The 115,343-nt window shown below is 41.1% G+C and carries 99 protein-coding genes and 2 tRNA genes (1 of these 101 running past the window's edge); 43 read left to right on the top strand and 58 right to left on the bottom strand.

From position 1 onward, the window contains the following. Window positions 1–242 precede the first annotated feature (242 nt). Window positions 243–3,953, top strand: a complete 3,711-nt coding sequence (locus J0656_RS12525) for an nSTAND3 domain-containing NTPase (protein WP_207034398.1) — start codon at window positions 243–245, stop codon at window positions 3,951–3,953. Between the two features lie 25 nt (window positions 3,954–3,978). Then, a complete protein-coding gene (locus tag J0656_RS12530) occupies window positions 3,979–4,509 on the top strand; it encodes a hypothetical protein (RefSeq protein ID WP_207034401.1) in 531 nt (176 codons plus the stop codon). 221 nt (window positions 4,510–4,730) lie between these two features. Here J0656_RS12530 and J0656_RS12535 read toward each other — a convergent pair. The 5 genes from J0656_RS12535 to J0656_RS12555 form a co-directional block, all read right to left on the bottom strand. After that, a tRNA-Asp gene (locus J0656_RS12535) sits at window positions 4,731–4,804 on the bottom strand. A 122-nt stretch (window positions 4,805–4,926) separates the two neighbouring features. Further along, window positions 4,927–5,856 (bottom strand): DUF58 domain-containing protein, encoded by a 930-nt coding sequence (locus tag J0656_RS12540; protein ID WP_207034404.1) that lies wholly within the window; start codon window positions 5,854–5,856, stop codon window positions 4,927–4,929. An 82-nt stretch (window positions 5,857–5,938) separates the two neighbouring features. After that, window positions 5,939–6,256 carry a thioredoxin gene (gene trxA, locus J0656_RS12545; protein WP_108246432.1) on the bottom strand — a complete coding sequence of 106 codons (318 nt, stop codon included), beginning with the start codon at window positions 6,254–6,256 and terminating at the stop codon, window positions 5,939–5,941. A gap of 102 nt (window positions 6,257–6,358) precedes the next feature. Next, the gene (dnaE, locus tag J0656_RS12550) at window positions 6,359–10,744 is read right to left on the bottom strand and encodes a DNA polymerase III subunit alpha (RefSeq protein ID WP_207034408.1); all 4,386 of its coding nucleotides are present in this window, start codon (window positions 10,742–10,744) and stop codon (window positions 6,359–6,361) included. A 145-nt stretch (window positions 10,745–10,889) separates the two neighbouring features. Further along, entirely contained in the window at window positions 10,890–11,345 is a 456-nt protein-coding gene (locus tag J0656_RS12555) for a ferritin-like domain-containing protein (RefSeq protein ID WP_207034411.1), read from the bottom strand. A 265-nt stretch (window positions 11,346–11,610) separates the two neighbouring features. On the opposite strand from J0656_RS12555, the gene J0656_RS12560 reads away from it, so the two are divergent. The 4 genes from J0656_RS12560 to J0656_RS12575 are packed head-to-tail and all read left to right on the top strand — an operon-like array spanning window position 11,611 to window position 14,704. After that, window positions 11,611–12,180, top strand: coding sequence for a 30S ribosomal protein S16 (locus J0656_RS12560; protein ID WP_207034414.1), 570 nt, complete (start codon window positions 11,611–11,613; stop codon window positions 12,178–12,180). 12 nt (window positions 12,181–12,192) lie between these two features. Next, window positions 12,193–12,720: a ribosome maturation factor RimM gene (gene rimM, locus J0656_RS12565; protein ID WP_207034417.1), complete on the top strand. Its 528-nt coding sequence runs from the start codon at window positions 12,193–12,195 to the stop codon at window positions 12,718–12,720. 50 nt (window positions 12,721–12,770) lie between these two features. After that, on the top strand, window positions 12,771–13,481 hold the full coding sequence (locus J0656_RS12570; RefSeq protein WP_207034419.1) for a tRNA1(Val) (adenine(37)-N6)-methyltransferase: 711 nt from the start codon (window positions 12,771–12,773) through the stop codon (window positions 13,479–13,481). 44 nt (window positions 13,482–13,525) lie between these two features. Next, window positions 13,526–14,704 (top strand): acyl-CoA dehydrogenase family protein, encoded by a 1,179-nt coding sequence (locus J0656_RS12575; RefSeq protein ID WP_207034422.1) that lies wholly within the window; start codon window positions 13,526–13,528, stop codon window positions 14,702–14,704. Here J0656_RS12575 and J0656_RS12580 read toward each other — a convergent pair whose 3' ends face one another. The 9 genes from J0656_RS12580 to hutH form a co-directional block, all read right to left on the bottom strand. Next, window positions 14,705–17,014 (bottom strand): FdhF/YdeP family oxidoreductase, encoded by a 2,310-nt coding sequence (locus tag J0656_RS12580; RefSeq protein WP_207034425.1) that lies wholly within the window; start codon window positions 17,012–17,014, stop codon window positions 14,705–14,707. It lies immediately after the preceding gene. A 5-nt stretch (window positions 17,015–17,019) separates the two neighbouring features. After that, a complete protein-coding gene (locus J0656_RS20180) occupies window positions 17,020–17,202 on the bottom strand; it encodes a DUF7009 family protein (RefSeq protein ID WP_225603190.1) in 183 nt (60 codons plus the stop codon). Next, entirely contained in the window at window positions 17,202–17,387 is a 186-nt protein-coding gene (locus J0656_RS20450) for a DUF7009 family protein (RefSeq protein WP_417947252.1), read from the bottom strand. Before J0656_RS20450 ends, J0656_RS20180 begins: the two co-directional genes overlap by 1 nt. 40 nt (window positions 17,388–17,427) lie before the next feature. Continuing rightward, window positions 17,428–20,427 carry a DNA polymerase III subunit alpha gene (locus J0656_RS12590; protein WP_207034428.1) on the bottom strand — a complete coding sequence of 1,000 codons (3,000 nt, stop codon included), beginning with the start codon at window positions 20,425–20,427 and terminating at the stop codon, window positions 17,428–17,430. 112 nt (window positions 20,428–20,539) lie between these two features. Next, a complete protein-coding gene (gene dinB / locus J0656_RS12595) occupies window positions 20,540–21,754 on the bottom strand; it encodes a DNA polymerase IV (RefSeq protein ID WP_207034431.1) in 1,215 nt (404 codons plus the stop codon). A 766-nt stretch (window positions 21,755–22,520) separates the two neighbouring features. Further along, window positions 22,521–23,492, bottom strand: coding sequence for a formimidoylglutamase (gene hutG, locus J0656_RS12600; RefSeq protein WP_207034435.1), 972 nt, complete (start codon window positions 23,490–23,492; stop codon window positions 22,521–22,523). A gap of 4 nt (window positions 23,493–23,496) precedes the next feature. Further along, window positions 23,497–25,500 carry a urocanate hydratase gene (locus J0656_RS12605; protein WP_207034438.1) on the bottom strand — a complete coding sequence of 668 codons (2,004 nt, stop codon included), beginning with the start codon at window positions 25,498–25,500 and terminating at the stop codon, window positions 23,497–23,499. Between the two features lie 10 nt (window positions 25,501–25,510). After that, window positions 25,511–26,737: an imidazolonepropionase gene (gene hutI, locus J0656_RS12610; protein WP_207034441.1), complete on the bottom strand. Its 1,227-nt coding sequence runs from the start codon at window positions 26,735–26,737 to the stop codon at window positions 25,511–25,513. A gap of 1 nt (window position 26,738) precedes the next feature. After that, window positions 26,739–28,316, bottom strand: coding sequence for a histidine ammonia-lyase (gene hutH / locus J0656_RS12615; protein ID WP_207034443.1), 1,578 nt, complete (start codon window positions 28,314–28,316; stop codon window positions 26,739–26,741). 74 nt (window positions 28,317–28,390) lie between these two features. Here hutH and J0656_RS12620 point away from each other — a divergent pair, with 74 nt between their 5' ends. Further along, window positions 28,391–29,278, top strand: coding sequence for a LysR family transcriptional regulator (locus tag J0656_RS12620; protein ID WP_207034446.1), 888 nt, complete (start codon window positions 28,391–28,393; stop codon window positions 29,276–29,278). A 48-nt stretch (window positions 29,279–29,326) separates the two neighbouring features. Then, complete coding sequence (locus tag J0656_RS12625; RefSeq protein WP_207034449.1) at window positions 29,327–29,881, top strand: nitroreductase family protein; 555 nt, start codon at window positions 29,327–29,329, stop codon at window positions 29,879–29,881. Here the strand turns inward: J0656_RS12625 and J0656_RS12630 are convergent. Continuing rightward, window positions 29,878–30,390, bottom strand: a complete 513-nt coding sequence (locus J0656_RS12630) for a DUF456 domain-containing protein (protein ID WP_207034451.1) — start codon at window positions 30,388–30,390, stop codon at window positions 29,878–29,880. The genes J0656_RS12625 and J0656_RS12630 overlap by 4 nt on opposite strands. A 134-nt stretch (window positions 30,391–30,524) precedes the next feature. Here J0656_RS12630 and J0656_RS12635 point away from each other — a divergent pair, with 134 nt between their 5' ends. From J0656_RS12635 to hemW, 6 genes are read left to right on the top strand one after another with little or no spacing between them, the layout of a single operon-like run. Continuing rightward, window positions 30,525–30,887, top strand: coding sequence for a BlaI/MecI/CopY family transcriptional regulator (locus J0656_RS12635; protein WP_207034454.1), 363 nt, complete (start codon window positions 30,525–30,527; stop codon window positions 30,885–30,887). Next, window positions 30,884–32,542: a M56 family metallopeptidase gene (locus tag J0656_RS12640; protein WP_207034457.1), complete on the top strand. Its 1,659-nt coding sequence runs from the start codon at window positions 30,884–30,886 to the stop codon at window positions 32,540–32,542. Before J0656_RS12635 ends, J0656_RS12640 begins: the two co-directional genes overlap by 4 nt. Before the next feature lie 9 nt (window positions 32,543–32,551). Next, window positions 32,552–33,688: a tetratricopeptide repeat protein gene (locus J0656_RS12645; protein ID WP_207034460.1), complete on the top strand. Its 1,137-nt coding sequence runs from the start codon at window positions 32,552–32,554 to the stop codon at window positions 33,686–33,688. A gap of 44 nt (window positions 33,689–33,732) precedes the next feature. Next, window positions 33,733–34,212, top strand: coding sequence for a hypothetical protein (locus tag J0656_RS12650; protein ID WP_207034463.1), 480 nt, complete (start codon window positions 33,733–33,735; stop codon window positions 34,210–34,212). Window position 34,213: 1 nt separating this feature from the next. Further along, on the top strand, window positions 34,214–34,768 hold the full coding sequence (gene ruvC / locus J0656_RS12655) for a crossover junction endodeoxyribonuclease RuvC (protein WP_207034465.1): 555 nt from the start codon (window positions 34,214–34,216) through the stop codon (window positions 34,766–34,768). Between the two features lie 39 nt (window positions 34,769–34,807). Continuing rightward, window positions 34,808–35,938 (top strand): radical SAM family heme chaperone HemW, encoded by a 1,131-nt coding sequence (gene hemW, locus J0656_RS12660; protein WP_207034468.1) that lies wholly within the window; start codon window positions 34,808–34,810, stop codon window positions 35,936–35,938. A gap of 194 nt (window positions 35,939–36,132) precedes the next feature. Here hemW and J0656_RS12665 read toward each other — a convergent pair whose 3' ends face one another. Continuing rightward, window positions 36,133–36,441, bottom strand: a complete 309-nt coding sequence (locus J0656_RS12665) for a hypothetical protein (protein WP_207034471.1) — start codon at window positions 36,439–36,441, stop codon at window positions 36,133–36,135. Window positions 36,442–36,716: 275 nt separating this feature from the next. After that, complete coding sequence (locus J0656_RS12670) at window positions 36,717–37,328, bottom strand: DJ-1/PfpI family protein (RefSeq protein WP_237688941.1); 612 nt, start codon at window positions 37,326–37,328, stop codon at window positions 36,717–36,719. Between the two features lie 507 nt (window positions 37,329–37,835). On the opposite strand from J0656_RS12670, the gene J0656_RS12675 reads away from it, so the two are divergent. Genes J0656_RS12675 through J0656_RS12700 form a run of 6 tightly spaced genes read left to right on the top strand, consistent with a single transcriptional unit; the run spans window position 37,836 to window position 42,106 of the window. Continuing rightward, entirely contained in the window at window positions 37,836–38,588 is a 753-nt protein-coding gene (locus tag J0656_RS12675; RefSeq protein WP_207034472.1) for a cyclase family protein, read from the top strand. Next, window positions 38,589–38,939, top strand: coding sequence for a DUF4260 domain-containing protein (locus J0656_RS12680; RefSeq protein WP_207034474.1), 351 nt, complete (start codon window positions 38,589–38,591; stop codon window positions 38,937–38,939). Window position 38,940: 1 nt separating this feature from the next. Next, complete coding sequence (locus J0656_RS12685) at window positions 38,941–39,564, top strand: DUF4230 domain-containing protein (protein ID WP_207034476.1); 624 nt, start codon at window positions 38,941–38,943, stop codon at window positions 39,562–39,564. Window positions 39,565–39,566: 2 nt separating this feature from the next. Next, a complete protein-coding gene (locus tag J0656_RS12690; RefSeq protein WP_207034478.1) occupies window positions 39,567–39,971 on the top strand; it encodes a Dabb family protein in 405 nt (134 codons plus the stop codon). Then, a complete protein-coding gene (locus J0656_RS12695) occupies window positions 39,968–40,327 on the top strand; it encodes an MmcQ/YjbR family DNA-binding protein (protein ID WP_207034480.1) in 360 nt (119 codons plus the stop codon). The genes J0656_RS12690 and J0656_RS12695 overlap by 4 nt, the downstream gene beginning before the upstream one ends. Before the next feature lie 6 nt (window positions 40,328–40,333). Further along, complete coding sequence (locus tag J0656_RS12700; protein ID WP_207034482.1) at window positions 40,334–42,106, top strand: MutS-related protein; 1,773 nt, start codon at window positions 40,334–40,336, stop codon at window positions 42,104–42,106. Here the strand turns inward: J0656_RS12700 and tamL are convergent. The 5 genes from tamL to J0656_RS12725 all read right to left on the bottom strand — a co-directional run bounded on the left by tamL (window position 42,103) and on the right by J0656_RS12725 (window position 53,507). Beyond that, the gene (tamL, locus tag J0656_RS12705; protein WP_313790193.1) at window positions 42,103–44,382 is read right to left on the bottom strand and encodes a translocation and assembly module lipoprotein TamL; all 2,280 of its coding nucleotides are present in this window, start codon (window positions 44,380–44,382) and stop codon (window positions 42,103–42,105) included. The genes J0656_RS12700 and tamL overlap by 4 nt on opposite strands. A gap of 60 nt (window positions 44,383–44,442) precedes the next feature. Beyond that, window positions 44,443–49,431 carry a translocation/assembly module TamB domain-containing protein gene (locus J0656_RS12710; RefSeq protein ID WP_207034486.1) on the bottom strand — a complete coding sequence of 1,663 codons (4,989 nt, stop codon included), beginning with the start codon at window positions 49,429–49,431 and terminating at the stop codon, window positions 44,443–44,445. A 141-nt stretch (window positions 49,432–49,572) separates the two neighbouring features. Beyond that, the gene (locus J0656_RS12715; RefSeq protein ID WP_207034488.1) at window positions 49,573–50,673 is read right to left on the bottom strand and encodes a DUF4407 domain-containing protein; all 1,101 of its coding nucleotides are present in this window, start codon (window positions 50,671–50,673) and stop codon (window positions 49,573–49,575) included. 105 nt (window positions 50,674–50,778) lie between these two features. Next, window positions 50,779–53,139, bottom strand: coding sequence for a M56 family metallopeptidase (locus J0656_RS12720; protein WP_207034490.1), 2,361 nt, complete (start codon window positions 53,137–53,139; stop codon window positions 50,779–50,781). A 2-nt stretch (window positions 53,140–53,141) separates the two neighbouring features. Then, complete coding sequence (locus J0656_RS12725; RefSeq protein WP_207034492.1) at window positions 53,142–53,507, bottom strand: BlaI/MecI/CopY family transcriptional regulator; 366 nt, start codon at window positions 53,505–53,507, stop codon at window positions 53,142–53,144. Window positions 53,508–53,723: 216 nt separating this feature from the next. On the opposite strand from J0656_RS12725, the gene J0656_RS12730 reads away from it, so the two are divergent. Beyond that, on the top strand, window positions 53,724–54,926 hold the full coding sequence (locus tag J0656_RS12730; protein WP_207034495.1) for an NAD(P)/FAD-dependent oxidoreductase: 1,203 nt from the start codon (window positions 53,724–53,726) through the stop codon (window positions 54,924–54,926). A gap of 123 nt (window positions 54,927–55,049) precedes the next feature. Next, window positions 55,050–55,628, top strand: a complete 579-nt coding sequence (locus J0656_RS12735; protein ID WP_207034496.1) for a PhnA domain-containing protein — start codon at window positions 55,050–55,052, stop codon at window positions 55,626–55,628. Here the strand turns inward: J0656_RS12735 and J0656_RS12740 are convergent. Then, on the bottom strand, window positions 55,625–57,013 hold the full coding sequence (locus J0656_RS12740) for a dipeptidase (protein ID WP_207034498.1): 1,389 nt from the start codon (window positions 57,011–57,013) through the stop codon (window positions 55,625–55,627). The genes J0656_RS12735 and J0656_RS12740 overlap by 4 nt on opposite strands. Before the next feature lie 171 nt (window positions 57,014–57,184). Between J0656_RS12740 and J0656_RS12745 the strand changes: the two genes are divergently transcribed. The 9 genes from J0656_RS12745 (at window position 57,185) to J0656_RS12785 (ending at window position 66,687) form a co-directional block, all read left to right on the top strand. Continuing rightward, window positions 57,185–57,266: transfer RNA gene (locus J0656_RS12745), tRNA-Leu, on the top strand. Window positions 57,267–57,649: 383 nt separating this feature from the next. Beyond that, window positions 57,650–57,802 carry a hypothetical protein gene (locus J0656_RS12750; protein ID WP_207034500.1) on the top strand — a complete coding sequence of 51 codons (153 nt, stop codon included), beginning with the start codon at window positions 57,650–57,652 and terminating at the stop codon, window positions 57,800–57,802. Between the two features lie 17 nt (window positions 57,803–57,819). Then, window positions 57,820–58,656: a DUF932 domain-containing protein gene (locus J0656_RS12755; protein ID WP_207034502.1), complete on the top strand. Its 837-nt coding sequence runs from the start codon at window positions 57,820–57,822 to the stop codon at window positions 58,654–58,656. Window positions 58,657–58,774: 118 nt separating this feature from the next. Then, window positions 58,775–59,212, top strand: coding sequence for a hypothetical protein (locus tag J0656_RS12760; RefSeq protein WP_207034504.1), 438 nt, complete (start codon window positions 58,775–58,777; stop codon window positions 59,210–59,212). Window positions 59,213–59,303: 91 nt separating this feature from the next. After that, a complete protein-coding gene (locus J0656_RS12765; RefSeq protein ID WP_207034506.1) occupies window positions 59,304–60,488 on the top strand; it encodes a TolC family protein in 1,185 nt (394 codons plus the stop codon). A 20-nt stretch (window positions 60,489–60,508) separates the two neighbouring features. After that, window positions 60,509–60,817, top strand: coding sequence for a hypothetical protein (locus J0656_RS12770; protein WP_207034508.1), 309 nt, complete (start codon window positions 60,509–60,511; stop codon window positions 60,815–60,817). A 12-nt stretch (window positions 60,818–60,829) separates the two neighbouring features. After that, window positions 60,830–62,335 (top strand): efflux RND transporter periplasmic adaptor subunit, encoded by a 1,506-nt coding sequence (locus tag J0656_RS12775; protein ID WP_207034510.1) that lies wholly within the window; start codon window positions 60,830–60,832, stop codon window positions 62,333–62,335. An 11-nt stretch (window positions 62,336–62,346) separates the two neighbouring features. Continuing rightward, window positions 62,347–65,445 carry an efflux RND transporter permease subunit gene (locus J0656_RS12780; RefSeq protein WP_207034512.1) on the top strand — a complete coding sequence of 1,033 codons (3,099 nt, stop codon included), beginning with the start codon at window positions 62,347–62,349 and terminating at the stop codon, window positions 65,443–65,445. Between the two features lie 12 nt (window positions 65,446–65,457). Further along, entirely contained in the window at window positions 65,458–66,687 is a 1,230-nt protein-coding gene (locus J0656_RS12785) for an MFS transporter (protein WP_207034514.1), read from the top strand. Between the two features lie 233 nt (window positions 66,688–66,920). Here the strand turns inward: J0656_RS12785 and J0656_RS12790 are convergent, their stop codons facing one another. Beyond that, entirely contained in the window at window positions 66,921–67,079 is a 159-nt protein-coding gene (locus J0656_RS12790; RefSeq protein WP_207034516.1) for a hypothetical protein, read from the bottom strand. Window positions 67,080–67,620: 541 nt separating this feature from the next. Here J0656_RS12790 and J0656_RS12795 point away from each other — a divergent pair. The 8 genes from J0656_RS12795 (at window position 67,621) to J0656_RS12830 (ending at window position 76,147) form a co-directional block, all read left to right on the top strand. Further along, window positions 67,621–67,965: a single-stranded DNA-binding protein gene (locus J0656_RS12795; RefSeq protein WP_041495866.1), complete on the top strand. Its 345-nt coding sequence runs from the start codon at window positions 67,621–67,623 to the stop codon at window positions 67,963–67,965. A gap of 77 nt (window positions 67,966–68,042) precedes the next feature. After that, entirely contained in the window at window positions 68,043–68,423 is a 381-nt protein-coding gene (locus J0656_RS12800; protein WP_207034518.1) for a DUF6876 family protein, read from the top strand. A gap of 12 nt (window positions 68,424–68,435) precedes the next feature. After that, on the top strand, window positions 68,436–68,633 hold the full coding sequence (locus J0656_RS12805; protein WP_207034519.1) for a hypothetical protein: 198 nt from the start codon (window positions 68,436–68,438) through the stop codon (window positions 68,631–68,633). 431 nt (window positions 68,634–69,064) lie between these two features. Continuing rightward, window positions 69,065–69,445 (top strand): BfmA/BtgA family mobilization protein, encoded by a 381-nt coding sequence (locus J0656_RS12810; RefSeq protein WP_207034521.1) that lies wholly within the window; start codon window positions 69,065–69,067, stop codon window positions 69,443–69,445. An 11-nt stretch (window positions 69,446–69,456) separates the two neighbouring features. Continuing rightward, window positions 69,457–70,491 carry a MobB family relaxase gene (gene mobB / locus J0656_RS12815; RefSeq protein WP_207034523.1) on the top strand — a complete coding sequence of 345 codons (1,035 nt, stop codon included), beginning with the start codon at window positions 69,457–69,459 and terminating at the stop codon, window positions 70,489–70,491. Continuing rightward, on the top strand, window positions 70,488–71,930 hold the full coding sequence (locus J0656_RS12820; protein ID WP_207034525.1) for a type IV secretory system conjugative DNA transfer family protein: 1,443 nt from the start codon (window positions 70,488–70,490) through the stop codon (window positions 71,928–71,930). Before mobB ends, J0656_RS12820 begins: the two co-directional genes overlap by 4 nt. Before the next feature lie 91 nt (window positions 71,931–72,021). Further along, on the top strand, window positions 72,022–74,679 hold the full coding sequence (locus tag J0656_RS12825) for a TrlF family AAA-like ATPase (RefSeq protein ID WP_207034527.1): 2,658 nt from the start codon (window positions 72,022–72,024) through the stop codon (window positions 74,677–74,679). A gap of 97 nt (window positions 74,680–74,776) precedes the next feature. Further along, window positions 74,777–76,147 (top strand): RNA-binding domain-containing protein, encoded by a 1,371-nt coding sequence (locus J0656_RS12830; protein WP_207034529.1) that lies wholly within the window; start codon window positions 74,777–74,779, stop codon window positions 76,145–76,147. A gap of 9 nt (window positions 76,148–76,156) precedes the next feature. On the opposite strand, the gene J0656_RS12835 is transcribed toward J0656_RS12830, so the two are convergent. The 8 genes from J0656_RS12835 to J0656_RS12870 form a co-directional block, all read right to left on the bottom strand. Next, window positions 76,157–76,528, bottom strand: a complete 372-nt coding sequence (locus J0656_RS12835; RefSeq protein WP_207034531.1) for a hypothetical protein — start codon at window positions 76,526–76,528, stop codon at window positions 76,157–76,159. 7 nt (window positions 76,529–76,535) lie between these two features. Then, entirely contained in the window at window positions 76,536–77,375 is an 840-nt protein-coding gene (locus J0656_RS12840; protein WP_207034533.1) for a DUF4138 domain-containing protein, read from the bottom strand. A 32-nt stretch (window positions 77,376–77,407) separates the two neighbouring features. Continuing rightward, window positions 77,408–78,337: a conjugative transposon protein TraM gene (gene traM / locus J0656_RS12845; RefSeq protein WP_207034535.1), complete on the bottom strand. Its 930-nt coding sequence runs from the start codon at window positions 78,335–78,337 to the stop codon at window positions 77,408–77,410. Between the two features lie 30 nt (window positions 78,338–78,367). Next, on the bottom strand, window positions 78,368–78,982 hold the full coding sequence (locus J0656_RS12850; protein WP_207034537.1) for a conjugal transfer protein TraK: 615 nt from the start codon (window positions 78,980–78,982) through the stop codon (window positions 78,368–78,370). A 2-nt stretch (window positions 78,983–78,984) separates the two neighbouring features. Next, window positions 78,985–79,827, bottom strand: a complete 843-nt coding sequence (locus J0656_RS12855; RefSeq protein ID WP_207034539.1) for a hypothetical protein — start codon at window positions 79,825–79,827, stop codon at window positions 78,985–78,987. Window positions 79,828–79,829: 2 nt separating this feature from the next. Continuing rightward, complete coding sequence (locus J0656_RS12860) at window positions 79,830–80,405, bottom strand: conjugal transfer protein (protein WP_207034541.1); 576 nt, start codon at window positions 80,403–80,405, stop codon at window positions 79,830–79,832. A gap of 4 nt (window positions 80,406–80,409) precedes the next feature. Beyond that, window positions 80,410–82,812 (bottom strand): TraG family conjugative transposon ATPase, encoded by a 2,403-nt coding sequence (locus J0656_RS12865; protein ID WP_207034543.1) that lies wholly within the window; start codon window positions 82,810–82,812, stop codon window positions 80,410–80,412. A 271-nt stretch (window positions 82,813–83,083) separates the two neighbouring features. After that, entirely contained in the window at window positions 83,084–83,371 is a 288-nt protein-coding gene (locus J0656_RS12870; RefSeq protein WP_207034545.1) for a hypothetical protein, read from the bottom strand. A 190-nt stretch (window positions 83,372–83,561) separates the two neighbouring features. Here J0656_RS12870 and J0656_RS12875 point away from each other — a divergent pair, with 190 nt between their 5' ends. Continuing rightward, window positions 83,562–84,203: an N-acetylmuramoyl-L-alanine amidase family protein gene (locus J0656_RS12875; RefSeq protein ID WP_207034837.1), complete on the top strand. Its 642-nt coding sequence runs from the start codon at window positions 83,562–83,564 to the stop codon at window positions 84,201–84,203. A 95-nt stretch (window positions 84,204–84,298) separates the two neighbouring features. On the opposite strand, the gene J0656_RS12880 is transcribed toward J0656_RS12875, so the two are convergent. The 23 genes from J0656_RS12880 to J0656_RS12990 form a co-directional block, all read right to left on the bottom strand. Beyond that, entirely contained in the window at window positions 84,299–84,961 is a 663-nt protein-coding gene (locus J0656_RS12880) for an ATPase (protein ID WP_207034547.1), read from the bottom strand. Further along, complete coding sequence (locus tag J0656_RS12885) at window positions 84,945–85,697, bottom strand: hypothetical protein (RefSeq protein WP_207034549.1); 753 nt, start codon at window positions 85,695–85,697, stop codon at window positions 84,945–84,947. The genes J0656_RS12880 and J0656_RS12885 overlap by 17 nt, the downstream gene beginning before the upstream one ends. A gap of 4 nt (window positions 85,698–85,701) precedes the next feature. Beyond that, window positions 85,702–85,986 (bottom strand): helix-turn-helix domain-containing protein, encoded by a 285-nt coding sequence (locus J0656_RS12890; protein WP_207034551.1) that lies wholly within the window; start codon window positions 85,984–85,986, stop codon window positions 85,702–85,704. Window positions 85,987–86,307: 321 nt separating this feature from the next. Then, window positions 86,308–87,135, bottom strand: a complete 828-nt coding sequence (locus tag J0656_RS12895; RefSeq protein ID WP_207034553.1) for an RteC domain-containing protein — start codon at window positions 87,133–87,135, stop codon at window positions 86,308–86,310. Window positions 87,136–87,382: 247 nt separating this feature from the next. Beyond that, window positions 87,383–88,330: a helix-turn-helix transcriptional regulator gene (locus J0656_RS12900; RefSeq protein WP_207034555.1), complete on the bottom strand. Its 948-nt coding sequence runs from the start codon at window positions 88,328–88,330 to the stop codon at window positions 87,383–87,385. Further along, window positions 88,330–88,836, bottom strand: coding sequence for a GNAT family N-acetyltransferase (locus J0656_RS12905; protein ID WP_207034556.1), 507 nt, complete (start codon window positions 88,834–88,836; stop codon window positions 88,330–88,332). The genes J0656_RS12900 and J0656_RS12905 overlap by 1 nt, the downstream gene beginning before the upstream one ends. A gap of 486 nt (window positions 88,837–89,322) precedes the next feature. Beyond that, window positions 89,323–89,583, bottom strand: coding sequence for a PepSY-like domain-containing protein (locus tag J0656_RS12910; protein WP_207034558.1), 261 nt, complete (start codon window positions 89,581–89,583; stop codon window positions 89,323–89,325). A gap of 232 nt (window positions 89,584–89,815) precedes the next feature. Next, entirely contained in the window at window positions 89,816–91,969 is a 2,154-nt protein-coding gene (locus tag J0656_RS12915) for a DUF5916 domain-containing protein (RefSeq protein ID WP_207034560.1), read from the bottom strand. A gap of 59 nt (window positions 91,970–92,028) precedes the next feature. Then, the gene (chrA, locus tag J0656_RS12920; protein ID WP_207034562.1) at window positions 92,029–93,396 is read right to left on the bottom strand and encodes a chromate efflux transporter; all 1,368 of its coding nucleotides are present in this window, start codon (window positions 93,394–93,396) and stop codon (window positions 92,029–92,031) included. Window positions 93,397–93,419: 23 nt separating this feature from the next. Beyond that, window positions 93,420–94,142 (bottom strand): superoxide dismutase, encoded by a 723-nt coding sequence (locus J0656_RS12925; protein WP_207034564.1) that lies wholly within the window; start codon window positions 94,140–94,142, stop codon window positions 93,420–93,422. A gap of 87 nt (window positions 94,143–94,229) precedes the next feature. Continuing rightward, window positions 94,230–95,180, bottom strand: a complete 951-nt coding sequence (locus tag J0656_RS12930; protein WP_207034566.1) for a DUF1259 domain-containing protein — start codon at window positions 95,178–95,180, stop codon at window positions 94,230–94,232. Window positions 95,181–95,229: 49 nt separating this feature from the next. Then, entirely contained in the window at window positions 95,230–95,805 is a 576-nt protein-coding gene (locus J0656_RS12935; protein WP_207034568.1) for a hypothetical protein, read from the bottom strand. A 132-nt stretch (window positions 95,806–95,937) separates the two neighbouring features. Beyond that, complete coding sequence (locus J0656_RS12940; protein ID WP_207034571.1) at window positions 95,938–96,282, bottom strand: PepSY-like domain-containing protein; 345 nt, start codon at window positions 96,280–96,282, stop codon at window positions 95,938–95,940. 73 nt (window positions 96,283–96,355) lie between these two features. Beyond that, window positions 96,356–97,630: a sensor histidine kinase gene (locus tag J0656_RS12945; protein WP_207034573.1), complete on the bottom strand. Its 1,275-nt coding sequence runs from the start codon at window positions 97,628–97,630 to the stop codon at window positions 96,356–96,358. Continuing rightward, window positions 97,627–98,310, bottom strand: a complete 684-nt coding sequence (locus J0656_RS12950) for a response regulator transcription factor (protein WP_207034575.1) — start codon at window positions 98,308–98,310, stop codon at window positions 97,627–97,629. The genes J0656_RS12945 and J0656_RS12950 overlap by 4 nt, the downstream gene beginning before the upstream one ends. 221 nt (window positions 98,311–98,531) lie before the next feature. Next, window positions 98,532–99,746 carry a site-specific integrase gene (locus J0656_RS12955; protein ID WP_207034577.1) on the bottom strand — a complete coding sequence of 405 codons (1,215 nt, stop codon included), beginning with the start codon at window positions 99,744–99,746 and terminating at the stop codon, window positions 98,532–98,534. Window positions 99,747–100,055: 309 nt separating this feature from the next. Then, the gene (locus J0656_RS12960) at window positions 100,056–101,186 is read right to left on the bottom strand and encodes a T9SS type B sorting domain-containing protein (RefSeq protein WP_207034579.1); all 1,131 of its coding nucleotides are present in this window, start codon (window positions 101,184–101,186) and stop codon (window positions 100,056–100,058) included. 2 nt (window positions 101,187–101,188) lie between these two features. Continuing rightward, window positions 101,189–102,130, bottom strand: a complete 942-nt coding sequence (locus J0656_RS12965) for a hypothetical protein (RefSeq protein ID WP_207034582.1) — start codon at window positions 102,128–102,130, stop codon at window positions 101,189–101,191. 29 nt (window positions 102,131–102,159) lie between these two features. Continuing rightward, window positions 102,160–102,861 (bottom strand): hypothetical protein, encoded by a 702-nt coding sequence (locus tag J0656_RS12970; RefSeq protein ID WP_207034583.1) that lies wholly within the window; start codon window positions 102,859–102,861, stop codon window positions 102,160–102,162. Between the two features lie 34 nt (window positions 102,862–102,895). After that, the gene (locus J0656_RS12975) at window positions 102,896–103,585 is read right to left on the bottom strand and encodes a phage tail-like protein (protein ID WP_207034586.1); all 690 of its coding nucleotides are present in this window, start codon (window positions 103,583–103,585) and stop codon (window positions 102,896–102,898) included. A 196-nt stretch (window positions 103,586–103,781) separates the two neighbouring features. Then, entirely contained in the window at window positions 103,782–105,245 is a 1,464-nt protein-coding gene (locus J0656_RS12980; protein WP_207034588.1) for a hypothetical protein, read from the bottom strand. Next, the gene (locus J0656_RS12985) at window positions 105,187–107,229 is read right to left on the bottom strand and encodes a TonB-dependent receptor domain-containing protein (protein WP_207034590.1); all 2,043 of its coding nucleotides are present in this window, start codon (window positions 107,227–107,229) and stop codon (window positions 105,187–105,189) included. Before J0656_RS12985 ends, J0656_RS12980 begins: the two co-directional genes overlap by 59 nt. Before the next feature lie 255 nt (window positions 107,230–107,484). Next, a complete protein-coding gene (locus J0656_RS12990) occupies window positions 107,485–107,889 on the bottom strand; it encodes a hypothetical protein (RefSeq protein WP_207034592.1) in 405 nt (134 codons plus the stop codon). A gap of 666 nt (window positions 107,890–108,555) precedes the next feature. On the opposite strand from J0656_RS12990, the gene J0656_RS12995 reads away from it, so the two are divergent. Both J0656_RS12995 and J0656_RS13000 read left to right on the top strand, forming a co-directional pair. Continuing rightward, a complete protein-coding gene (locus J0656_RS12995; RefSeq protein ID WP_207034594.1) occupies window positions 108,556–108,945 on the top strand; it encodes a response regulator in 390 nt (129 codons plus the stop codon). An 81-nt stretch (window positions 108,946–109,026) separates the two neighbouring features. Further along, window positions 109,027–110,490 (top strand): sensor histidine kinase, encoded by a 1,464-nt coding sequence (locus tag J0656_RS13000; RefSeq protein ID WP_207034596.1) that lies wholly within the window; start codon window positions 109,027–109,029, stop codon window positions 110,488–110,490. On the opposite strand, the gene J0656_RS13005 is transcribed toward J0656_RS13000, so the two are convergent. The 3 genes from J0656_RS13005 to J0656_RS13015 form a co-directional block, all read right to left on the bottom strand. Continuing rightward, window positions 110,483–111,421, bottom strand: coding sequence for a threonine ammonia-lyase (locus J0656_RS13005; protein ID WP_207034598.1), 939 nt, complete (start codon window positions 111,419–111,421; stop codon window positions 110,483–110,485). The genes J0656_RS13000 and J0656_RS13005 overlap by 8 nt on opposite strands. A gap of 48 nt (window positions 111,422–111,469) precedes the next feature. After that, window positions 111,470–112,375, bottom strand: a complete 906-nt coding sequence (locus tag J0656_RS13010; RefSeq protein WP_207034600.1) for a universal stress protein — start codon at window positions 112,373–112,375, stop codon at window positions 111,470–111,472. Window positions 112,376–112,456: 81 nt separating this feature from the next. Next, window positions 112,457–113,146 (bottom strand): Crp/Fnr family transcriptional regulator, encoded by a 690-nt coding sequence (locus tag J0656_RS13015; protein WP_207034602.1) that lies wholly within the window; start codon window positions 113,144–113,146, stop codon window positions 112,457–112,459. A 119-nt stretch (window positions 113,147–113,265) separates the two neighbouring features. Between J0656_RS13015 and J0656_RS13020 the strand changes: the two genes are divergently transcribed. Beyond that, a protein-coding gene (locus J0656_RS13020) for a heavy metal translocating P-type ATPase (RefSeq protein ID WP_207034604.1) crosses the window boundary here: on the top strand, window positions 113,266–115,343 show its 5' portion. Its footprint extends 307 nt past the window's final position; 2,078 of the gene's 2,385 nt are visible here — the first part of the coding sequence; the start codon lies at window positions 113,266–113,268; its stop codon lies off the right edge, out of view.

Genomic DNA, 115,343 nt, shown 5'->3' on the forward strand with positions numbered 1-115,343 from the left:
ATGAGAAGAAAATTGAAAAATAAAAACTAAGTTTAACCCAAGGATAGATCAAATCTAGGCAGTTCGTTTACCCTGGTCAGTTTCATCCGGCGAAGGTGGGTCACTTTACCCGGCTTATCCAGACATGGAAGCGTTTTACGACCCGAAATTGGTTATGATCAAGAGGCTGCTTTTGGGTGGGTGAGGGAAGAATTGATTGAAAAGCTATAGTGAATGACTAAAAAAGTTAACGTTTAAAATCTATGATTACCCAAATAGAACATAAACTAACTATAATTAATGGAGATGATTTTGCTGTTCTTTGTCGACAATACTTAAATTTTAAATATCCATTTGTTTACCCCACAGGTTTAGTTGTTGGAAAAGACAAATCCAAGATAGGTACACCTGATACTTTTATTCCAATCGAGGATTACTATCTTTTTGTAGAAATAACTACTAAAACCGAAGATGTTCTTACCAAGCTTAAAAATGATATCAGCCATTGTTTCTCTCAAAATGATGTCCCAAAAGAAAAAATTATCAAGGTAATACTGATGTTCAATGGAGTTCATGACACAGTAAAACACGAAGCACTTAAAACTCATCTATCGTCTTATTCCACAGATTGTCATTTAGAAGTTATAGACATTAGAATCTTAGCAAACGAGATAAGTCAAAATTACCCTTCCCTTGCAAGAAAATTAAATGTCCCAATTGATACAGCTCAAATACTAGAAGTGTCTGAGTTTATTGAAGATTATGAGAAATCAAAATTCGCAACTCCTTTATCCAATAAATTTTTTAATAGAGAAACCGAAATTGAAGAAGGTTTAAAAAGCCTTAAAGAAAAAGACATACTACTCATATCTGGGTATGCGGGAACAGGCAAGACAAAACTATCGTTAGAACTAACTAAAGTATTCCTAAAGGAAAACAAAGAGTATGATTTAAAATATATAAGAGCAAACGGTAATCTGGATCTTTGGGAAGATTTACAAACATTCCTCCTTCCAAAAAAAAATTATTTGCTAGTACTGGACGATGCCAACAAGCTCAAAAATAATCTAATACAGATTTTAAACTTTCAACGAAAAAGAGATAATGAAAGACGGATAAAGATTGTTTTAACAGTACGAAATTATGTAAAGAGGGAAGTCGAAAAATTCATTGAAGATTTCAAGCATATTGAACTCAAACCTTTTACAAGAGATGAGCTAAGGAAGATTTTACAATCCGAAGAATATAATATTAGTGATTACTATGTCGAAAGAATATTCAACATCTCAAAAGGAAATCCTCGACTTGCAATTATGGCTGTTACTGCTGGGCAAAGCGGTGAATTGGAAAAGCTAAATAATCCGTCACAAATTTTGGAAATCTACTTTTCTTCGGTGAAAGAAAGTATTGATTCATTTGAAAATAAAAGCCTGCTAGCTGTAGCAGGTATATTGTCCTTTTTTAAAACCATCAATCTCGAAAACGAAACACAAGTCCAAGAGATTGAAAAGTACTTTTCTATATCGAAACCGGTACTTGAACAAAATCTTAGAATCTTATGTGACATAGAAATTGCTGATGAGTTTAAGAAAATTTATAAGGTTGCTGACCAAATTTTAGGAGAATATACCCTTTATCTAGTATTTCTTAAAGAGCAAGAAATATCATTTTCAAGTTTAATTAATGCATATATAGATAAAAATGGAAGGTTCTCACTTGGATATATCCTTAAGGAGCAAATAAATAATTTTAGTCTGGAGTCCATAGGTAAACTTATTTCAAAAGATATTAAAGAAGGTTGGCAAAAAGTTAGTAACGGAGAACTCTCCATTTCTTTCATTGATGACTTCTACTATTACATTCCCTATGAATCTCTTAGTTATTTTGATAAAATAACTAAAGAGATTGAAGCAGATAATCCAACCGATTACACTTTTAAAGTCTTTAACGAAAGACGTTCTGACACTATAGACGATAAGACTATTGAAATACTCATAAGATTTCAATATCTCGGAGAAGAACTGTTCCTCTTAGCTTTAAAAATTCTCGTTACGTATGGTTTGAAATCTGAGTTGAGATTTCACAAATTACTGAAGGCATTTGTTGAAAGAATCTCAATGGATAGGTATAGTTACGAACAGGGATACTTTCAGCAAATATGTCTTTTTGACTTTTTGTACGAAAGAGTTAAAAATGACCATGATTTCTACTCAAAAATAATTCTCTTTATTGCTCCAACTTTTCTAAGAGATAATTACCAATCCAATCATAGTATTGGTGAAGGTATACTCATTGGGAATTACAATGTTCTCTTAAGTGAAGAACAGAAAACTTTTAGAGAAAAACTGTGGAAGTTCATTTTTAAGACCTATGAAAGAACAGAACTAAAATTCAACTGTCAAAAATGTCTTCAAGAATATTCGACAAATCTAGAATTTCATAATAAATCTGTACCAATCATCGAGTTTGACAAAGCTCTTCTTTTAGAGTTTTTTAAACAGAAACTAAACTTTAATGACTTTATTGATAATGCAATTCTGGCGACATATGTAGATAGATTAAATTGGATTGAGGTTGCTGATGAACGTAAACTATTGAGAAATCTCAAAAACAGGGCTTACAAGCTTTATCAAAAGTTGACCAATACAAAAAGTGAGAGAAAAGAAGGGAAATTAGGACATGATGATTATGAGAAATATAAGTTGCAACAAATAGCTAGGCACACTAAAGCTTTTGCTAGGTCAGATTATATGAAAATTGTAAATGACTTGAATGTAATTTATAAGAACAAGGAATTTCATAATGAAAGAACATATATGCTTTCTCAATCAGTATCAAGATTGTTGAGAGTTATTGGCAATCGAGACTTTAATTTGTTCTTAGAGCTATTCAAAAAAATTGTTCAGTCTGATTATGCCAATGAAATTCACATGAACTATTTCAATAAGCTTAGATTGAATGGTGAAAAGGTTGTTCAATTAAGAACCTTACTTTCAAAAAGTAATTATATCACCGAATTACCAAACTTACAGGCTTCCATCTCCCCAAGAAATCTTATTAGAGAAGATTTCGAGCTTTTTAAGAAATATCTGAAGAATAAGAAAATTACATATTTCTGGTTTCTAGAAAGGTTGCTCAAAAAATTCACTTCATTCATAGAAGACCCTTGTGCAACATATGGAGAAGTTTTAGAGGCCCTTTTTGGTAGAGCTGTGAAAGGAAAAATATATGTTCCAAATAATTTCTTTACTCATATTCATGAAGTACAGCCTAAACTTTTTTACGATAAAATAGATACGGTTAAAGCACTCTATTTGAGGCTTGACAAATACGAACGACATTTTGATTATTCACTTGAAGTGTTACAAATCATATTAGAAAAAGACCCTGATTTTGTAACAAGTTTAATGGATTTGCATTTCAAAGATTCGAGTTATTTATCGAAAAGTTCATTATTAGAAAATGACTTTAGAAAGCTGTGGGAACTTGAAAATTATGAAGAAGTGTTTACTAAAATATTGGATTATTCTAATCCGTATCACAGAATTTCTGACAACCCAGATAACATAACCAACATCTTTACTGACAAAAAAGAAAAACACCTTGATTTCCTCAAAAATTACTTGAAGAAAACTACTGATAAAGAAGGCGTTTTCACTGTTTTTAATATTGTTGTATCTCTTTTTAAAGAATATCGATTTGAGTTCTTAGATCTTATCTTAGACAAAGGCATCGATTTAGAAACCTTTCAAAGACTTGATTTTGTTGTCTTGAGCAATACTTTTTCAGGCAGTAGAATCCCTAGGCTTAACTATAAAATATCAGAGTACGAGAAGTACAAAGAACATCTGCAAAAAAAGAGTGATATTGAAATGTTAGCGTTTTTAAGTGAGCTTGAAAGAAAGATAGGCTGGTGCAAAACAAACATTGAAAGAGAGAGAAAAGATGAGTTCCTAAAAGATTGGGGAATCTAAAATAAAACACCGTATAAACAAAGCTTTGATTACAGTACAGGATGAATTATTAATTACAAAAGAAATCAATGCAGTTACGATTGACTATGTCAAAAAAATAGTATTCCGTAAGTTATTGATGAGTTTTTGTTTTGAATTAAAGAAGAATGCCAAAAGAATTACTGGCTTGATACAAAGCCTTAATTTTTATGGCATTGATGTTAAACCTACGGAACTTGAATTTGAACTTTTGGAAGAGTTGGAAAGCTTTATTGATAATCTCAAAAAAGAAGAACGTACCGCTCTTTACTTTTGGGTATTGAACCAAAGGTATTTACTCTACTTAGATGAATTTGAATATGATGATGACACATACTCCGAAAGTGAATATGACAAAAAGTTTAGTAGGGAATTGGCCTATAAAATCTATGAACCTAAAAATAGTAATTTAAGAAATGAAACCATTCAGGAGTTGAAGAGCTTCTTATATAATTTTGCCTCGGAATTAGATTTATCGCTCATTGATGAATATACATCTAATCAAATTCTGGAAGAAATTGACAATTATTGCTCGTAATCGAATGATTCTTCTTTCTTGTTTTAAATCTAAAATGTATTTAGCACAGCTTTATAATCCACAAAAAAATCCTTGTAAAATGCTGTAAAGGGATAAAAACTAATCAAAAATGCAGCACGAATGCAGCACGATAGATGGAATTCGATTTTCAGCTTCAAGTATAAATAATTGAAAATCAAATATATAAAACCAAAAAAGCCTCGATTTCTCGAGGCTTTTTGCGGTCTGGACGGGACTCGAACCCGCGACCCCCTGCGTGACAGGCAGGTATTCTAACCAACTGAACTACCAGACCAATGATTTTATCTCTTTAGACTCCGACAACAGTCGGATTCAAATCTTGTTCATTGCTTTTTTAAAGCGAGTGCAAATATACACTCTCATTTCGGATATGGCAAAACATTTTTTTAAAAATGTTTAGGCAAATTTTTGTCGCTCTATCATAAAGGAATTCAAAACTTGTGAGAAATTGGAACCTATGTCCACATCCACATACTTTATCTGGTACTGTGCACATTTTAGTTTTAGTTCCTTTTGGTATTGTAATACTCTTTCCGAGTAGGCTTTTTTAATCGAATCGGCATATAAATCTATTTGTTCGCCCGTTTCCACATCTACGAAACGTTTGGGTGTATTCTCAAAATCAAAATGGAGCTCGTGCGCGTTGTCCAACAGATGGAAAAGAACCACGGCATGTTTGTTGTATTTGAGATGACGGAGCGCTTCAAACAATTTTTCCTCTTCTGTTTCCGTCTGGAACATATCGGTAAACAGAAAAATCAGGCTCCTGCGATGTATTTTTTCTGCTATTTGATGTAAAAACGTATAGGTTTTGGTCTCTTCAGATTTTGTTGTATGCGCAGCTACTTCGTTTAATTTGGAATACAGCATCTGAAAATGGCGTTCGCTATTCTTTTCGGAAGCATGGAAATCATAGGTGTCAGAATAAATGCTTAGCCCAACGGCGTCCCGTTGTTTTTTCAAAACTTGCATCAAAACCGCAATGGAGAGTACCCCAAAACCAATTTTGTTCAGATTCTCCAAGGAATATTCCTTCACTTCCGGATAGTACATGGAAGTCGAGTTGTCCAAAATCATATGGCAACGAAGGTTGGTCTCGTCCTCATAGCGTTTGGTGTATAGGCGGTCCGTACGGGCAAAAAGCTTCCAATCTATATGTTTGGTGCTCTGCCCAGGGTTATAAATTTTATGTTCGGCAAACTCCGCCGAAAATCCATGGAACGGACTTTTATGAATACCACTGATAAACCCTTCCACAATTTGATGGGCCAAAAGCTCCAAGTTTTGGAAAAGGGTCGCTTTGCTAAGTTCCGATCGTACGTCCATAATTCATTTCTGCAGACAAGATAAAATAAAAAAGGCTTGGCATTTGCCAAACCTTTTTTAAAATCTAATTCCAAGTTTTGTTTTACAGCGCTGCATCAATAGCATCTGTATAGGTTTTTTTAGGAGATACGCCTACTTGACGGTTTACTACCTCACCATCTTTAAAAACCAAAACGGTAGGGATATTACGCACACCGTATTTAGCGGCAAATTGTTGGTTGGCATCAACATCAACTTTCCCAACAACGGCTTTGCCATCGTATTCTTGTCCTACTTCTTCAATGATCGGACCTACCATTCTACAAGGTCCACACCATGCTGCCCAAAAATCTACTAGGACAGGCTTGTCACTTTTTAAAACAACTTCATCAAAAGTCGCATCTGTTATTTCTAGTGCCATCTTATTTATTTTAATATTATGCAAAGTTAGTCAAATAATGCCCATCTAACTTACATAGGGCGTATTCGTTTTAATTATTGCGCCATTGACAATAATTATGATCTAATTCAATTTGTAATGAATTTCATGTGCTTCCAGTTCGGAAAGTAACTCGCTGTTTATCTTCACCTTTTGTTTTCGGCTCGATAGTTTGAGTTTGATTTCCTCTTGCATCTCATAAATTACAAAACTTATCGGGTGGTCACCTTTATGTAATGTTAAAGTGTCCTTTAATGTTTTGATGCGTTGCTCTTGCAGGCGATCTATATTCAGTTTGATGGTGAGTTTTTTGGCAAAAGCATCCATTACATCCTGAAGCTGTTTAAAATCGTTGAACTGCAGCCTAGGGTCCCCTTTTTTGCCCGTATCACGATTCACCCATCCCTCGCGTACGTAAGCTCGCACATGCACGAAGGAGTTGATCATTAAGAAGTGGCGGAACTTTAAGTATTCTTCCCCAAAAATCCTTAGTTCGTAAGATTCATTATAATCTTCCAATGTAAAGAGCCCCCAGCCCTTCCCATTTTTGGAAACGCGGTGTTGAACATCGGTTATGACCCCGGCCACTGTGAGTTCCCGATTTACGTGCTCTTCCAAACGAGCAAAATCGCTTACCGTATTTTTACAAAAAGCCTTGATTTCTTTTTTAAAATCATCCAGCGGGTGGCCCGAAATATAGATGCCGACCACTTCCTTTTCACGGCGTAGCTTTTCCATGGTTCCCCATTCTTCACATGGCGGTACAATGGGTTCGGGAATCTGAACCTCGCTCGCATCCCCAAAAAGGCTTACTTGTGATGAGTTTTGATTTTCCTGAAACTTGGAACCATACTTCACTGCCTTTTCCAAGAAGGTTATACCATCGCCATCATCGTGAAAATATTGTGCACGATGGGTATCACCAAAGGAATCGAATCCACCCGCCAATGCTAAGTTTTCGAATGCCTTTTTATTGGCAGCACGCAAATCTACACGTTTGGCCAAATCGAAGATAGATCGGTAAGCCCCACCTTCTTTTCGGTTTTCAACAATGGTTTCCACAGCGGAGCGACCTACACCTTTAATGGCTCCCATGCCAAAACGTACGGCATTGTCCTTGTTCACGGCAAATTTGTAGTAGGATTCGTTGACGTCAGGTCCCAATACTTCCAGTCCCATTCGTTTACACTCTTCCATAAAGAAGGTAACCTGTTTGATGTCGTTCATGTTGTTGGACAACACGGCCGCCATATATTCGGCAGGGTAGTGGGCCTTTAAATAGGCTGTTTGATATGCGATATAGGCATAACAGGTAGAGTGACTCTTGTTGAAAGCGTAGGAAGCGAAAGCTTCCCAATCCTTCCAGATTTTTTCGAGAACATCCCGAGGGTGTCCGTTTTTCTCCCCGCCGTCCAAGAACTGGGGTTTAAGTTTTTCCAGAAGGGCAAAAATCTTTTTACCCATCGCTTTTCGGAGCACGTCCGCATCACCTTTGGAGAACCCAGCCAATTTTTGGGAGAGCAGCATCACCTGCTCTTGGTACACGGTAATCCCGTAGGTTTCTTGTAGATACTCTTCCATCTCGGGGAGGTCGTAGGTAATCTCCTCTTCCCCGTGCTTACGTGCAATAAAACTAGGGATGTATTCCATTGGACCCGGGCGGTACAGGGCGTTCATAGCAATAAGGTCATCAAAAACCGTAGGTTTCAGGTTTTTCATGTGCTTCTGCATCCCGGGTGATTCGTATTGGAATACCCCTACGGTTTCACCTCGTTGGAAGAGTTCATATGTTTTTTCATCATCCAACGGAAAATCATCGGGGACCAACTCTATTCCCGTTCTTGCTTTTACAATTTTGACCGTGTCCTTGATCAAGGTCAAGGTTTTCAATCCCAAGAAATCCATTTTCAACAACCCCGCACTTTCCACTACCGAGTTATCGAACTGGGTAACGTAAAGGTCAGAATCCTTGGCCACGGATACGGGTACGAAGTTGGTAATATCGTCCGGGGTGATGATTACTCCACAGGCGTGGATTCCCGTGTTTCGCAATGAACCCTCCAATACGCGGGCCATCTTTAAGGTCTGTCCTTCTAGATCATCGGTTTCGGCTATATTGAGAAGCTCGTATACTTTTTCGAGTTCCTCGGAACGGAACTTCTTTTTCAGGTCGGCTTCGTCCACCCCAAATATCTTGTTGAGTTTGGACATGTTCGGAATCAACTTGGCAATACGGTCAGCATCGCCCAAGGGCAAATCCAGGACACGGGCCGTATCTCGAATGGATGATTTGGCGGCCATGGTACCGTAAGTAATGATCTGCGCCACTTGATTTGCACCATATTTATTGATAACGTAGTCCATTACTCGGCTTCGGCCCTCATCATCAAAATCAATATCGATATCGGGCATCGATACCCTGTCCGGATTCAGGAACCGCTCAAAAAGCAGGTCGTATTTCAAGGGGTCGATGTTGGTAATCGTCAAGCAGTACGCTACCACCGAACCTGCTGCGGAACCTCGGCCCGGTCCTACGGAAACATCCATGTTCCGTGCTTCCCGGATAAAGTCCTCCACGATCAAAAAGTATCCTGGGTACCCCGAGTTTTTGATGATTTCCAGCTCAAAATCTATCCGCTCCCGAATTTCATCGGTAAGTTCTCCATATCGTTTTTCAGCACCTTTATAAGTTATGTGCCTCAAGTAGGCGTTCTCACCACGGTTCCCACCATCTACATCGTCTTGTGGGTCCTTGAATTCCTCGGGAATACTGAATTTGGGCAGCAAAATATCGCTGGCAAGGTCGTAGGGCTCAATTTTGTCCACAATTTCCTTGATGTTCAAAATGGCTTCGGGCAAATCCTTGAAGAGCTCCTTCATTTCATCCGAAGACTTAAAGTAGTACTCTTGGTTGGGCAACCCGTAACGATAGCCGCGTCCTCTACCGATGGGTGTGGATTGTTTTTCCCCGTCCTTTACACACAATAAAATATCGTGTGCTTCGGCATCTTTTTTATCGCAGTAATAGGTGTTGTTGGTGGCGACCAGTTTTACGTTATGGTCCTTGGCCATTCGAACCAAAACTTGATTGACGCGATCTTCGTCCTCTTGACCGTGACGCATGATTTCGATGTAAAAATCGTCACCAAATTGCTCTTTCCACCATAAAAGTGCCTCTTCGGCTTGGTTTTCACCAACGTTCAGGATTTTGTTGGGCACTTCACCATATAGGTTTCCTGTAAGGGCGATGATGTCTTCCTTGTATTGCTCAATGACCTTTTTGTCGATTCTGGGTACGTAGTAAAATCCATTGGTGTATGCAATGGAGGACATTTTTGCCAAGTTATGATACCCTTTTTTGTTTTTGGCCAGCAGCACAATCTGATGCCCGTAGTCCTTTACATTTTTATTGGTATGGTCTTCGCACACAAAGAATTCACAGCCCACAATGGGAGTAATCTCTTTCTCCGTCGGTTGCTCACCGTTGGCTATCAGTTCTTCGTTTTTGGCCTTTACCGCTTTGTTATGCCCCATCACTTCTTTTACGAAGTGAAAAGCGCCCATCATGTTGGCGTGGTCGGTCAATGCAACGGCAGGCATACCGTGATCAGCTGTGGCCTTGACCAAATCCTTTATGTTGATGGTGGACTGAAGTACGGAAAACTGGGAGTGGTTGTGCAAATGAACAAAAGGTTCATCTTCCAAAGTCTCCACGTTCTCTTGGATTTCCTCGTCGGAAACGCCACCCGTATCTTCTGCCCAAAGGGCGTCGGCAATTTCTTTTGATGCGGCCTTTAGGTTGATGTGCTTTAACCCGATAAGCTCTATTTCCTGCGGATTGGCCTCGGAGAATCGCTCAAAATAATCGGGTTGAACATCGAGTTCTTGGTAGGAATATTGTTTTTTGCGGACCAATTCCAAAAAGCAACGGGTCGTAGCTTCCACATCGGCCGTTGCGTTGTGCGCTTCGGCAAAGGGCTCACCGAACAGGAATTCGTGGAGCTCTGTCAAGGTTGGTAGCTTGAATTTGCCACCACGTCCTCCGGGTATTTTACAGAGTTCTGCGGTATGCTCGGTACAGGTGTCGAGTACGGGAAGTTCCGTTAGGGGACTTTGCACTTCCTCACGGTGGAATTCACAACCCATAATGTTGATGTCGAATCCCACATTTTGGCCCACCACAAATTTGGTTTGTAGCAATGCCTTGTTGAACGCTTCCAGGACTTCGCTCATAGGCACTCCTTTTTCTTCGGCCAAAGCTGTGGATATACCATGTATCTGTTCGGCCTCGTAGGGAATGTTGAATCCTTCGGGTTTTACCAAAAAATCCTGATGTTCTATCAGATTGCCAAGTTCGTCGTGCAACTGCCAAGCTATCTGAACGCATCGTGGCCAGTTATCAGTGTCGGTAATGGGGGCATCCCAACGTTTGGGCAAGCCAGTGGTTTCGGTATCAAAAATCAAATACATAAGCTAACAGTCTCGGTCGAAAAAAGAATGAATAAAATTACGGAAGAAGATAGATTTGGTAAAAAAGAGTTGTGAGGAGTTATCAACTAAAAAAAGCCGGGAATAAATCCCGACTTTTTCTGCTTGTATCTAGTGACTTTTGGAATTACGATACTGCTGTTTCGAATATATTTGCTGTTTCAAAAGTGTCTCTGATGGCATTTCTGTGTTTCATCAGTAGACTCTCGGTGGTTGGAGGCAATACAAAATCTTTGTCTTGCAGTATGTCGTTATAGGTTTCTATAGCCTCTTTTTCTCCACGATGCACCTCTTCTAGCATTGCTTCTTCACTATTGGAAGAAAACAAAGATTTAAAATTGATCCAAGATCGGTGTAATGTACCTTTTGCACTACCGCTATCTTCAGGTTTTTCTCCGAACGACATAATTTCAGCCTTAAGTTCTTTTGCAAAATCTTGACGTTGATTGGATCTATCCATAAAGAATTGCTTTATGGTTTTATTGTCTACCTTTTCAGCCGCTTGTTTAAATCCTTTTTCAGCATCGTAGGTTCTTTCCAAAAGTTCGTTCAATTTGTTCGACATTTCTACTGTATACTTCATAATCTCTCTACATTTTATCATTTATCGGCCATCGACTTTCGATGACTTCACTATATAAGTTAAGGTTAAATGTCAGGATAACAAATAGTTGAAATGGTTTATGATAGGTTTAACGGTATGGGGTTCAGTTGTTAAATGCATTTAACTTTTTTTGCCCCTAAACGCTGTGCTATAAACAAATAAGTGTATATTTGCACCCGCTTAACGGATAAGCGAATAAAAAGAATTAATAATCAGGGTCGGGCACCCTACAAATTAATGTGATATGCCAGTAAAGATTAGACTTCAGAGACACGGTAAAAAAGGTAAGCCATTCTATTGGGTAGTTGCTGCCGATGTTAGAGCAAAAAGAGACGGTAAATTTTTGGAGAAATTGGGTACATACAACCCAAACACCAATCCAGCTACAATCAGCCTAGATGTTGATGGTTCTGTAAAATGGTTACAAAATGGTGCACAGCCAACAGATACGGCTAGAGCAATCCTTTCTTACAAAGGTGTTTTGTTGAAGCATCACTTGTTGGGCGGTGTTCGCAAAGGAGCTTTGACAGAAGAACAGGCAGAAGAGAAATTCAACGCTTGGTTGGAGGAGAAAGAGCAAAAAATCCAAGATAAGAAAGATGGATTGAGTAAGGCTGATGCAGAAGCCAGAGCTCAAGCATTGGCTGCTGAAAAAGAGGCCAACGAAAAAAGAGCTGCCGCTGCGCTACCTGAGGAGGAAGTAGCTGAGAAAGCTGCAGAAGAAACAGCTGAAGCTTCAACTGAGGAAACTGCTGCAGAAGCACCGGCTGAAGAGGCTCCTGCTGCTGAAGAAGCTGACAAAAAGGAAGAATAGAAACGTAAGACAATGCACAAGGAAGACTGCTTCTACCTGGGCAAAGTCGTTTCAAAATATAGTTTTAAGGGCGAGGTGTTGGTCAAATTGGACACCGATGAACCCGATATCTACGAAAATATGGAATCAGTACTTGTTTCATTGGGAAACAATCTGGTTCCATTTTTTATTGATAGGTGCCGATTGCACAAATCCAATTTGCTTCGTATCGATTTTGAAGAGGTAAAGGATGAAGCCAGCGCGGATAACATCATAGGCTCAGAGCTTTATCTTCCCCTAACGATGTTGCCACCGCTAAAAGGCAATAAGTTCTACTTTCACGAAGTGATCGGTTTTACCGTTTTGGATGAGGTCCATGGTGATATTGGTATTGTGGAATCCATCAACGATAGTGCTTCACAAGATTTGTTCGAAATCAAAAAGGGCGACAAGGAATTGTTGATACCGGTAAACGACGACATTATCAAAAAAGTGGATAGGGAAAACAAGACCATCTTTGTTAAAACTCCTGAGGGATTGGTAGACCTTTATCTTGGATGAAAGCGTAGATTTTAGATAAAATCTGCTACTCATGTTTTATTTTTTAAGTAATGAAACCGTTCAAATTCAAAGAATTTACTATTCATCAAGACCAATGTGCCATGAAGGTGGGAACCGATGGCGTTTTATTGGGTGCTTGGGCTTCGTTGGACAACCAACCCGAATCCATTTTGGATATTGGTGCAGGGACGGGGCTCATTGCTTTGCAACTCGCACAACGTTCATTGGCCGAAACTATAGATGGCATTGAGCTCGATGACGATGCCTATGAACAATGTGTTTCCAATTTTGAAGCATCCTCATGGGGAGACAGACTGTTCTGTTATCACGCAGGGTTTGATGAATTTGTGGATGAAATAGAGGATAAATATGATTTAATCGTTTCCAATCCTCCGTTTTATATCGAAGACGTTGCCACTCGAGATGAATCTAGGGACAAGGCTAGACAAAGCAGTTCGTTGCCCTTTGATGAGTTGGTTCAAGGTGCATCAGAACTTTTGACGGAAAAAGGACTTTTTGCAGTAATCATTCCTTATAAAGAAGAACTAGGTTTTGTGGAATTGGCCAAAAGTGTTGGATTGTTCCCGAATCGGATTACCAGGGTCAAGGGAAATCCGGATGCCGATTTTAAAAGAAGTTTGATGGAATTTAGTTTTGATGCGAACAAACCTCATATCGATACATTGATAATTGAAGAAGGCAGGCACCAATACACCAAAGAATACATCGAATTGACCCAAGCATTTTATTTGAAAATGTAACAATGCACGAATGAAATGTTATATTTACTTAAAATTTATTCTGAATGAAGCCCGATTTATTTGAAGCCCCAGATTATTATAATCTTGATGATCTTCTTTCCGAAGAACATAAACTGGTTCGTGATGCAGCCCGCCAATGGGTAAAGCGCGATATATCCCCAATCATTGAAGAATATGCCCAAAAAGCTGAGTTCCCTGAACAGATTATTGGAGGGTTGGCCGAAATTGGTGCTTTTGGTCCCTACATTCCTGAAGAATACGGTGGCGCAGGGTTGGACCAAATCAGTTATGGACTGATCATGCAAGAAATTGAGCGCGGAGATAGTGGAGTCCGCTCAACAGCTTCCGTGCAGTCGTCATTGGTCATGTATCCTATATTCACTTATGGAAACGATGAGCAGTGCAAAAAGTACCTGCCCAAATTGGCAACAGGGGAGTGGATGGGCTGTTTTGGACTTACCGAGCCCAACCACGGATCTAACCCTGGCGGCATGGAAACCAAATTCAAGGATGCTGGTGACCATTACCTATTGAACGGTGCCAAACTGTGGATTTCCAACTCACCATTTGCCGATATTGCGGTTGTATGGGCCAAGAATGAAGAAGGCCGAATCCATGGGCTTATCGTGGAGCGTGGCATGGAAGGCTTTTCCACACCAGAGACCCACAACAAATGGTCGTTGAGGGCGTCGGCAACGGGCGAGCTTATTTTTGATAATGTGAAAGTGCCAAAAGAAAATCTTTTACCTGGTAAAAGTGGACTTGGAGCACCATTGGGTTGTTTGGATTCTGCGCGCTACGGTATTGCCTGGGGAGCCATTGGAGCTGCAATGGATTGCTACGATACCGCACTCCGTTATGCCAAGGAGCGCGAACAGTTTGGAAAACCTATTGCCGCATACCAACTTCAGCAAAAGAAATTGGCCGAAATGATCACAGAGATTACCAAGGCCCAGTTGTTGGCTTTTCGTTTGGGACAGTTAAAGAATGAAGGCAAGGCAACTACGGCCCAGATTTCCATGGCCAAACGGAACAATGTGGAGATGGCGATAAAAATCGCTCGCGAAGCAAGACAAGTTTTGGGCGGAATGGGCATCACAGGAGAGTACAGCATTATGCGCCACATGATGAACCTTGAAAGTGTGATTACCTACGAAGGCACGCACGATATTCACCTATTGATTACTGGAGCTGATATTACGGGAATCCCAGCGTTCAAATAATCATGAGGCGGGAATTTTCTCCACCGTTACCTTAATGGATTTGCTAATGGGCGTTTGGCTCTTGTCCGCAAAATGATTGTGGGGCACCAACATGTTTGTCTCAGGAAAATAAGCGGCCATATTGCCCTTCGGAATTTCATAGGGAACCACGATAAACTTTTCTGCCGTTCTTCGGATATTATCATAATTGCTATGCAAATGGACCACATCCAGTTGGGTTAGTCCCTTTTCAGCCATATCCTCTGCATTCATAAAAACAACACGTCGCTCGTTGTGAATACCACGGTACCGATCGTTCAATCCATAAATGGTGGTATTGAACTGGTCATGCGAGCGAATAGTCATCAGCAATAACTCATCAGCTTGCAATTGATGGTCGGGCAATGGGGTAATGGACAATTGTGCCATTCCATTGGGTAGCATCCTAAAATCACGCGTACGGACATTGTTGGGCAGATAATAGCCGAATCCTTTGGACGCTTCGCTGGTATTCTCGAACCCCTTCACGGTTTTGTCTATCAATTTTCGGATAAGGTTGTAATCCTGACCCAACTCATACCAGTTCATGGAGTGATTGCCCCTAAAATAGGTATGCGCCAAGAGTGCGATGATCTCTGGTTCGCTTTTAATGTGTTCCGAAGCAGGTTTCAAAAGACCCTTGCTCTGCCTTACCTTTCCCGTACTGCTTTCCATGGTCAAAAATTGAAGCTCCCCATTCTTTTCATCTTTTTCAGAACGCCCAAAAGTGGGTAATAACAATGCAGTTTTGCCCGTCACTAAATGACTTCGGTTCAGTTTGGTACTGATTTGTACCGTCAAATCACAATTTTGAATGGCTTCGGCCGTGTATTGGGTGTCCGAAGCGGCCATCAGAAAATTACCGCCTAAACAAACAAAAACCTTGGCCTTTCCTTCATGCATGGCTTCGATGGCTTCTACGGTATCGTATCCTTTTTCCGTAGGTGGGTCAAAATTGAGGTGCTTCTGTATATTTTCATTCAAGGTTTTTTTCACATAGTGCATAATGCCCACTGAGCGATCTCCCTGCACATTGCTGTGGCCCCGCACGGGACAAGTTCCTGCAAACGGTTTTCCAACGGCTCCCTTCAGCAGCAAAATATTCACGTATTCCTTAATACAGTCCACCGCATTTTTATGTTGGGTAATGCCCATGGCCCAGCAAATCACGATTTTTGAATTTTCGGCCAACAACTGTACAACCTGATCAATTTTTCGCATGTACACCCCACATCTTTTTTGAAGGCTTTCCGTATCGTAGTGCTCCAAGTCCTTCAACAAATCATCATAACCGTCCACGTATTCCACAATAAACTCATGATCTAGCACATTGGAGTTTTTGGCATCCAGTGCCACTAATTTTTTTAAGATCAATTTGGCCAAGGCTATATCCTCGTTGATTTTTACAGGCAGATGAACATCGGCCATGGCCTGTCCGTTCCCCAACATGTCCGAAACGCTTTGGGGATTTTTAAAGTTGACCATTCCCGTCTCGGCTAGGGGGTTTATACTGATGATTTTACCGCCATTTTGTTTACATTTTTCCAGTGCCGACAACATCCTCGGATGATTGGTGCCTGGGTTTTGTCCCACCACCAAAATGACTTCCGCACCGTACAGATCGTCCAGTTTTACGGACCCTTTCCCAATGCCCAAAGTCTCCGAAAGTGCCACGCCCGATGATTCATGGCACATATTGGAACAGTCGGGCATATTGTTGGTGCCAAAGGCACGGGCGAACATGCCGTAGAGGTAAGCAGCTTCGTTGCTCGATCGCCCCGAAGTATAAAAAATAGCCTCATTCGGATTTTTTAGTTCGTGCAATTCGTCCGAAATCAGCTCAAAGGCATCTTGCCAAGTAATGGGTTCGTAGTGCAGACTGTCGGGTCCTAAGACCATCGGTTCTACGACGCGCCCTAATTTGTTCAGTTCAAAGTCACTTAATCTGGAGAGTTCCTCAACGGAGTGCTCTGCAAAAAAATCGGCTCCAATATGTTCCCGTGTGGCTTCATCGGCCAAGGCTTTTGCCCCATTCTCACAATATTCTGCAATTTTGGAGGGATGCTCGGGAACGGGCCAAGCACAACTGGGACAACGAAAACCGTCCTCTTGGTTCATTTCCAGCAAGCTACGCATGGAATTTACGATTCCCATTTCCTTAAAACTATGCTTCAATGCTTCCTTTACACCCAAAAATCCAGCGGCTGTATGCATGGGTTCCTTTAGGCGAAGGCCAGTAAATTTGATGTCCCCAGTTAGGGAAATGTTTCGTTTTGATGATTCGTTCTCCATCGTGGTCAGTGTTGCAATTTTGGATTGGGGTAATTGTCCGATTGGTCTTCGGCTCTGTTTTCAAGGCAAGTGAAGTCTTTTTCCAATAACAAATGCAGTTTTTTCCCTTCGGGAAGCTCCATTTCATGTTCAAAGCCTACGGTATTGTCGTGGAACCAATTTTTTCCTTGAGTTTCGGGAACCATCATCAAGATAATGTTGTTCGAGTAGGATGCCTCGAGATTTTTATTGAAGGCATCAGTTTAGCTTGATACTGAAATTTGGAAGGCCCAAATTCGGTGGTTTCCATTATCGAACCCGTTTCGGATAGTTGTTTTACTTCGCTTTGGGTCAATCGAAATCGTATGGAATTCCCTTTGATTCTGATTTTCATGTATTGGTACAATTCTTCTTCGTAAGTTACTGCATTTCGCTCACTTCTTCGAATCAAATAGCTTTTTGCTTGTTCTCATGTCGGCATAACGGGGGTCCTGAATGTAGTTTTCTTTCTTCATTTTGATGACCTCAATGCTCAAGAAACCAAATTCTTCGACCACTTTGCCATAAAAGCGGTAAATGCCCTTTCCCCGAAAGTAATATTTGGCCGCTACGGGCGGGAAGAGTACCGTATCGAAGACATCCCCATGCTGGTCCACCAAGGTAGCGAAGTGCATGCGTTTGCCATGATGCGTGGAGGTGTTTTTTACCGTCACCAAATACCCATAAATATCGATGTACTTGTTGAGGTATCGCTCCAAATCTTTTTGTCCGTTGTTGTTTTTGGGCGGTTCTTCCAACAGTTCAAAAGGACTGCAAAGACAGAATCCCAAGAGTTCCAATTGCTCAAAAGCGGTCTCCAATGTGGTCGTGTTGAGCTGTGGCATTTGAAATTTTTGATGCCTTGGCGGAAAAAGCTTCGGGTGTTCCAATCGGTCGTTTTTCGAGAGCATCAAATGGGCTTTCCAGAGCAGTTCGTGCTTATTGATGCCCGTAAAGCGGAAGGCATCTATACGGATAAGGATGGAAAGCTGCTCCATGCGGATAAATACTCTGTCCAAGAAATCTTCCAAAGAGGTAAAACTCCCATAGAGCATGCGCTCTTTCAGGATACGTTCCATGACCCTGCTTTCCAGATCTCGGAGGTACATCATTCCCAAATACATATGCGTTCCATAAATGCGGTTTATCGCCATGCTTTTGTTCACACAGGGCGGATGGATGGTGGCACCCAGCATGCGGGCATCGTGCACATAGAATTCCGAACGGTAAAATCCGCCACCATTATTGAGCACGGCCACCATATATTCCAAAGGAAAATAGGCCCTCAAAAACAAACTTTGATAGCTCTCCACGGCATACGAAGCAGAATGCCCTTTCGCAAAAGCGTAGCCTGCAAAACTGGCCACCTGGTTCCAGATTTCGGAAATCAAATTTTCTGCATAGCCCTTTTTTCTGCAGTTCGAGATGAATTTGTCTTTCACTTTTTGAAACTCTTCGCGTGAACGGAATTTACCGCTCATGCCCCTGCGGAGCACATCGGCCTCGCCAAGGTCCAAACCTGCAAAATGGTGGGCTACTTTGATCACGTCTTCTTGATAGACCATCACCCCATAAGTATCGGGCATAATTTCCAGCATTACAGGATGTGCCTTTTCCTCGGTTCTGCCCTTGTTGCGATGGCGCAAAATATATTCCCGTATCATGCCACTTTTGGCCACCCCTGGTCGGATAATGGAACTGGCGGCGACCAATCCCAAATAATTGTCGACCTGTAGTTTTTTGAGCAACATGCGCATAGCGGGCGACTCCACATAAAAACAGCCCATGCATTGCGCAGTTTTGATCAGGTTGTTGATGACGGGGTCTTTTTTAAACCCTTTAATGTCGTGGATGTCGATATCACCATATTTTTCAGGTTGATTGTAGGCTACAATTTCCAAGGCTTCCTTGATCTTGCCCAAGCCCCGCTGACCCAAAATATCAAACTTGTAAAGCCCCACATCCTCGGCGATGACCATATCGTACTGTGTGGTAGGGAACCCTTTTGGTGGTAAATGAGTGGCCGAAAACCAATGCAAGGGCTTGTCGCTGATCAAAATTCCCCCAGCGTGAATACTTAAATAATTGGGTTTGCCCTTGAGCAAACTCCCGTATTTCAGTACGAGTTTGGATACATGGTCCAATTGGTCGAGTGAGTACCTTCCCTCCAATAAAAAATCAATGTCTTGTGGGGGCAGTCCGAATACTTTTCCCAACTCCCGAATTACGCCCCGTTCCTTAAAAGTGACATAGGTGCCGAGCAATGCTACGTGTTCAAATCTTTTAAAGATGTATTCTGTCATGGCAGGACGATCCTTCCATGAAAAATCAATGTCAAAATCGGGTGGATTGGCACGGTACAGGTTGATGAATCGTTCAAAATAGAGGTCGAGCTCCATGGGGTCCACATCGGTAATACGGAGCAGATAAGCCACAATGCTGTTGGCTCCGCTGCCTCGGCCTACGTAAAAGAACTCCCTTCGCCTTGCTTCGGAAACAATGTCCCAATTGATCAAGAAATAGGAGACAAACCCCATTTTTTTGATGAGTTCCAGTTCCTTGTTCAACCGATTTTTAATGGAATCGCTCACTTCCTCATACCGATAGGGGAGTCCCTCGGCGCAGAGTTGGTCCAAAAGTTGTTCGTCCTCTTCCACGCTGCCCAAAAAAGTTTTCAGGTTTTGGGGTTTTCTGTCCTTTGAAAAATCAAAATGGATATTGCACTTATGCAGCAACTTTTCCGTGTTTTCCAGAATAAAGGGAAACTCTGAAAATGCCGCGGCCAGATTTTGGACAGGGTACATTTTTTCTTCCTCATTGGCCTCCTCTTCCTTTTGAAGTTTGCTCAGCAGTACATTGTTTTCGATGGCCCTGAGCAATCTGTGAGCGTTAAAATCCTGTTTGTTCCGAAAGGTAACGGGCTGCTGTACCACCAACTTGTGGGTAAGGGATGCCAATTTGGAGAAGGGAAGCCTACGCAAATCCTTGATGGAGACCCCGACGAACTCATGTTCCTGAAAATGGTCCAGTTCGTTGAGCAATACCACTTCGAATGGATATACCACAAACGCATTCTTAAAAGCAGGGGCGCGGTCAGGAATCTTGAAACCATCATGAAGATGGCGGGACAAAAAATCGTTCAGTTCCAGATACCCTTTGTTGTTTTGGGCAATCCCGATAAAACAGGGTCGGGTTCCGTTCCTAAAATCGATGCCCAAAATCGGTTTTATGTCAAATTCGGGTGCTTTTCGGACAAAATTCAATCCCGCAGAGGTATTATTGATGTCCGTGAGCACCAATTGGGTCACATGGTTTTGTTGGGCCAATTGCAACAACTCCACCTCCGAGAAGGTCCCGAACCGTAAACTATAATATGTGTGGCAGTTGAGGTACAATTATCAATGCTCAGTTATGAGGTCGAGCTGTCATATCGAGCGGAGTCGAGATGTGAGACCGATTTATAAAAAACACCTCTCGACTGCGCTCGAGGTGACATATGTTTATTGCTCATTGTTTCCTGTGAGCTAAAACCACAGGCGGCTCCCCATTAAAGGGATTGTGCATGCTCTCGATGGTCTTTGCACCCATGGCGGAGGCACGCAACACGCTCCGACTTCCGAACCTGTTACGGACACGGTCCATAGCTTGGTAAAGGCTCAGGGTCTCCTTGGTATCTTCAAAAAGGTTAATCTGGTAATTGCCCGAGACCAGATGACTAAATCGAATCCCGATGAGACGTACCAACATTCGTTTGTTATATAGCGAGTCGAACAGCTCCAATATTTTTGGGATGAGGGTGTGGTCTGCACTCGTGTACGGAATTTGCGATTGTTTGGAATAGGTGTTGAAATCGGAATACCGAATCTTTACGGCGATACAGGCTGTTAATTTATCGCCCCTACGCAGTTGGTAGGCCAGATTTTCGGTCATGGCAATCAAAATCCCTCTTAGTTTGACGACGTCGATGGTGTCACGGTCAAAAGTCCGTTCATTGGAAATGGATTTTCTATCGTGAAAAGGGATTACGGGCGTATTGTCAATCCCATTGGCCCTTTTCCAAATGACTTGACCATTGGCGCCCAACACCCGTTGCATAATGTCCATGGGCATATCCTGAATGGTCTTTACCTGCCGTATGCCCAAGTTTCTTAGGGTTTGATAGGTCTTGTCGCCTACCATCGGAATCTTTTTGATGGAAAGCGGGGCTAAAAAAGGCTTTTCCAGACCAAAATCTATTTTAAGCTGATTGTTGGGCTTGGCCTCGTTGGTCGCCACTTTGGAAACTACTTTGTTCACCGATAGCCCGAACGAAATGGGCAGTCCCGTTTCCCGAATAATCTTTTGGCGCATTTCCGTGGCGTATTTGTAGCAACCAAAAAAGCGGTCCATGCCCGACAGATCGGCGTAAAACTCATCAATGCTCGATTTTTCGAAAACAGGTACATGTTCCTTGATGATTTCCGTGACCACATCCGAATACTTGCTGTAAGTGCCCGCATTGCCGCGGATGACTACGGCTTCTGGACAGAGTTCCTTGGCCATTTTCATGGGCATGCCCGAATGAACGCCAAATCCACGGGTCTCGTAGCTGCAGGCCGCCACCACACCGCGGTCACTGGTGCCGCCCACCAATAAGGGCTTGTTCTTAAGCTCTGTATTGATGATGCGCTCCACGGATACATAAAATGTATCCAAGTCTAGATGCAAGATCGTCTTTTCCATTGTTCAGTTGAAGGAAAGCTAAATTATGGAAATATTCCTATAAAATGGAAATAATCCATAAAATAAATATCAACAACCCTTGCTGTTATTTTTTCCGAAAAATCATCCTATCTTTGTCACGTTGTGTTGGATTCCAGTCACGATGATTGGAATCAGGTTGAAGCATCAAATCGATGCTCGCCAATGAAAGGCTTTCCTTTTGGAAGGCTTTTTTTGTTTGTGGTGGGGAGTAAAAAGATAAGTGTGGATGTCATCTCGAGTCTTTCGACTATGCTCAAGATAAACTGAAGTCGAAAGGCTCAGAAATGTAATTCAGATTTCTCAATCGTCACGGCGTTCCTCATTTCGAAATGACCAGTTGTATTTTTTTGTAGAAAAAGTCATTTCGAACCGAATCCCGATAGCTAATGGGAGAAGTGTGAGAAATCTCTAACTAGAAATTAAGTCTTGCATCTCGACTGCCTGCCCGTCCAGCAGGCGGGCGCTCGACATGACCGTTCAAAAATATTAGCGAGCATTCGTGTAATTCCTGCCTGCCGCAGGCAGGTGTGTCAAGCCATTTATGGGGAATAGGCAATAATAGATTCTTCGCAAAGCCTGTCTTGAGCGAAGTCGAAAGGCTCAGAATGACAATTAGATTTCTCAATCGTCACTGCGTTCCTCATTTCGAAATGACCAGTTGCATTTTTTTGTGGAAAAAGTCATTTCGAACCGAATCCCGATGGCTATCGGGAGAAGTGTGAGAAATCTCAAGCCAATAGTAATATCAACTTCCAGAAACACTATGTGCCACATGGTGCATCAGCGAAGCGGCCAATTTAGCCGTCTGTCCATCAATATCATACTTGGGATTCATCTCGGCAATGTCCAGACTGATCAATTTTCCAGAGCCGATAATCGTTTTCAAACATTCCAAAACCATATACGGGCTAAAACCCATGGGCGAAGCAGCACTGACTCCAGGGGCGTAGGCCGAAGAGAACCCATCCAAGTCGATGGTCACATAAATGTGGTCCACATTTTTGGCGAAGGCATTGATCCAGGTTGTGATTTCTTCCAGTAGAGGAATTTGGAACGTATCATTCATCACATAGATGACATCAAGGTCCCTTGCCGTTTGAAATAGATTTCGGTCATTGGCATCTTTTCGGATGCCGAGACAGAGGTAGTTAAAATCGATGCCCTTTTTTTCGCAGTCTTTCGCTATCTGATAAAACGGAGTGCCCGAATTGCTCTGCTCCGTGTTTTTCCGCAAATCAAAATGCGCATCAAAATTTATGATGCCGATGGTTTGCCCTTCTTTTTTGGCATCCAAATATGTTTTGATGCCGTTGAAGTGCCCGTAGGCCATATCATGCCCACCGCCCAAAACAATTGGGAACTGTTTTTTTTCCAAAAGAGTTTTGACTGATTCCGCAAGTTGTTCTTGGGCAGCTTCCATATCGCTATTGGTGCAGGTAATGGAACCCACATCTTGCAACAGTACATTGCTCCCCAAATGGTTGGGCATCTTTCCAAAATTGCTTTTGATGACATCGGGACCTTCCACGGCACCCACACGGCCTTGGTTTCGGCGTACGCCTTCGTCGCAGGCATAGCCCAAAAGCGCAATGGATTTTTTTTGTGCTTCGGGAAGTTCGTCCAAGGGTGTACAATGCACTTTTTCGTGCAGATACAGCCATTTGTTGGAAATCCTTCCTGTCCAAAGGTCTTTTTTCGGGGGTTCGTAGTGTTTCATCACATTAAAAAAGATGGTCCAAAATATCGGAATCTACAAGATACGGCAAAGTTACCTTTAAATTGGGGGAGCGCTCCATTTCTCGTTCAATGGCAAAGCGAGCTTCTTTGTTCCGTGCCCAGCTTCTACGGGAAATGCCGTTGTTCACATCAAAAAACAACATTTTTTTCAATCGGTTAGAGGCTTCTTCGGAACCATCGAGTACCATGCCAAACCCTCCGTTGATTACTTCGCCCCAGCCAACGCCGCCGCCATTGTGAATAGAAACCCAAGTGGCCCCTCTAAAACTATCGCCAATCACATTTTGAATGGCCATATCGGCGGTGAACTTGCTGCCATCATAAATATTGCTGGTTTCTCGAAAGGGAGAATCGGTTCCGCTTACATCGTGATGGTCACGCCCCAACACCACGGGAGCACTGATTTGCCCCTTGGCAATGGCCGTGTTGAAAGCATCAGCAATCTTACTGCGTCCCTCGGCATCGGCATACAGGATGCGAGCTTGGGAGCCTACCACCAATTTATTCTGTTCCGCTTCAGATATCCATTTAATGTTGTCTTGCATTTGCTGTTGTATTTCTTCGGGAGCTTCGGATTTTATCTTTTTCATCACTTCAAGGGCAATGGCATCTGTTTTTTGAAGGTCTTTTGGGTCGCCCGAGGCACATACCCATCGGAACGGTCCAAAACCATAATCAAAACACATTGGGCCCAAAATATCCTGTACGTAGGACGGATACCTGAAATCGATATTATTTTCAGCCATCACATCGCCGCCCGATCGGGAAACTTCCAATAAAAAGGCATTGCCATAATCAAAAAAATAGGTGCCCTTTGCGGTGTGTTTGTTGATGGCATTGATTTGTCTTCGCAGTGATTCTTGTACTTTTTCCTTGAAGACTTCGGGATTTTCCACCATCAAGGTGTTGGATTTTTCAAAAGAAAGTCCAACGGGATAATAACCGCCCGCCCAAGGATTGTGTAACGAGGTTTGGTCGGATCCCAAATGAATAAAAATATCCTCTTCGTAAAAACGTTCCCAAACATCCACCACATTGCCGATGTACGCCAAGGAAACCACTTCTTTGTTTTTAACGGCTTCTTTCGTGCGTACGACCAGTAGGTCCAAATCCACCAAAAGTTCATCCACCCAACCTTGGTCGTGGCGTTTTTTGGCGGCTTCGGGGTTGACTTCTGCACAAATGGTGATTCCGCCTGCAATGTTTCCTGCTTTGGGTTGGGCGCCGCTCATGCCGCCAAGTCCAGCAGTCAAGAAGATTTTGCCCTCTGGGGACTCATTTTTCTCCAACACTTTTCGGAACGCATTCATGACCGTAATGGCGGTTCCGTGCACAATTCCCTGTGGGCCAATGTACATATAGGAACCTGCCGTCATTTGTCCGTATTGAGTAACGCCAAGTGCATTGAAACGTTCCCAATCATCGGGTTTGGAATAGTTGGGAATCATCATGCCGTTGGTAACGACCACTCTTGGCGCTTCTTTGGAGGACGGGAAAAGTCCCATCGGGTGCCCTGAATACATGTTCAAGGTCTGCTCATCGGTCATTTCTGCCAAATATTTCATGGTGAGCAGGTACTGTGCCCAGTTTTGAAACACCGCTCCGTTGCCTCCGTAGGTAATCAATTCTTCGGGATGTTGTGCTACGGCAGGGTCCAAATTGTTCTGAATCATGAGCATGATGGCCGCCGCTTGATGTGTTTTGGCGGGGTACTCCGAAATAGGTCGTGCATACATTTCATAATCGGGCTTAAACCGATGCATATAGATGCGACCATAGGCTTTTAATTCCTCCGCAAATTCTATTGCAAGCTCTTTGTGCCAAGCCTCGGGAAAATAACGTAGCGCATTCTGAACCGCCAGTTTTTTCTCTTCGTTGGAGAGAATATCTTTCCGTTTTGGCGCTGGATTGCCATTCTTGGGATAGGCTTTTTTGGGAGGAAGTTGCTCTGGTATGCCTTGAAGTATTTGTTGCTGAAATTCAGTCATGAGTTAGATTTTAATGGACAGATGTTCCTTGTTTCCAAACTTCGCTTGGCTTTAGTTGTCCTTGGTGGTAGGTGATTTCTTGGTAGTTGTCCGTCGGGAAAATAACAAAATCGGCCTGCACGCCAGCTTCCAATTTGCCTCGGTCTGTCAAACGCAAAGTCGCTGCTGCCCTGAAAGTGATACCCGCTAAAACTTCGGTATTGGACAGTTTCTCAAAAGTTCCCAATATACTAGCTTGGGTCAATAGATCGCCCATGGGAGCGGACCCTGGATTATGGTCGCTGGCAATGGACAAAGCGCCGCCTGCATCCAAAATTTTACGGGCAGGGGTGTAGGCGCACCCTAAACCGATGGACGCCCCAGGCAATGCCGTGGCAATGGTGTTGCTCTTGGCCAGCAATTGAATTTCTTTTTCGGTGCTGGCTTCCAAATGGTCGGCACTTACCGCATCAAAATCCACCGCTACTTGACTACCTCCTGTGGTGAATTGGTCGGCGTGTACAGTGATATCGAAACCCATTTCCTTTGCTTTTTGAAAATAAGGGTTGATTTCTTTGGGAGAAAAAGCACTTTCTTCCACAAAGGCATCCACGCGCTTGGCCAGATTTTCTGCTTTTATGATAGGGAACAATTCGTTGATGATAACGTCCAAATAATCCCTGTCCTGATGCCAATCTTTGGGTTTCATATGGGCTGCCAGACAGGTAGGGACCAAGGTTGCATTTGAAGTTTCATTCGCCGTTTTGATGGCGCGAAGCATTTTTAGTTCTTCATCCACGGAAAGGCCATAACCACTTTTCACTTCGATGGTGGTAACGCCATTTTTAAGATGTTTTTTACTTCTATAAATAATTCCCTTAACCAATTCTTCTTGTGGTGCCTTTCGTGTTTGGGTTACGGTGTCCCAGATGCCACCACCTGCCTTGGCAATCTCCAAATAGGTTTTTCCTGCATTTCTGTAAGCGTAATCCCGAGCGCGCGTACCCCCAAAACAAATATGGGTGTGGGAGTCTACAAAGCCAGGTAGGCAAACATGGTTTCCTTCGATATGGTGAATGTCGACATCATCGGATATCAACTCATTAAAAGCACCGACTTTGAGAATTTTTCCTTCGGAAACCAAAATCCCCCCATTTTCAATAATGGTCAGCTGCTCATCTTTGAGCACTCCTTTTAAGGGGAGTCCTGTCATGGGAAGCAATTGGGTGAAAGGTCCTATTAATAATGGTCTGCTCATTTTAGTATGTTTCAAATTCATCAAGATGTGGGGCGTTCCACTTCAGTTTTTTTTCATCCATCACACGGTCCACCAAATCTATGATTTCCCTGTTTTGAATGATTTCAATTCCTTTTTCAATGTCATCTGCAAAAACACGGTCGTTCTCGGCAAAGGCGACTTTGGTTCTCAGAAATGTATGGATTTCATCCAACAGAACGCCCGATTTTAATGGTTTTCTGTACTCGAAGGCTTGGGCTGAGGTCAACAATTCAATAGCAAGGATTTTCTCCACATTTTCAATTATGTTGAGCGCTTTTCTACCACTGATGGATCCCATACTCACGTGGTCTTCTTGCCCTAACGAAGTCGGAATGCTGTCTGCACTGGCAGGGAAACACAAACTTTTGTTCTCGCTCGCCAATGCTGCGGAAGTGTATTGTAAAATCATATAGCCCGAATTGATGCCCGTATCCTTCATCAGTAATTTGGGAACACCTGGACTGTTGCCTTCTAGTGCCAAGTAGATACGTCGGTCGGAGATGTTTCCGATTTCCGAAGCGGCCAAAGCGGCATAATCCAAGGCCATGGCCAAGGGCTGGCCGTGGAAATTCCCCCCACTGATGGTCAATTCATCATTTATGATGACAGGATTGTCCGTAACCGAATTGAGCTCGATTTCCAACAATTCTTTCAAATGGAGCCAAGCATTACGGGAAGCACCATGCACTTGTGGCATACAACGAAGGGAGTAGGGGTCTTGCACCCGTTCGCAATCGATATGGTCCTCCAAAATCTCAGAACCTTGGAGCAGGGTGCGGATTCTGCCCGCCACGTGTTGGTTACCTTTGAACGGACGCAGTTCATGCAATTCTTCATAAAATGGTTTCATAGAGCCTTGAAGTCCCTCCAACATCATAGCGCCGATAATGTCGGCATGTCGCAAACAATATTGTAGTTTGTGAACCACCATTACCCCATGTGCAGCGATAAATTGGGTTCCGTTGATCAAAGCGAGTCCTTCTTTTGGGCCCAATTCCAAAGGTTGCAATCCGTTCTGTTCGAAAAGTTCTTTTGTTGGAATGGTCTTTCCTTCGTATTCTACTTTACCCAAGCCAATCAATGGTAAAAAGAGATGAGACAATGGAGCCAAATCCCCAGAAGCACCGACCGAACCTTGTGAGGGAACCACGGGAATGGCATCGTTCTCCAAATGCCAAAGCATACGTCGCAGGGTGGTTTCAGCAATACCTGAAAAACCTTTGGCCAAAGCATGGATTTTAAGAATGAGCATAATTTTCGCCAATTCTGTGGAAATAGGTTCTCCCACACCTACACTATGACTCTTTAATATATTGGATTGAAGGATTTTGGTATCAGCCTTTGATATTCTTGTACTGCACAAGGGGCCAAAACCCGTATTGATGCCGTACACCGTATCGCCTTTTTCCACTATGCGCTGCACGCGTTGGTAACTGGCATTTACATTTTTGAGGCATTCATCGGTAAGAATACCTTTTATGGTGCCATGGGCCATGCCCAAAGCTATGCTTGCGGTTAAATGGTCTTCACCAAATTGAAATGTTCGGTCTATCGCCATGTTTTTTCTTTTGAATAAAGTTAAAGGTTATGATTAATAATTACCAATACTTATTTTTGTAATAATCAATAACTATGAATTATCAACTAGAACTTAGACATTTCATCTACTTTTTGGCTGTGGCCGAAGAGCTTCACTATAGAAAAGCAGCTGAAAAGTTGTTTATTTCCCAACCTGGGTTGAGCACTCAAATCAAACAGATGGAAGAAATATTGGGCACCCAATTGTTTGTAAGGGACAAGAAAAAAGTAAGCCTCACACCTGCAGGAGAATATTTAAAAAAGGAGGTGGAATTTATCCTGAATCACCTCGAACAGACCAAAAAACAGGTAAAACTGATTGGAGAAGGACAACTAGGGGAGGTGCGTATCGGCTTTTTGGGTTCGGCCATGCAAAATGTAGTACCGAATTTATTGTTGGGACTGAAAGAAAAGTTTCCAACGGTCCATACCACTTTGGAAGAGCTTTCCAATCGAGCTCAGATAAACGCCATATTGGCGGACCGATTGGATTTGGGCTTTGTACGATTGTCCCGAGTACCCAAAGGATTGGATGTGAGACCTGTTTTTGAGGACACCTTTTCCTTGGTGCTGCCTGGGGACCATCCTTTGGATGAAGCCAATTTTAAGAACATCAATCAAGTGGCGGATGAGGATTTTATCCTTTTTTCCCAGGATTATAGCCCCATGTATTATGATACGGTTTTAAGTATTTGTGAGGATAGTGGGTTTGTGCCCAATGTTTCACATAAATCGGTGCATGCGCAGACCATATTCAAGTTGGTGGAGAACAAATTAGGGATAGCCATTGTGCCGACGACGCTTCAGCATGGATTTCAGATGAAAGTAAAATTCATCGAAATGAAAAAAATAAAACAGCGTGCGGTGTTGAGCATGGTCTGGAAAACGGATAATAGAAACCCTGCGCTTCAAAAATGTATGGACCTCCTTATGAAATTATGATGGCAAGGTTTTGCAGCGTAACTTTGGAATTCAACTTAATTCAGCAATATGATTTTTGATTTGATCAAGGAACGAAGAAGTATTTTCCCTCCACAATATATTGATAAGCCAATCGCCAAAGAAACTTTGGAAAAGATTTTGGAAGCAGCCAATTGGGCACCTACGCATAAGAAAACGGAACCATGGCGCTTTAAAGTGTTGACAGGCGAGAAAAAGCAGGAATTGGGCATTTTCCTTTCCAATAAATATGAGGAAGTAGACCCAAGCCCAAAACAAATGAAAATCAAAAAATTGCAATTTAACCCATCCAATTCGGGAGCGGTAATCGCCATCTGTATGCAGCGGGACCCCAAAGAAAGTTTGCCCGAGTGGGAAGAGATTGCCTCTGTGGCCATGGCGGTCCAAAATATGTGGTTGTGCTGTACCGAACTGGGCATTGGCAGTTATTGGTCTTCCCCTGGACTCATTAAATATATGGATGAGTTCTTTGACCTAAATGAAGGCGAAAAGTGTTTGGGCTTTTTCTATATGGGTTATTTTGATGGAGAAGTGATTCCATCCGCAAGAACGCCTATTGCTGATAAAGTGGAATGGTTTGACTAACTAAACGTAAACAGGTCGCCCGCGTACTTGATGGTAATGTAAACGTAAAATATAGCGTAAAGAAGGGTTACGACAAACTTCATAAAAGTACCTGTCAAAAAACCTAGAAACGAACCAAAAGCCGCCTTAAGGGCGGTTTCTTTATTGGCCTTGTTCAGCAATTCTCCGACCAATGCACCAATAAACGGCCAGATTATAATTCCAAGTGGTCCAAATATGGGAACAAATATGGCAACCAGTAGACCCACAATGGTTCCCCACATACCTGCTTTGCTGCCGCCGAACCGTTTGGTACCCATAGCGGGAATCACATAATCCAAAATGGTTATGGCTATGGCTATCACAAAAGTGATACCGAGCACCCACCAATTGTCGGGCACTGCCTTGGTCAAATAGAGTAATAACAATCCGACCCAACTTATGGGCGGACCAGGCAGTACGGGCAAAAAACTACCCAATATCCCGACCAGCATCAAAAGAAACCCTAAAATGAGCAATGCAATGTCCATGGCTGTGTTTTACTGTTAGACAAATGTAGCCGACAATTGTTACAAACAAAATCTAATTTTTCAACTAAAAAATTAGTTTAAACTAAATATTTAGTTATATTTGTCCTGTATTGAACTAAAAAATTAGTTGAAAAATGAAACAACTCACCAAGGCAGAAGAAGAGGTTATGCAGCTCCTTTGGAAAATTGAAAAGGGGAATGTAGCCGCAATTCTGGACGAATTGCCAGAACCCAAACCAGCCTATAATACCGTGTCCACCATTGTCAGAATTTTGGAGGACAAAGGTTTTGTATCCCATGAAAAAGTGGGCAAGGGGCATGTGTACTTTCCTTTGATGAAAAAGGAAGAGTACAGCAACCAACGTTTGAATACCTTGATGGATGGGTATTTCCATGGATCATTTAGCAGTATGGTATCCTTTTTTATGAAGAAAAATGATATCAGCCTGAAGGAACTCGAAGACATTATGAAGAACATTAAAGACAAAGAGCAATGATTACCTATATCTTAGAATCCTTGGCATTTCAATTGGTCTTTTTGTTGGCGTATGACCTATTTCTAAAGAGAGAGACCTTTTTTCAATGGAACCGTGTATATCTGTTGGGTACGTTTGCCCTTTCCCTCATATTGCCCTGGGTAAAGATTCAAGCACTCCAGACCACTATGCCACAGGGTTTGGAAACTACAACGGTATTCCTTTCACAATTGAACGGTGTGGTACTTGGTCCAGGCGCAGAGGAAACCAGTTTTCTGGACCGTATCCCATGGCCGTATTTGATTTTAGGCATAGGAAGTATGTTGGCTACCATTTGGTTTGTGTACAAATTGATTCAAATTAGCAGACTCCGTCATAAAAGTATTGTTGAGAATTATAAAGACTTCACAAAAATCACAGTGCCCAAAAGTACCTCGGCCTTCTCCTTTTTCCGAAACGTTTTTATGGGCGAGGACATCAAAAAGGACAAAGAGGCCAACATTTTGGCGCACGAATTGGTGCACGTAAAGCAATGGCACACCCTGGACCTGCTCTTTTTTGAGCTGGCCCGAATCGTCTTCTGGTTCAACCCTTTGGTGTATATCTATCAGAACAGGGTGGCCGAACTTCATGAGTTCATTGCCGATGAAAGAGCCGTCAAACACAACAAGGAGGCTCATTTTGAGATGTTGTTGTCCGAAGCGTTCCATACCCAAAATATCAGTTTCGTAAATCAATTTTTTAATAGATCACTAATCAAAAAACGAATAGTCATGTTACAAAAAAAGAAGTCCAAAGCCGTATGGCAGTTAAAGTATGTATTGTTGTTGCCCCTTGTGTTGGGTATGTTGGTATACACTTCTTGTGAAACCAACAAGGAAGATGCCGAGCTTGATTCGGGTGATGGAGTATCACTGGCCGTTGCCAATGAGATACCATTTGGAGTTATTGATGAGGTGCCTGTTTTTCCAGGCTGTGAAGGTGCCGCGGACAAAAAGGCCTGTTTCCAAGAAAAAATACAGGAACATATCCGTAAAAACTTTCATTATCCCGAAGCAGCCCAAGAACAAGGTATCGAAGGAAGGGTGGCCGCGATGTTTCGAATAAATTCTGAGGGAAGCATAGTGGATATTAAAATGAAGGGACCTCATGAGCTTTTGGAAAAGGAAACCGAACGAATTTTGTCCAAATTACCTCGAATGCAACCCGGAAAGCATGAAGGTAAAATTGTGCAAGTACCATTCTCAATTCCAATTATTTTTAGGTTAGATGGCAATGATGAAGAGGAATTGAACAAGGAAATTCAAAAGTTTGGTGACCGAGGAGATGGTTGGGTCCCCTTTGCCGAAATTGATGAAGCACCGATATTTCCCGGCTGTGAAAATGCAGCCGACAAGAGAGCTTGTTTCTTGGAGAGCGTTCAAAACCATGTTCGCAAACATTTTAACTATCCGCAAGAAGCACAGGAACAGGGAATTCAAGGTCGGGTGGCCATTATGTTCGGTATTGATGCGGATGGAGATATCGTGGATATCAAATCAAAAGGCCCAAGTCCTATTTTGGAGGCTGAAGGGCAAAGAATAATTGCGAAATTGCCAAAAATGAAACCTGCAATACAAGATGGAAAACCAGCCGATGTGATTTTTTCCATTCCAATAACATTCAAATTAAAATAAGCAATCCGTTTGAATAAGATAATTGTTCTCATACTCTTTATAAGTTGTAAAGCCGGTGCACAAACATCGGCTTTGTCCGTTGCCGATAGTTTGTATGCCTTGGGCAATTACACCGCGGCAATCAACGAATATGCAACGATCGGGGATGAAAAAGCCAGCTTTCAAATAGCACGCTCTTATAATTCCATAGGGAACTATGATAAGTCCATTGCCCAGTACACAGCTATTTTGGACAACAATCCTGCATTTGAACTGGCACGCTTTGAACTGGGCAAGCTATTGTTGAAAACCAAAAACTATGCATCAGCCGTGGAAATGTTTCAGGTTTTGACATCATCGGAACAACAGAACCCTGAGTATTTCTATTATTTGGGAAGGACCTACGAATCCCTTGATCAAACGGATAAATCAAACAAGGCGTTCAAGACCGCTGTGAAAATGGACAGTACCCATTTACGCAGTTTGTACGCTTTGGGAAAATACTATGTGGGTCAAGAAATCAGGGATTCCGCACTGGTCTATATCGATAAGGGCCTTCAGTTTTATGAAAACGATGTGGCCATGATCAACCTAAAGGCCTTGGCCTATTTTAATAACGGTCAGTTTAAACAAGCCATTCCCCATTTTGAACGATTATTGGAATTGGGTGAGGAAAAGCCTTTTGTGTACGAAAAACTGGCCTTTAGCTATTTCCGAAACTGGGAACCAAAAAAGGCATTGGATACATATCACAAATTGAGCGAATTTCCAGATAAGAAAGCGGCCGCCTATTCTGGATTGGGAGAGGTACATTTTAAGGAAAAGGCGTTGGACAGTGCGCAATACTACATTGAAAAATCCATTGAAGAGCGAATGGCTACCTTTCCGCAAGAATATGCAGATCTTGGTCGAATCGCTAGATTGAAAGGACAGACCGAAAAGTCCATGGATTACTATGTAAAGGCTTGGGAAGAGAACAAGGATGACTATTACAATTATTATCAGATCTGTATTCTCGCCGATGAGTACTATAAAGACCCCAAAACCCGTTTAAACTATTACGAAAAGTTGCTCGAAATGTACCCTGACATAGTTCCTTGGCTCAAGGAACGGGTCACAAAACGCATAACAGAGATAAAGGAGGAAATCCATTTTGTCGGCAACTGATTTCTTCAAAATGTCGTAATTTCAGCCAAATTCTAGGGGCTGTCATGCAGAAGTTTGTTTTATCAATCATTTTTATGGGGTTGCTCGTGTCCTGCGAGCTGTTCGAGTCCAAGGAGGACAAGACCCAAAAACTGGTCAATGAAGAACTTTTGGCCATCGATTGGAACGATGTGGACCAATACCCGCTTTTTGAGGACTGCGATGAAACCGCTCCCAAAGAGGCACAACAGGAGTGCTTTCAGAATGTGATCACCGAATATTTTTCCGAAGCTTTGGTTGGGCTCGAGTTTCAGGTTCGAAACGATATGAACGATACCGTATATATCGATTTTTTGATTGATGAGCACGGTTTTATTTCGGTTTTGAACGTGGAGGAAAAAACCTCCGTACTCAACGAAATATCGGATTTCAACAGCAAGATCTCCGAAAGTTTGAACGACTTGACGACCGTGGCGCCCGCTTTGAAAAGAGGAAATCCTGTAAGTCTGCGTTTTAGGCTTCCGCTCGTACTAAACACCAACTGATTTGGCTACAGAAAAAATTATATTGGGAATAGATCCTGGAACCACCATCATGGGTTTTGGAATCATCAAGGTTATCAACAAACAGATGCATTTTGTGCAAATGAACGAGTTGATGCTCAAAAAGTACGATGACCCTTATACCAAGCTCAAACTTATTTTTGAACGCACCTTGGAACTTATCGACACGTATCACCCCGATGAGATTGCCATTGAGGCCCCATTTTATGGGAAAAATGTGCAGTCCATGCTCAAGTTGGGCCGTGCGCAAGGAGTAGCGATGGCGGCTGGGCTGTCCAGACAAATCCCGATTACCGAGTATATGCCCAAGAAGATAAAAATGGCCATAACGGGCAATGGGAATGCGAGTAAGGAGCAAGTGGCCCGAATGCTTCAGAGCGTCTTAAAATTGAAATCCTTACCCAAAAACCTCGACAGTACGGACGGCTTGGCGGCCGCAGTTTGTCATTTCTACAATGAGGGCAGGGTAGAGGTAGGCAAAAGCTATACGGGTTGGGAAGCTTTTGTGAAGCAAAATGAATCAAGAATTAAGAAATAAGGATTGTTCATTGCTAATTGTTAATTGATCATTGATTGAATGAGCGGAATTTATATCCATATTCCATTTTGCAAGCAAGCTTGCCATTATTGTGATTTTCACTTTTCCACACAACTGGGAAAAAAGGAAGTCATGGTCAAGGCCATTGCCAAAGAACTGGTTCTTCGCAAATCGGAGATTGATGAGGTGGTCGAGACGATTTATTTTGGAGGCGGAACGCCATCAGTTTTATCCAATGATGAAATCGAATATTTGATTCAGGCAGTTTACGACAATTACAAAGTAATTCATGATCCAGAGATCACCCTCGAAGCCAATCCTGATGATTTGTCCAATAATCGAATTATCCAACTATCCAAAAGTCCAATAAATCGTCTCAGCATAGGCATCCAATCCTTTTTTGAAGAAGATCTACGTTTGATGAACCGCGCACACAATGCCCAAGAAGCTGAAAACTGTATTCGGGAAGCCAGAACTCATTTTGACAATATCTCCATCGATTTGGTCTACGGAATCCCTGGTATGGACAATGAACGATGGAAAACCAATATTCAAAAAGCTTTGGATTTTGACCTGCCCCATATTTCCAGCTACGCGCTAACGGTGGAACCCCGAACGGCTCTCAAAAAATTTATAGAAAAAGGTGTGGTTCCCGATGTGGATGATGAGCAGGCACAAGAACAATTTCATATTTTGGTGGATGCTTTGGAATCCAACGGTTTTGTAAACTACGAAATTTCCAATTTTGGCAAGCCCGATTATTTCTCCAAAAACAACACCGCCTATTGGTTGGGCAAAACCTATTTGGGCGTTGGCCCATCTGCACATTCCTTTGATGGAGCCCATCGAAGTTGGAACATACGGAACAACCCGACTTACATCAAAAAAATAGAAGAAAATGTGCTGCCCATCGAAATTGAGACACTTTCCACTACGGATAGGTACAACGAATATGTAATGACGGGCCTACGTACCATTTGGGGCGTGGATTTGGATAGAATAGAAAGTGCATTTGGAGAAAATTACCTGAAATATCTCTACCAACAATCATCAAAATTTTTAGATCAAGGTTTGTTGGTTGTGGATGATGGAAAATTGCTTACCACTAAAAACGCCAAGTTTTTGGCGGATGGGATTGCCTCGGACCTTTTCATGCTTAACCTAAAATAGGAAACTGTCATTCCTGCCTACGCAGGAATCTGTGAAGTAGAATTTATTCCCAATGGCATTGGGGGTTTTAAAAAAGAGGCAAATTTTTGGTGGAAGGAATTGTGAGTGATTTGTTTTTCATGGATTAGTTTCGAAAGCCAATAAAAAATCAATTATATGTGTCACTTCGATTAGCGTTGTAATGATTTTTGGCTTTATATGTAAGCGGAGAGACGAAGTTTTTTAGGATGCGAATCAATGTTAAACTTTCCAATACCTTTTATCATTTCTGCCAATTCTTTGTTTACTTGAGAACCTTTAATTTCAATCCACTCAATTTCTTTGTACATAGTCCAACCTGGATTAACTGGGTCTGTAACCATAGATTCCATGGCGTTAGGATAATAATCAAAATTAAATTGCTCATTTCCTGAAATTTTTAATTTTCTTATTTTTTTATCAAAAATTAATTTGACATCTATTTCTTCAATTAGATGGTAATTGACCACTAGTACAGATATCAATTTTACCCATTTTGAATTATTCATAAACGAAGAAGAAAATTTCTTCTTTATAAGTTCATCAATTCTTTCTTTGGATATTGATTTTTCATAAGTTAAGTATATCTCGATGAACGACGATTAAAACTAAGCGATCTGAACCAAAAGATTTATTCGAAATTGACCGATGAACGGTTTGAGTTGATAAATCCCTATTCCTAATTAATTGATAGGGATTTTTCAAAAATGTAAGTTTTTGACGTATGGGATTGCAAGATTTTTGTGGATTAAAGCAGTGCTCATTCGGCCACGAAATTATCGTTATCCTTGTCCTCTATCCAGTTGTATTCAATTTCTTTGGCCACCTTTCTGGCGAAATCAATACCGTGTCTATCGGCTAAAAAGCCCAGAGCCATATCCATGCCTGCGCTTACGCCCGAAGAGGTGTAGTATTTGCCATCAACTTTCCATCTCGCTTTTTTGTCCCAATCAACCTCCGAATTTTGGGAAACAACCCATGAAAATGCCCGCTTGTTGGACGTAGCTTTTTTGCCATCCAATAGTCCAGACTTGGCGAGAAGTGCACTCCCTGTACAAACGGAAAGGACATAATCACTCGTTTGGGATAGTTCTTCTATTTTATCCAAAAGTTGGGGATTGTTCACTTCCTTTCGGGTACCCATGCCTCCTGGAACCAAAATGATTTTAGGACCGTTGCCCATGGTCTCAAATTTTTCGGTCATGATGGGAACTTTGTGTCTATTGGTGACCACACCTCCCTCAAGCGAATAAAATTTAAGCGAGTATTGATCCACTAACCGGCCAAAAATTTCTGCTGGCCCGAAAACATCCAAAGTTTCATAATCATCGAACATGATAAAGGCAACTTCAATAGGCTTTTCTTTTTTCATGGTGTTGTCAAGTTTTTGGGCATTTACATCAATTAGGGCAAGAAATGCTAGAATTAATGTCGAAAGTAAAGATTTCAATTGTTGCTTAGTGATCATTGGTTCAAGGTTGGTTGGTACTCAAATTACAGTCAAAGCTCTACGAGATGATAGTTTTTCAAAGATTCATGTAGACCAAAATTTGAAGTTATGATTTTTTTGGAACAAATATCACACCTGTGCAGGACAGGAACAATTTCTAGATTCGTAAAATACAATTCAAAGTTGACCGAAATTCTTCAGTTCGAGTGTTTTTTCACAAAAAAAAAGTATCTAGGACCAGAATTTCAAGCAGAAACTCAATTCTGGATACAAAATTCCTTTGGATTTTCACTCGAATTGATGGTTTTGAATTGGACGGCGAATCAATTTTTGAAGAATTCGTTGGACTAATAACTTTTATCAAAAAAGGCTGATTTATTGCATTTATCAAATGAATTGACTTAATTACTGCAAACTAGTTTAGCTTAAATGATTGCCACAGTAAAACACAACTCCCGTAACTATAAAATAGACCTGACCAAGCCTCTTGATATTTCCATACCGCTCAAAGGGGGCGACAAAAACGTGAACGCCTGGTACTTGGACCCGCCCAAAATTTCACCGCATGAAGAGGACGGGTTTGTGGGCAAGGTAAGCGAGGGCGCATCCACCAATTTCAACGATATTTGGTTCAACCCCCATTCACACGTCACGCATACCGAATGTTTGGGACATATTTCGGAGGAGTTCAACTCCATCAACAAAAAACTGAAGCAATTTTTCTTTTTGGCCGAGGTGATTACCGTGGCCCCCGAACAAATGGGAGAAGATTTTATCATCTCGGAAAAGCAAATAAAATATGCCTTGGGCAACAAAAAAAGACAGGCCGTAATTATCAGGACCATGCCCAATTTAGGCGACAAGCGCTCCAAAAAATATTCGGATACCAACCCAACGTACCTGACCGAGGCAGCGGCCAAATATTTGGTAAAAAAAGGAGTAGATCATTTGTTGATAGACCTCCCCTCCGTGGACAAGGAAAGGGATGGGGGAGAGCTTTTGGCGCACAAGGCCTTTTGGAACATGAGCGGAAAGCCCAGGGCCAAAGCCACCATAACGGAATTTATTTATGTGCCCAACCCTGTGGAGGACGGCACCTACTTTTTAAACCTACAAGTAGCACCCTTTGAAAATGATGCCAGCCCCAGTAGACCCGTGTTGTACAAAATTGAAAACCCATAAATGAAGACAACCCTGAAATTGGAAGAGGTAATGATGTTCGTTCTGGGCATCTACCTTTTTAGTTTGCTGGAATACCCCTGGTGGTGGTTTTTGGTATTGATGTTAACCCCTGATATTGGAATGGTGGGCTACATTTTCGGAAACAAGGTCGGAGCTTTTTGTTATAATCTGTTTCATCATAAGGGAGTGGCCATACTCATCTATCTGGTGGGCGCTTACTTTTCCATACCTTTATGCCAGTTGATCGGGGTAATTTTGTTCTCACACTCCGCGTTGGACAGAATGCTGGGGTACGGATTAAAATATGATAAAGGATTTAAGTTTACCCATTTGGGTGAAATAGGAAAATAACATGGGCGAAGTTGTGGATATTGTTTTGGGGTTGATCTTGGGCGCAATAATCATGTATTGGGTCTATTCCCTGTTCCGAAAAAAGAAAAACAAAGAAATTACCGAAGAACAGTCTACCGTAATTCTCAATAAAATCCGTAGTGTATGCAAATTGGTTTCGGTGGAAGGGGATTTTGCCGAGATTTATCATTACGAGAATACCAAGGACAGCTTTATGAGCTTGTTGCGGAGCAAGAAAAAGGCATTGATCGTCATCAAGGCGAAGGCACAGATCGGGTACGACCTGAACAAATTGGATTTGAAAGCGGATAACGACAACAAGCGGATCATGCTCAACCATTTTCCAGAGCCAGAAATATTGTCCATTGAACCCGACCTGCAATTTTATGACATTAAAAATGGTATTTTTAACAGCTTTTCGCCCACAGACCTGACCAATCTGAATCAAGAGGCCAAAGAGCATATCAGAAAAAAGATACCCGAAAGCGGGTTGATGGAAACCGCAAGGAGAGAAGCATTACAGGCCGTTTTGGTCGTGGAAAAAATAGTGGAGACCATTGGATGGACATTGGATTATTCCGCTTTGGAAATATCAAAAAAGGAAAAAGAATCAATAGAAGAGTAAATATGAAAACCAAAATTGTAACCCTGCTATTGGTAGGTGTGTTAGCCTCCAGTTGTGTACAAATCAAAAATGAAATGAACAATAATTTTGACCACACGTTTGCCCACGTGGTCTATTTCTGGTTTAAAAATCCAGATAGTCAAGCCGATAGGGCCACTTTTGAAGCATCCTTGACCAAATTTTTGAACAGTTCGCAGTACGCGAAGACAAAATTTATCGGTAAGCCGCCAAAAGCCATCCGCGATGTGGTGGACGATTCGTTCACCTACTCTTTGATTCTTTCTTTTGAATCTGCCGAAGATCAGGCCGCCTATCAAGACGAAGCCGCTCACAAGGTTTTTATAGAAGAGTGCGAAGATTTTTGGGAGAAAGTCATCGTTTACGACTCACAGGGAATCCAGCAATGAATGTAGAGGAACTTCGGGAGCTTTGCCTGAACAAAAAGGGGGTGACCGAAGCATTTCCTTTTGATGAAAACACATTGGTGTTCAAGGTGATGGGCAAGATGTTCGCCCTCGTGCCTTTGGAACGCCTCCCTACACAGTGCAATTTAAAGTGCGACCCCGAAAGGGCCGTGGAGCTTCGGGAGGAATATGATGGCGTAATCATGCCAGGCTATCATATGAGCAAGACCCATTGGAACACCTTGTTTCTGGAAGAGCTCCCTCCCAAATTGATTAAAGACCTGGTCGACCATTCCTATGAACTGGTCGTATCGGGATTGACCAAAAAGCTTCAACAAGAGCTCAACAATTTAGGTTGATGTTTCATGAAAGATTTAAAAACATTTTACACTTCCCAGCGAGATAAACATCAACAGGAACTTCAGCAGGTAAAAAAACAATTGGGCCTGTTGGCCACCTTGCGTTTGTCCGTTTTTGTGGCCTTAGCCCTTGGTATTTATTTCCTTTGGGGAAGTTCACTGCTATTTGTAGTGCTGCCCTTGGGCATTGCGCTGTTTTTGTATTTGGTCACCCGCTTCAGCAATGTAAAACGCCATAAGGAATATTTGGAAAGGCTTATCGAAATCAACAATACCGAATTGAACATCCTTGATCGAAAGTTTCATCATTTGCCCGACGGCAAGGCGTTTTTGGAACCCGATCATCCATATGCCCAGGACCTTGATATTTTTGGAAGGGGTTCCTTTTACCAGTATGCTAACCGTACGACCTTGGTGCAGGGTAGGGAGGTGTTTTCAAACCTTTTATTGGACATATATCCAAAGGATATAGCCAAAAAACAGGCCGCGATTCAGGAACTGTCACAATTACCCGAATGGCGGCAACATTTCTCGGCATTGGCAGGAGAGACCCGACCCAAAATATCCCCCGACGTGGTTTCCGACTGGATGAAAAACCACAAGTCTTTTATGCCCAAATGGGCGGGAATCGTTCCGCCGATTTTTGGTGTGTTGTCAATTATACTGATCACATTGGCGGTTATGGGCCAGGTGCCCGAAAGTTTGATTCTGTTCTGGTATCTCCTGGGCGCTGGAATCGTAGGTCGCTATGCAAAGAACATTATCGGATTTACCACAAATGTATCGGAGGCCCAAGAAACCATTCAACAACACCAACGACTGATTTCGGAACTGGAAGCACATGCTTTCAACTCAGAGTTGCTGCAAGACCTTCAGAAAAAATTGGAGGTAAAAGGGGAGAGGACATCAAAAATTCTAAAGAAATTTTCCCAAAGTATGACGATGCTGGAGCAGCAGTTCAACCTCATAATTTTGATGTTTGCACAGGGTCTCGGCTTATATAGTGTTTATTATGCCTATAAAGTGGAATCTTGGATCGAGAACTATGGGGAAGATGTTGAAGATTGGTTTTCCGCCATTGCCCAGTTCGATGCCTACATCACGCTTGGCACCTATGCCTTCAACCATTCTGATCATACCTATCCGAACTTGGTCCATGGCGACATTATCCTTAGCGGGAAAGAAGTGGGCCACCCCTTGGTGGAACCCAAAAAGAACGTTTTAAACGATTTTGAGATCGCAAAAGGACGTTTTTGCATAGTTACGGGCGCCAACATGGCTGGTAAAAGTACCTTTTTGCGTGCCGTTGGCCTGCAGATAGTAATGGCCAATATGGGTTTGCCCGTAAAAGGAAAAGAAGTGCTGTACCGTCCCGTACGTTTGCTGACAAGTATGCGATCTTCGGATTCTTTGGCGGATGAGACTTCCTATTTTTATGCGGAGCTCAAACGCTTAAAATACATTGTGGAGGAGCTGGATAAGGATGACTGTTTTGTGATTTTGGATGAAATTTTGAAGGGTACCAATAGTGTGGATAAGGCAGCTGGCTCCAAAAAATTTGTGGAACGATTGGTGAAAAATGGGTCTACTGGTATGGTCGCTACGCACGATCTAAGTTTGTGCAGCCTTGCCGATGAACTGTCCGAAGTGGAAAACCGCTATTTTGATGCCCAAATCGTAAACGGGGAACTGTATTTTGACTATACATTTAAAAAAGGGGTTTGCCAGAACATGAATGCTTCCTTTTTGTTGCGGAAAATGGATATCATCAGGGATTAGAAAGGGTAGCCAATGGCAAAATTCAATGTTGCTTTATTCCCGTTGTTTCCGAAGAAAGGAACATTCCAACGGTCATTTTTTGGTTGATAAGGCACTCTAAAAGGTGAGGCCAAATCAAACCGGATCACAAAATTCTGGATGTCCACCCGTAAACCAAAGCCAAATCCGGCAGCAACTTCGTTTAACCAATCCGATTCGAATTTACCATCGGTAAACAATGTGTTGGAAGAATTACTGGTCTGCTGGTCATTCTCCAAATCTTCATAATTTCCGGTAAGCCAAACATTCCCGGCATCTACAAAAAAGGCACCTTTTAAGTAAGAAAATATAGGGAATCGATATTCCAAGTTGGCTTCCAGTTTCAAATTTCCCGACCTGTCGAAATAATCCGTGGAGGAATCTTCCGAAACAGCGTTGAAATTTCCTGGTCCTAGCGAACGGATATTGAAAGCCCTAACGCTATATGGTCCCCCGGAGAAAAATTGTTTTACAAAAGGCAATGTTTCACTATTTCCGTAAGGTACGCCCCACCCGGCGTAAACTCTTGAAACCAGAGTTTGTTCTCTATCCCATCTTAAATAGAAACGAAAATCGACATCCATTTTTGCATATTGGGCATATTCGGAACCCAATATGGTGCCCGAACCGCCATCTATCAAACTGAAAAGGTTGCCTGCCAAATCAATATTGGTAGAGAAAAATATGGGATATTCCTTATCTAAATCGGACACTTCATCATATGTGAAGCCGTAGAGCAGCCCGGCAATAAAACGTTGCTCAAAACTTCTTTGGAGAAAAGGGTTGTCGTCCAATATTTGTTGAAACTCATCTGTTACCTTGGACAGCCTGGAGTAATTGACGCTTATTGGATCTAACTGGTGATACACATACCGGTTTTCTTTCCAAGTGTACCCAAAAGAACCGTTTATGGAATTCAGGGTAAACAACTGGCTTCGCCGTAAGTAATCCACCCCTGCAGAGATCTTGGTCTTGGGAACGGAATACCTGAATTTTTTTGGTGAAAATGGGATGGACCTGGGGAAAATCAAATCGCCTTTTACGCCCCATGCGATGCTGCTTAAATTTGAATTATCACCAGAACTCAATTGCGATTCATAGGAAAAATGGGTGGATAGGCTCAAGGTCTCGCCACCGTTGAAGAGGTTTCTGTTGCTATAGGTCAACAATAGTCCCGGGCCGGTAAATCCGTTGGATTTGGTCACGGCCTGAATTTCTGCCCGCAACGATCGCTTCGTCAATGGGGCCAAATAAATATCTGCCGCGAGGGAGCCGCCCTTTCCATTGGTCATTGCGGTATCCAGTTCACTATACTGAATATTGACGTACTTATAGCTTCCCAAGGACGAAAGTCTATTACTTGTAACCCTCGAGGTGTTGGCATTGTACAGGTCTCCCTCTTTGAACAAAATATAGGTTTCCAGCAATTCAGGTTTAAAGTAATACTCGTTTTGTATAAAGTCCGTTCCGTTGACATTGGTAATGTTTTGTTTGGACAATGGTAATGTATCGCCCTCGATGGAATAATTTGGATATACCGTTATGGAATCGATGGTATAGGGGATAGCCGTTTTTTTGGGAGCTTTCTTTTTTAAACGAAGGAATAGATCAAATTTTCGGTTTTTATATTGATTGGTGTCGGCTTCAAAAATGAAAAGATTTGCATTGCTATTATAGTAGCCCCGCTGTTTTAGATTGAAATCCAATCGTTCCCGTTCCGCTTTCAATAGATCTAGGTCAAAGCGGTCGTCCTTGGATAGTGGTGATTTTTTGACGATGTCCGATAGCTCATCATAAATCGGTAAGGAATCCATATCCACTTCATAATTTTCCAGTGTGTAAGGTTCTTGAAGGGTTGCCGTATAGTTGACGGAAGCACTTTTTTCTTTTAGAATGGTCTCGGAACTGGCCCTACTGTAGAAAAAACCGTTGTTGTCCAGCCGGTTTACTATGAGCTCTTCTACGCGCTCGGGATTTACTTCAGAAAAATATACAGGTTCTTCGCCAAAGGATTTGTTCAGAAACCTATATATAAAACCGGGCTTTTCCCGCTGTGCTTTGTAATGAAAGAACAAACCGGGTTTCATGCCCAGAAATTTGGTGTTTGGATTGGGTTCAATCAAACTGGTCAATTCAACTTTTACCTCCTTTAGCCCTTCCACTTCTCCAATAGTATCCAATTCCAGCTCTGCACCGGTGTATAGCCGCTCACCCTCTGGAATGAATTTCTTTATACCGCAAGACTGCGCTAATAGCACTACAAGGCAGTTAAAAAATAGATATTTTATGATTTGATGTTTCAAAAACTAATGTTAGGATTATGGGTTCTTATCGTTGTTATCCTTTTCTCTTGTGTCTTCCTCTTCTTTTTTTGTCTTTGGTTTGATAGGACTGAACAATTCACTGAATTTGTTGAATTCCCTATCAAAAATAAAGGCAAGTCCGGTCACGATCAATTGGCCATCAATAATATTTTGGTACTCCTGTCGTCTAAATCCTTTCAATCGATAATTACCTTGTTCATTCAAGAGGTACTCCAAAGTTACATTTCCAATCACAGGTGTGGAAGTTTCGGCACTCGATGCACTGCCTTCTACATCTACGGCACTTCCGGCCGAGACTATCACACGGTCGTCAAATAGCTTTTTCTGTGCATTGATGTTCAACTGTGTTCTGTTCTGTAGCCCATCGCCTTGATTTTCTTGAAAGCTGTCCAAGTCAAAATCCAGTTCCAGTCCGGTATTGCCCAATATTCTGTTGGAAATGGTATTGAGTTCTCCAGACAGTACTTTGTTTACGTTGTTACGTGCGAGGGCAACGGCACCCCCAGCGCTTCCATCACTTCCAGAGGTGGGATAAAAGCGGTTCAGGGCCAATAACGAAAAAACCTGTTTGTTGAGTTCGGATTCTTGCTGATTCAACTGTTGAATGCGTCCGTAAACCCCTCCGCCATAAGCCCCCTGAGCATTTTCGGGCATATCCAGGGCGAAGGATATTTCTGGACCTGAGATTTCACCTCCAATTTTCAAATAAACAAAAAAGGTGGAAGCTCTTTGGTACTGATTGGAAACCCCGGTATCCTGACCATAGCTTATGGATGACATCAATGGTGCTGCGGACGTTTCGATTTCATAGGTAGCGGTCACATCCAGTTTGGCATTATAGGGATCTCCAGACCATGTCACACTACTGCCTTCATTTATGGTAAACTCACGGCTTACCAAATTGTAAAGGCTTGTTTTGTAGAACCCAGAACTGAGTTCCAACCTGCCCGATAGGCCAATGTCCTGGTTGGGGTCTATATCTAAGTTTAAACTGGCATTGCCAGAGGCCTGTAGCATATCCTGTGTTTTTTCGTCCAAAACGACCTTAAAAACAGCATCGTCGGAAATTTCCAGGGTAGTGTTGATATCCATTCCGGCGAATACGGAATCAGGTGTTTCGTTGGAATCCCTTGTTAATATAGCATCGGGATTTTCTCTGTTGACAAATATCACCACGCCTTCCCTTCCTTGAATTTCATATTGGGCTTGTGGAACTACATAGGTGAGGTCGGTAGCGTCGCCGATCTTGAAACTTCCATTGATTATGGGAATCTCTAAATTGCCGGTCACCTCTACATCTGCATCAATTACCGCTGTGCCATATACCAGTTCGTTATCGCCTTTTTTGGAGTCGAGCGCCTTAAAGTTGTCTGCGGTAACCGATAATTCAAAATCTGGGTTCAAAAGGTCACCAGTTATGATGGAACCATCCAAAACCAATGTGCCCTTGTCGGCATCGGTAATCCTAAAACTATCGAATGTGATTTCTTCCTCATTCAGATTCAATGTTTGACCATCTATCCCCAAGTTTGTTTTGAAAGCGGACAAGGTGATGCCAACATTGTTAAAATTCAATCTTCCTGAGTAGTTTGGTTCGGCCAGTGTACCGTTCACTTTCATGCTGCCCGAAACGTATCCGGACGGATTGGACAGTTCTTCATTTAAAAATGCTTGAAAAATCTTGGTCTCAAATTTTTGGATATCCAGATCTAAATTTAATTGTGCACCGTTTTCGTTTGCCACGTAATCGCCTGTCAAAGTTAGGTCGGCGCCTCCGCCAGAGAGTTTTAGGTCAAAATCGTAGTCCGAAAGGGATTTGGAAGACGCATTTAAACTGAGACTTCCCAACGGGTTCTGCATCAAACGAAAATCCGAGATATCCATTTTGGAAACCAATCCAGTAGCTTCGTAAGGGTTGAGAATCACAAAATTTCCCTGTACCGTTCCTTTTGCCAGTGCTTCCTCTGGATTCAATAGACTTAGAAAGGTCTGAAGCTGAAAATTTTCGAAAATGATTCCAATATGTTCATTTTCCATTTGGGGAACCGTTGTGGATACCTCCAGTTTTTGTCCGTTCCGTGTAAGGACCAAGTTCTGAAATTCCGTATATGATTCCGCCATTACAATTTTATTGTCATCTGGGATTTCCCAGGTTTTTTTGTTCAGTACGAGGTCGTTCGGAGAAATATGTAGGCTCAGCGTATCTTTTTTAAAAATGAGTTTCGAGGCTATGTGCACTATTTGGGTGGTATCGTTAATGGAATTAAAGTCCAGCTCCAGTTCTTTGTTCTTTAAACTCCCCTCGATGAAAGTTCTTTTAAGGTTGATGGGGTCGTATTCAAAATTTTTGAGCCCTGCATAGAAATTCAGGTTGGTCGAATCGCCTTGCAAATCCACTTCAAGACTATCTACAATACTTCCGGCGTACGAAAACTTTGGAACGGATACTTTCCCGTCCAGTTTTTTGGTCAACGCATTAAACTTGACATCAATGTTCAGTGAATCCAAATCTTCGAAACCGTCCAAGAATACCTTGGAGATGATGGAGGTTGGTTTTAAGGCCAAATCCAATCTTGCCTCTACATCATCCAGTTTTTCGGAAAGGGTGCTATCCGAGGAAAAATAGTTTTCCAGTTGCTTCTTTAAAGCGGAGTTAATTCTGTTCAAAGATGCATTCGAATACAAACCGCCATTTAGAAATCCACTCTTTACAGTAGCGTCGGTAATGGAATCTTCTACACGAGCATTCAATACTATGGGTTCAATTTGATATTGTTTATTGTCCGCGACCGCAATCCCATTTTTAACAGCCGCTTCAACCGTATATTTCTTTGAATTTCCTTTGTAAGAACCTTCAATATCGGCTGCAACTTTTATATTCTTTGTGGTGAAACCCAATTTTTGGAGGTCGGCACCGATGATGTTGGTGGTAAAAGTTATGTTGTTGCTTTCTGAGGTAAAATCGATAAGGGTGTTGGATTTCAAATTCAAGTTTTCGTCTTCCATAGAAAGAGAAATATCCCCTGTACCATTTGTCAGTTCACCCTTGATAGCGATGTCCTTGTAATTATATTCTTGGAATTCAAATTGGGCGATGGTACCATCCACTTGGGCATCCAAATTCGCCAACTCTGTTCCAGAACCGGACCCCTGAATTTTTAACGAAATAGAACCAAGTTGATTATTTTGAAGAATTGCCCCCAATTGAAGACTATCTGTGGAAATGGTTCCATTAAATTTTTTGGTTTCCCCAAGTTGTGCAGAAGCATCCAATGCTATTTGTCCCTCTTGAATTTTTAAAATGGTATTGGTTCGGAATGATTCAAGGTCACCTTTTAGCGTACCGGTCAATGCAATAGTTTCTGGAATCTTAATTGATAGACTATCGGAAGGTAAAAATTGTTGAAGGCTTTCTTTCGATGACCGAACGTCCAAGTTATCCAAATCGTAGGAAAGGGTTTCCATTTGTGTAACGTTGAAAAGGCTTCCTTCCAATTTCAAAGAGGTGGATGGTCCCCATCGTAGTTCCGACTCAAAATCATCTACTTTTTGCAAATTTCCGCTTGCCCGAACGTATCCCGTAATCGGATTCTTGGACAACGTATTCAGGGAGGTGTTTTTTTGTAATTCGGGAGAAAAGCGCAGAAAATCCGAAGGATTCAGGCTCAATTGTGACAATACCAACTGTAGACTGCTATTTTCTGGATTGTTCATTGCCAAATCCAAGGATTCGTAGCGTATGTCAGCATTGGCATTGAGACTACTCTGGTTTAATCGTAGGGCCAAATTTGAAATAACCGCTTTATTGTCCGTAATGAATGCTCCGAAGCCCAATTGTTTTAGGCCGATACCAGAACTTTCCCGGAAACTGAACGCTTCGAGTTCAATAGCCAAGTCCGAAGGAGCGTAGTTCAAATCATCCGCTTTGAAAGTAAGTTCGTTGATGGTAAAGGCATTCGGGTTAAAAATGGAATCGTTTTGCTTTGCGCCATTTCTCGTAAAACGTAAGGTGTTGGATTCTAAATCCAGTTGATTGGCCTGTAATTCCAGTTCCGGCCATTGAAAAGCGGTATTCTGTTCTGGATTTTTGACGGTATCATTGGTCTGATTTAAACTTAATACAATGTTGGAGTTCTTTAGCGCCATTTCATCCGTTTTGTAACTATTTTTGGAAACGTCAACTGCAAGCTCTGTCAAATCAAATTCGGATAATTTCAACTGGCTCCGGATTCCATTTGGGTCTGAATTATAAACAAGATTTACCTCTTCCAACCGAATGCCATCAATGGAAATTTTGGGTGGGGTCGAGGTTGAAGTATCATCAGAAGTTGGAGGGGCATGGGTCTGCTCGTAATACAATTGACTGTTCTTCAAAACAAAATCATTTATTCCAAAATTCATTTCGTCAAGGTCGAATTCGGTGACTTCAATCTCAAGTTCACCTAGGTTCACTTTGATTTTGGTTCCCAAATAGGTGTCATTATACCGCACTTTCCAATCGGTAAATTGGAAATCACCCAGCGAAATCGACATGGGTTCAGAAACCGAAGTAGTATCCGAAGTGGCAAAGGCCTCCATCAGAAAGGCAAAATTGAAACTTTCAGGGTCGGTGCCCCGACGTATATTGGCAACTAATTTTTTGGCGTCAACATCGTCAATGGAAAGTTCATTTTTAACGAGCAAAGGATAAATGGGAAGGTCCATCTGAATTTCTTGGGAGTAGAGAAGGGTATCCCCCTGTTTATCTTCCAAGTATATTCCCTCTGCCATAATGTTTCCGGAAAAGGTGATAAAAACCCTTTCTACCTCGACCTTGGTGTTTGTTTTACTGGATACGTAATCCGTGATTTTCGAAACAATGAGGTTTTGCGCCCACGGCGTTCGGATGATCACCACCAAAATAATGAACAATGTCAACAAAACAAGAATGCTTTTCCCGATTAATCTCAGGATTTTTTTCCGGTTCCACTTTTTATCCTTCATACATACCAAATCGGAGCGATTGCATCACTTTTATTTTACAAATCGTCAGAAACACCTTGTAAAGATAGGATAGTGCTATGTAAGAAGGATGCTGAAACGGGATAAAGAATATCTCGATAGCATCAACTGTCGGCTAAAAAATTATAGATTCTTAACCTGAAGCTTGTGGAAACTATCCGCTTGTAAGCGTAACAGCTCTTCTGCCTTTTGCTTTTTGTAGCGGTACAGTTCTTCTTCGTTTTTGATGTCGGCATAGATTTGCTGATTGAGTTCCCCATCGGTGGCCATAAGCAATTTACGTTGTTCCACTTTTTGGGTGACCCAAGTTGCCACTACGCTTTCCTGCTCTTCGAATTTGTAGTCGTATTCCCCTTTTGGCGCCAATAATTTGGCTATGATCGGAGCTGTTTCTATGGCCAAGAACAACAAAAAGATAAAGAAAGAAGGAAACCAGGGCAATTTGCCCAACGCATTGATGCGTGCCATCAGTCCGTCAAAACCATCAATAATGGGCTGTGAATCGGCCACTGCAGTATCGTAATCGGTTTGAAGGGCCGCAATCTGGGCCTCGATATTCTCGATTTTATCGGCGTTCGTTTCTTTTAAGGTATTGAGCTCCGCCAGAGCCGCATCGTGCTTTTCACGTTTCTCCTTGTACACGGGGCCTTTGCCCAAAAGTCCTGTTCCCGCTCTGCCTTCGGCTTCGGAAATGTAGGTATCGTAGAGCGCGTTGGTCTCTGTTTCTTTGGTAGCAACCTCATTCTTCAGGTTGGCGATATCTTGGTTAAGGCTTTCAATTTTTGGAGTGTACTGGAGGGCCAATTGTTCCTTGTTGTTCAAGGTCAAGGCATTTTTTTCTTCCAAGAGCACCTGATTGATCTCTTTTTCAAAAATCTTCATCTCCAAGGGCTTGGAAATCACCACGGCGATGATCAAAGCCAAAACAATTCGCGGAGCCGCTTGGAGCAGTTCTCCCTTAAAATTGTCCCGCTTTTTGATGGTGGACACAATATATCTATCCAAATTAAAAATGAGCAGACCCCATATCAGTCCAAAGAAAACAGCGATATATATGTTGTCGAAAACCGTGTAAAGAGCATAGCCCGATGCAATAAATGCCATTACGGCGGTAAAGAATACGGTAGCGCCGATGCCAGCGTATTTGTTGCGTTCCCCATTGGAACAAGTCTCTAAAATTTGGGTGTCGGCTCCCGAGCAGAAAATAAAAAAGCGTTGTAGCATAGCGTGTTCTCTTTGATTGATAGATTATTAGAACGCAGTTTTTATGGATTTGTTACATAAAAAGCCCCAATTAAGGGGCTTTTAACATTGTATGGATAACAGGGTCTAGTTGTCTATTTCAATAGGGTCTACCGACAGCTTGACTATCGGGTTGTCGCCCTTGGTGCCCCTGATGTCAATATTGATTTTATTGTTTTTCTGAACGGTTCGCATTGCTTCTTTGGCGGATATTTCCTTGCCGTTCAAAGTAAAGGTTGCTCCCTTGTCCGCCATCTCCTTGATGTGCTCCAACGGTGATTTTGGCGCAGGCGGTGCAGGGGGCATTTGAGGAGCGGGAGTACTCACTTCCTTCACTTCTGTGGTACTTAAGGGGGATTTTGGAGGTTCTGGTTCTCCAATTGCAGGTGGTGCTGGCGGTGGCGGTGGAAAATCAGGGAACGGTTCGGCATCGTTACGTTGTTTCTCGGACATTTTCCCATAAATGGTTTTTAGGCGCATTACCTCATCTTTTTTGATGATCATATGGTTTCTGTCCATTGCATTGTACTTTTTGGCCAATGTGTTGTATTCTTTCATTTCTTCCCGAGTGGCACTGCTTTGACCGAGCATTTTTGGCCCCACAATATTTATGGTCGCGGAACCGTATTCTTCAAAAATACCATCCACTTTTTGGATAACATCTTTTGGGGTGGTTGCCTCAGCATTTATAATCGAACGGATAGTTTTTTTCCTTTCTTCAAAGGAAAGGTGGTCATTGATTTTTGCGAGCTCACCTTTTAAATCTTCCAACGGGACTATTTTGTTTTGGAATAGCAGCTTGCCATTTTTATTGATGTGGATTTCAATGGGATTTATGGTTTTTTGGCCATCATTTTGGGTTTGTTCGGTAGTGTAAATTGCATATTTGGCCTTGCTTCCAGGTCCCAATGGGGTCATACCCATTATTTGGTTTCTCTTGATAAGGTTGTTCAATGTTTTGGCAGGTACAATGGTTTCATCGTCAACCAGAACCAAATCATTCTTGGAGTTTAGTCTAATCCAACTATCGCTCAAAAGATAGAAACCTTCATCCAATTGTAAGAATACATTTTGGTTGCCCTTTTTAGATGCTTCTATTTTTTTGGCCAAAACAAAGTCTTTTTTAACCTCGGGATAATTGGTCAATATAGTTTCATAATCAAGATTTTTTACATTAGGAACTAGGGACGATAGCTGCCTTGTGTTTGATTCGTTTTGTTGTAAACCAATATAGATAGCAGAACTAATTTTACCTTGTAAATTTCCCCAATGCTGTATTCGAGTTAGGGAATTGTAACCTTCTTTTACCACATTGAAATCAAAAAATATTTCACCTGAACTAGAAACTTGAAATTCAATATTGTAATATCCGTTGTTGTCGGTTTTTGCAAGTGTACTTCCTTCGGAATCAGTAATAATGGCATTTTCCAGTGGCGATAAGGTTTCTGAATCTAATATAAGACCTGCTAATTGAATAGATCTTGAGGAAATCCCATCTGTGGACTCAAAACTTTTGTTTTCTGGGTACAAGGATGTTTCTGTTAACTCGACAGGCGTGGTACGGGTTATTGTTTTCGTCTCACTAAACCCAAATAATAATAGGGCCGTAAGTGGCAAGAGCAATAGGCTCCTGAGTACAAATGATGTTTTTGATGTTTTTGTTTTCATGACTGTAAAACGTTTTTTGATTGATGAATAATTGATGGCATTTGCGATGCCGACCGACTGATGATTTTCAATGCCGTTTGATAAGTACGACAGCAAAGTATTTTGATATTGTGAATAATCATAGCTCTTTTTGATCACCGCTTTGTCCGCTAAAAACTCATGGTTCAGCTTTATGGACGATTTAAAAAGGTAGATCAACGGATTGAACCATAGCATGACTTGGGCCAATTCTATAAAAAGGATATCCAAGCTATGCTTTTGTTTGGCATGGGTCTCCTCATGCAGCAAGACTTCTTGTGGGATGTTGCCTTCCTGGTGCTGTTTTTGGTTTAAGAAGATGAAGTTGAAAAATGTGTGTGGGGGCAAAGCTTGTTTCAAAAGCACCTTGGTGACAAAATTTTCCTTGAACTTGGGATTCTTTTTGATGCGTAGACGTATTCGTAAAAGATTTGCCATAAAACGCAGTCCAAACCCAATAACGCCCAATCCATAAATTATCCACAGCAAAAGTTGCCAATCAAAAACTGAGGTTTGTGGAATTGGCTGTTCAATTGTTACGGCAGCTCCTTGCTCCATCATAGGAGAAAATGCACTTGTGTTTGGCTGCACGGTTTCGATATATTCAACAAATACCAGATTGGGGATAATAAGCGAAGCAATAAGTGCTCCTAAAAGAAAGTAGCGCTTAAAATGGTGTATGCTTTCCCTTTCCAACATTAGTTTGTAGAACACCAGAAAAATGGTCAGGCAGGCTGTGGATTTTAAAAGGAAGACCAACATAATTACTTCTTTTTGATTTCGTTGTCAATTAATTTTTTTAAGTCTTCCAATTCTTCCTTGCTCAAGTTGGTTTCTTGGGTAAAGAATGATGCAAACTGACTCGCACTGTCGTTGAAGAAGTTTTTGATGAGGCCGTTCACTTGCTTCGAAAAATAGTCCTTCTTCATCACCAAGGGATAGTATTCCCTACTTCTACCTATACTATTGTAGCCAATAAAACCTTTGTCCGCTATTCGTTTTAAAAGCGTCGCCACCGTGGTGGTCGCTGGTTTGGGTTCGGGATAGGCATCCAAAATGTCCTTCATATAGGCCTTTTTCAATTTCCAGACAATGTTCATTAACTCTTCTTCGGATTTTGACAATTGCATTTTTTCGGTTTTACCATTTATGTTCTACAAACATAGAATAAAAATTAATATTCTACAAGTGTAGAGTTAAAATAAATCGGTTTTTCTGTCTTTTTAATTCAAAACGTGTTGACAACCCCACTTGATCTATGTTCTAAAAAAGATAGAGTTATGTGCTCTAAGTTACTGTGCGTCAGAATTGGTAGCGATACTTTTATACTATTAAATCACGCAATCATGAAAACCACAGTAGTTATTGGCGGAAATTTTGCAGGAATGACCGCCGCGTTGGAAATCAAAAGAAAAGGGAAAAAGGACCATAAGGTTTTAGTGATAGATAAATCACCTTTGTTCCTGTTTGTTCCCTCATTGATCTGGGTGCCTTTCGGAAGAAGGGAAATCAAGGATATCTCGTTCAGAAAAGATACCGTTCTTGAAAAGAAAGGAGTCGAATTTGTACAGGCCGAAGCTTTAACCGTAGATCCCGATAGCCAAATAGTGCATACGACCAAGGGTGATTTTACCTATGATCATTTGGTCATTGCCACTGGTCCAAAAGTAAAATACGATGTCGCTCCAGGGGTTCAAGAACATGCCCATTATATTGGAACGCCCAATGGTGCTATGAAAACCAGAAAGGCTTTGGAAGAGTTCAAGAAGAATCCTGGCCCTATTGTTATCGGAGCTACACAAAATGCGGGTTGTATGGGCGCCGCCTACGAGTTTTTGTTCAATGTGGAGAAATGGCTCAGGGAGCAAAAAATCAGAAAGAAAGTAGATCTGTATTGGATTACCCCCGAAACCTTCTTGGGACATTTTGGCATTGATGGGATCACTGGTGGCGAGACCATGCTGAAATCTTTCATGAAGATGTTCAATATCCATTACAGAACACAAGTTGGGGTGAAGGAAGTGACCGCGGAGAGTGTAACCCTAACTTCTGATGAGGTGTTGCCAAGCAAATTTACCATGTTGATGCCTCCGTTCGTTGGTGTTGATTTTGTGGTCAACTCACAAAAATTGGAAGCCACCGCAGCAGGCTATTTGCCCGTTGGTGATGACTACCGACATTTTAAATACCCTAATATTTGGTCCGCTGGTATTGCCGTTGATGTAAAATTACCCTTTAAACCAGGCAAAGTGCCATTTTCTGGTCCCAAAACAGGATACCCATCCGATGAGACAGGCAAAATTGTAGCGGAGAACATCATCAGGGTAACCCAAGGCAAGGACAAATTGAAGAAGAAAGCTTGGGGCAAAATCCCTGGAATATGTGTGATGGATGCTGGTAAAAAAGAAGTCATCATCTTGAGCGACCACTTGTTCAAGCCCAGAAACTTTGCCATCATGATACCCAACATATTTTACGACTTCAATAAAGTGTTGTTTGAAAAATATTTCCTTTGGAAAACAAAACATGGATATTCTCAATTGCCTTGACCATTGAGGTGTATGTTTGATCAAATCCATTCATGGCAACGTGGGTGGATTTTTTCTTTGGTATATATCAAAACCCGTTGACCGAAAAGTTCTAAGTTTGTAAGCGATAAAAAACCATCTATCATGTCAGTATTGGAGGAATTACAAGCACGAAGCGGAAATCAATGTGAATTGTGCGGAGCAACGGAGAGTTTACAGGTGTACGAAGTTCCCCCTGTGTCCACCGGTGGCTTGGATGGAAGTATTTTGGGCTGTGCCACCTGTATCTCACAAATTGAGAACCCCGACAGTACAGACGCCAATCATTGGCGCTGCTTAAACGACAGCATGTGGAGCGAGCACGATGCGGTAAAGGTCGTGGCGTGGCGAATGCTGAACCGCCTAAAGTCCGAAGGATGGCCCCAAGACCTTTTGGGCATGATGTATTTGGATGATGAAGCCCTGGAATGGGCCAAGGCTACGGGGGAAGGCCAAGATGAAAGCGAAAAAATTATCCATAGGGACGTGAACGGCAATATCCTTGAAAATGGGGATAATGTGGTTTTGATAAAAGATTTAAAAGTGAAGGGTTCCAGCATGGTCGCAAAACAGGGAACCGCCGTTAGACGGATTTCCCTGGATCACGAAAATGCCGAGTATATTGAAGGCAAGGTAGATGGCCAGCAAATTGTAATAGTGACCAAATACGTAAAGAAGCTCTAGGCCTTCATCTCCGTATAATATTTGTAAAAATAGGGTATGGTCTCAATGCCCTTTAAAAAGTTCCAGACCCCAAAATGTTCATTAGGGGAGTGGATGGCATCACTGTCCAATCCAAAGCCCAAAAGAATTGTTTTGCTGTCAAAAACATTTTCAAACAAAGCTACGATCGGAATACTTCCGCCTGTTCTTTGTGGCACGGGCGTTTTGCCGAATGTGGTCTCCATGGCTTTCGAGGCTGCTTGGTAACCATCGCTGTCAATTGGGGTAACATAGGCTTGTCCACCATGATGAGGAGAAACTTTCACTTTCACGCTTTTTGGAGCAAGTGACTCAAAATGTTTGGTGAACAGCTTAGTGATTTCGTGCCAATCCTGATCGGGCACCAATCGCATGGAAATTTTCGCGTAGGCCTTGCTGGCGATTACGGTCTTGGCACCTTCGCCAGTATATCCGCCCCAGATTCCGTTTACGTCCAAGGTTGGGCGTATACCGAATCGCTCGGGAGTTGTATAGCCTTTTTCGCCATGCACGTCACCAATGTCCAATGATTTTTTGTAGGCTTCCAAATTAAAAGGGGCCTTGGCCATTTCGGCGCGTTCATCATCGGGGATTACCTGCACCTTGTCATAAAATCCTGGGATAGTGATATGATTGTTTTCATCATGCAACTGCGCTATCATTTTGGCGAGTACATTGATCGGGTTTGGTGCAGCTCCACCGTAGATTCCTGAGTGTAGATCGCGATTGGCTCCCGTAACTTCCACTTCCACGTAGCTCAGTCCTCGTAGCCCAGTGGTTATGGACGGGGTGTCGTTGGCTATCATTCCCGTGTCGGAAATGAGGATGATATCGTTTTTGAGTTTTTCGCTGTTTTCCTTTAGGAAATCTTCGAGACTATCGCTCCCCACTTCTTCCTCGCCTTCAATCATGAACTTGACGTTGCAGGGCAATTCATCGTTTTGGATCATATACTCCACTGCTTTCACGTGCATAAAGAACTGTCCCTTATCGTCACAGGCACCACGGGCGAAAATGGCACCATCGGGATGAAGCTCTGTTTTCTTGATCACGGGCTCAAATGGCGGTGATGTCCAAAGGTTCATCGGATCTGGTGGCTGTACATCGTAGTGGCCGTATACCAAAACGGTCGGCAAATTAGGGTCAATGATCTTATCGCCGTATACCACGGGATAGCCTTTGGTCTCACAAATCTCCGTATTGTCGCAACCTGCATCTTCCAAGGATTTTTTGACGGCTTTTGCCGCTTCCAGCACATCTTTGGCATAAGCCTTATCGGCACTGATGGAGGGAATTTTTAGGAGCTCGATCAACTCGTTGATAAATCTGTCTTTGTTGGAATTAATGTAATTGTTGATGTCTTTCATATATGATTTAAAAAGGACCCTAAAAGTACAAAAAACAAGTTTTTAAAGGGAGCTGGTTTGCAAATCGGAAAATTGATTTATATTTGCACTCCAATTCGCGGGTGTGGTGGAATTGGTAGACACGCTAGACTTAGGATTTAACCAAATAAAAAGTGTTAATTTGCACTTTATGCGGGTGTGGTGGAATTGGTAGACACGTCAGACTTAGGATCTGATGCCGCAAGGTGTGGGGGTTCGAGTCCCTTCACCCGCACTTAAAGCCGAAGAGAAATCTTCGGCTTTTTTATTTTAAAATATGACCGAAAAAAGGCACGGGTACAACATAGGTACAACATTTGGTCTATTTTCAAGATAAACTTAGGTTTGATATTATATACTTTCATTTGATATTAAACACTATTTAGTATCAAAGAAAATTCATAAAATTTAGGTTTTCTTAACCCTTCCTTCTTCGATTAGGAGTTTATTATCATACAATATTCCCGAAAGTTAAACTCGTAAAATACTTCCATCAAAAGACTACGGCATAAAGCCATCGCTTCCGCCCCTACTCATTTATTCCGTTTCCTTTTGAGCTGTGATTTTAGCTTCCGTTTGTTCGATGCTCAAATATTGTTTAACTAAAATTTCAACATTATGACAACAAAAGCGAAGATTTCGGTCAAAGATGCCGAGGCACACTATCAATCCAGTAAGGAAAACTACACCATTGAAGGTGCAGAAAGCCATCTCGCCTATTACCGAGAAAAGCATCCAGAGTATTATGCTCTATTATCACAAAATGTTTAACCAAAAATCCAAAAGCTATGTATTTACAAAATTTGCAACAAGATGAGATTTTCGTTTCCAATGAGATGAAATCCTTAAAAAGTCTGACTCAGATGGAATCCCGAAGAGGGCTTGAAAATGCTATTATATCGAATGGCAAGATTGTCAACGTGGTATCAAACAGCTACGGTCATATCCCGAACCAATTGTTCTTCAAAAGAGCCGAAGAAATGCTAATTGATGCCGGTCTTAATTATCATAAACGTACAATCAACAAAAACGATAGGTCGTTCATTACCGATTTTATCATCGATGACAAAAGCCAGTTTACGGTTAAAAATGATAAAGACTTGATACTACCAATGCTTCGTTTTAAGAACTCGTATGATGGTAGTGAAAAGACCTCTGGCCACTTCGGTTTTTATAGAAAGGTTTGTTCCAATGGCCTTCACGTCTCACAGGCTGAAATCGAGTTTTCGATAAAGCACAGCAGAAACAATACAGACCTTATAATGCCGAGATTGAACAATCTTTTCGATAAGTTTCTGGACAATGAGTTCTACACCATCACCAAGAAATTCGACAAGATGAAGGAATTTAAAATCATCGATACCAAAGAATTTGTGAAGGCAATATTGGATAGAACTAAACTGTTCCGCTATGAATGTAGTGACAAGAATAGCGACCCATCCAAGAAGTCTCGTGAGGTTTTAGAAATCCTCAATTATGAAGCCTTGTTACTCGATGAGAAACCGAATCTTTGGTTAGGTTATAATGCCTTCAATTCGGTATTGCACAATGTCCTTAAAAAGAGTTTCGGACAACAGGAAAGGTTGGACAAGAAATTGTTCGACGAAGTTTATGCCCTCGCATAAATCAAAAGGTTTATCCAGTGCCTTAAACTGGATTTTTTAATGAAACTCTGACATTTGATTTAGAAAAGACTGAAGCTAAAAATTTAACATTTTCAGAATATTTGTATATTTGCTCTCAATGCAAAAAGCAAATAAAATAGCGGCATTTTTCTTCTTGGGCCTGTTTGCCCTTATGGTGCTGCATCAGGCTTTTCCGCATCTGCATCATCAGCACCAGGATTCGCATTCCCATTCGGATGTTGCCCATACTGGCGAACACCACCATCACGATAATGGTTCGCACGAAGACGAAGAATCACCATATGGCTTTTTCGGGTTCTTTATGGATATGCACGTCCATTCCACGGTTTCAACCGATATTATTGTCGAAAGACAAATCGTTGAACACCGTACCGATACGAATGAGAATGTTGTAAAAACCTATTCTGGTTTTCAAGAACTATATTTTATTGATAAGAGGCGAAACAACGACCCGCCGCTTTATCATCCGCCCAATCACTATTTTAATCCTTTCCTTTCATCCCTCGATTTACGGGGGCCACCATCTTTAGGTTAATCGTTTGGGATTATCTATCTATTAGGTAGAAATCCTATTGAATTTCAGGCCTGTTTCTTATCAGGCAAGATTAAACCTAAATTTTCAAACAATGAATACATACATCGTGTCCGCGATATGCGGATGCCTGTTCTTTGTTACTGGTTTCTCTCAAGATAGAAATATAGGGGAGCTACTTAACGAAATAGAACAGAACAATACAGAGCTGAAGGCCTATCAATCGTTTATAGATGGCCAAAAGCTTCAAAACAAGAGTGGCAACAATCTGCCCGACCCACGGCTTTCAGGATACTATCTGCCTTTTGGTGACCATCAAACCGATGACTACACCGAGTTTGAAATCTCACAATCCTTTGAATTTCCTTCGGTATATGCAGCCCGTAACAAGTGGAACAACCTAAAAGCAGAACAGTTGCAGGCAGCCTTTGGCGAAAAACGCCAAGAAATACTGCTTAAGGCAAAAAAAGGGCTTATAGAACTCTTTATACTTCAAAAGCGAAAAACCATTGAAGATGAAAGAAAGAAACAAAGCCAAGAGGTGTATGAACAAATGCAAGAACTTTTCAGCAGAGAGCAAGTCGGCATTTTGGACCTCAACAAAGCTAAAGTATCTTGGATTCAGGAGCAATTTGTGGTGGATCAACTGGAAGCGGAAATCCAAAATCAAAGAACAGCTTTGCAGGCTTTGAATGGCAATCAACCGCTTGGGTTGGATAATCTGCAATTAAATATTCCATTTCAGATACAAACTGTAGCCGATTTATGGAATGAGAAATTGGCCAAAGACCCCAAGCTTTTGGAGCTCAAAGCTTATGAAGCCGCGGCACAACAAAACGTGCAGGTGGAAAAAACCAAAATACTGCCCGACCTTGCATTGGGTTACAATTACCAAGGGGTCAACGGCAACAATTATTCGGGTGTTTATGGAGGACTGACCATTCCCTTATGGAACAGTAAAAACAAAGTAAAAGCGGCAGAAGCCAATTACGAATACCAGCAGTCCAACACACAAGTTGTACAACAAATGCTGTATGCCAAATTACAACAAGAGTACAATCAATACCAATTGTTGCTCAACAAGTACACCGAATATCAGGACACCATAGAAACCCTAAATAGTGAGGATTTGCTCTTTAAAGCCTACAGTTTGGGAGAATACTCGTTTTTGGAATACTATATGGAAGTGCAATTCTATCGGGACGCCACCGATAGAATGTTGCAAATGGAAAAACAGCTACAGCTTTTACAAGCACAATTATTAATACATCAGTTATAACAATTTTAAAAATCAGGACAATGAAATCAAAGATTCACGAACACTTTAAGACAAATAAACTCAACGTGAGTAAAACAGTATCAAGAATTTTAATGGCACTAATGGTAATGGCAGCAATCAGCCTTACAGGATGCCGGGAAACAAAAAAGGAAGAAGCCCAAGATGACCACGGTCACGAGCATAACCCGGACGGCTCTCATATGGAACAGGAAGATTTGAAGCAGGAGGAATTTACAGTAGATCAGGACACCCTTCAAAAGGAAGAACACGGCCATAGTCACGATGACGACCACGGACATTCCCACGATGATGACGGACACCAACATTAATAAAAGAGAAAGATGAAAAAGTATTTAATAATTGTGCTTGCCTTTATGGCAGTAGCTTGTAAACAGAATCACGAAGATGAACACGCCCACAATGCTGACGGGAGCCACGTAGGCGAGGAGACCCCAAGATTGGATTATACATTGTGGACAGACAATACCGAACTCTTTGTTGAGTTCCCGGCATTGATTGTCGGGCAACCCGGAAGGTTTGCCGCACACTTTACAGTTTTGGACAAACACCAGCCCGTACGCGAGGGCTCGGTAACGGTCAGCTTGATAAAAGGAGACAAAGGTTTGCGTACCACAGCAGATGCCCCTTCTTCCCCAGGAATTTTTTCACCTACCATTCAGCCGAAGGAAGCGGGTGTACACCAATTGGTTTTCGACCTTTCCACACCGGCATACAGCGACAACATTGTGATTAAAGACGTGATGGTCTATCCCAATTTGGAGGAAGCCCAAAAAGCGATAGGTAATGCTGGTGAAGAGGCACCCATTTCCTTTTTAAAGGAACAGGCCTGGAAAATAGACTTTCAAACGGCGCAGGTCACAAAAGGGGAGATTTACGATGTCATCACTTCATCGGGTGTTTGGCAACCGGCGCAGGGTTCGGTAAAAACGCTGGTGGCCACTGCCAACGGGACGGTCAACTTTACCACGACCAACCTTACCGAAGGTATGGAAGTGAAACAAGGACAATTGATGTTGAACGTAAGCAGTCAGGGATTGGCAAACAATAACTTGAGTGCGGATGTCGCTTCCGCGAAAGCAAAATTTGACCAGGCCCAATCAGAGTACAACCGTAAAAAGGAACTTTACGATAGCAAAATCATCCCAAAATCCGAGTTTGAAAAGGTGGAGAGCAACTACACCATCGCCCGGTCGCAGTACCAGTCTATCGCTTCGGGCGTTTCGGGCGGTAGCAAGCAAATCCGTGCACCCTTTAATGGTTTTATCAGAACCGTAAATGTATCCAATGGTGACTATGTGGACCAAGGCGCTGTCTTGATAAGTGTAGCTACTGATGAGTCCAAAGTGTTGAAATCACAGGTGGCACCCACCTATGGCCTGACGATGCAAAATATCAAAGGAATGTGGTACCAGACCGAAACAGGTGATTGGAAAAACATTTCAGATTCCGAAGGCGAGATATTATCGATTTCAAAAGATGTAGAAAGGGAAAGTCCGTTGATATCCGTGTTTGCCAAGGTCAACGATGTTATCAATGTTCCTGATGGGAGCTTGACCCAGGTTCAGATTGCAATGGGCGATGGAGAGCAAACCACGCTGGTACCCGAGTCGGCACTTTTAGAAGATTATGGGAATTACTCGGTAGTTCTGCAACTCGGTGGCGAAAGTTTTGAAAGACGACCCATAACCATCGGGAAGCGCAACGGTAAAAACGTGGAAGTCTTAAAAGGCTTGAAAGTTGGCGATGTGGTAGTCACTACAGGAGCCTATCAGGTAAAAATGGCATCAATGTCCGGTACCACACCGGCACACGGACACGACCACTAAAAAGGAGAATTATGTTAACAAAAATATTAAAATTTTCCCTACATAATCGTTTGATGATTTTGTTGGGAGCAGTGGTACTGAGCGTATTGGGAATTTACTACGCCAAAACAATGAACGTAGATGTGTTCCCAGACTTGACAGCACCAACCGTAACCATTTTGACCGAAGCCCACGGGATGGAATCGGAAGAAGTGGAAAAATTGGTCACCTACCAATTGGAAACCGCTATGAACGGTTCGCCCAATGTGAGGCGTATCCGTTCGTCATCGGCAGCGGGAATTTCCATTGTCTGGGTTGAATTTGAATGGGGAACGGACATCTACAGAGCTCGCCAGATTGTGAGTGAGCGCATCCCAATGGTACGTGAAAACCTGCCCGAAGGTATTGGTGCGCCCACAATGGCACCTATTTCATCCATTATGGGAGAGATTATGCTATTGGGCGTAACGTCCGATAGTCTGTCGCCTATGGAACTGCGAACACTGTCCGATTGGATTATCCGCCCTCGCATCAAAGCCATTGGTGGCATTGCCAACGTGGTGGTCATAGGTGGCGACTACAAACAGTATCAGGTATTTGCCAATCCTGAAAAATTGAAGCACTACAACGTGAGCTTGCAAGAATTGGTAGAGCGCGTAAAGGAAGCCAATGTAAACGCACCAGGTGGTATTGTGAACCAATACGGAAATCAATACATCATTAAAGGAAGCGGTAGGGCCTACGTTTTGGAAGATTTACAGGAAGCCGTGGTAAAACAAATCAATGGGCAGACCATCAAAGTCAAGGATGTGGCGACGGTTCAAATCGGTGCGTCCGATAAAATCGGCGATGGTTCTCTAAACGGCAATAAATCAGTTATCCTTACAATTTCCAAACAGCCCGATGTCAACACCCTCAAATTGACCGAAGATTTGGACATCGCCATTGCCGATTTAGAAAAGACCTTACCGGAAACTGTAGAAATCAAAAGTCAAATCTTCAGGTCGTCGGATTTCATCAATGCGTCCATCAGCAACTTGAATTGGACACTAATGGAAGGGGCATTCTTTGTCGTAATAGTCTTGTTTATCTTTTTGATGAACTGGCGCACCACGGTCATTTCGTTATTGGCCATTCCCATATCCCTGTTGGTCTCTATAATTATCTTACAATGGCTGGGCTATACCATCAACACGATGAGCTTAGGCGGGATGGCGATTGCCATAGGTGCTTTGGTGGACGATGCCATTATCGATGTAGAAAATGTCTATAAACGCTTGCGCGAAAACAGCCGACTGCCAAAAGCAGAGCGCAAATCGATGATTACGGTCGTGCGCGATGCTTCGGTGGAAATCCGGAGTTCCATCATTATTGCGACATTAATCATCATTGTGTCTTTTGTTCCTTTGTTCTTTTTAAGCGGAATGGAAGGTCGATTGTTGCAACCTCTCGGGATTGCCTTTGTAACCTCTGTATTGACCTCATTGGTCGTGGCCGTGACGGTAACACCCGTATTGTGCTCGTATTTATTGAACAAGGAAAAACTGCTCAAAAAACAAGCCGAAGGCACCAAAGTAGAACAATGGTTGCAAAAACACTATGCTTCCACTTTGGATAGGGTTATTAAAATACCAAAAACAGTGATTGCGGTAACGGTCGTTGCATTCCTGTTAAGTTTGGTCGTGGCAACCCAATTGGGACGAAGTTTTTTACCCGAATTCAATGAAGGTTCGCTGGTGATAGCCGTGGTTGGACCACCAGGAATGTCGTTGGAAGAGAGCAATAAGGCAGGCAAGCAAATAGAAAATCTACTGCTGGAGATGCCTGAAGTCAATGTGGTAACCCGAAGAACGGGACGAGCCGAATTGGACGAACACGCCCAAGGCGTAAACGCAGCCGAAATCGATGTACCGTTTACTTTGGAAGACAAATCAAAAGAAGAATTTTTTGAGGAAGTCCGAACCAAGTTGAGCGTCGTTCCTGGCGTAAATATCACGCTTGGCCAACCCATCGCGCACCGCATTGACCATATGTTATCCGGAACACGAGCCAATATCGCCATCAAGATTTTTGGTTCGGATTTACAACGATTGTTCGAGTTGGGGAAACAGGTAGAACAGAACATCAAATCCATCGATGGATTGGCAGATGTGGCAGTTGACCAACAAATTGAAGTCCCACAAATCCGCATCAAACCCAAGCGTCCCATTTTGTCAGCGTATGGTATGACTGTTGGCGACTTAATGGAACAGGTAGATATTGCGTTTGCAGGTGAAGAAGCAGGCGAAATTTATGAAGGACAGCGCTATTTTGATTTGGTGGTACGCTACGAAAAACCCTTTCGTGACAACGTGGAAAACTTTAAAAACGCCTTGATTAGCCTGCCAAATGGTGGGCAGACCGTTTTGGGCGAACTTGCGATGATTCAATCGGTGAGTAGTCCAAATACCATAAGCCGTGAAGATGTACAACGAAAGATTGTGGTGGCGGCAAATGTTCAGGGTAGGGATTTACGTAGTGCCGTCAACGAAATTGAGGAAGTGGTAAATTCCACCATCGATTTTCCCGAGGGTTACCGTGTGCAATACGGTGGACAGTTTGAAAGTGAGTCCAAAGCCTCACAACTGTTGTTGATTACCGCTATTTTGGCAATCGGTGTCATATTCTTGCTATTGTACTATGAATTCAAAAATGTAAAACTGGCCTTTGTCGTGCTCATTAATCTACCCTTGGCATTGATTGGTGGTATTCTCATTGTGTATTTCACATCAGGAATCGTAAGCATTGCGGCAACCATAGGATTTATCAGTCTCTTTGGTATCGCCACCAGAAATGGTATCCTTTTGGTTTCTCGTTACGAAGATTTACGAGAGGAAGGTAAGACAGGCATCGAACTGATTAAAGCTGGTGCCTTGGATAGATTGAATCCAATTCTGATGACCGCCTTTACCACAGGATTGGCATTGATTCCGCTTGCGCTAAAAGGCGGGCAGCCGGGAAGTGAAATTCAAAGCCCGATGGCGGTGGTCATTTTGGGTGGGTTGCTTTCTGCAACCATTTTGAATTTGATTGTTATTCCGTGCGTGTATCAATTGGTAGTTCGCAAAACGGATGCTACCGGCAGAATTTAATTTATTATTGAAATGAACTTGACAAATCTGATAGAACCCTTCCAGGCACTTCGCAATAAAGTTTTTACAAAACTATATGTGGCGCAGACCATCAGTTTATTGGGTGATGCTATTACTTGGGTGGGCTTAGCATTATTGGCATATCAGTTTGGAGAGGAAAGGGCTGCGGCTATATTGGCCACGGCCCTTACTTTACGTGTAACAGCATTTATAATTTTTTCACCTTTTGCTGGCGTATTGGCAGACAGGATAGCTCGAAAGAAAATATTGTATGTAACCCATTTTATAAGGATGGCGCTTGTTGGTGTGTTACCCTTCATAAACGCCGAATGGCAAATTTATGTGCTGGTGTTCCTGATGAATGTTTTTAATGCCTTTTTCAGTCCTACATACCGTTCCGTAATTCCACAAGTGGTGGATAAAAAATTGTACCGGCAAGCCATCGGCTTATCGGCTGCCACGTATCAGGTATTGGGTGTTTTGGGGCCAGGTTTGGCAGGGATTTTAGCGGTATGGTTTGGAGCCCGTGAAATATTCTTTGTCGATGCGGTTACATTTATCATCGCTGGTATTATGCTCGTGACCTTACCAAAGAGCTTTTCAAGGCGTAATCAAACCGATGTACGGAAAAAGCACCCTTTTAAATGGCAGGACGTTACTAAGGGCATAAAACTTTTGTTTCAAAACAAATATGTACGTTTCGCTCTTTTTATAGAACTCGTATCGGCGATGGCAGGAGCTTTCATTTTAGTGAACACCATTGTTCTCATTAAGAGCGGTTTGAACCTGACCGATAAGGAATATGGCTGGGTTATGGCGGCGTTTGGTGTAGGTGCCGCCATTGCGGCATTCGTATCCGGAGCTTTGGATAAGACCAAATCCAGGCAAGTATCCTTAATGTTAGGCGCTTTAGTACTTGGGCTTGCGATAAGTGCTGCCAATTATCTGTCTTTTCCGTTGCTATTGATGTTTTGGGTATTTGCAGGTTTAGGACAAAGTCTGGCAGAAATACCCTCAGAAACACTCATAGGTGAGAACATTCCCGATGAGGAACAGGGAAAGGTGTACGGGTCTCATTTTGCATTTTCACATTTATGGTGGGCGTTTGCTTACCCGGTGGCAGGTTATTTGGGAACCGCTTTTCCAAACAAATACTTCCTCTATGGGGGAATCCTAACCCTGTTATTGTTAGCGGTTGTCTTTTTGTTCTTGAGACCGAAAAAAAGAAATGGAATAGTGTAAACGTGGTGGGCATAATATTCAATTTTTACGTGCCGTGAATAGCAGAGCCGATAAAAAAATTAAAAGCCCAATGACCGTTGTGATTCTGTGTGGTTTACTTTAGGCAACCATTCTGAATTTGATTGTGATTCCTTGTGTGTAGCAATTGTTAATACAAAAACGAGAGTAATCCTTTAATGGTTCTGACGTATAAAGCCTTCTTATTTTTAGGAAGGCTTTTTTTATTAGACCACTCAGCCCATTCCCCTACATTCCACGGTTTCCTGCTGAAAAAGCAAGAAACCACTACATTCCGGGAAAAGCGCTTCACTACAAATATCTTGGACACAATCCCCAATTTCAGCTTTCCATTCCGTTAACCCTTCCCGCTTCTCTGGGAAGGAACACTTCATTCCCGAGCCAAAATTGTGAATTAAGTCCGCTTCCACAACGGAAAGCCATCGCTTCGGTTTTCTTAACGGAATTTTCGGCAAGAACTTCTTGAGCCCTCACTCGAAAATGCCTAAAAACCCAACCGTTGTCTTACACATTTTAAGGGGTTTATAATGGATACAGCCTCTATTGTTTTTCGGGTCGTCGAAAAACAGGCACGGCAAAACCAATTCTAATGTAAACCCAGCCACTCATTTCGCTTAACTGTCGGTACGCTCAAATCGCAACTGGCTTTAAAAGAATTGCTAACGCCCTTATGGAACTTGTCAAGACTGTACAAAGTTTTAGTGAAAAATAAGGTTTCTACATCCTTGAAAATCCAAGGATGTTTCTACGTCGCAAACACACCTGATTTTACCCTAAAAGTCTTGACAAAACCCACTCTATCCATTGTGCGGTGCACGAAAGAAAAGAACAAACACCCCTTAAAATTTAATCACAGTTGAATTGAAAAGGGAAATATTAATCAAGCCTATAAAGGGCATTTAAAACCATTTAGTTATGAGTACTATTAGAAATCACGTACAATTGATTGGAAACGTTGGTCAAGAGCCAACCATTACGAACCTTGAAAGCGGAAAGAAAGTAGCCCGCTTCTCACTCGCCACAAACGAGTATTACAAAGACAGCAAAGGCGAAAAGCAAACGGACACCAACTGGCATACCGTTGTGGCTTGGGGCAAGACCGCTGAAATCGTTGAGAAATATGTTGAAAAAGGCAAAGAAGTAGGAATTACGGGAAAACTAAAGACCCGAACCTACACCACGGACGACGGAAACCAACGCTATGTTACCGAAGTGGTAGCGGATGAAATCCTATTACTTGGAAGCAAAAATGACAAGTAGAACTTAAAATTAAAGAGGGCGTTCCTCTCGAAAGATGCGCCCTCTTTTCATTATTCAAATCTTAAAAATTTTAAACAATGAAAGCACAAGTTAACGATATTAAGGAGCGGTTGCAATATTTTTCTGGAACAGAAATGTTCTATTCCCTACCTCTAATTAAAACCAGATTTACCGACGGATTGAAATATCTATCGGAAGTAGCAGAATGTTTTTGGCTCATTACGGATGCTTCGGTAATCGCTAAGAGTCTGATTAACCGAAGTGAATTTATTACGATTGACTTCAAAAGAATGTCAGAAGAAAAACAGGATTATACAGGGTATGAAGCTGAAATTATTTACAGCGATGGTAACGACAATATATTAGAAACACATCGTTACAATGCTACCGATTTCCCACTGGATGAATTGCGGTTATTCTTTGTGAACGATACGCTGATGTTACCAAGCGAATACTAAAATCGGGAAGCTATGATTTATCTAAATTTTACCGATTTAAGCGAGGAAGCCCAAGAGCGATTGCTTACCAATTCTAAGGAAGATATCAAGAAAAAATATGGCAAGGATTTGATGGACTATGCCACCAAGCATCACACCAATTTGGACAAAATGCTTGACGAGGAAGCGTTACGGAATTTATATTCCTATACCTATGTATTTAATATCTGAATGATGTTTTTTGAAAGAAATGCACCTCTGAAATTTCAGGGGTGTTTTCATTTTTAGTGCATTCATAATCACGAAAAAATCGTATCTTTATTTTGCTGAAATACAGCACACAATTTAATGTAGGGTTATCCACTTTTTTGACTTTCGCCGATACCCTTACACATCGAAAAACAACATATCGGAAATTTTATTTCCTCGAAAATGGCAATCAGCTTTTGAGCTAGATTGTATGGATTTTTGTCCCGCGAGCGGGACGAAAAGGAATAGCAAGAGGGTAACACGCTGCGCGATGTTACGGATTCCTTTTCGTTTTCAAATCATTGATAGTCAAGTGTTTAAAATTTTTTTAATCTTTTGATTTTCAGCAATTTGCGACAAATGCCCTCAAAACGCTCATTTTTCGGGAAAGATTTGCGACAAATCGGCGAAATATGGACACATTTATTGGCATCAGGTTCAAGAAGGAAACTGCAAAGCGTTTTCAACAGTTTTCCAGAACCCATTTCAAAACGCATACCGAGGCAATGAAAGCCATCCTCGATTTTTTCTTCTACAACGAGATTTCACCCAAGGAAAATTTAGGGCCGACTGGACGCACCATTGAAGCTAAATTATTGAAACGCATTAATGCTGTCATAGCTATTATGCGTGATGTAGAAAAGACCCAGACCAAACCTACCGTCGCAATGTTGCAATCCCTTTTTGAAATGGATGAACCCAAAAAGAAACCCTTGATTTTGGAAAAGAAATATACAGAAGAAAAGAAGGAAGTCAAGTTTCAAGAAAAGCGAAATAACCAGAATCAACTTTAAAATTCTAACCTATGTATATCAACATTACAGCACAAAAATTAGGAACGAATTACTCGCAGAGTTCAGCCGATTTTGTGGACTATTTGGAAAAAGAAAATGAGGGTTTAATGAAGGAAGATATGGAACACTTTTTCAATCAATATGGTGATGAGATTTCTGCTAAAGAAGTGGTAAAAGAAATTGACGGAAACACCGCAAAGCTGAAAAAGAAAGAACCTAAATTCTATTCCATAATGGTCAGTCCATCAAAATACGAACTGCGAAAACTCGAAAACAGCAGTGCTGATTTAAAACGATACACTCGCGAGCTGATGAAAGATTATGCCGCCAGTTTCAAAGGGCGTGAAATTGATGGTCGACCTATTTCTGTAGATGACATTAAATACTTCGCCAAAATCGAGCATCAGAGAACGTTTAAAGGAACAGACAAACAGGTAAAAGAAAACCAGCCTTTTGCCACCAAGATTCTTGAACTGAAAAATGAGATACCTAAAATTGAACATGGTAATGCGACCGGAAATATAGAACGACTAAAACTGAAGATAGGAAAACTGGAACGGGATGCCCCACACCAACAGAATGGTATTCGGATTGTACAGGGTATGCCCAAGGAAGGTAATCAAAGCCACATCCATATCATAATCAGCAGGAAAGACGCGTCCAACAGGTTCAGCCTTTCCCCTGGCAGCAAGTATAAAGCATCTGAAGTTGAGATGCACGGCAAAAAGGTAAAACGTGGTTTTGATAGGGATGCTTTTTTCGCTAAAGCAGAAATAACCTTTGATAAAACATTCGGCTACAATCGTAATTATGCAGAGACTTATAAAGCTAAAAAGGATTTCATCAAAAGCCCCAAACTCTACTTTACCGCTTTGATGAAGCTACCTGCAAATGAAAAAGCAATAGCCTTTAAAATTATGGGTAAGTCGGGCATTCCATTAATCCCAAATATTCCGACCAGCAAAGCACAATTGGCACTTCGGGTTTTTAAACGGTTACGAAAAGGTGCTGAAATTGCTGTTAAATCAAGTTCTATTGGGATATGAATTGGTCATTGGTAGAAATAATGATTTATGTCGTTGTGCCTGTTCTTTTGGTGGCCATATTTCTCTATGCTTTTTACGATAGTGAACCAACGGAAAAAATAGATAAACGGTATCAAGTAAAATTCTTAACCAAATCGGGAACATTTAAAATCGACAATGTAAAACGCGGCGCATCCGTCATCGGATCCGCAGGAAGCGGGAAAACCGAAAGTGTGGTCTATGGATTCCTAAAGCACTTTCGTGATAACGGTTTTTGTGGTGTCATACACGACTACAAGGATTTTGAACTGACGGAAATGGCCTATCCGCTTTTTGCTAATAGTGAAATTCCTATGAAGGTTATCTCATTTGACAGGATTATCCATCGGGTGAATCCCATTGCACCGCGGTATTTAGAGAATGAAGAAAGTGTGAATGAAGTTTCGCGGGTATTGATTGAAAACCTTTTGGAACAACGTGAATCAGGAACCACCGGAACGACTAAATTCTTTAACGATGCTGCTGAAGGTCTGATTGGTGGATTGATTTGGAAGCTGAAAACAGACTACCCTCAATTCTGTACTTTGCCCCATTTGATTGCCATTTATCAAATGCTCGATACCGATAGCCTGGTCCAATTTCTTGAAACTAACACCACATCGAGGGCAATGGCAGATGCTTTCATAAGTGGAAAAAATTCTGACAGGCAAACAGCTGGTGTAAAAAGTACATTGGCCAATGCGTTAAAACGTATCAGTACGCAACGGATTTTTATGGCATTATCCGCAGATGAAGTGGCGTTGAATATCAATAGCACAGAAAATCCAGCGGTCATTTCGGTAGTGAACAATCCCAAATTTGAGACTTCTTATTCGCCAGTCATCGCAACCATAATTCACACCATTACCAAACAGATGAGTGTGCGCAATTCCAAGCCTTCATTTCTGCTGATGGAAGAAGCACCAACCATTCGTTTACTCAATATGCACCGCATTCCAGCCACGCTACGAAGCTATGATATCGCCACCATTTATGTGATGCAGGATAAGATTCAAAATGATATGATGTATGGGAATAAGGCCAGTAAAGCGATACTCAGCAATTTATCCTACCAGTTCTTTGGCAAGGTCAATGACCCGGACACCGCCAAGTACTATGAACGCTTTTTTGAAATCATAAAGAATCCAACTAAAAGTGTGAGTAAGGCCGCCAATATTTTTAAAACCGATACCCGAATCACTAAAGGCGAAAGAGAGGTTTCCAAAAGAAGAGCTGATATTTTCTTTAGACTTAAGCAAGGCGAGTTTGTGACTTTTGCCGATGGGAAGGATAAGAAAGTCCGGTTCAGGTTACCCAAGATTCAGAGGCAGCTTCCGCAGGAAACAAAGCGATATTCCGATGCGGATTTAAAAGCAAATTTTGAGAGGATTTATGATGAGGTGAGGTCGATATTCAAGTAGTATCTCTAAATGTTAAAAATAAATTAAAAATCTCTTGTCCAAAATTTAAAATAATTGCATCATTATAGTCCCATCAAAATCAGGCTTTAATATGACCAAAGGTGCAAAATTTTTCAGGGCAGATTTACATATACACTCGTATGGTGAGTTTGGTTCTTATGACGTAAAAGATTCGACAATGACACCAGAAGCCATTGTCGATACAGCTATAGATAAGGGAATAAAAATTATTAGTATTACTGACCACAACGAGATATTTAACTCAAATACGGCGATTCAGTATGCAGCTGATAAGGATATATTGGTTATTCCAGGAATTGAAGTAACCACTACACAAGGACATTTACTGCTGTATTTCGACACCTTCCAAAATTTAAGGTCATTCGCGGGTAAATTAACGATTAGTGACGACAAGAAAACGACATCACAAGGCATTGTAGAGTGCTTAGACTTTGCCAATCAGTTAAGCGGTATAGGCGTCCTTGCACACATAGAACTTGATTCTGGATTTGAAAGGACAATTGGGCGTTTTGGTCCACCAATAGAAGAAGTTTTTTGCCACCATAACTTATTAGGGCTTGAAATATCGAAGAAAGAGAATTTCCAACTTTATACCGATTCCGATGATGATGCAAACAGAAAAAGACTTCTGGGGTTAAGACGTACAGACCTGCTATTGGAAGATGATGAAATACTGCCAAAACTGATGGGGTCTGACTCGCATACTCTAAACAAATTAGGTACAAATGCTGAAGGAAAAGATAAGTTGACCAGAATTAAAATGGATGAACTTAATTTTCACGCATTTAAAGTTGCGTTGATGAGCCACGAATCAAGAATTCGGTTAGAGGATTTAATTCCTGAACAAAGACCAGTATTTAACAGTGTAATTTTAGAAGGTGGCTTACTGGATAAAATGAAGATTGACTTAAACCCTAATTTGACCTGTATAATCGGTAGTAGAGGTGCGGGTAAATCCACTCTTTTAGAGACTATTCGTGAAACTTCTGGTAACAACTCAACTTCAAAAGTTGTGGATTCCGAAGTATGGCCTCAAAAAATTACTCTTCGATATACCGATGAAGCTGGACAGGTCATTGAATTTGCAAGAGAAAAAAACAATGGCACACAAAACCTTACAGACCCTATCAATGGTATTTCAAAGGTAGAAATCGAAAGTTACGGACAAGGTGAAACTGCCGATACAATCCAGCACAGTGATGAGAACCCAACGGTGCTAATAGATTTTCTCGACGGATTTTTAGACCTAAATACACTAATAATAGAAGACAAAGAGCTTATTGCTGAGTTGTTGAGCAATCAAAGTGAATCAAGAAAACTAAGGCTGGAACTGCTCAGTCTCGACGAAACAAAAAAGGCGCTAAAAAATGAACAGAAAAAGTTAGAAAATCTAAAAAAGCAAAAAGCGGGGGAACTGGTCAAGTATCAAAATGCACTTATTAAGGAGAGACAAATTCGGAAAGATTTGATAGCAGATTTAAGACAGCTCATTCAAACCTATAGAGATATACTTAATGACGAAGAAACATTTGACAATTTTGAAAAGTTGACAGATGAAGAAATTGTAGTGGGCAAGGATTATTTTCAAAAAGTAAAGGACATAGTCGGGGATTTTTCGGCTATTGTTAAAGCCAAAGCGGGCGAACTTAATGAAGCACTTGGAACAAAGGTTGAAGAACTTAGAACAGAGCTTAAAAATTGGGCATCTAAAGAAAAAGCAATTCAAGCTAAAATGGATGTCAAAAAACAAGAACTGGAAGCTCAAGGAATTCCTTTTGATTTGGGCAAAATCAACCAAATTTCTAAGGATATTCTTGATTTAGGCAACCGGGTTAAAAAACTTGAAAACAGTAAGAAATTATTGGACGAGCTTCAGAAAGAACGTAAAGAAATTTTAACTAAGAGAAAGGATAACAAACAAAGGGTGTACTTTCTTAGAAATGCTTTTGCACAGACTATCAATGAAAACCTAAAGAATACCCTCGATGGTTTATTCATCAACGTTAAATACGACCAAGGCAATTATTCGGATGAATTTGAACAGCTTTTAAAGGCAACTATGGATTGGCGCACGTCTCAGGTTCCAAGAGCACTCCTAATTTCCAAACAGCTATCGCCATTTGAGTTTGTTGAAATATGCAACCGAAAAGATACCGATGCTTTGCAAGATTTGAAGGATGCAGAAGGAAAGAGATTTATAGGAAGCTATGAGGCGCAGACCATTGTAGAAAAACTTTTGAAAGACCACACGTTTGAGGATTTTGAAGCTCTACCTTTTGAGGATAGACCTTCTATTTCTGTAACGAGATTGTACAAAGATGAACAAACAGGAAAAACCTTAAGAAACACTAAGTCCATATCTCAACTGTCATTAGGTCAACAGCAATCAGTTTTGCTTGGAATTTTAATGCTTTCGAAAAGTACTACACCGCTAATAATTGACCAGCCAGAAGATAACTTAGATAGCGAGTTTATCTTTAAAACAATTGTCAAAAATTTAAGGAAAATCAAAGAATCAAGACAAGTAATTATTGTTACTCACAACCCTAATATAGCTGTGCTTGGGGATGCTGAATTGATAATTCCTTTAAAGAGTACAAGCGTTAAGTCTCACGTTTTAGAAGCAGGTTCAATTGACCGTGAAGGAACAAGAGAGATAAGTTGTGAAATCCTTGAAGGTGGGAAATCTGCTTTTAAACAGCGACAGTTAATATATGGGATAAAATAGATGATATACTATGGTAATCAGTTCTGAGAGTTCCATTGCGCCGAAGTAAATCTGCAATTTAATATCACTATCTTTATCCTCTAATTTACCTTAATGAATGCCAGAAACCAACCGTATAGAATACAAACGAGAACTGACCGATGGGCTTGAAAAAGAAGTCATTGCTTTTTTGAACTATCGCGAGGGTGGCATTCTCTATATCGGTATTGACAAAAATGAAAATGTTTATGGTCTGGCAGATCCGGATGGCGACCAGTTAAAGATTAAGGACAGGCTTAAAAACAACATCCGACCTTCCGCATTGGGGCTGTTTGACATTGTGAGTGAGGAACGGGATAGCAAGGACATCCTTAAAATTATTGTGGCAAGTGGTCCTGAAAAACCCTATCATCTCAAAAAGTATGGGATGAGCGAAAAGGGATGTTTTATACGTATTGGTTCTTCTGCAGAGCCGATGCCACAGAAAGTGATAGATGAGCTCTTTGCAAAACGTACCCGAAATTCCATCAGTAAGATTAAAGCTGGTCGGCAAGATCTAAGCTTTGGCCAGTTGAAAATCTACTACGAAGAAGCTGGCTATAATCTGGGCAAAGCCTTTGCAAAGAATCTGGAACTGCTTACCGAAGACGGCGCATTCAATTACGCGGGCTATCTTTTGGCCGATAAGAACAATACCTCTATTAAAGTGGCCAAGTATTCAGGCAAGACCCGAACAGACCTTATTGAAAGCAACGAATATGGTCACGAAAGTTTGGTAAAAGCGACCAAGCAGGTTATCGATAAGATTGCGGTCGAAAATAGAACCAACACAAAAATAACTGCCAAAGAACGGCAACAGACCAATCTTTGGAATCCCATCGCCTTACGGGAAGCCATCATCAACGCCTTTGTGCATAACGATTATACCAACGAAATAACACCTAAGTTTGAAATATTTGCCGACAGGATTGAAATTACATCAGCTGGTGGACTTCCAGAAGGTTTGAGCAAGCAAGAGTTTTTTGAGGGCTTCTCTGTACCGCGCAATAAAGAATTGATGCGAATTTTCAAGGACTTAGAACTGGTAGAGCAATTGGGTTCGGGCATTCCTCGTATTTTGGAACACTATGGCAAAGAGAGCTTTAGCTTTTCGGACAACTTTCTTAGAATGACATTTATGGCCAAAGAAACTACTATTGAAGATGGTGGTGCAAAAGGTGGTCAAATAGGTGGTGTAACAGGTGGTGTAAGAGGTGGTGTAACAGATGCTGCAATTGATGCCGCAACTACACTTACCAAAAGACAAAAAGAAGTAGTTAAACTTATAGCTGCAAATTCTTCTATAACTTACAATGAAATAGCAGACGTTTTAGGTATCAATGAATCTGCTGTTGGGAAACATATAACAGCTATCAAGAACAAAGGTGTTTTGGTACGTCAAGGTGGCACACAGGGCTATTGGGAAATCAATCTCGATAAAAATAAATAAATACGCTTTTCAAAAAGGCGATTTATCTTTTGAACCTCTAACATCTGCCAACCATTTGCCATCCTGTTTGACCAGTTTAAAAATACCAGGTGTTTTATCGTAAGCTGTGGTATATTTTACCCAAGCCACGTCGCCCATAATGGTGTCCTGCAAAACAGTAAAATTGGAATCATCTTTTGGTGTAGCGTTGAACATATTTATGGTATTCATATAGTTTGAATAGGCCTGTGGTGTTGAGTTAGCTTTTAAGGTTTCTTCATCCTTTTCATAAAAGCTTTCGATAACAACTTGGGCTGTAGCACTTGGTCCCGAAACTTTAGTTGTGGAATCAGCACACGAAAGGAACAGCAGTACGAGTAATAAAACAACAATATTTTTCATAATGACTTTAATTTGGGTTATTGATATATCTGTGTGATAGTTTCATTTCAATATTTCGTTCGCCATCCTTTTCATTCAATTCCAAAATTGCCCTACGGTCATCCGATAGTGAAAATTTGGGCAACACATAAACAAATCGAGCCATTTCATTTTTCTTAATCTTAGACGGCAAATTATGTTTATAAATCGGTTCTTGATACAGACGTTGTAACGATTTTCTTTTTCCTTTTTGTCGCGTTTCAATCGAAAGGTTCAAGAAATTCAAATCGTAATCCAATGTGGAATTATTCTCAATCTGGATGACGAAGTACAGTTCTTCTTTATCGAAAACAATATTCTCAACACTTAAAACAATGCCTTCATTTCGCTTTTTGATTCGTCCAATGCGCTGTTTCCTATTGAGAAGGTATGCGCAGAATTTTTGGTAATGGTATGTTCTGTTATCTACACGCTCTTCAGAAGATTCAGCAAGAATTGAATCGGTAAGAATCGGTTTTTCATTCCCGATACTACTCGATATCGGAATAAAATAATTGAGCTTAGAAAGCTGTTTTTTATATCTTACAATATACGAAAAAATCGAGCCATTTCGGTTGACTACCAGCAAATTACTTTCCTTTCCAGGCTTGGCTTGCAACAGGCCGAAATACTGTTCTTTCTCACGATTGTAGGTAAAGACAAAATTATCTGAACCGGTTATGCCCTGCCGAATAGGTTCTGGGAAGAATAGTGCCACATTTTTAGTGTCGTTCGCATAAATGGTATCAAGTAAGTGAGTGGTTTGTGCGTTCGCTTTCGCGAAAGCGGAACCAATAATGAATGCTGTTAAAATGATATGTTTTTTCATAAGAATATGTTTTAAAATGCCCATTATGGGCTTTATAGCTTTGGTTTTAGGATTAATCTGTAATTGTTCAGGACGGTTACTTTTACCCTTCGATTTGAACGCCTGAATACCTGTGTAAGTCCGCCTACTTGTGGTACGCTGGGAATATTTATATCACTAATGACATCGTCAAGCACCTCTCTTGTAGCTTCTTCCCTAAAGTTGTTCTCGACATAGATGCCCTCGCTGCCGTCTTGCAAATCGAAGGCTTTTAGCTTGGTGGGATGGTGTTTGATATTCTCAATTTCAATTAATGCACGATTAGGCTGAAAACTGATAAAGCCGAAAACCGGTGTGTTCTTCGGCATCAGTTTACCATTGATAGTAGCGGATTTCGTCAGGCGCATCCGTAACCGTGTATTTGCTTGAACAATTTGGTCACCATCCACGACTACGTAAATCGTTTCGTCTGTATTGCCGATGATTGAAAGCTCATTGGGTTTTGGCGAAGCGGCAAAGAACAGTTGATGTTCCAGCCCCAATTCCTTGGCTTCAATTTTTTGTTCTCTTTTAACTTCAGCAGAATCCACCTTTGGTGCTGTTTGTTGTACAACTCGCTTTTGTCCTAAATTTTGATACCGCTTTTGGGAATACTTAATCTTGCCAGCATCATAGATACTGTCAACAATGCGTTCTTTTTCACGTTCCGGCAAATCCGGGTCGTAAAAACCCAAGGAATCAATCAGCTTTTCATCATAGATGCTGGGCGCGTTGGTTTCACGCACTTCCTTTAGGTCATTGATGGCATCGAGCTTGGACTCATATTCTTTCTGGTTTTCTTCCAAATCAGGAACCAAGGTCTGTTGTAGGCTTTCGTTCTCGCTATCGTCATCACCCATTACCATTACGGAATAGGAAATAAGGAATAGGAAAATCACGGCCAATACCGCTGCGAATACTATTTTGTTCTTTTCTACTTTCATAATCGTGGTTTTTAAATGCCGATTATTGGCTCAACTTTCATCGTTTAATTTTTTAAGGGTATTCTCGAAATAATTGGTAATCAGCAAGCCGTGCGGATTGTTGGGAAAGTTTCTGTCCACCGTAATAAGATTCCCGGTGGAAACCAGTTCGTAAGTGTCGATGATAGAACCTCTATTGATTTCAAAAATAGTCGTCGTTGTAAAATTGTAAGTGCCATCACTTTCTGAAATTTTTGTATCGATACTCAATACTTTTTGTACCAATGAATACTGTAACAATCTGTTATAAACACCATCAGCCTTTTTCTGACGGTAGAGATTATCCACTGAGCTATTAGCTAACCAAAGCGCTTTTTCCAGATTGCGTTCATAATTACTTGCATCGATATTGTAGAAATAGGTGTGGAACAGTTCTAAATGCGCCAAGGCTTCCACTCTAAAATTCTCTTTTTGGGTAACCAGCTTCAGCGGAATAATGCTACCGTCTGTATTGATGGCAAAAGCGCTGTTCAGCGCATCTTTTTTTGTTTTGAACGCCATCCAAATGGAAAAGCTACTGGACAGCATCGAGCATACCACCACGGCCATCACGATAAAGCGGTTCAACATTAGGACTTTGTAAATATTCTTGTACGGTGTTTTCATAATCAGTTGGTAAATAATCTTAGGGTGAAAGAGGTAGCACGTCTGTACAATTTGAATTTCAGGAACACGATAAACCCTACTGAGCCTAACTGGACCACAGGTGCAAAGAAGCCCTGGCCTGTATCGGTTCCAAACAGGTTTACCCAGAAATTGGTGTTGATTTCGGTATAAATGGCATTGACAAATACATTGACCAGAAAAAATGCTGGCACGAGCATATAAACGGCAGCGTACAATTTAAAGAAGGTATATGCGAGCGAGCGAAACTTTTCAAATACGGCAAGGCTAATGACCAAAGGAAAAAAGGCTTGCATTATTCCCAATAGGAAAAAACGCTCTGCTAAGAATAGCGGATAGATAAACAAATCCAATATCCAGAGTATGGTACTTAATATAAAGGCCAAAATTTTGAATCCAAACAATGGCGTCACCAACGCCTCGTACAAAAGTGTCATTGCCGAACTTGCCGCATCAAAAAGACTTACATCTTCCTCTAATGGTATATCCTGCATCTGTAACGGTAGTAATGCAGGTGCGGTTCCTCGATACTGTCCTTCGATGGCCACTAAAATCCCATCAAAAAACCCTAATACCTGCGTTGAGAATATGACCAAAAGCACAATGGCAAAATTCTTGGACAATTCGCCCGGACTCAAACCCCAAGTATAGCCGTCTTTATCAGCAACGCCTTCGTTGTATTTTTTAAGAATATTGATCAAGAAAAATAGGACAGCGAGCGTTTTCATTCCGGCAATGGTATATTGCGAAAAGTCGCTGGCCTGTATGGTCTGGAACACCGTATCGATGTATTCCAACCCAATCCCTAAAATGATGGTCGCGGTCATTTTTAATATCCTGTTTCTCGATTATTGACTTTATCCTGCATTTTTCTGAAAGAAATAATGTCTCGATAGCGTTTCGTTTTTGTAGTGATGTTTGCAACCATTTGCTTTGATTCCAGTTCTTTTGCTTTCAGTATTTCTGCACGTTCGGCATCGCTCATTTTTAGATAATCACTTGATAGGACTTCGTCTATAAAATCCACCGTGTCCAATGAATTTTGTACAATGGTTTCGAAAGAGCCCATAACCCTGTCAATTTCCTCGGGTTTGATATAGGGCGAATTGAGAATATCCTGAAGGTCATTCTGCATTACATTGATGAGGCGTTGATTATTCTCTGCGATTTCCTCAACTGCTCTTAACTGTTGGACAACGCTCGATACTTTCTCAATAGCTTCTTTGGCATCCTTCAAGAACTTTACGGATTTAATCATTTCTGCCGTCTGTTTACCCGATTCCAAGAGCTGTTTTACCAAGCTAATGAAGTTGGTGTTGTCATATACAGGCATTCCCTGGCACGCAGCGCGTGCAGGCAGTAAAAAGATGAATGCCGTTGCTATAATTAAAAGTTTTGTCTTCATAACATTATGTTTTAGATGTGAATTGAATGATTGCTTTTTCCATATCCTGATGCTCGTCGTAGAGCTTCATTATTTTCTCGTTTTCCAATCCATCGGTCAGATAAGCCGCATAGACTTCTTTTGGAACTTCCAAGCGGAAGATGTTACTTTCCTTCCCGATTTTGATAAACATTTCGGTGTACTTCCGTGGTCCAGAAAGATTGTTCTTGATGGATTTTAGTTGGTTTAGGTCGTGGCTCGAAAGGTTGAGCCTTTTGACCAGTTCATCGTAACCTTTTTCATTGTTCAGGCTGTAGATGACCTGCGTGTTCTCAAGAATACTTGCCGATGTGGAATTGTTGGGTAGTTGATTGATGGATTGTAGAATAATACCAATCGCACCATTTTGTTTACGAATGGCTTGATAATAGAATTCCACACTTTCCAATACATTATCAAACTTCAATTGTTTGGCAAACTCATCAAACAGGATTATTCCTTTTTCGGCTCGATTTCGCCAAATGGTCCTTTGGATAGCGGTCTTGATGAGCTTGAGCATTACGGACAAAATTTCCTTGTTGTCCTTTACTTCATCGAGTTCAAAGACAATCAAACGCTTGTCTTCGATTTTATAGGTCTGGTCTTCGCTCACTTCAAAAAGGAAGCTGTATAGACCATCGCCGACATACTCTGACATTACGTGCAAAAAGCTCGTAACATTGAAGTAGTCGGGATGGATTTTTAGGGTATTCAAAAGGTCTTTTTGATGCCCTTCTATAAAGTTGTAGAAACCATCCAAAGAATGGTTTTCAGTTGTGCTATCGTAGTAATGGCGCAATATTTTTTTCACCGATACCGATTGTGCCTTGGTCACTTTTAAATCCGAAGCGAACAGTTCGAACAAGAACACCGATAGGTCTTCCAATCGTTCGGGCGTAAGGTCATTGGTATCGCTGATATAAAATGGATTGATACCGAGGTTCTTTCCACTCTCATAGCGAAGCACGGTGTATTTTTCGGGATAGAGCTTGGCAAATTTTGTGTAGGATCCACCGAGGTCGATAATGACCAGACGAACACCACTTTCAAAATACTGACGAAGAATATTATTAGCCAGAAAAGACTTGCCTTCCCCGGTCGGGGCGAAAATGGCAAAGTTCCTTGCCTTGATGCGTTTCTTGCGTTCATCCCATACATCTTTCAATACGGGAACGTTGTGTTCCCTATCATTAAAGATGATTCCGGTAGCGTCAGATTTGTAATTTGTATTGTTGATGAGCAGGCATAGCGCGTGCTTCAAATCGGTAACGTATAAATCGTTGTTTGAAAAATTAGAGGAAAAACAACAGTAACTATTCAGTATGTAATTCTTTCGTTCTTCACCTCTGGGATAGTAAGGGATGATGTCCAGTTCCTTAAACTCGGTCTTTATTTTAGAACCTATTCGGCTCAGGTTTTCCGGGTTCTTGTCCCAATACACGATGTTTAAATGGCCACGGATAATGCGCGCATTGTCGTCTGCATTGATTTGGTCAAGAATGTGCTGAATTTTTCCAAGTACGACTTTGTTTTGTGAACCGAAGTTTGAACTCTTATTGAGTTCTTCGATTTTCTTATCGAGTAGTTTTCGCCATTTCTGTTTGTCATCTAAATACAAGATTTGATTGACGATATGATTCTCGTTAAGCGTCAGCCCAAGGCCATCAATAAACCCTTGATGAAATACAAAATCGTCAGAAGTGAATTTCTCATTGGTCTTGCTCGTCTGTACACTTTCGCCAAAGCACAGCTCGCTGTTGACGGCCAGGGCATCAAAATGGTTTTCGCCAATGTTGACGCTTTTTTTATCTAATATGATATCCGTATCAAACCCTTCGTTGTAGCCATTGAAATAGCCATTGGTCAACCGTTCTATCCCTTTCGCTTTAAGCGAAACAAAATGCATCTTACGGCTGTTATTGATAAATGAAATGGAATCACCTACCGAGCCGATAAAACGCTGCACATTGTCATCCAACTGCTGGACAATTCCTTTAGAAACCTTACGGAAGGGATTTACATATTTTGAGTTATTCAGGGCTTTGTTCTTGGTAAGCGTAAAGAACAAAAAGCAACGATGTTCCATATACTGGCGCCCCTTGAAATGCTCGTGCGTTGCTTTCTCTAAAAATGTAGTATTCGGAAGTTGTTCAGATGAATACGTTTTCTTTAGGTAAATGTCCTGTTTGTGAACTACGGTGCCAACGGGTAATGATTTTAATGCCTGGAACCAAGCACCGTGGATATCTTCAAAATCCTTTTGGGATAGCGAATAAATTTCTGGCAGATTACCTTGATAGCACAACACCACGTTACCGTTATTGGCAAATATGATATTGTCTTGAATATCTGTGATAGGTCGGTATGCTGAAAGGTTAATCTTGTTCATAGTCGAAGCCAGAGTTTCTTTTATTGCTAATCATACGCGGGAAGACTTTCGCCATTTGAAAAATTTGCGGGTTATGAGTCAGTCTTATCAATGCCACGTACAGAGTAGCGTTGAATGCAAGTATTCCTATAATTATCCCGAAGCTGAAAGAGAAAATTATGATGAGTAAGGATGCAAGAATGGACACCATCATCAATGCAAACAGGGAAATGGGCAGACCAAAAATGACCGCCCGTTTCCTAATGTTTTTGTAGACCTCGTAGCGTTTCATTTATACTACGATTCCGATTAGGTAAGTGAAGATGCCGACCACTGCGCCAGCAATCAATACAAAGACAAGCACTCTGGTGATCCCTTTCTTAAGGTCTGCGTTCTCACCAAAAAAGTGACCCGCGTTGAACAGGAAACCAATAAGGAAGATGACACCTAAAATGATGGGGAATATGGTACGGATTGTATCGGAAACATCGTTTACCGAATCTTCAATACCACCAATTTGTGCAAAAAGCGATGTGGATAAGAGCGAAAGAAAGCCCGCCAAATAATATGTTTTTTTCATAACGAATGGGTTTAAAATTTTGGTTCATTTTCCGTTGTTTGAAATTTACATATATTTAAACATAAATAATTGAAAATCAAATATTTGTGAATAAAATATTATTTGATATGGTTTGGTTTTCGTTGTTATTATTTAGCATCAAATTTTATGGAATTTTGAAACCCAACTGTTGAAAACCCAAAAATTGAAAATAAAAAAGTGGCTCAAAAACGTCAGTTTTTTGATTTTGCTTCTAAAAACGTGCTTCATTTTTGGACAAGAAACGAGTGCTCAAAAACGAATAATTATTGATGTTGGACACGGTGGAAAAGATGCTGGTGCAATTGGTATAAATGGCATCCAAGAAAAGGATGTTGTTTTGGATATTGCAAACGAGATTTTAAGGTTAAATAACGACTTAGAAAAGCCACTCGATATATATTTAACGAGGTATAGTGATACGCTCATTTCACTTTCAGATAGAACCAAGCTGGCTAAAGTATTAAAGGCGGATTTATTTATGTCCTTGCATTGCAATAATTCTGATAATCTGGATGCGAGAGGGATAGAGGTTTATGCTTCAAGAAAACAAAAGGAATTCTCAAAAGCATCGGTTTTTATAGGCTATCAAATTGAACGAGCCCTTTGTGAAGCCATTGGTTATGAAAGTCGAGGTATAAAGTTTGCCAATTTTAAGGTGCTTCGGGAAACGATTGGGTTTATGCCTTCGGTACTTTTGGAATTGGGCTTTTTGTCCAATCAGGATGAAGGCAGCTACATTTCGGATAAGAATAATATTGAACGCATTGCACTATCAATATTATTATCCATTCAAAAATCAATAGAATTATGAAAGATATATTTTTAGAGTTAACAAAGAGTTTGAAGGACATTGTACTTCAATTTGTTTCAGAAGTCATATTATTATACAAATCCTTTAGAAGTTGATTATTTACGCTTATCCCCAGCCTTCGTATCAAAAGCAATCAAATTAAAAAGTTCTCGCATCCGACTACGGACGCGGTTGCCGTAGCGCTCTTCGAGTTCTTCGGCATTAAGGTTGGTGGTGGCGTGGGTCTTTATTTTTCTTTTGGTGCTTAAATAGAGTTCGTATCGTGAGAGCAGTACTTCGCCCATTACATTCAAATCCTTACCATAAAAACGACCAGCAGGTTCAACGCCTAAATCGTCAAAGCAATAGAACTTAGTGTTGCCGTATTCCTCAACCGTTTTAAACCCCAAATGGTTGAAACTAAAAGTAACATTTCGGCAGGGAATCATTTCATAAGGGCGTTGCAAAGGCACGATATGGCGCAACAGCTTCATCAAGCTGGTTTTGCCACAGCCAACAGGCCCGGAAAGCAGGATACCTTTGTCGATATCAATTTCATATTTTTCGCAGTTTTCTTTGTCGCGGATAAAATATGAACAGAGCTTTAGCAGAATACCTTTGTCTTCATCATAAATCCTGAATCTTTTGCCAAATAACAGCTTGCCCTTTGCATTCAGGTAAATCAGGATTTTAGGGAAATCGTACAGTACGCTTTTACCGTCAAATTTGCCGAGCGAATATTCCACGCCACCTTCGATGATTTTAGAGGGGTTGTCCATAGTCTTTCGATTTAGTGGTTCGTAGGTTGTCCTTGATTTGGGACGGTTGTTTTTTCTTTGGCTTATTTTCTGACTCAAATAACTCGGTTCTGTCCATCCAGTTTATGGCTACCGAACGCCAATCGCGAATCGGTTCACCATCGCCTGTTTGCCAATCTCGGTCAGCGTAGTGCTGGTAGAACTTTTCAGCTTCAGCTTTATCAAAATTCTTTTCTTCAAAAAAATCAACGACAGCCAGACAGTCCTTTGGCTGTTTTATATAGTTTTCTTGTTTGATATTGTTTGTATTAGATACCAATGCTTGTCCATTGGTGGGACGGTGTTTGTACACCACCTGTCCATTTTTGGGATGGTGGTGTCCCTCAAGCGGTACACCTCTGGGATAGTACTGTTCCTCAAGCTGTTCCAATATGGGATGGTACTGTCCCGAAACTGGTTCATCACTTGTGCCTAAAATGGACATCTTGATTTTACTGCCCTTATACGGATTGTTGGACGGGAAATAGGATAGGTATTCCCAAGTGTGAAGCTCGGTTATGCATCTATGGTAGGTAGATTTTGAACCAATCTTTGCCACACGCATCAATTCCCTGCGGTTTACGTAGAACTCATCCATAAAACGGCAACTGTTCCATTCTTGGAACAGGGCCATATACAGACTGATATGGGTAGGATTTAGGCGGTCATCAAAATAGAACGTTTCAAAAGCCGCGTTGAGTAGCTTTATGTAGTTCATAGCATCAGGAATTTAACCCGTGGTGCACACGGTTGGCATCCATTACCTTTTGAATTTCCTCGGCATCATAATAGATGATTCCGCCTACCTTAGTGTATGGCAAGGTGCCATTGATGCGAAGGTTCTGAAGCGTTCCCGGACTCACTTGAAGCAAATCCATTACTTCGGAAGATTTAAGGTATTTCTTGATTTTTCCAGATGCTTGTCTGGCCAAAAGACTTTTGATGTCATCGAGCAATTCCATCTTGAATTCCCGAAGGTCGTCTGTGGTGATGATACTTGTCGGCATAATAGAACGGTTTAAAAGAAAGGGACTATCGCATTGCTTTCAACTAATTTGATAGCCCCTGACCTGATTTGACTTTCGTTCTACAAATTTGATATGGATTATCGGATTTTCTTCCCCAGTACGACCGTACTAAGGTGAAAATTTAACATCTTGAAATTTGGGGTGTTTTGACGGTATTTGAGAGTGCGACTGCGAAATTCTATCTATAAAATGATTCATATTATATGAGCAATAGGCTGAAAACCAAAACACCGTAGGTCAACCGTACTACGGTGTTTTTTTAACATTTTGATTTGACGGATAAACGGCTGCTATAGGCGATTATTTCTCACTTTTATCCATTTCAGAAAGAAGGGAAGTGGACAGCTCATCGAGGAAAAGCGTTCGGCTTTTTTTCCTGTATTTGATGTCTTGATAGGTTTTGTAGATGTCTTTCGGCTCAACATCGAATATCTGGCTCAAATAATCTGAAATTTTAACAATGCTAAGATTGTTTTTAGCACCGAGACCCTTCGAGTGAAGCGCATAGATGAGTTCCACAAAATCCGTATTGCTGAAGGGCCAATGCAATCGTTTAATGGGATGCCTTTTCCCATTTAGTGATTTCTTTAGTTGAAAACGTCTTTCATCTAAATATTTCAACAGTTTTTGATAAGCTTTATACTTACCTAAAAGCATATCCCGGGGAGTGCAAAATTCAGGGTCTTGGAAGTAGAATTTTGAAGTGGTGATATGATAACTATCCAGGTAGTCCCGTGTAAAATATTCCTTATCAAAATGAGTGTGGCCTGCATCAATATAACGTCCGAAATCAAGGTTATACAGAAAAAACCGATTGATTTTGTTGACTTTCTTTCTGATGGTTTTCAGCTGGCTATGTTTGTCAGCTTTGGGAAATTGGAGTTCAAAAGAATGAATCTCAGAAAAATGAATAAGTTCAATAAGCGGTACCTGTTTCGTATGTTTGAAAAATCTTATTTCTTTTGCCATCGTATCAAAGCCCTCTCTAAGAACCTGTTTTTTGAGTTTGCTTAAAAGGTTACGGCACACCTCGATGGAACGATATGCCCTCTCCAATCTTGAGTTATTTTCAAAGGCTATTTCATTCAGTTGTGTTGTTAAGCTTTCCGATAGTATTTCGAGTTTCATCAGCAACCGCCTTGGAGTGAGACAACATAATTCGAGATTCTAGTGGGTTGGTAATTGTTGTTGAAGTCCCTTAACAATCAGTTGCGTGATGCTTAAAAGACTTGAACGAATACCAAAAGCATTCAAAATCCAGTAAAATTAACGAAAAGGGGTAGCTTTCTAAGCTTTAAAAGCCGTATTTCATTACGGATTAATCCATATTTTAATACGGATATTACTTTATCTTAGAATGTCATAGTAAAGAGCATTATTTCCTCTTCCCTTTGAAGCGTCGTACAAATTCGCGTCTGTTTTGTACCTCCGCTTTTTTGAAGATGTTTGAAGCGTGTTTAGAAACTGTACCTTCAGCAATAAACAGATAGCTTCCTATATGCTTGTACGATTTGCCATCGAGTATGAGGTTGGCTACCTCAATTTCTCTTTTAGATAAATCGAGGTTAGAAAAATATTTTAAGATAACAATATTTTTTGCTTCTCTAGCATCATCGGTATATCCTAACCTGTGTAAGAATTGTTCTATTTTTAAATCTTGATATATGTTAATACGGATGAGTGCCACGGCAAGAACAAAGTAGCCAGCATTTACAATCAATTGTTCCACTACCTGAAAATCCCCGAGCGCAACTATAATAGGCATAAGCACTATAGATAATAAAGTAAGATAACCAGTGGCAATCCTATCTCTATAAAACCTATTTGTAGCACCCCCTTTTTCCTTATAAAGCTCAATTAACGGTGCGCTAATTTTAACGAGAAATGCAATTGCGACTGCAACAGGAATAAAAATAAATGAATATTTAGCGATACCAATATCTTGCCAGATGATTAGCGGAAGGACAAAAAAGAAAATAAATGCGGAAATGAGAATTATCATTAAATGGCGTAGGGTAAAGAATTTTAAATGACCAATGTCAAATTCAGAATACACATAATATACATAGTACAAGGCGGTGTAGATACCTACGCCGTAAGCCACGATATATTGAATGGTTAGCGGTATAGGAATATTTGTATCTGGGAAAATTCCCGAAAAAAAATTATACGCTATCAACGAGATTGTGAACCATATGAAGCGGTTGGTCGACTTACTGTCTCGTTTCTTTAATGAAATAATAACAAAATTCGTAAGCAGTATTAATTGAACCGCTATGATAAAGAAAGTGACGATATGCATTTCAGAGCCAAATACCGTCATCAGATTGTGGGTTTAGCCCTTCTTCTGAAAAGCATCAGTCGATAGGGTAAACCGGTATCAATATTAGCAAAGTTTTCGAAGCCATGATTTTCGTAAAAGTCTATATTCCTTTTGGTCGAAGTTTCCAGATGGATATCCTGCCCTTTCTTATCGGCAAATTCAATTATTTCTTCAAGGAGCTTACCCCCATAACCTTTTCCGGAGTCAACAGGATTTACTCCGATATACCATAAGTGGATAAATGGATCATTTGGATGATGCTTTTTAATTAAGGATTCTCGTTTAAGAATAGTCGGCACCCTTCTTAGACCAACAACATTTATGGCCAACTTTAAGTCTTTATAAAAGGACTTGAAACTGAATTTTTTCTTTCGTGGAAAAAGTATTAGCCCAACAGCCTTTCTATTTTCAGAAATAAAAATTTTACCAGTAAGTTCGGCCATTTCGTAGCTGTAGCTCATTAGTGCGGGGATTTTTTCATTATCACCCCCAACTACCAGGTTCACGGATTTGTTCTCTTTGAAGGAACTGGAAAGTATATCAATGACTAAATCCTTATCGTTAAAAATTTCTGTTCTTGGCATTATATTTTTGGCACTTTAAGATTACCCTGGCTTTTTATGTAATTGACACTTTATCCTTAGAAAAAGCTTTTTCAATGATTTAATGAGAGGAAACATTAGCGGATTCGATAAATTTTATAATCCACTTTTTTGAATCAATTTTTGGGTTTTCATAATTCAAGCCTTCAGAGGTATCTTCGCTTACAAGAATATGATTCGTTATGTTAAGTTCAATATTTTTTTAGATTTTTCATTAAATCAAACGTTTGTGTATAACCCCTTTCAGAACAAAAAAGTATAATAGAAGAATGGTAATAACCAGAAGAATAGATAAAAAATCAACTTCTCTTTGCCGCTACGTGTTATTTGAATCCCTGCTGGTTTTTGATCTTTTCTTTATCGGGTTCTTCTTGCACTCGCTTGATGCTGCTAGTTTTCAGAGGCTATAATCTTTCCTTGTTTGTCGAAGTAGATTTCCAGGTGTTTATCGTCCGGGCTCTCCAGTTCTAATTCATATAAAGTTCCCTTGTCGGTTTCAACTTTTTCTACTTCTTCTATTTCCCAGTCCTTGTATTCTGAGCTCTCAAAGGCGGTCTGTACAGACGCCGGTAAGTCAGCATATTCAATTTCCTCTTCGCTGATTTCTTTAAAATTGTGGTTCTTGTTTTCACAGCATACTGTTACAGCCACGAATAACAAACAAGCTATTACAAAGCATACATTTTTAAATCGCATAATAATCTTTTTTTATTTCTTACTAAAACCCAATTCAATGATACAAACAGATTCTGTAGAAATTCGGGATTACAAGGAGAAGATTTATTGTCTCATCTGTGTTGCAAACTTACTTGAATTAACTATTTCAAATAAAATCAATTACCTACATTGTATCACATTAAACAGGTATCTGGTAGTTTTCTTTTTAAATCACAAATCTCCATATCAGTTTGCCCAAAATAGTTGTTCTTTCAAGTGTCCAGCTATTTCCCGAAGTGTCGTAAGCTTGGTTGACGATGAAAAAGAAATCAGCTCCGATAATTGGGATCCATTGCAAACGGAAATTCAGTAGTACTTCTTCATCTTCACTGTTCCACTGGGAAAACAGGGAGCCGAATAGATTCGGGTTTACGGCATACTCTATACGGTTACCGATCAGGTCTGTATCAAAGCTTCCTTCCGGCAAGTCAATCCAGTTTTTTTCGTAGTTAGCACTGATTCTTAAATACCGACTCGCTCTCCATGAGAGCGCAAAAGTAGTTTCGGTACTCTTTCCTGTAAAAAAATTCCCCCAGTTAAAATACGTATCTAGCGCAAGGTTACGACCGCTGAAAGTAGCGGCTTGTATTTCCAAACGATTGTACCAATACTCTCCTTCAGGAATGACAATTCCTTCCCTTATCTCAAATGGTTCACGCAGCCCTTCGGCTCTCCTTTGAATGTTAAACTCAAAAAATTCCCCGCTGCGTGTTTCAAAGCCTAATGGCCTGATTTCGTAGAAAAATGATTGCAAATCACCTGTATCGTCAAAAATGAAGTAATTCATATCCAGTCCTTTAAAACTGAACTGTCGTATCCATTTCATATGGTTTGTAGGTCGGGGCTTCCATTCAAGCTCCGCATAAAACTCCTGGAAATTTTCCCTGCGCAGAAAACCCACTTCCGGATTGAAGGGGGCAGCACTTCTTTGCCAAGCCATATCAAACTCAACTTTATCGTTGGGATAGCTCAGGTAAATACGGTGAGCATTGGCCCTTGCATCAAAATCATCAGAGTTAATGTTTTGTGTGAATGATGCACCAATATTCAGGTTTTTGCCACCAAATAATTCAGACGTACTGTAAAGCCCATATCCTCCGGTTGTGCTATGCCATCGTCCATTTTCGTATTTATTGGCAGATATAATACCTATGGAAGATTGTTTCAAAACATCCTGCCTCCAGCTTACAACTGTATAATTGGTAGAGGGTATGCTGTCCCTACTGGCTGTCTGCATGGACAAAGCACCCAACGTAGTATTTCCCATTTTACCCAAAATCCTGGCCCCTGCGATTATTGGAACCGTAGAACGATCTTCGGCTAATCCGATCCGCCTGCTATAAAAAGGGATTATGCGGTTTCCCATACCCATATCAAAATAGTCTTGTCCTTCAAGGAAAAATTCCCGCTGTTCGGGGAAGAACAAAGGAAATCGAGTAAGATTGATCTGCTGCCTATCAGCTTCTACCTGAGCAAAATCTGTATTAATGGTCAGATTCATACGTAGGGTAGGTGTGATAAGGTAATTGATATCGCCACCAGCGTTAAGCTGTCCCTCAGACTTTTCTGGTGTTAATTCCGCACCCCCGATTGAATAAGGCTTGATTTCAATAAAAGTTTTACTTTTGATATTGTCGAGATCGGTCAAAGTACCAGCCCTGTTCAGCAGCTCTAGTTCGGAATCACGAGACCAGCCCTGCCATAGTAATTGTTCCCTTTTTCTGCGAATATTGCGCTCAAAATTGATACCCCAGACCTGCTGATCTAAATTCGTTTTAAACTTCAGGGTAGAAAAAGGAATGGCTATTTCCGCGAACCAACCTTCGTTCGTTATCGCTGTTCTGGTATCCCATACACCATTCCAAAATTTGTTAAAAGACCTACCGTTGTTTAAAATCTGCGCATCGGCACGGGCACCATTGGGATTGATCACAAATAGAAATCCGTTTCTGTCGTCATCGTAAGTGTCTATGATGACCTCAAAGTTGTCTTCTACACCCCAGTTGAAATCCCGTTTCATTTCGCGGGCTACAAGATTATCCGGCTCCCTATCGAAACCCCAAAATCCGATGTATAGGGTATTGGCCGTATAGACAATGGCCACTTCCGTTTTTTCTGTTGCCGGCTCCCCAACATTCAGTTCGCGTTGGGTAAAATTGCTTATGCGAACGGCATTTTCCCAAACAGGTTCATCTAATCTTCCATCAAGCTGAATTGCATCATCTGTATACTTTGCATAAATCGTGTTTGGTAAACTTACCTGGGCCATGCTACATTCTACAATCATCAGTAAACCTATGACAAAGAATAGTCCTTTCATATTTTCCTAAAATAGAAACCGATTCTGTAGAAATGCGGGAAAAGAAATACAACCCTGCACTAAAAAACGAAATAATAGACAATACCGCACAAAACGCTGATAAGTATGGTCTTTAGCATATCCCATTTTAGGATGAAGTAGACAAATGCTGCAATAAGTCCGATTATCAATGAAGGAATGTTAATCGTTTCCCATTCCGGAATTAACCATCTTAACCCAAATGAACGGCTTTCATGCACCTTCCCAAAAAGTGTATAAATGGAAAACCAGACGCCAAGGTTTAGTACGACTCCCACCACGGCCGCGGTAATTCCCGACAAGGCAGTTGTCAGGTTTTTATTCCCTCGGAGATACTCAATGTATGGCGCTCCCGTAAATATGAACAGAAAGCAAGGGACAAAAGTGGTCCAGGTTACCAGCAGGGATGCAAAAATCCCGGCCAGAAGTGGATCCATTGTCCCCGCAAAGCGGTAGGCTCCCATAAATCCCACGAATTGTACAACCTGTATGAGCGGCCCAGGGGTGGTTTCCGCCATACCCAAACCATCAAGCATTTCCCCGCTTCTCAACCAACCATAGTCTTCCACGGCCTTTTGGGCTATATAGGCAAGAACGGAGTAGGCCCCTCCAAAAGTTACCACTGCCGTTTTGCTAAAAAATACGCCTTCTGCAAAAAAGATGGAATCAACTCCCATCCATAAGGCGACCATTACCAATGGCAACGCCCAAAAAGAAAGATACAACAGAACCGTCTTAAGGGTATTTTTGAATGATGGTTTGACCTGCTGGATATGGCTGTCAACCAAATACTCTTTTTCCTTTGCTGAGCCATCCCCATGTCCCTTTATAACGTGAAATTTCTCCTCCCAAAACTTGCCTCCAATGAATCCCGTTAGGCCAGCGGCAAGAACAATGTATGGAAAGTCTACTTCAAAAAAGAAGATGGCAACAAATGCCAATGCAGCCATTAAAACCATTACTTCATTCTTAAGTGCTCTCTTGCCGATTTTTATAACCGCACCGATAACAATGGCCAGCACTGCTGGCTTGATTCCAAAAAATATGGCGTCCACAATACCCACATCCCGATAGGCGGCATAAAGAATACTCAGGACCAGTATGGATATAAATCCTGGCAGTATAAACAGTAATCCGGCGACCAATCCACCTTTTGTCTTGTGCAGGAGCCAACCAATATATGTGGCCAGTTGCTGAGCTTCAGGGCCTGGTAATAGCATGCAATAATTCAGCGCATGCAAAAAACGGTTTTCACTGATCCATTTCTTTTCCTCAACCAGAATTTTGTGCATAACAGCGATTTGTCCTGCCGGACCGCCAAAACTATGAATGGCCACTTTTACCCAAACTTTCAGAGCCTCTCTGAAGGGTAACTCTCTTTTTTTATTTGGATTGAATTCACCTGGCATTATGGTCGGATAATATTATTACCTCAATTAATTTTTTTTGCATTTGCAAAACGTTGTGCTACGTTATCCCAGTTTATGATTTCCATTATAGTATCAACAAAATCTCCTCTCTTGTTTTTATGCTTTAAATAATAGGCATGTTCCCATACATCAATGACCAAAATTGGTATGACCCCCCATTGCGTAAGCTTTTGATGATTTTCACATTGCAATAATGTAAGAGATTGTGAAAACGGTTGGTACCCAAGAATTCCCCAACCACTGCCTTCAACGCTTTTTGAAACTTTAGCTATGTAGGACTTCAGTTTATCGAATGAACCGAAATCCTTTTCTATCTGCCTCAAAAGTTCTGCTTTAGGCTCATTTTTCTTGTTCGTGAGGTTTGTCCAGAAAATCGTATGCAGAACATGGCTTGAAAAATGATAGGACAATTTCCTGGTCCACAAATCGACACTATCCATTTCACCGGAGTCGAGATTTTTCTTGATATTTCCCAAATCCTTATTGGCACCTTTGACTGCACCACCGTGGTGAAATTCATAATGTAAGTGCAAGGTCTCTTCGTCCATATAAGGCTCTAAAAAGGTCTTGCTATATGGTAATGGCTTTTGGATAAAGTTTCCGTTGCTGTCTACCAGTTTGTCAATACTAGCTTCATTAACGCTTTGGGAAAAAACATTGTTGATAGGAAGAATGGTTGCTCCTCCGAGAATTGCTGAATTTTTTATAAATTCTTTTCTGTCCATTTTTCTGATTTTTATTATTATAACTCGTTACTTTCAATTGTAAGATGCCGAATAAGAAAGGCAAATGAAACCGATGCCGGTGTAAATTTATTCCGCATTATTTACTCCCGTTTTGTCCAAAGCCTCTCTTAATCCTATTGCCAAGTTTTCAGCGGGTCCGATTCCCCAATAATGAAGAAAGAAAATTCTTGGATCCTCGTGCACCATGTGATTGTGTACCGCTACCACTTCAATGTCATTCTCAATAAGTGCTTTGATAACCGGAGCTACTTCATCTGCCAGCATAGTAAAATCACCGGCCACTGCTGCTTTTTCAGGGGTGCCTTGCCAGCTCGCCCAGGTGTTGAAGCCCATGAATGTACTTACAGGTGCTCTGTGTTCCGTCAACTTCACATCGGGTCGGCCGATGGTGATTTTATACACCCCATTGGTCATAGTCCCGCGATGCCCTAAGATGCTGTCAATCCTTTTGGTGTCCAGCGTGTTCTCCACCGACGGCATTTCTACGGCAGACGGGTCTGCTCCCCTAACTTCTGTTACTTTATCAAAAATGGCTTTTACACTTTTTGCCAATTTTTCTTCACTGCCCATACCACCGATATGCATGTACATCACATCAGGCTCATTCCTTACAAAATGGTTGTGGATTGCCGTAACCTTCAATCCCTGTTGGATTATTTCCTGTTGTACCGGTTTCAGGTCTTTTTCCGTAACCACTATATCGCCCATTACCATAGGTTGTGCCGAGGTCGGTGCAAAAGCAGCCCAACTGCCCAATCCCATCGGTGGAATAATTCTAAAACCATCGACCATTACGTTTAGGTCGTTTTGCGGAACGGTAACCTTGAATTGCCCATCTTCTTCCTTCCCTTCCATCCCAAGTTCGGATTTTAAGGTTCCAATATCCATCGCCTTTAATTCCTTATTATCATTCAAGGGTTTTTCGGCCGGTTCTTTTGAATCATCTTTCTTGGTGGATTGCTCGCAACTCAAGGAAATCAGTGAAAACATTACTGCATAAATCCATACTTTCTTCATAATTCATTTTTTGTTAATTGTGTATTCGGTTATACTTAATTCTATAGTTTCAAAATAAAATGCCAAATTGAAATGCAAATGTTACCGATGTAGGCAATTCGTTACCAAAACGGATAGGTATAGGCGTGGCCAGAAAATAGTTCACTTTATCCCTTTTGACTATCGGCCTGTTGATAACGGCTGTTATACCGTATCTCCCATTCGTATTATAGGCGAGTCTCGTCAAGAAATTAAACCCGGCAATATTTCGGTAGATTACCCCGGGATGAAAAAGCAAACCACTTACCTTGGATGTGCCGTCCTCGGCACTAATAAAAGGAACGAACTCAAGGCTAAAGGCCACTTTTTCACTTTGCAAAAAATTGATGCCCGTTGGGAATCCAACTGTATAACCGCTATCGAAATTGAAGTTCCGACCGCTGTCGGAAAACGTGACAATGGGGTGAACTATACTGAAATACGTTTTGGTTATAGGAAAACCATTTTCTGATACGGTCTGTGGAGTTTTCGGGTTTTCTGTAGCCAGTTTGGATTGCGCATTGCAATCCACATTGCAATAGCATATCGCGAGAATGCCGATTAGAACGTTCAGTTTACAAATATTCTTCGTTATGTCTTTGATCATACGCTAGTTAGGCCCCGTATTAAAGCTTGGGGTAATTAAAAGCTGGGAAATGTAAAAGCCATCAATCACTCTTTCCAACATTTCCCAGCTTATATCAATTATTAAAATAATTAGACTTTCATCATCGCAATATTATCGATGATCGTCATCGCCTTCCGAGTGGCTTTCCTCCCTTTTGAGCACCAGTTCTCCTTTGGGGCTAAAATAGAGTTCAAAATAGGACTCATCCTCGTTCTCGACCTCAAGTTCGTACATGGTACCCTTATCGGTCTCGACCTTTTCCACCTCCTCGATTTCCCAATCGGCGTATTCCGAATTCCCAAAGGCATCCTGTACGGCCTGTGGCAGATCGGAGAACTCAATGGCCTCCTCACTTAGCTCCTTGATATCGGATTGCGCCATCAAAGTAAACATGCCCCCTCCCAGAAATAGCAGGGATAGTAGAGCGATACGAAAAAACTTCTTACCAGTGTTCATAGTTTTAAAATTTAAGGATTAACATTCAACTTTCATCAAATGTAAACATGGATTCTGTAGAAATTTAGGATGGTCAGAAATGAACGGTGAAAGTGTGTTGGGCATTTTTGTGACTGTATGTCAGCTCCCAATTGCCCTTATCGGCAATTTTATATGCAATAGCCAAGCCCAGACCCCACGAATCGGGATTGTTCGACGATTTATAGAACCGTTGGAACAATTTTTCCTTGTCTATCCCCTTTTCACTCCCGGTATTGGTAACCTCCAATCGTTTCCCGTCCAGTTTTATGCTCACTTTTCCATCCTTCACGTTGTGCAAAAAGGCGTTTTTGAGCAAGTTCTGGATGAGAATCTCTATAAGCAAACTGTTTCCCCGGACAGTTGCCCCATTCCTGATATCGATCTCGGTCCTAATGTTCAAGGTCTCTTTCTGCTCCTCATAAAATTCCAGCGACCTGCCGATTATCCCGTCAAGATTTACCTCTTCCGTTGTCAGGTACTGGTCATTGTCTATTTTGGCCAGCAACAACAGGGTTTTGTTCAGTTTTTTGAGCCTTTGTGTGGAACCGATGATACCTTCTAGGATGTCAGACTGCTTTTCGGAAAGTTGTGTTTGGCCTATAAGTGCTTCCAGTTTTGACTGGATTATGGACAAGGGAGTCTGCATTTCGTGGGAAGCATCCCCGATAAACTGTTTTTGGTTATCGAAGACCTCCTTGTTTTTTAAGGTCAACTCGGTCAGGGCAACATTGAGCAATTGAAATTCCTTGATCTTGGAATTGGGAAATTTGGGCAACCTTTCTTTGTCAACGCGATAATCTTCAAGTTTATCCAGCATTTCATGGAAAGGGAGCCATATTCTTTTTGAAAGCATTTTGTTTGAAAGGTAGACACAGATCGCGAGACCAAAAAACAACCCGCTCAACGTAACGGCAATCGTATTGATGACTTCGTTCGCCTCAAGATGGGGCTTTACCACCTCCAGCTCGTAGTAACCACCATTTAAAGCTACATAGGAGGTCAGTTTTCGATACTCGTCCAGTTCGGCATCCGTCGGTTCATAGATAAGTGTGTCGGTATATAGTTCCAGGTTTTGCGCATTTTTTTCATACAAAGCTTTGCTCACGGGATGTAGGATAAAATCATCAAGAGGGTTATCCTGTTCTATAATCGTTTCAGGGTGTTCCCCAAGATATGCCAACAAGTTCATCTTGCGGTTATATAGAACTTCATCCACGTTTTGCCTTATGTTCCATCTAAGCACCAAGTAAAACAGTCCCGAAAAAACCCCGAACAGCAGCAGGAAAATCAATAACTGGGTACGAGAGGTGTAGGAAAGGAGTTTCATATGGATTTAATTTGATAACCTACCCCATAAATATTCTTGATTTCCACCTGGGCACCGGCATCCCTTAATTTGCGTTTCAGGTTTCTTATTTGAGAGAATAAAAAATCAAAACTTTGGGCCTCATCCACGTAATCGCCCCAGATGTATTCCGCCAACGCAACTTTGGTAAGTACCCGCTTGTGGTTGTTGATCAAATGGGTGAGGATGGCATACTCTTTTTTGGTCAGCGAAAGCGTATTTCCGCGTTCATTGACCCCGATGGCGTACTGATCTGGTTCTATTACCAGGTTCGAGTAATGGAAAATTTTATTTGTTTTGAATTGCTTCCTCCGGATAATCGCCTTTATACGGGCATTCAACTCGGAGAAGTAAAATGGCTTGGCCAGGTAGTCATCCGCCCCCAACCCCAGTCCCTTTAATTTATCCTCAAGGGAATTGCGCGCGGAAAGGACGATTACCCCATCGGACTTATCATCCTTATGGAGAGTTTCGAGCAAATCGAACCCACTGCCATCAGGAAGGTTAATGTCCAAAATTATACAGTCATAATCATAAAGACCGATGCGCTCCAGACCTTCCGAGAGATTACAGGCCACATCACAAATATACCCCTCTTCCGCGGCGAATTCTTCGAGGCTTTGTAGCATTTCAGGTTCGTCTTCCAAAATGAGCAGTTTCATGTTTTCAAAATACGGAATTAAATCTGTAGAAATTTTGTATTATGTTTTAACTGACAACTACGATAAATAGTAAAATTATTAAATCTGTTTTTTGCTTTTTACCAGTACATTTTTCGAATTGATTGGGAAAACCTTAAAAAATTTGTGATTAATATTAACCCTAAAATAATTTTTAATAATTAGATTCAACTCGAAGATTTTTAAGGGTCAATCAATTTATTTTAAAAATTCACTACACTTTCAAGAGCGTCATCAGCATCTTTATGAATGAAATTAGCTTGATAGTTGATGGTGGTCTTTAAATCCGTATGACGATATAATTTTTGAAGCATTAGTGGATGAATGTTGTCGCCTGCAATATTGCCAAAAGAATGTCGAGCAATGTGCATCGTAACTTTTTTCTGGATGCCTGCTCTTTTTGCAATTTTTTTAAGGTGGTCATTGAATTTTTTGTTTGCTACTTTTTTCTTTCGATATATGTCTTTCGCATCAGATAAGTTGGCTTTTTTCATTTCGGGGAAAACAAAGTCATCATCATTTACTCTGTCCTCGATGTACTGTAGCAGGATTTTTTCAACCTTAGCTGGAATTTTAAGGGACAGTAACTTTGAGTTTTTGCCCATCCTGTAATGCAATCGACCATCATAAATTTGAGACCACCTTATGAATAAGACGTCTGAAACACGCATTCCCGCAAAATAGAAACTGAACAACCAAACGTTCAATGAGTGTCTTTCCATATCAGTTAGTTCAGTAACACTTTCCAGGGCTTTTATTTCTTTACCTGAAAGTCCTGTTTTTGTGGTTTCGGGAAATTTGATTTTAAACTTACCTTTGCCAAAGGGGTATATTTCCTTGCTAACAACCTTATCCCGAACGGCTCTATTGAACAGTAACCTTATCAAGACCATTACATTCATTGCAGTAGTTTCAGTTAATGAACAAAAACCTTTTAAATGAATCTTGAATTTTTTGAGAAAGCGTTCATCAATTTCTTGAAAAGTCAGATGTCGGCCAAAGCAATATTTTTCTATATAACTCACCCAAGCTGAATCTGTAGAATGGCGATTGATTTTCTTTTCAGCCTCTAAGGCTTCAAGATGCTCGTCAGCAAAATCAAAAAATGTTAAGCTCAAAGTTGGCTTATATATTTCTTTTTTGATTTGTCGAGCAGTAGCGGCTTTATTATCCGTCTGTAGTGCAATAAGCCCTTTTCTGGCTTCGGATAGTTTGGAAGCTATCAAATTGTTCAGGCTTTCAGCTTCAGAATGCGATTTTTTTACCTTTAGGTTTTTAGAGTCCCAATCCTCTAATTCAATATAATGACCTATATGTTTGTAAGTTGAACGACGGTCTTTGGTTATCCTAATTGCAAGCGGATAGAGCCCTTTTGAATTAGGCTTTTTGCGAAGTATTATTTTTGCACTTGTTGACATTTTGAACCTGTTTTGAGTACGAAAGTCAAATCAGGTACAACATTTTGTCAAAAATTCACTCTAAAGATACGTCTTTATTAGGAATTTTGGGTACAACATAGGTACAACAAATGTTGAAATCAACTGATATTAATTGACTCTAAATAAAATGAATAAAAACATAAGTCATTGAAAACGAGTGATTTTATGTTTTATTGGTGCAATATATACCAGACTTAGGATCTAGTGCCGCAAGGCGTGGGGGTTCGACTCCCTTCACCCGCACGAAAAGCTCTTCAGGTACTGAGGGGCTTTTTTTATTTATAACCTTTATCGGTCCAGGTATAAATATCCTTGGTATTCCAAACCAAGGTCGTTCATCACAACCAAATAAAAATAAACCCCTTGGGGAAGGCCATTGCTTCGGTTGAGCACTACATCGCCCTTATTGGCATAACCCCTAAATTCGTTGGTGTAATTGTATTTTTCAAAAACCAGCATTCCGTTTCGGTCATAGATTCGTAACCAATTGTTGTTTGAAAGTGCCAGTTCATCAATATGTAAAAAATCATTAATGCCGTCACCGTTGGGAGTTAGCAGGTAGTTGGCCAAATCTGGGATTTCTGTGGTAATATCAACAATCCCAAAGGTAAGTGCTTCATAATCATCAGGGACAAATGGAGAGGAAAGAGCAAATCCATCGGAAAGGTTGCCAATAGACCCAGCTCCCAAATTTTCCCACTGATTGTTGGCTTTGCTCCATCCGACCACAACAATTTCGTCTACATTTTTTGCCATGGATGCCATTTGACTGCGCTCGTTCCAAGAAATTTGAATGGTTGAGGGGACGGAACCTTCCAATCGCCAAAATTCGTGTCTACTTATTTGTTGAAGGGTGTTTTCCCTGTTTAGGCTGTTGAATGATGGAAAGTCATTCGGATTCAAAAAAAAATATGCACAATGGGCCACTGGGTTTACAGATTCCGAATGTAGGGCCAGAGCTCGCAATTGTTGGGCGTCACCCACCGGAAAAGTAAATTGCTGTTTGTTTTGGATACTGGCATAGCCATCCACTTTGCTCATATTGTTGGTTCCTGTGTAAAAGGATTCGGATAAAAATTGAAGTGAAGTGAACGAATCGGTTCTCGGGGTTAGTATATCACCTTGAACAAAATTGGCATTGTTTTCCACTTTCATAGAAACGACCAATTGCAATCCTTGTTCTGTAATGAATTCGGTATCGTTGAATATAGTAGGAAACAGACCGGAAATCATAATGGACCGGTCGCTATAAAAACCTACAAGCCCTTGGTTGTCGTTAAAAACCCCGTCGTTCACTAAATTTCCGTGGAAGCCCAAATTACCTTGGTCATGAACTTTTATCATTCCCAAACTTCGGGTGCCTTCTTGGGCAGGTAGGTTCAAGGACAAAAAAAGAAGAATACCATAAATCGCTTTCATGGCTATCTTAATTTGTTGATGATAAAACTTGAATTGCCACTTCCATCCATTAAAACAGAACCTGAATTAGCATCTCTATAGGATAATATTGATATTACGTCGTTCGCGTCCAGCTCTAATATTTCGTTACTATGTACGCTAGAGTGATTGTGGCCATTAACAAATCTAATAATTCCGGAGGCACCCCATGATCCAACGGCAGTACCATTAATGGCAATTCTAATATTGACGTTGGTATCAAATTCATTGGAGTTTAGGATACTATCGTCTATTCCGATTAAGGAAATATTGGCCCTGATATCATATCGGCCGGCTTCTTTTACAATCAAAGTGTTTCCACTTACCTCGTATAAACTGGTGCCATCGTCTACGTAATCAGCCGTTCCAAAAATTGGCACTTGCGTGTCGTTTACGTTTAGGTTGGTTGAGGTGTTGGTATTGGTCCATCTTCCTCCATAATTCACCTTGGAAGAGTGCAACACTCCATTGGAATCTGCTTTTAAGAGAAGATCATTGTTGGCTGCCTGATCTAAAGTGCGGACCCTCAAGCGTCCGTTTACATCTATGGACTCCGTAGGCGATGCTGTTCCAATACCCAGCCTATTATTGGTTTCGTCCCAGAAAAATTGGTAGTTTTCCTGTTCCGGAGTGCCATCGAAGGCTGCAAAGAAGATTGACCCTGGTGTGCCTGTGAAGGTCATTTCCTGCCAACTTGAACCGTTCCAAATGTTTACTGTTTGATGCTCGCTCTCTGAGGTATCGAACCAAATATCGTTCAATATCGGAGACGTTGGCGCCACTGTTCCTGAAGTAACGGAAGTGTTCCGAACAATCGTAGTGGTACCCTTGTTGTCCACCACACGTATTTCCTGTGATGAGATGAAATGCCCCAATCCCATAAAGAGTACTGGTAAAATAGTAGATTGTAAGCGGTACAGGAGCATTAGGACTGTTTAGAAATTAATGGTCAATTCTATCTCACATACTGAACTTCAATTACATCACCGGCATAAACGGCCCAGTCATTTGGAGCTACGGCACTCGGTACCAAGGTTACTGTTGATGATGCAATGGTATAATCTACATTGGCAATTAGCTTGACTCCGTTTCTATATACCCAAACTTGGCTATAGGCGGGTAATTCTGGGCTTCCAGTGAGCGGATAAGCTGTTTGACCTGCTGTTGCGGTAAAACTTTCTTGTCCACTTTGCACCAAGTCAAGGTCAGAAGCCAACAATTTTTTTACAGCACCTGTTGCTTCATCACGAACCAGAATGGTGTATCCGGTGCCAGTTCCATGATCGGATTCTGTTGTGGCATCGGTGGAGGCTGTTTCCGTTGAGATCAATTCAATGCCATCCAAGCCGAACACGTTTCCGTCTACATCAATAAAAGTATCGTTGGTCAGGGTTCCTCCCAGTTGAAAGGTTGTGGTTGTTACATCGTTTGTAGTATTGGATAGTATGGTAACACCATTCTGTGTTTGGATATACTTAATGGTACCTCTGTTGTCGATTACCCGGATGGCCCCGCCCGTAGTCGTAGTTCCGGGAACAATATCAGATGCTTTGGTGACATCGCCAGTAGTTTGTTGGGCCCTCATTGTCCCAAAGGATAGCATTCCTATTACAAGGAAAGCAAAGTTTATAGTTTTAAAAAGGATTGAAGTTTTCATGTAAAAAGTGTTTAGTTAATGCGATTTATGTTGATTATTGAATTTGTACGATTCTGATCTCATCGTTGTCAAAGCAGATAATATTTGATTGAAGCTCTATTAAGTTAGGTCCGACCGCAGAAAAATTGATTTTCACACCGTTTCGGTATACGTCTATATTATTAATGTTGGTTATGGTTTGCGGGGTCGTGAACTGGTTTTGGCCATCGGAAGCTATGATTACAGATTCGTCTTTTTGTATGAGCGAGCTTCTGGTTATTTGGGTTATTGTGTTATTGCTGTCCAAGACCAAAAACATTGGGTCAATGTCGTTTGTTGTTTGTATTCCGTTTAGGCTCAAGGTATTGGTTGCATCGGTTTGGATTGTTGTAGGCCGTATAAGCTGTCCGCCCAATTGAACACTGTTTCCATTGATCAAGGAAAGTCCATTGTTTGCTATGGCATTGATGTTGTTGGTTTCACATAAGTTTCTCCATGAATCCCCGGAATACATAAATATGCATTCGGCATCCGTATTGTAGACCAATGCGCCATTTAAAGGAGTTATGGCGCTCATTTGGTTTTCGTTTACTCGGGTAAGCACGAGTGCACGAGTACTGCTTTCCAATTCTAAAAGGGATGATGAGTCTATCAATTGCAAGTTATCTCCAATTTTTACTTGGGAGTTTCCAAAATATATGCCTGCAAAAAGCATAATAAGGGTATATCTGCATAAGACTCTCATTTTTTACATTTTATGTAAGTAAAATACTACTTATTCGAAAATATAAAAAGTCCTATCGCTATAGTTTTTTTTGTTGTGTAATAAGTTAAAAGAAGTGTAAAACCTTAAAATTTAAGTATTTATGTTTTTTTAAAGTAACTTTTAAGGCTTTAAAAGATTAAAGGAAGAATCTAGATGTTGTTAGATAGAATAGCTTTTATTGTACTATAAAGCGTTCTTTTAGAGAAACCGGAACACCATTTTTTGTAAATCCCTCCAAGGACACCTCGAAAGTTCCTTTAATGTCGGAACTGTAAAAGGATACGTTTTCCTCTGTACCCTTGAATTTGAATTTTGGCAGCCAGAGTAGTTGATATCTAAAATCGGGAAGTCGTTTATACTTTTCTTTTAGGTCGCCTTCATAGGATTGTTGGAAATATTGTTTACCTCCGTTGGGTTTAAAAAGCTCATGTGTTTTTATGTTTGGCGAATAGTAGTAAGTATAATAGTCTGATTTAAAAGTGGATACGTCCACAACGCCTTGGAAGGTTTTGTTGCCATAAAAATGTTTGTTCCGGGAAATGGAGATGGACTCTACCCTTGCTGCAGGTAGGTCCAACAGTTTTTGAGCGTCCTGTACCAATATTCCATCAATAAAAATCAAGGGCAATTCTCCAGAATCCAAGTTTGGTGGTAAAGGTCTTACATGGAACTCTGGTTCGTCATTCGAGTTATTTTGTATCCAAACATGTTCTACTACCTCAACGATAGTTTCTTTAATAGTGGAAAACCTGGTGTAGTCATCAAGAGGATAGATCATCGTGGCCGCACCATAGAAGCGGGCATTTCTATTTTCAATTAGGATGGTGTCCGGTTTACTGCTGTAATAAGCATTTTCGATTTGATTGTAGATGCTTCGTTCTTTGATTATCGCTTCCATCTCCTTGTCCAGTTTAAAGCTTTTGAATTGTAATTGCTCCACATCAATTTCTTCCTCGTTCTCGATGTTAATGCCATAGTCTGCATTGTTTTTTGAAATGACCTGAAGAAATAGATCATCCGAACTATAATCTTCATCCACATTGATGTAGAAAATGCCATTGTTATCTGGAGTGGCGGTTTTAAAAAGGTAGTTTTCTCCTGGGAACGAAGCTCCTATAATTGTTGGGCCATTGCCCATATCAACGCTATCGGGTACTGAGAATTTCCCTTTTAATAATTCACCTCTAAGTTCTGGTAGTATTTGCTGTTTAAGGGATTGCTTTTTTGGATAGGACTTGCTAAAATCCAAAGCAGTTCTATTTACCTTTTCCTCCAGATTCTCTACTTTTTTAACGGAGATGGAATAGGTTCCTGCACTTTCTTGTCCAGGATAGGGCTCAATTTTCAAAGAAACTTGTTCGCGCGTCCCATATTGGGATTGATTTAAGGATATGGCCAAAGAGGGTCGGATGGAGTGCTCATTGAGGTCTTGTTGTACTTTTTCGGGAACCGTGTCAGTTGCTTGAGGGCGAAAAACAGCTTGATCGCTGGTGTAGGGGTTGAGGATGGTTATATCTTTGGAGTAAAAGTAATTTCTCCCGTTGTTCAACATCCATTGTGTATATGCCGGCAATTTATAATTACCCGAAGGTATGCTCGAAGGAATAAAAAAATTGCTGTCCCCGATACCATTTTCCAAATTGATAGGTGCTGTTAAAACTCGCTTTAACTGAAAAGTCAGGTCCCAGGAAGTACCTTGCGGACAAGCGAATTTCTGGCCCGCCGTAGGTTTCCACAATTTCGTTGTTATCATAGGAAACGGTCTCTACCAAGGTTTCCTCGTTCTTTGGCATGTTTTCTTCGTAGATTCTTGCTTCGGTGCTTCCCAAGGCAGCAAATACAGAGTATCTAATACCGGCATCGATTAAAAGTTTGTCGTTTACCGTAAAATTATCGGATAGATAAACCGCGCCCTCGAGTGCCTTTTCCTTCGCAATGTTAACTGGGGTAACTATGGAATTGCTTCCTTTGGGCTCAAAATTCCCGGGCTGAACATTGTACAATTTTGCCGAAAGCCCATAGTCAAATTTGTGTGCTTTGCTATAAAGGTAGGTGAACTTGAATTTGGCTTCGGTTTCATCCACCACAAAGCCAAGGTCAAAATTGTTGTTCGAGTTGCCCTCGTACGCGATGTTGAATTTGTAATTACTGTTCGCAAGTATGAGGCTACCTGTGTTTTTTTCATTGAATTGATGGTCCCATTGCAACGAAAACAGCCTGTTATTGTATCCGTAAATGGAATCGGAGGTAATGCTAAAGGCATCATTACTGTAATAGCCCATAGCCTTTACGGTATTTTTTTCGTTGAACTTGTGGGTATATTTGGCTATGGCATCGTAAAAGGAGGCTTCACTATTTTGCAATGATTCTTCTTCCAACGACCGAAGAATCCAACCGGAATAAGTTCCCCTACCGCCAATAAGCAGTCCTGATTTACCTTTTACCACAGGAATTTCCAAGGCAACATTACTGGTTACAGGTCCAATGGCAGCTTCACCAGCAATTTTTTCTGTATTCGCATCCTTGGAGGTTATATCGAATACAGAAGATAATCGTCCTCCATATTCTGCGGGAATACCACCTTTAAGAATCTTTACATCTTTGGTGGTAAAAGGGTTCAATGCCTGAAAAATGCCAAAAAAGTGGGATGGATTATAGATTACGGCATTGTCCAACAGCATAAGGTTTTGGTCGGTACTACCGCCCCGCACGTTAAAACCTGCCGCTCCTTCACCAGCTGTGGATATTCCAGGTAACGTAGCAGCGACCTTTAGAACATCTCTTTCCCCAAGTACCAAAGGAATGTTTTTGGTTTCTTCCACTACAAGTTCTGTACTTCCGGATATAGCTTCCTCGACATTTTTGGATGCATCTGCCTCCACAATGACTTCATCCAGAAATTCAACACTCTCATTAAGTTGAAAGTTGAGCTCGCCATCGTTGAATACGATTACTCTAGTGGTGCTGGGCTCTATGCCTAAAGAACTGGTTTTGATGATGCTGGTGCCTGCCGGCACTTCCAGTTCATAATAGCCTGCATTGTTTGTTGCGGTTCCTGTGCTCTTTCCATTGAGCACAATGGAAAGGTCGGGAATTGGCTGGTTTTGCTCTACCGTGGTCGCATAACCGCTAATTTTGAAAGTGGTTCTATTGTCCGATACGTTTTCCTTGCCTATTCTTACGGTTCGCGTTACCGTGTTTGCCTTTGTAGCCTCGATATTTGAAAAAACAGGATTGCTGTACACTTTAATATCGGTTCTTTCTTCTATTGTGTCCGTTTGTTCTTTTCCGAAAAAACCTTCGGGCAAACTATCATATACAATACTGTTTTGGTTCAAAATGATTTTATCATCGCTTAACCTAAAAAAGTTGATGCTGGTTTCTGCCAAAATAGAGGTGAGGATATCCGACAAAGGTTTGTTGGCGAACGAGCCCGAAACGGTTGCTCCTGAAAGCCAATTCTCATCGTAATAAAAAAGCACATTGGCATCAGATTCAATGGTGTTCAGGGCTTCGGTCAAACTTACATTATCAAAATCAAAACTAAATTTTGGATTTTTTTCTTGGGCAGCTAGCATGGTTCCGAAGAGCAGGACCAATAAGATTAGAGGTTTTTTGATCATTCTTTCCCGATGTTTTGTGTATTAAAAGAATCGGATAACTTAGAAAAGAAGCTTGTCCAAAAATCATCCTCATTGATTTTCCTTAACGCCGGGTTATAATTCTCATTAATGAAATCCCTTTTGTTGGGCCATATTCTAATGACATCCTTTTTTCTGGCGATGTTATAATAGGAATCACCGTAGTCGATTACATAATTGTTTTCCGGTAAAAATTCGTAGTAAATGGTACTTCCCTTAATCCTCTTGAACCTTTTTTTACTGTTCTTTAAGAAGTCTTACAGAATCATTGGCTACCAATACTTGATAAAAACCTTCCATTTCGGTTTCATCTGATTTGTTCTCAATATGAACAAAATGGCTCTCTCCAATTCTAAAACCTTCTACCTTGGATTTAAGAAGAATCAATGTTGGGAATTTATAATTGTATCCAATGTTTAGAAGTAATTGGTCGGTGTCCAAATTATATTTTAGGGGAGTTTGGTCGTAAAATTGCCCATTGTATACCACTGACCCCAGCTGAAACTTACTTTTCTCAAAAAACTTATGCTTTTCATTAATGGTCCTATATTGTTCTGTGTATTGGATGCCATTAAAAAGGCCTGTATTGTAGCGCTGGACTTTACTGTCGAACCAATTGTAATAGGCAGGTTCGTTGGGCATGTTTTGACTAATTAAAGAGCCAGAACAAATAATAGTTGCCCATAAGGAAAGAACTATTGTTTTGGTTTTCATGAGGTTGGTATTCCCACTAAAAATAGAAAAAAGAGTTGAAAATGAAATTATTTATACCATAAGAAGCAAAATTTTGTGGATTGAATAGAATTTTATGGACATAATTATGTATTAGGTCGATTCTAAACTACAATGTTGACATTTTATAAGTAGGATGGGTGCTTGCAAATAAAAATGTATGGACATTAAAGGCACGTATTTTATTCAGTATTGTTTTTGAAATTACATAAAGCTACTTTGTAATTTATCTATATAACGTGGCCATATCGGTCTCAAAAATTGGTTGATACCTTTTACATAAATAGAGGGAAAGAATACAAAGCCTTGAATAAATCAAGGGATTTAAAAATCTAGGTGAGATTTTGTTAAAATACGAGAATAATTGTAAATTTAAGACAATCAGGTGTTTGGGATAGTATTGGATCCAATGGGATTAATAAGAATCTTTTAATTTCTTGATTCAATGCACGAGGGGGATATTTTTATTTGTAATAAAACATTATTATTGGAGTTCTATTAGATGGAAATTATTGATATTTGTCAATTTTTTTCAAAATAAAACCAAACAGAAACCAACTAAATAGGCCAAAAGCTATGTACAAGGAAATATACTTGGTCGATGACGAAGACCTGGTGAATACTGTAAATGCTATTCACTTTAGAAGAATGGGAATGGAAGATAGGGTGAAGAGTTTCACTAATCCCGAATTAGCCCTAGACGATTTGAGGTATAGAGATAACCCCGGGGTAAAAACACTTATTTTATTGGATATAAATATGCCGGAAATGAGCGGGTTTGAATTTTTGGAATTCATGATGCTCGAAGACTTTCCAGAAACCAATGAAGTGCTTCTGGTAACCTCTTCTGAGGCTGAGGCAGATAAAGCCGAGGCTGAGAAATACCGTAAATTTGTAAAGAAGTTTATCACTAAACCATTGCGTATCGAGCATTTGGAAGATTATTTGCAAGGAGCTAATAAATAATAGTTCATATATTTAGAAGTAAAACCATTGATCGTTCCCCCTATAGGTGACATTGTTTTATTCTTAAATTAAATTTTAACCGTGAAGCATAAACATATCTTAATTGATAACAAGGTTGAAATCGTTGAGGATAGGGATGATGCCGTATGGGCCATGAATGTAGATTATAAGTTGACTGCTTTTAATGCATCTTTTGGAGACCGTCTAAGCAAAGCCGGTTGGGGAAAGCCTGAACGAGGTATGGATTTACGGCCCGTTTATCAGTCTGCAAACTTCTTTAATCCCTGTAGTAAGGGTTGTGCCCAGGCACTTGATCGTTATCCAACAACATCCAAACATTCCTTTGAGGAAAATGGGGAATTGACGGTGCACGAGTTCTCCTTTCAACCTTTTATGGACAACTCCGGTGAAGTGATAGGGTGCTGTATTTGGCAAAAGGACATTTCCCAAGCCGTAAAAAATATACATAAGCTACAAGAAAGCGAACGTAGGTATAGAGAAGCTCAGGAAATAACTGTCTTTGGCCATTGGAACTGGGACATCCGTGAGGATAAAATTAGTTGGTCCAACCAATTGTTCAGAATTTTTGAGCAAGAGCCCGGAAAATTTGAGGCAACCTTTGATGCCTTGATGAAGATTATTCACCCTGAAGATAGGGATGGATTCGTTGAGGACGTTCAAGATAGCATCAAAAAAAACAGGATGCACGATGTGATACATAGGATTGTTTTGGAAAACGGAAAGACACGATATGTGCATCAAAAAGGGAGGCCGTTCTATGACGAGAACGGAAAGCCGTACCGGATGGCCGGCACCACCCAAGATGTTACCAAAGATGTACTGGCCAATCAACAAATCGTAGAGCAGAACCATGAGCTTCAGAACTTTGTTCGGATCATATCGCATAATCTACGCGGACCTATTTCCAATGTTTTAATGTTGTCCAAAATATATGAGTGGGGGAAGAACCCCATGAACGACGATATTGTAAAGAAAATAGAGCACACAACCGAGGCCTTAGATCAAACAATAAAGGACCTTCACCTTTCCTTATCGTTAAAATCCGCGGACAGGGAGAAATTCAGAGAAGTTCACCTAAAGGATGTCATGAAGGATGTAGATGGCCTTTTATCTGAAGAGATTACAAAACATAAGGCTACGATTCATACAGATTTCACAAAGGTGGATTTGGTTTTTGGAGCCAAGAGCTATGTGGTCAATATCTTTTACAATCTTATTTTGAATGCGATCAATTATGCCAAAGAAGGTATACCCGCCATTATTTCCATAAACACCGAGGAACTGGTCGATTCAATTTTAATAAGGTTCACAGATAACGGAATAGGTATGGAGCTGACACCCGAAAAAGAACGTAAGATTTTTGATATGTACGGCAGGTTGAGTGGCACCACGGAAGGCAAAGGATTTGGACTCTATTTGGTGAAAACTCAAGTTGAGGCCATGGACGGAAAAATAGAAGTACAAAGTGAAAAGGATGTAGGAACCACCTTTACTCTGATTTTTCCCAAAAATCATATTATTTAAAGGGTAGGTTACTAATATCAACGTTTCCCCCAGAAATTATAACCCCTATTTTTTTTCCGTTCAAATCGTTCTTTTTCTTAAATACAGCTGCCAAAGCTACAGCACTGGATGGTTCGCACACAATTTTAAGACGCTCCCAAATTAGGCGCATGGCCACAACTATATCTGCTTCGGTCACCCTCACAATTTCTTCTACATGTTTTTGAATAATAGGAAAGTTTCTGTCGCCCAATTGGGTTTTTAGTCCATCGGCAATGGTGTTTGTAGAAGTGTTCGTCTCTATTTTTCCACTTTTCAGGGATCTATAAGCGTCATCAACTTCAAAAGGTTCCCCTCCAACGGTTTTACAACTAGATCCAAAATAATGGGTAGAGAGAGCCGTGCCGGCAATTAAACCACCGCCACCAACTGGAGTAAAAATATAGTCAAGATTTGGTTGTTCCTCCAACAGTTCCTTGCAGGCGGTGCCCTGTCCTAAAATCACATGGTCATCATTTGATGGATGTATAAAAGTGGCGCCATATTTTTTCACAATTTCTTGGGATGCAAATTCTCTGGCGGCTAGATTGGGTTCACATTCTACCAAAATCCCTCCATATCCCTTAACGGCATCTTTTTTGACCTCAGGAGCCGTGCTGGGCATCACAATATAGGCTTTGACACCCAAGCTTTTGGCAGAAAGAGACAGCGCTTGAGCAAAATTTCCCGATGAATGGGTGACCACGCCATTCTGTTTTTGTTCATCCGTAAGTTGCATAATGGCGTTGGCAGCCCCACGCATTTTAAATGCGCCCATCCGCTGGAAGTTTTCACATTTAAAATACAACTGAGCGCCCACCGTCTTGTCTATGAGGCGGGAAGTAAGAACAGGCGTATTATGGATAAAAGGTTTTATCCGATTGTGGCAATCGATAAGGCTTTGCTTGTCCATGAATCTTTGTACCAATTTTATATATGGTATAAAGATAATACGGGATTATCAACCTTCAGCTTCTACTTTTTGTTCTTCTTTAGATTTTATGGAAACACCTTCCATGCCCAATTCTGGAATCACCAATAAAGGTATTTGCGTGTGAAATGCGGTTCGCTTTATTATCGGTTCACGGGTCATCTTTTCCATGTAGCTGTGCTGATAGTTCAGCATGGCCAATAAGTGGATGCCTAGTTCTTTGGAGAAAGTTTCCAAGGTGTGGGAAACTGAATTAAGTTCCGAAACCGTATGCACATAATGCTCCACATCGTTCAGATAGCGGCGAAGCATGTTCAGGTTGAACTGCTGAAGCTCTGTGAGGGCTTTAATGCCATATTGTACGTGTACAATACGAATGGTCGCTTTGAACATTTTGGCCAGATCCAAGAGAGGTTCCAATTCAGAAGTAGTATAAAAACGGTTGAAATCTGTAGCAAAAGCAATTTCAGTTGGTGTAACGTATTCAAAATGGTAAGGAATGGCCAAAACAGGACATTTTCTCACACTTTTGATTATGCGTACGGTATTGCTTCCCATAAATACTTCATCCACACCAGAAGCCCCTTTAGTACCGGTTACCACCAGGTTAATGCCGAAAGTTTCAACAATATCTTTTACTTCCTCTACCAAAAGATTAAAGGAAGAAATGGTCTCAAAGCTGTGATTGGGATTGCCGTATTTGGTCTGGATACGCCTGACGGTCTTGTTCAGCCCCTGTTCAGAATTCTCTCTAACCGCATCTACAATGCGTACTCCATCAATCATTTTGGCCATAAATCGGCTGCTCGGGATAACCGGGGTATAGGTGTTGAGCAAGTAAAATGTACAACGCCTGTTGCGGAACAATTGCATGGCATAATCAATGGCATTCCATGCGTTTTCCGAAAAATCCGTAGGTATTAATATCTTTTGCATCGGACTAAGATTTACGATGCGATAAAATTAGAACCAAGGGGTAGGGGATACTATGACAATTGTCAGGTTTTGGAAAATAGACTAAAAGCCTTCGACCATTTCAAGGAGTTTGCGCTCGTCCTTAATGCCGATTTTCTTGCCCGAAGTTTGGATTAACCCCTTCTTTTTAAATTCGGAAATAATTCGAATAGCGGATTCTGTAGCGGTTCCAACCACATTGGAAATATCTTCTCTGGATAGGGTAAGTGCCAAGTAACCTTCAGCATCCTCCCCGAAATTGTTTTGAAGATATAAGAAGGCTTCGGCCATTCTTTGCTTTACGGTCTTTTGGGAAATATTTACGATTACATCATCGGCCTCCTTAAGATCATGGGCCATATGCCGCAATACCTCCAAAGTAAAGTTTGGGTTTTTTTGAAGCGTATTGTTGATGCTTTCCTTGGGAATAAAGCACACCTCCATATCATTGATTGCAATGGCGGAAAGGTTGGTGCTTTCTTGGGATATTACGGAACGTTGCCCTAAAACTTCGCCCTTGCTGGCCAATTTTACGATTTGGTCTTTGCCATTGGCACTAAGCTTGGAAAGCTTGGACACTCCGTTTCGTACACAGTAGACGCCGTTGAGTTTATCCCCTTCTTCAAAAATGGGCTCACCTTTTTTAATGGTGCGTGTGGTTTTGGAGTCGGAAACCTGTTTTAATTCCTCCTTGCTCATCGCGCGAAGGGAGTTGAACTGCCTGATGATACAATTTTCACACCTGCTTTCCATAATGATTAGTTTACCTGAGAGAACAAATTTAAGGGACAAGGAATTATTGGTAACTGATAAATATCATATTTTTAGGAAGAAGAGTATTACAAATTTGCACTAGGTAAAGCAAATGTGAAATGGCAGATTCGACCTGTTATCATTGTGGAGACGAATGCGGTGGCCGCAGCGTTCAATTTGATGATAAGGATTTTTGTTGCAACGGTTGTAAGACCGTCTACGAAATCTTTACATCCAATGGCCTGTCCACCTTCTACGAAATAGAGGGAAAGGCAGGTACTACCCCGAACGAAATTCGTCAGAAATACGATTTTTTGGACAACCAGGAAATCGCGCAACAACTCTTGGAATTTAATGAAGATGGCGTGCAAGTGGTCAGTTTGAGCATTCCTACCATTCATTGCAGTTCCTGTATCTGGGTTTTGGAAAACTTGAACAAACTGCATTCGGCCATAAAAGTTTCTCAGGTCGATTTTCCCAAAAAGACCATACGGGTCACTTATAAAACAGAAGACTTTTCCCTTAAAGCCTTGGTGCTCTTATTGGGAAGTATCGGGTACGCGCCCTATATCTCCTTGGAGGAATACAACAAAAAAGGAAAAAAGGTCGACCGTTCCTTAATTTACAAATTGGGCGTGGCAGGATTTGCCTTCGGGAACGTAATGCTGTTCTCGTTTCCAGAATATTTTGAGGTAGAAGAATTTTGGTTGGATCAGTACAAGCACGCTTTTCGGTGGTTGATGTTCGCCTTTTCCTTGCCCGTAGTATTTTATGCGTCACAAGATTATTTCATTTCCGCTTACAAAGGTATCCGCTCCAAATTATTGAATATTGATGTGCCCATCGCACTGGGAATTTTGGTGCTCTTTTTAAGAAGCTCGATTGATATCATATTTGACTTGGGCTCTGGATTTTTTGACAGCCTCACGGGCTTGGTGTTCTTTCTATTGTTGGGCAAGTTCTTTCAGCAGAAGACCTATGCCTACCTATCATTTGAGAGGGATTACAAGTCATATTTTCCCATAGCCGTAACCCGTCTGAAGAAAAACGGGGAAGAGGAAAACATCCAGATTTACAATATTGAAGTAGGGGATAGAGTCCTGATCCGTAGCCACGAGATTATTCCTGTGGATTGTATCCTCATCAAAGGAACGGCCGAAATTGATTATAGTTTTGTAACGGGTGAGTCCGATGCCGTATTCAAGGAATCGGGAGAAAAACTGTTTGCAGGCGGAAAGCAACTTTCGGGAGTCTTGGAAGTTGAGGTGCTAAAATCCGTTTCCCAAAGTTACTTGACCCAACTCTGGGGCAATTCCATATTTTCCAAAGACAAGGCGAGCCAATTCCAAACCCTTACCGATAGCATAGGCAAACGATTTACCATTGCCGTGTTGAGCATTGCTACGGCTGCCACTATTTTTTGGTTGATTTTTGACCCAAGCTTGGCCCTCAATGTGTTCACTTCTGTACTCATTATAGCCTGTCCCTGTGCCATTGCTTTGGCAGCTCCGTTTACCTTGGGCAATATGCTCCGAATTTTTGGAAAATATAAGTTCTACTTGAAGAACACTAATGTAATCGAACGTTTGGCCAAAATCGATACCGCCATTTTTGATAAAACGGGTACGCTCACCACCAATCAAAAGGATACCATCCATTATGAAGGTATGGAGCTTACAGAAGAAGAAACCGCACTTCTAAAAACGACCTTGAGGGCTTCCAACCACCCCTTGAGCCGCTCACTTTACGATATTTTACAATCCAATTCCATAATGACCTTGGAAGAGTTTCAAGAGCATACGGGAAAGGGTATCGAAGGAAAATATAACCATCATTCCATAAAAGTGGGGTCGGCATCCTACGTGGGGGAAAGCAAATCCAACTCCATTGCGAACACGGCGGTTTATGTAAGTGCCGATGAAGATGTAAAAGGAAGATTTGTGTTCAAGAATACCTATAGGGAGGGGATGAGCCAAATTTTTGATGAACTCTCGAATGATTTGGAACTCGGCATTCTTTCGGGCGATAACGATGGGGAAAAAACCCAATTGCAAAAAGTGCTTCCAGAAAAGACAAAGATGCTATTTGACCAAAAGCCCGAGGATAAGTTGGACTACATCAAACAGCTACAGGAAAAACACAAGGTTTTGATGGTGGGCGATGGATTGAACGATGCAGGAGCTTTGGCCCAAAGCGA

Origin of the sequence: Flagellimonas aurea (assembly GCF_017313785.1) — a bacterium.
Classification (GTDB): domain Bacteria; phylum Bacteroidota; class Bacteroidia; order Flavobacteriales; family Flavobacteriaceae; genus Flagellimonas; species Flagellimonas aurea.

What these genes read in the sequence shown, in the direction of transcription:
- rimM (WP_207034417.1), top strand. Translation starts at nt 12,193, where the DNA reads ATGCACAAGGAAGACTGCTTCTACCTGGGCAAAGTCGTTTCAAAATAT.
- J0656_RS12865 (WP_207034543.1), bottom strand. Translation starts at nt 82,812, where the DNA reads ATGAACAAGATTAACCTTTCAGCATACCGACCTATCACAGATATTCAA.
- J0656_RS12995 (WP_207034594.1), top strand. Translation starts at nt 108,556, where the DNA reads ATGTACAAGGAAATATACTTGGTCGATGACGAAGACCTGGTGAATACT.
- J0656_RS12945 (WP_207034573.1), bottom strand. Translation starts at nt 97,630, where the DNA reads ATGAAACTCCTTTCCTACACCTCTCGTACCCAGTTATTGATTTTCCTG.
- J0656_RS12825 (WP_207034527.1), top strand. Translation starts at nt 72,022, where the DNA reads ATGACCAAAGGTGCAAAATTTTTCAGGGCAGATTTACATATACACTCG.
- J0656_RS12840 (WP_207034533.1), bottom strand. Translation starts at nt 77,375, where the DNA reads ATGAAAAAACATATCATTTTAACAGCATTCATTATTGGTTCCGCTTTC.
- J0656_RS13005 (WP_207034598.1), bottom strand. Translation starts at nt 111,421, where the DNA reads ATGGACAAGCAAAGCCTTATCGATTGCCACAATCGGATAAAACCTTTT.
- J0656_RS12755 (WP_207034502.1), top strand. Translation starts at nt 57,820, where the DNA reads ATGTATTTACAAAATTTGCAACAAGATGAGATTTTCGTTTCCAATGAG.
- J0656_RS12820 (WP_207034525.1), top strand. Translation starts at nt 70,488, where the DNA reads ATGAATTGGTCATTGGTAGAAATAATGATTTATGTCGTTGTGCCTGTT.
- J0656_RS12795 (WP_041495866.1), top strand. Translation starts at nt 67,621, where the DNA reads ATGAGTACTATTAGAAATCACGTACAATTGATTGGAAACGTTGGTCAA.
- J0656_RS12630 (WP_207034451.1), bottom strand. Translation starts at nt 30,390, where the DNA reads ATGGACATTGCATTGCTCATTTTAGGGTTTCTTTTGATGCTGGTCGGG.
- J0656_RS12975 (WP_207034586.1), bottom strand. Translation starts at nt 103,585, where the DNA reads ATGAGAGTCTTATGCAGATATACCCTTATTATGCTTTTTGCAGGCATA.
- J0656_RS12810 (WP_207034521.1), top strand. Translation starts at nt 69,065, where the DNA reads ATGGACACATTTATTGGCATCAGGTTCAAGAAGGAAACTGCAAAGCGT.
- J0656_RS12580 (WP_207034425.1), bottom strand. Translation starts at nt 17,014, where the DNA reads ATGGAGAACGAATCATCAAAACGAAACATTTCCCTAACTGGGGACATC.
- J0656_RS12525 (WP_207034398.1), top strand. Translation starts at nt 243, where the DNA reads ATGATTACCCAAATAGAACATAAACTAACTATAATTAATGGAGATGAT.
- J0656_RS12675 (WP_207034472.1), top strand. Translation starts at nt 37,836, where the DNA reads ATGATTGCCACAGTAAAACACAACTCCCGTAACTATAAAATAGACCTG.
- J0656_RS12900 (WP_207034555.1), bottom strand. Translation starts at nt 88,330, where the DNA reads ATGACGGTATTTGGCTCTGAAATGCATATCGTCACTTTCTTTATCATA.
- J0656_RS12650 (WP_207034463.1), top strand. Translation starts at nt 33,733, where the DNA reads ATGCAGAAGTTTGTTTTATCAATCATTTTTATGGGGTTGCTCGTGTCC.
- J0656_RS12915 (WP_207034560.1), bottom strand. Translation starts at nt 91,969, where the DNA reads ATGAAAGGACTATTCTTTGTCATAGGTTTACTGATGATTGTAGAATGT.
- J0656_RS12720 (WP_207034490.1), bottom strand. Translation starts at nt 53,139, where the DNA reads ATGTTGGTCTTCCTTTTAAAATCCACAGCCTGCCTGACCATTTTTCTG.
- hutG (WP_207034435.1), bottom strand. Translation starts at nt 23,492, where the DNA reads ATGAAACACTACGAACCCCCGAAAAAAGACCTTTGGACAGGAAGGATT.
- hemW (WP_207034468.1), top strand. Translation starts at nt 34,808, where the DNA reads ATGAGCGGAATTTATATCCATATTCCATTTTGCAAGCAAGCTTGCCAT.
- hutI (WP_207034441.1), bottom strand. Translation starts at nt 26,737, where the DNA reads ATGAGCAGACCATTATTAATAGGACCTTTCACCCAATTGCTTCCCATG.
- J0656_RS12700 (WP_207034482.1), top strand. Translation starts at nt 40,334, where the DNA reads ATGAAAGATTTAAAAACATTTTACACTTCCCAGCGAGATAAACATCAA.
- J0656_RS12835 (WP_207034531.1), bottom strand. Translation starts at nt 76,528, where the DNA reads ATGAAAAATATTGTTGTTTTATTACTCGTACTGCTGTTCCTTTCGTGT.
- J0656_RS12950 (WP_207034575.1), bottom strand. Translation starts at nt 98,310, where the DNA reads ATGAAACTGCTCATTTTGGAAGACGAACCTGAAATGCTACAAAGCCTC.
- J0656_RS12575 (WP_207034422.1), top strand. Translation starts at nt 13,526, where the DNA reads ATGAAGCCCGATTTATTTGAAGCCCCAGATTATTATAATCTTGATGAT.
- J0656_RS12805 (WP_207034519.1), top strand. Translation starts at nt 68,436, where the DNA reads ATGATTTATCTAAATTTTACCGATTTAAGCGAGGAAGCCCAAGAGCGA.
- J0656_RS12560 (WP_207034414.1), top strand. Translation starts at nt 11,611, where the DNA reads ATGCCAGTAAAGATTAGACTTCAGAGACACGGTAAAAAAGGTAAGCCA.
- J0656_RS12570 (WP_207034419.1), top strand. Translation starts at nt 12,771, where the DNA reads ATGAAACCGTTCAAATTCAAAGAATTTACTATTCATCAAGACCAATGT.
- J0656_RS12935 (WP_207034568.1), bottom strand. Translation starts at nt 95,805, where the DNA reads ATGATCAAAGACATAACGAAGAATATTTGTAAACTGAACGTTCTAATC.
- J0656_RS12850 (WP_207034537.1), bottom strand. Translation starts at nt 78,982, where the DNA reads ATGAAAACACCGTACAAGAATATTTACAAAGTCCTAATGTTGAACCGC.
- J0656_RS12895 (WP_207034553.1), bottom strand. Translation starts at nt 87,135, where the DNA reads ATGAAACTCGAAATACTATCGGAAAGCTTAACAACACAACTGAATGAA.
- J0656_RS12830 (WP_207034529.1), top strand. Translation starts at nt 74,777, where the DNA reads ATGCCAGAAACCAACCGTATAGAATACAAACGAGAACTGACCGATGGG.
- chrA (WP_207034562.1), bottom strand. Translation starts at nt 93,396, where the DNA reads ATGCCAGGTGAATTCAATCCAAATAAAAAAAGAGAGTTACCCTTCAGA.
- hutH (WP_207034443.1), bottom strand. Translation starts at nt 28,316, where the DNA reads ATGGCGATAGACCGAACATTTCAATTTGGTGAAGACCATTTAACCGCA.
- J0656_RS12685 (WP_207034476.1), top strand. Translation starts at nt 38,941, where the DNA reads ATGGGCGAAGTTGTGGATATTGTTTTGGGGTTGATCTTGGGCGCAATA.
- J0656_RS12890 (WP_207034551.1), bottom strand. Translation starts at nt 85,986, where the DNA reads ATGCCGACAAGTATCATCACCACAGACGACCTTCGGGAATTCAAGATG.
- J0656_RS12620 (WP_207034446.1), top strand. Translation starts at nt 28,391, where the DNA reads ATGAATTATCAACTAGAACTTAGACATTTCATCTACTTTTTGGCTGTG.
- J0656_RS13010 (WP_207034600.1), bottom strand. Translation starts at nt 112,375, where the DNA reads ATGCAAAAGATATTAATACCTACGGATTTTTCGGAAAACGCATGGAAT.
- J0656_RS12690 (WP_207034478.1), top strand. Translation starts at nt 39,567, where the DNA reads ATGAAAACCAAAATTGTAACCCTGCTATTGGTAGGTGTGTTAGCCTCC.
- J0656_RS12540 (WP_207034404.1), bottom strand. Translation starts at nt 5,856, where the DNA reads ATGGACGTACGATCGGAACTTAGCAAAGCGACCCTTTTCCAAAACTTG.
- J0656_RS12930 (WP_207034566.1), bottom strand. Translation starts at nt 95,180, where the DNA reads ATGAAGAAAGTATGGATTTATGCAGTAATGTTTTCACTGATTTCCTTG.
- J0656_RS12880 (WP_207034547.1), bottom strand. Translation starts at nt 84,961, where the DNA reads ATGGACAACCCCTCTAAAATCATCGAAGGTGGCGTGGAATATTCGCTC.
- J0656_RS12770 (WP_207034508.1), top strand. Translation starts at nt 60,509, where the DNA reads ATGAAATCAAAGATTCACGAACACTTTAAGACAAATAAACTCAACGTG.
- J0656_RS12925 (WP_207034564.1), bottom strand. Translation starts at nt 94,142, where the DNA reads ATGGACAGAAAAGAATTTATAAAAAATTCAGCAATTCTCGGAGGAGCA.
- J0656_RS12715 (WP_207034488.1), bottom strand. Translation starts at nt 50,673, where the DNA reads ATGCTACAACGCTTTTTTATTTTCTGCTCGGGAGCCGACACCCAAATT.
- J0656_RS12725 (WP_207034492.1), bottom strand. Translation starts at nt 53,507, where the DNA reads ATGCAATTGTCAAAATCCGAAGAAGAGTTAATGAACATTGTCTGGAAA.
- dinB (WP_207034431.1), bottom strand. Translation starts at nt 21,754, where the DNA reads ATGGAAAAGACGATCTTGCATCTAGACTTGGATACATTTTATGTATCC.
- J0656_RS12940 (WP_207034571.1), bottom strand. Translation starts at nt 96,282, where the DNA reads ATGAACACTGGTAAGAAGTTTTTTCGTATCGCTCTACTATCCCTGCTA.
- J0656_RS12670 (WP_237688941.1), bottom strand. Translation starts at nt 37,328, where the DNA reads ATGAAAAAAGAAAAGCCTATTGAAGTTGCCTTTATCATGTTCGATGAT.
- J0656_RS12680 (WP_207034474.1), top strand. Translation starts at nt 38,589, where the DNA reads ATGAAGACAACCCTGAAATTGGAAGAGGTAATGATGTTCGTTCTGGGC.
- J0656_RS12860 (WP_207034541.1), bottom strand. Translation starts at nt 80,405, where the DNA reads ATGAAGACAAAACTTTTAATTATAGCAACGGCATTCATCTTTTTACTG.
- J0656_RS12780 (WP_207034512.1), top strand. Translation starts at nt 62,347, where the DNA reads ATGTTAACAAAAATATTAAAATTTTCCCTACATAATCGTTTGATGATT.
- J0656_RS12625 (WP_207034449.1), top strand. Translation starts at nt 29,327, where the DNA reads ATGATTTTTGATTTGATCAAGGAACGAAGAAGTATTTTCCCTCCACAA.
- J0656_RS12785 (WP_207034514.1), top strand. Translation starts at nt 65,458, where the DNA reads ATGAACTTGACAAATCTGATAGAACCCTTCCAGGCACTTCGCAATAAA.
- J0656_RS12555 (WP_207034411.1), bottom strand. Translation starts at nt 11,345, where the DNA reads ATGAAGTATACAGTAGAAATGTCGAACAAATTGAACGAACTTTTGGAA.
- J0656_RS12885 (WP_207034549.1), bottom strand. Translation starts at nt 85,697, where the DNA reads ATGAACTACATAAAGCTACTCAACGCGGCTTTTGAAACGTTCTATTTT.
- J0656_RS12695 (WP_207034480.1), top strand. Translation starts at nt 39,968, where the DNA reads ATGAATGTAGAGGAACTTCGGGAGCTTTGCCTGAACAAAAAGGGGGTG.
- mobB (WP_207034523.1), top strand. Translation starts at nt 69,457, where the DNA reads ATGTATATCAACATTACAGCACAAAAATTAGGAACGAATTACTCGCAG.
- J0656_RS12775 (WP_207034510.1), top strand. Translation starts at nt 60,830, where the DNA reads ATGAAAAAGTATTTAATAATTGTGCTTGCCTTTATGGCAGTAGCTTGT.
- J0656_RS12870 (WP_207034545.1), bottom strand. Translation starts at nt 83,371, where the DNA reads ATGAAAAAAACATATTATTTGGCGGGCTTTCTTTCGCTCTTATCCACA.
- J0656_RS20180 (WP_225603190.1), bottom strand. Translation starts at nt 17,202, where the DNA reads ATGATGGTTCCCGAAACTCAAGGAAAAAATTGGTTCCACGACAATACC.
- J0656_RS12990 (WP_207034592.1), bottom strand. Translation starts at nt 107,889, where the DNA reads ATGCCCAACGAACCTGCCTATTACAATTGGTTCGACAGTAAAGTCCAG.
- J0656_RS12965 (WP_207034582.1), bottom strand. Translation starts at nt 102,130, where the DNA reads ATGCTCCTGTACCGCTTACAATCTACTATTTTACCAGTACTCTTTATG.
- J0656_RS12760 (WP_207034504.1), top strand. Translation starts at nt 58,775, where the DNA reads ATGCAAAAAGCAAATAAAATAGCGGCATTTTTCTTCTTGGGCCTGTTT.
- traM (WP_207034535.1), bottom strand. Translation starts at nt 78,337, where the DNA reads ATGAAAGTAGAAAAGAACAAAATAGTATTCGCAGCGGTATTGGCCGTG.
- J0656_RS12605 (WP_207034438.1), bottom strand. Translation starts at nt 25,500, where the DNA reads ATGACTGAATTTCAGCAACAAATACTTCAAGGCATACCAGAGCAACTT.
- J0656_RS12635 (WP_207034454.1), top strand. Translation starts at nt 30,525, where the DNA reads ATGAAACAACTCACCAAGGCAGAAGAAGAGGTTATGCAGCTCCTTTGG.
- J0656_RS12710 (WP_207034486.1), bottom strand. Translation starts at nt 49,431, where the DNA reads ATGAAGGATAAAAAGTGGAACCGGAAAAAAATCCTGAGATTAATCGGG.
- J0656_RS12640 (WP_207034457.1), top strand. Translation starts at nt 30,884, where the DNA reads ATGATTACCTATATCTTAGAATCCTTGGCATTTCAATTGGTCTTTTTG.
- J0656_RS12735 (WP_207034496.1), top strand. Translation starts at nt 55,050, where the DNA reads ATGTCAGTATTGGAGGAATTACAAGCACGAAGCGGAAATCAATGTGAA.
- J0656_RS12790 (WP_207034516.1), bottom strand. Translation starts at nt 67,079, where the DNA reads ATGAAGTGTTCCTTCCCAGAGAAGCGGGAAGGGTTAACGGAATGGAAA.
- J0656_RS13015 (WP_207034602.1), bottom strand. Translation starts at nt 113,146, where the DNA reads ATGGAAAGCAGGTGTGAAAATTGTATCATCAGGCAGTTCAACTCCCTT.
- J0656_RS12765 (WP_207034506.1), top strand. Translation starts at nt 59,304, where the DNA reads ATGAATACATACATCGTGTCCGCGATATGCGGATGCCTGTTCTTTGTT.
- J0656_RS12960 (WP_207034579.1), bottom strand. Translation starts at nt 101,186, where the DNA reads ATGAAAGCGATTTATGGTATTCTTCTTTTTTTGTCCTTGAACCTACCT.
- J0656_RS20450 (WP_417947252.1), bottom strand. Translation starts at nt 17,387, where the DNA reads ATGAAAATCAGAATCAAAGGGAATTCCATACGATTTCGATTGACCCAA.
- J0656_RS12970 (WP_207034583.1), bottom strand. Translation starts at nt 102,861, where the DNA reads ATGAAAACTTCAATCCTTTTTAAAACTATAAACTTTGCTTTCCTTGTA.
- J0656_RS12955 (WP_207034577.1), bottom strand. Translation starts at nt 99,746, where the DNA reads ATGTCAACAAGTGCAAAAATAATACTTCGCAAAAAGCCTAATTCAAAA.
- J0656_RS12855 (WP_207034539.1), bottom strand. Translation starts at nt 79,827, where the DNA reads ATGACCGCGACCATCATTTTAGGGATTGGGTTGGAATACATCGATACG.
- J0656_RS12985 (WP_207034590.1), bottom strand. Translation starts at nt 107,229, where the DNA reads ATGATCAAAAAACCTCTAATCTTATTGGTCCTGCTCTTCGGAACCATG.
- J0656_RS12740 (WP_207034498.1), bottom strand. Translation starts at nt 57,013, where the DNA reads ATGAAAGACATCAACAATTACATTAATTCCAACAAAGACAGATTTATC.
- J0656_RS12750 (WP_207034500.1), top strand. Translation starts at nt 57,650, where the DNA reads ATGACAACAAAAGCGAAGATTTCGGTCAAAGATGCCGAGGCACACTAT.
- dnaE (WP_207034408.1), bottom strand. Translation starts at nt 10,744, where the DNA reads ATGTATTTGATTTTTGATACCGAAACCACTGGCTTGCCCAAACGTTGG.
- J0656_RS12730 (WP_207034495.1), top strand. Translation starts at nt 53,724, where the DNA reads ATGAAAACCACAGTAGTTATTGGCGGAAATTTTGCAGGAATGACCGCC.
- J0656_RS12800 (WP_207034518.1), top strand. Translation starts at nt 68,043, where the DNA reads ATGAAAGCACAAGTTAACGATATTAAGGAGCGGTTGCAATATTTTTCT.
- trxA (WP_108246432.1), bottom strand. Translation starts at nt 6,256, where the DNA reads ATGGCACTAGAAATAACAGATGCGACTTTTGATGAAGTTGTTTTAAAA.